Source organism: Thioalkalivibrio sp. ALE20, assembly GCF_000381405.1.
Lineage (GTDB): Bacteria > Pseudomonadota > Gammaproteobacteria > Ectothiorhodospirales > Ectothiorhodospiraceae > Thioalkalivibrio.
In genome coordinates this window covers 280,285-392,948 of the sequence record NZ_KB906471.1, presented here as the reverse complement: position 1 = coordinate 392,948, position 112,664 = coordinate 280,285, and the positions used below count along the sequence as shown (strand labels likewise).

Sequence of the window (112,664 nt, the reverse complement as noted above, 5' to 3'; positions counted from 1 at the left end):
CCGGGGCTGATCTTCGTGACCTTGCCGCTGGCCTTCGGCGAGATGCCCGGCGGGCTGATCTTCGGGACGGTGTTCTTCATCCTGTTGAGCTTCGCGGCCTGGACCTCGGCGATCTCGATCGCCGAGCCGGCGGTGGCCTGGCTGGTGGAAACCGTGGGCATGACGCGGGTGGCTGCGACCACGGTGCTGGCGATCGCGGCCTGGACCCTGGGGATCGCAGCGCTGCTGTCGCTCAACGTCTGGTCGGACTACACCCTGTTCGACATGGGCGTGCTCGATTTCCTCGACTACCTGACCGCGAATATCCTGCTGCCGCTGGGCGGATTCCTGATCGCGCTGTTCGCCGGCTGGCGCATGACCCGCGGGTCGGTGAGTGCGGAGCTGGCGATGCGCTCCCCGGCGCTGTTCGGGCTGTGGTACTTCCTGGTGCGCTTCGTCGCGCCGGTCGCGATCCTGCTGGTGTTCCTGCGTGCGGTGGAGCTGATCTGATGGGCTCGAAGATCCAGCGTTCGGCCGACGTGCCGTATTCGCGCGAGCAGATGTTCGACCTGGTGGACGACATCGACTCTTACCCGGAATTCCTGCCGGGCTGTCGCAGCGCGTCCGCACGCAACCGCAGCGAGAACCAGGTGGAGGGCACGATCGAGCTCGCCAAGGGAGCGCTGCACAAGTCGTTCACCACCCGCAACACCCTGCGGCGGCCGGAGTCCATCGACATCCGTCTGGTGAAGGGGCCGTTCCAGCGCCTGCACGGCACCTGGCGCTTCACCGAGCTGGAGGGCGGCGGCACGCGCATTTCGCTGGAGCTGGAATTCGAGTTCGCCAGCCGGCTGATGTCGTTCGCGATCGGCCCGGTGTTCCACCAGATCGCCAACTCCCTGGTGGACGCCTTCGTCCGCCGCGCGCAGGAGGTGCACGGGAATGGCTGAGGCAGACGATGGTGGCGAGGGGCCGATGACGGTCGAGGTCGCCTATGCGCGGCCCGACCGTCAGGTGATCCTGTCGCTGGAGGTCTCGCCCGGAACGACCGTCGAGCAGGCGCTGCGCCAGTCCGAGATCGACCGGCAGTTTCCGGAGATCGATCTGGACAATGCGAAGGTGGGGATCTTCGGCAAGATTACCCGCCGCGATACCGTGCTGCGGCCGCGCGACCGGGTGGAGATTTACCGCCCGCTGATCGCCGACCCGAAAGAGGTGCGGCGCCAGCGTGCCGGCAAGGGCAAGACGAAAGAAAAGGGCGGGGAGGCGTGACCCCGGTGACGCCGCCCGCCCGTCTCCCTCAGTCGTCCATGTCCACCGGGTGGTCCTCCAGGGCGACCGGCTGCGGCACGTCGGAGTCGATGTAGGCGACCACGCCGTCCTGGAAATACACGCTCACGCGCTGGCGTTCGGTGGGGCCGATCCCCGGACGCCGGTAATAGACATAGTCCCAGCGGTCCTCGCTCTTGAAGGCCGCGTCCAGTTGCGGCGTCCCCAGCAGGAAACGCACCTGGCCGGGCGTCATGCCGGGCTGGACTCGCGCCACGTCGGTGGCGTCGATCACGTTGCCCTGCTGCACGTCGAGACGGAACTGGTTAAAGCCACTGCACGCGGTAAGCGTGCTTGCGGCGACCGCGATAGTAATGAGAATCTTGTACATCGAGCGCGCGGGACCTTGAACGAGTCTGGAAACGCGCATGGTACACCAAAGCATCCGGTGGCTCTCAATGCCCGGAGCCCGACGCGATGCAGGGATCGTGCATGGAAACGAGCAATCTCAAGAAGGCCGGTCTGAAAGTCACGCTGCCGCGGATGAAGATCCTGGAGATCCTGGATCAGTCGGAGACGCGGCATCTCACGGCCGAGGCGATCTACCGCGAGCTGCTGGATTCCGGCGAGGAGATCGGCCTGGCCACGGTGTATCGCGTGCTTACGCAGTTCGAGGCCGCCGGCCTGGTCTGCCGGCTCCATCTGGAGGGCAACCAGGCGGTGTTCGAGCTGGAGCGCGGCGGCCACCACGACCACATCGTCTGCAACCAGTGCGGGCGGGTCGAGGAGTTCTACGACGAGACCATCGAACAGCGTCAGCAGCAGATCGCCTCGGACTACGGGTTCTCGATCCGGGATCATGCCCTGGTCCTGTACGGCGACTGCAGCGACGAGGCCTGCCCCCGCCGCCCCGCCTGAACCCTCTCCCCACCGGGCTTCGCCGGGGGAGTCGTCTCAGTCCCCGGGCGTTTGCAGCAGCTCCCGTGCGTGGGCGCGGCTGCTCTCGGTGAGGGCACTGCCGCCGATCAGGCGGGCCAGGGCGTCTACCCGGTCTTCGTGATCGAGACGCCGGATGCCGGTGCGGGTGTGATCCTCGGCCGTGGTCTTGGCCACTTCCAGCTGATGATGGGCCTGTGCGGCGACCTGCGCGAGATGGGTGACGCACAGCACCTGATGGCGTTCCCCCAGCCGCCGCAGCTTGCGCCCGACGACCTCGGCCACCGCGCCGCTGATGCCCGAATCGACCTCGTCGAAGATCAGGGTGGGCACGGTCTGTTGCTGGCTCGCGAGCACCTGCAGGGCCAGGCCGATACGCGACAGTTCGCCGCCCGATGCCACCCGGGCCAGCGGCTGCGGGGTCTGGCCGGGGTTGGCGGCGACGCGGAATTCCACCCGGTCGGCGCCATGGGCGCGCGGTTCGTCGTCGGGTTCCACGGCGATCTCGAAACGTCCGCCGGCCATGCCCAGTTCCTGCATGGTCTCGGTGACAGCGGTCTCGATGCGCCGCGCGGCCTGCTCGCGTGCGCGGGTGAGTTTCGCCGCGGCGTCTTCCAGCGCGCTGCGCGCCTGCGTGGCCCGGGCCTCCAGTTCTTCGACCGTCCGGTCGCCGGATTCCAGGTGCTCGAGTTCGTCCTGCAGCCGTTGATGCAGCCCGGGGAGTTCCTCCGGTTCGACCCGGTGCTTGCGCGCCAGACGCAGGTACTCCCCCAGTCGCGCATCCAGTTCCGCCAGGCGCTGCGGGTCGGGGTCGATGTCCTCGGCCAGCCGGCGCAGGGTGTCCCCGGCCTCGTCGATCTGGATGCGGGCCGACTCCAGCAGCTCGATCCCGGGCTGCAGGCGGTCGTCATGGCGGGCCGCCTCCTGCAGCCGGTGCAGCATCTGGCCGAGCAGGGCATCCAGCCCGTTGTCCTCGCCGATGGTGTCGTCGGCCGCCTGGAGGGCCTGCAGGACCTCGGTGCCATGCGCCAGCCGGCTCTGTTCGGTGGAGAGCTCGGGGTATTCGTCGGGCTCCGGCGCCAGTTCGGCCAGTTCGCCGGTCTGAAAGCGCAGCAGGTCCAGCCGGTCGCCGGCCTCGGCCAGTTCCGCACGGGCCTTTTCCAGGGCGCTGCGGACCTCGCGCCATTGCTGGAAGGCGGTAGACACCGCATGGCACAGGGGCGCCTCGACAAAGCCGTCCAGCCAGGCCCGCTGGGTATCGCGCCCGAGCAGCTGCTGATGGGCATGCTGCCCGTGGATGTCGACCAGCCACTGGCCCAGTTCCCGCAGCTGGGTAACGGTTGCGGGGCGCCCGTTGATCCAGGCGCGGCTCTTGCCCTGGCGCGTCAGCACGCGGCGCAGCAGGAGCGGGTCGCCGTCCTCGCCGGCCAGACCGGCCTCGGCGAGCCAGGCATGCGCCGGGCTGTTGTCCGGCAGTTCGCATTCGGCGCCCAGCTCGGCCTGTTCGGCGCCCTCGCGCACCATGGAGGCGTCGGCGCGGTCGCCCAGCAGCAGGCCGACCACGTCAACCAGGATGGACTTGCCCGCCCCGGTCTCGCCGGTCAGGGCGTTGAGGCCGTCGTCGAGCTCGAGTTCGAGTTCGTCGACGATGGCGAAATCGCGGATGTGGATCAGGCGCAGCATGTCAGGGCTGTTCTCCCCAGCGCAGCTTGGAACGCAGCATGCGCAGGAACTGGTGATTGTGCGGGTGGATCAGGGTCATGCCGTATTCCCGGCGGCGGATGCGCAGGCGGTCGCCGGGCCCGAAGTCGACGTTCTCCTGACCGTCCAGCGCGACCTGTGCCGGCGAGCGGCTGTCGGGGGACAGCTGGATCTCGATGACCGAATCACCGCCCACCACCAGCGGGCGGTGGTTCAGGCTGTGCGGCGCGACCGGGACGATCACCATGCCGTCCATCTGCGGGGTGAGGATGGGGCCGCCGGCCGACAGGGCGTAGGCGGTGGAGCCGGTGGGCGTGGCCACCACCAGCCCGTCGGCCCGCAGGCGCCCGACGTCCACGCCATCGATGGTGGTGTCGAACTCGATGATGCGCACCACGCTGAGTACGTGCAGCACGGCATCGTTGACCGCGACCCCGGTGTGCACGGTCACGCCGTCGCGCAACACTTCGGCCTCCAGCATGGAGCGCGGTTCCAGCACGTAGGCGCCGTCCAGGACCTCCCCCAGTTCCTCCGGCGCGGTATCGGGGGATACGTCGACCAGGAAGCCCAGGCGGCCGAGATTGATCCCCAGCAGCGGCGTGCCGATCCCGGCGGTGACCCGGGCGGTCGCCAGCAGGGTGCCGTCGCCGCCGATCACGATCAGCAGGTCGGCTTCGCGCGCCAGCTCGCCGACCGGCCGGATCGGTACGTCGGCCGGGCGCTGGAAGCCCTCGATGTCGGCCTCCATCAGTATGTGTCGCTCGCGCTCGCACAGCAGCTGTACCAGCCGCTCCACCAGCGGAGCGGTGCGCGGGTCGTTGGCCTTGCCGATCAGGCCGACGGTCTTGAACTCTGGCATCATGCCGGCATTATCCGGAAAACGGGGCGGTCCTGCACGCGGCCGCTTGACGGCGGGGCGCGGTCCCCGAACACTTGGACGGTTGTGGCACTCGTCCGGAAGGAGCGCTGACAGAAACATGAACGACTCGTCGATTCAGCTGGATGCCCGCGAGCGGACCCTGCTGCGGACGCTGATCGAGAGCTATATCAGCGACGGTCAGCCGGTGGGGTCCCGCAACCTCGCGCGCGCCTCGGGCCTCAAGGTGAGCGCCGCGACGGTGCGCAACGTGATGGCCGATCTCGAGGATCGTGGCCTGATCCAGGCGCCGCACACCTCGGCCGGGCGGGTTCCGACCACCGCCGGCTACCGGCTGTTCGTCGACAGCCTGCTGGAGGTGCGCAAGCCCAGTCGCGAGCAGATCGATGCGATCGAATCGCGCTTCGATCCCGGCGCCTCCACCCAGGACCTGCTGGACAGCGCCAGCAGCGTGCTGTCCCAGGTGACGCGCATGGCCGGGATGGTGCGGCTGCCGCGGCATCGCAACGTCGCGTTGTCGCAGATCGAGTTCCTGCGGCTGGGCGAGGGCCGGGTGCTGGCGATCCTGGTGATCGACGGCCGCGAGGTGCAGAATCGCGTCCTCGAACTGGAGCGGGACTTCAGTCAGGACGACCTGCAGCGCATGGCCAATTATCTCAACGCGCATCTCGCGGGGAAGAGCCTGCATACGGTGCGCGCCGAACTCCTGCGGGAAATGCGCGAGGTGCGCGACGACCTGGACGCGCAGATGCTCGCCGCCATCGACCTGGGCGAACAGGCGCTGGGCGACGAGGACCCCGACGATGTCGTCGTGGCCGGCCAGACCCAGCTGCTGGGCTACGAGGAGCTTTCCGACATGGAGCGCCTGCGGCAGCTGCTGGAAGCGTTCAACGAGAAGCGCGAGATCCTCGGCATCCTCGACCAGTGCATCCGCGGCGACCGGGTGCAGATCTTCATCGGCCGCGAGTCGGGTCTCGACTGGTTCGAGAACTGCTCGGTGGTGACCGCGCCCTACAGCGTGGAAGGCGAGGTGGTGGGTGTGCTGGGTGTGATCGGCCCGACGCGCATGTCCTACGACCGGGTCGTGCCCATCGTGGACGTCACCGCACGATTGCTGGGCTCGGCCTTGAATGTGCGCGGGGAATCCCCAGACTCCCAGTAAACACCGCGAAGGCGGGGCCGCGAGCCCCGCCTTCCTGCTTGTGCGCCGGCGACAGGCGGCGCCCGTCCGAACAACACTCGATACGAACGCGAGGGAAGCATGTCCGAACAGCCGGAATCCCGGGAAACCCCCGAAAACGAAGCGCAGGAGTCGCCCTCCCCCGAGGAACAGGAAGCGGCCGCGGCGGCCGGCGAGGCCGATCGCATCCAGGAGCTGGAGGCGCTGGCCGAGGAGCGGCGCGACCAGGCCCTGCGCGCGCAGGCCGAGCTGGAGAACCAGCGCCGGCGCTTCGAACGCGAGCTGGAGAACGCGCACAAGTATGCGATGGAGAAATTCGCCTCCGAGATGCTGGAGGTCTGTGATTCCCTGGAGATGGGGCTGCAGGCCGCGCGCGAGTCGCAGGACGTGGACCGCGTCATCGAGGGCGTGGACCTGACCCTCAAGAACCTGCACAAGGTCTTCGACAAGTTCGGCATCCAGGCCGAGGAGCCCACCGGCGAGCGTTTCGATCCGGAGCGCCATCAGGCGATGTCGATGCAGGAGGATCCCGAGCAGCCGCCGAACACCGTGGTCGCGACCATGCAGAAGGGTTACATGCTGCAGGACCGAGTCCTGCGTCCGGCGATGGTCATGGTCTCGAAGGCGCCCAGTTCCCCGGGCATCGACGAGAACGCCTGACCACTCGCCGGTCACGAATTCCGGCCGGGGCGGTTGAAAAGGCCGCCACGGCCCCCAGATCACCGTACAAACGGGCAGGGGCGTCCCCTGTGCCGCGAACTTTCAATTTCAGGAGAATTCAGCCATGGGCAAGATGATCGGAATCGACCTCGGGACCACCAACTCCTGCGTCGCCGTGATGGAAGGCGACCAGGCCAAGGTCATCGAGAACGCCGAGGGCGCGCGCACCACGCCGTCCATCGTCGCGTTCAGTGAAGATGGCGAGGTGCTGGTCGGCCAGGCCGCCAAACGCCAGGCGGTGACCAACCCGCACAACACCATCTTTGCGGCCAAGCGACTGATCGGCCGCAAGTTTGACGAGGGCGAAGTGCAGAAGGACATCGACCTCGTCTCCTACAGCATCGTCAAGGCCGACAACGGCGACGCCTGGGTCGAGGTGCAGGGCAAGAAGATGGCCCCGCCGGAGATCTCCGCGCGCGTGCTGCAGAAGATGAAGAAGACCGCCGAGGATTACCTCGGGGAAGAGGTGACCGAAGCGGTCATCACCGTGCCGGCCTACTTCAACGACTCGCAGCGCCAGGCGACCAAGGACGCCGGCAAGATCGCCGGGCTGGAGGTCAAGCGCATCATCAACGAGCCGACGGCCGCCTCGCTGGCCTACGGCATGGACAAGCAGCGCGGTGACCGCAAGATCGCGGTGTACGACCTGGGCGGTGGTACCTTCGACATCTCGATCATCGAGATCGCCGAGGTGGACGGCGAGCACCAGTTCGAGGTGCTGGCGACCAACGGTGATACCTTCCTCGGCGGCGAGGACTTCGACAATCGCCTGATCGACTACCTGGCCGACGAGTTCAAGAAGGACCAGGGCATCGACATCAAGGGCGATCCGCTGGCCATGCAGCGCGTGAAGGAAGCCGCCGAGAAGGCGAAGATCGAGCTGTCCTCCGCGCAGCAGACCGAGGTCAACCTGCCGTACATCACGGCCGACAATACCGGGCCCAAGCACCTGGCGATCAAGGTCACCCGGGCCAAACTGGAGAGCCTGGTCGAGGACCTGATCCAGCGCTCCATCGAGCCCTGCAAGGTCGCCCTGAAGGACGCCGGCCTGTCCGCCTCCGAGGTGGACGACGTGATCCTGGTCGGCGGTCAGACCCGCATGCCCAAGGTGCAGGAAGCGGTCTCCGGCTTCTTCGGCAAGGATGCGCGCAAGGACGTGAACCCGGACGAGGCGGTCGCGGTCGGCGCCGCGGTGCAGGCCGGCGTGCTGGGCGGCGACGTCAAGGACGTGCTGCTGCTGGACGTGACCCCGCTGTCGCTGGGCATCGAGACCATGGGCGGCGTGATGACCAAGCTGATCGAGAAGAACACCACCATCCCGACCCGGGCGCAGCAGGTGTTCTCCACCGCCGAAGACAACCAGACCGCGGTGACCGTGCACGTGCTGCAGGGCGAGCGCGACATGGCCAGCGCCAACAAGTCGCTGGGCCGCTTCGACCTGCAGGACATCCCGGCGGCGCCGCGCGGCGTGCCGCAGATCGAGGTCACCTTCGACATCGACTCCAACGGCATCCTGAACGTCTCGGCCAAGGACAAGGCGACCGGCAAGGAGAACAAGATCGTCATCAAGGCCTCCTCCGGCCTGTCCGAGGACGAAGTCGAGCAGATGGTCAAGGACGCCGAGGCCCACGCCGAAGAGGACAAGAAGTTCCAGCAGCTGGTGCAGGCGCGCAACCAGGCCGATGCCATGGTGCACTCCGCCGAGAAGTCGCTCAGTGATCTGGGCGATCAGGTCTCCGACGAGGAACGCTCCGAGATCGAGTCGGCGGTGAGCGAGGTCAAGACCGCGATGGAAGGCGACGACGCCGAGGCCATCGAGCAGGCCACGCAGAAGCTGACCGAAGCCTCCGGCAAGATCGCCGAGAAGGCCTACGCGCAGCAGGGCGGTGACGCCGGGGCGGCCGATGCCTCCGGGGAAGCCGGTGGCCAGCAGCAGGGCGACGACGTGGTCGACGCCGAGTTCGAGGAAGTCGACGACAACGACAAGAAGAACGGCTGATCCGCCGTGGCCGGCCGGCCACGCGCCGGCCGGTTTCCCTTGCCAGCCACCACGCCCGGGCCCGCGCATGCGCGAACCCGGGCGCTTTCGTTCCCGGCAACGGCTGAACGCCCCGGACCATCCGCAGGAAAACGATCATGGCAAAACGCGATTACTACGAGGTGCTGGGGGTGTCGAAGGACGCCTCCGCCGCCGACATCAAGAAGGCCTTTCGCCGTCTGGCGATGAAGTATCACCCCGACCGCAACCCCGGGGATGAAGATGCCGAGGCCCGTTTCAAGGAGGCCCGCGAGGCCCACGACGTCCTCAGCGACGACCAGAAACGGGCGGCCTACGACCGCTACGGCCACGCCGGCGTGGACGGTTCGGCCGCCGGCGGCTTCGGCGGCGGTGCCGGAGGGTCCAACTTCAGCGACATCTTCGAGGACATCTTCGGCGACATCTTTGGTGGCGGCGGCGGTCGCGGCGGGCAGCGCGCCTACCGCGGCTCCGATCTGCAGTACAACCTCGAGCTGACGCTGGAGGAAGCGGTGTTCGGCACGGAGGTGCAGATCCGCATTCCCACGACCAGCAGCTGCGAGGCCTGTGACGGCTCGGGCGCGGAACCGGGCACCTCCACCGAAACCTGCCCGACCTGTAATGGCATGGGGCAGGTCCGCATCCAGCAGGGATTCTTCTCGGTGCAGCAGACCTGCCCGCGCTGCCAGGGAAGTGGACGCATCATCCCCACGCCCTGCAAGGCCTGCGGCGGTCAGGGCCGGGTGCAGGAGCAGAGCACCCTGGACGTCAAGGTCCCTGCCGGAGTGGACACCGGCGACCGCATCCGCCTGTCCGGACAGGGCGAGGCGGGCCTCAACGGCGGCCCGCCGGGGGACCTCTACGTGCAGGTGCGGGTCAAGCCGCACCAGCTGTTCCGCCGCGATGGCAACGACCTGCACTGCGAGGTCCCGATTTCCTTCGCCACCGCCGCGCTGGGCGGCGAGCTGGAGGTGCCGGCGCTGGACGGCCGGGTGAACCTCAAGATCCCGCCGGAGACCCAGAGCGGCAAGCAGTTCCGGGTCAGCGGCAAGGGCGTGAAATCGGTGCACGGCGGCGGCGTGGGTGACCTGATCTGTCGCGTGGTGGTGGAGACGCCGGTCAACCTGACCAAACGGCAGAAGGATCTGTTGCAGGAGTTCGAGGAAGAGACCCGGGCCGGCGGCACCAAGCACAGCCCCAAGGAACACTCCTTCTTCGACGGGGTGCGCTCGTTCTTCGACGACCTGAAGTTCTGGTCGAAATAGGGCCGGGAGCCGGCCCCGAGCGCGTCAGACGGACTCGAAGTCGAAGTCCGGCTCGGGCATCGGGGCCTGCAGGAAGAAGCCCTGCACGAGGTTGACGTTCAGGCCGTACAGCACGGCCAGCGCCGAGGCATCCTCGATGTGGGGGACGATGACCTGCTTGCCCTTGGCGTGGGCGGCCTCGGTGTATTCGCGGATCGTCTCCTGGTTTTCCTCGCTTTCGGCAAGGTCTTTCACGAACGAGGCGTCCAGCTTGATGTGGTCGGCATCCAGGTGCTGCAGCAGCTGGAACGGCTTGAGGCCGTTGCCGAAATCGTCCACGCACAAGTGACCGTGCATTTCCTTCAGCCCGCGGCCCACGTTCATCGCCGGCTTGAGATGGGTGACGATGGTCGGTTCCTTGAGTTCCACCACCACGTTGTCCGCGGGGATGCGCAGGGCGTGCAGGTCGTCGTTCAGCCAGGTCAGGACGGACGGGTCGCCCAGCGAACCGTTGGTCAGCTTGAGGAAGAACTGCGTGCGCGAGTCCTTCTTCAGCTGCCGGGCCAGCACCGCCAGGGCATGGCGCAGGATCCAGCGGTCGATCCGGGTCGCCACTTCGGTGCGTTCGGCGCTGGGCAGGAATTCCACCGGCTCGTGTACCGTGCCGTCGGGATCCAGCAGGCGCACGAACACGCTGTAACGCGGACGGTCGGCGCCGTGCAGGTTGACCACCGGCTGATAGCGCAGCTCCAGACGGTTCTCCTCCAGCGCCTCGAGTATGCGGTTCTTCCATTGCTGATCCAGCTGCGCCTGGGTCAGCTCGCCCTCGGCGGGGCGGTAGAAGCGATGGGTGCCGCCACCGGCCTTCACCGCGTCCTCTAGGGCACGGTCGGTCTGCGCCAGCAGTTCCTCGGTATCCGGCGCGGTCTCGTCGGCGATGACCCCGCCGGCCGAAACGCTGCCATGGGTGGACAGCGTGCCCACCTCGAACACCCGCGAGGCGATGGCCTCCTGCAGTGCATCCAGGCGTTCTTCCGCGGCGGCCTGCTGGGCTTCGGGCAGCAGCACACCGAAGCGTTCGGCCTCCAGCCGTGCGACCACCGCGGTTTCCGGGAAATGGCTCTCGATGATCTGGCCGACGTCGGCCAGCATCAGGTCGGCCCCGGACATCCCGGCGTTGGCGCGGATTTCGGGGAAATGGTCCACCGCCACGGTCAGCAGGGCGAAGGGCTTTTCGGTTTCCGCGGCCCGGGTGCGCGTGGTTTCGATGGCGTCCTGGAAGTACTGTCGGTTGTACAGGCCGGTGACCAGGTCGCGCTGTGACAGATAGTCGATCTTCTGCGCCAGCTCCTTGTCTTCGCCGGAGCTGAGCTGGACCTGGGTCGCGGCCTCGCCTTCCACGGTCGTGGAGGACAGGTGCAGCTCCGCCTCGAAGGCCTCGCCGTCCATCGTGCGCAACTGGAAACGTTGCGCCATGGCCTCCTCGCTGCCCTCCTGGTAGCTGCGCAGGAAGCGCTTGAGGTCGTCGCGGCTCTCCGGCGCGACCAGATCCATCAGCGGAAGGCCCTCGATGTCGTCGGGATCGTCAACGCCGAAGCGTTCGCGCCAGGAGGCGTTGGCGTACACATGCATGCCGTCATGGATGTAGGCGATGGCGTCGCGCGAGTTGTCCAGCAGCAGCTGGCTGCGCCGCTCGGACTCCTGCAGCGAGTTCTCCATGCGCTTGATCTGCTGGCGCACATGCAGCGAGTCGGCCGCACGCAGGGTCAGGATCGCGGTGAGCTCCACCAGCTGATGGTCCACCACGGCGAATACACCGGCCTCGTAGTCGGGCAGGCGTTCCTCCTCCGGGCGTTCCGTCATCAGGACCAGGGGGGTGCGGCGGCCACTGGCCTGCAGGGCCGCATCCACGTCGCTGCGCGCCAGATTCAGCCCGGGTTCGGTGAAGACGACGACGTCGAAGCGGGTTTCCCGCAGCGCCGCGGTCAGGCCCTCGCCGTCATCGACCTGCTCCGGGCGAACCGCGCAGCCACGCGACCGGATACTGCTGATGACCTGCTCCGCCAGGTTGGGGTTGGCGGTCACGAAGAGGACGCGAATGGATTCGATCATGGAAGTGGGGGTACTCGGTTAATGCGGGTCCAGGGAGAGCGCATCTCCCGCATCCGGGGTTCCCGGCTCGTCGGTCGGGGCTTCATCCAGCTCGATATCGGTCATGCGGCAGCCGACTTCGGTGAACAGTGTAGTGCCCGTGCGCTCTGCGTCCAGCGCCAGTACGCGTGCGCGGCCGTTGAGCCAGACGACCAGACGATTTTCGTGATCGAATTCCTGTGCCGGCAGGAACAGCGCCGCTCCGTCCTGGCCCACGCGCACCGGCGTGAACAGGCCCGGCCGGGCCTCGCGAATCGCACGACCGGCGCGGAAGAGCTGGATCAGTACCGGCATGCAGCGCTGTGCAAGGTACTCCACGCCAATGCTGATCTCGTCGTCGGTTTCGAAACGGATCCAGCGCAGCACGCCGACGGTCCAGCCGATCTGTTCCGGGTCCTGTTCCCGCAGTCCGACCAGGTCGCCGATCAACAGGGTCTGTTGCGGGTTCTGCAGGCGCAGACGAACCCCGCCCGCGCCAATGTCCTCGACCTGCCAGTGCTCGGGCTGCTGACGCTTGACGATGGGGGCCTGCGGCTCTTCGTGGTCGGCGATCTCGAGACCACGACCGACATCTTCCCATGCGTGTCCGGCGCGGTCGGTGCCACGGTCGGCCAGCGGACGGGGGTCATCGTCGGGCTCCGTCGCATGCGGTTCGTCGGACAGGCTGAGGCCGCTGTCGGCACGCGCGGCCTCCGACATCCGGATGACGTTCACGGTGGCCGGCCGCCCGTCCGGGTGAACGTCGTCGTCACCGGTGTCGGGGACCGCGGCGTCGGTCGGGGCAGGGCGTGCGGGGCCCTTGCGGCTGTCCAGCGCGGCCTGCATGTAGGCCTGGATGCGGGTTAGGCCGAACAGGCAGTAGCGCTGTTCGTCGGCGGTCTCGCGCGAGTGGCGACGGGTCGGCAGCCGCGACCACAGGCGCAGCATGCGCTCGGCCAGCGTGCGACCGTCGGCCCGGCGTGCGGGGTCCAGCGATTCGGGCTGGTTGCGCAGGGCCTCCAGCAGGGTCCCGAGTTCGACATGGGTGCTGCTTTCGCCGGGCGGCAGGTTGCGCAGGACCAGACCGGGCGGGTGGTCGGTGTCCAAATCCGCGCGCAGGACCGGGAGGTCCGGGTGTTCTTCGGGGCTCGGGGCTTCGCTGCAGGCGACCGGGAGGCCGGCGATCCAGTGGGCCAGGAGGTCGATGTCGCCGATTTCCAGGGCATTCACGCCGGTGCTGCCAAGCACGAACAGGCGTGCCGTGGTGGCATCGATCGAATCCGGGCCGAGCGGGCTGATCGCGGTCTGGCGCAGGGCCTTTTGCCGATCCACTCCCAGCTCGCGGGCGAACCACAGCAGACCGTAGATCTGTCGCCACAGGCCCCGAGGAAGCGGCTGATACAGCCGCCAGTGATGGATGGCCAGCGCGGCCAGGGCATCCACGGCGGCCTGCAGGTGCGGGGTGGCCTTCTCGCGCGAGGCCTTGTTGCCGGGCACGCTGACCGGGGTCAGCAGCAGATGCATGTTCGCCAGTTCGCGCAGCGCGTCACCGAAGATCCGGGCGCGGTGCAGGCTGCGTTCGGCCAGCGGCAGTGGCCGCCGGCGCAGCCCGCGTTCCACCTCCGGGATCAGGGGCAGCAGGTGTTCTTCGATGATGTCCGCGAGTTCGTCGCGCACACCGGGCTTGAGGGCGACCCGGTTGAGCGAGCCGAGCAGGCCACAGAGTTTTTCGAACGCCGTCTCGCGGTCGGCGCGGGGCAGCTCCTCGCACCAGGCCCGCAGCGCCCTGGCCGTGTGCGGCGGGAACCCCTCGGGGCTGGGTTCCGCCTCGGGAAGGGGAGGGAAAACGGCATCCGAATCGATCATGGTCTGTTCCGGAAAGTGGGAAGATCCCCTGAAGGTACCCGATCAAAAGTCAGGGTAAAAGTCGGGGAATGACGTTTCGCCGTCAGCCGGTATTCCGGCGATCGGGGTTTTGCCCGGTTCACCGGCGATTTCGCGCACCCGGCGGGGGAGCAGGTAGCCCGGGAGTCGGCGGTGCATTTCCCGGTAAATGGCGGCGGCGCGGTCTGGAGGCACCTCGAAGTGCGCGGTGCCGCGGGTGCGGTCCAGGCAGTGCAGGTAATACGGCAGCACGCCGTGGCGAAAACCGCTCTCCTGCAGTTCGACCAGGGTGTCGGCGTCGTCGTTGACCCCGGCCAGCAGCACGGCCTGGTTGAGCAGGGTGATGCCGCTCGCCCGCAGGCGTTCCAGCGCGCGATCGGCCGGGGCCGCGAATTCGCGCGGGTGGTTGGCATGCAACACCACCACGTGCTGCAGGCGCCCCTGCCCCAGCCAGCCCAGCAGGGCGTCGTCGACCCGCTCCGGCAGCACCACCGGCAGGCGGGTGTGGATGCGCAGGCGTTCGAGGTGGGGAATGGCTTCCAGACGCGCCACCAGACGCGCCAGCCGGGTGTCGGACTGGCTCAGGGGGTCGCCGCCGCTGAGGATGACCTCGTGGATGTCCGGGTGCGCCGCCAGATAGGCCAGTGCCGGGCCCCAGTCGTCGCGCGCCGGGTTGTGGTCGGCGTAGTCGAACTCGCGCCGGAAGCAGTAGCGACAGTGGATGGCGCAGGCCCCGGTGGTCAGCAGCAGGGCGCGACCGGCGTACTTGTGCACCACGCCCGGCGCGGCCAGCGCGTCATGGTCGCCGACCGGGTCGGCGACGAAGCCGGGCACCTCGTCGGTCTCTTCCGCCAGCGGAAGCACCTGGCGCAGCAGTGGATCCTTCGGTTCGCCGGGCATGATGCGGGCGAGCCAGCTCTCCGGTACCCGGATCGGGAAGCTGGCGTGTCCGGCCTGCATCCCGGGCAGGTGCTCCGGGGCGAGGGACAGGCGCCGGGCGAGGGTGGCCGGGTCGCGGATCGCGGTAGCCAGCGAGTGTTGCCAGCGGGGCGTATGGGTTGCCGGCGGCGTACGCGTTATCATGATCGGATTTTTGGGCATGGTCGGTTCCCGGCGGGACGGCCGGCCCGCGTCGTTTGAACGGCTGGAAGAACTGGCTGGAAACCTTCGAGGACTACGCGCAATGGCAACCTACAGTACCAACGAATTCAAGGGCGGTCTCAAACTCCTGCTGGACGGCGACCCGATGTCCATCGTCGAGAACGAGTTCGTCAAGCCGGGCAAGGGGCAGGCCTTCAACCGCGTGAAGCTGCGCAACCTGCGCACCGGGCGCGTGGTGGAGAAGACCTTCAAGTCGGGCGAGTCGGTGGAAGCCGCCGACGTGCTCGAGACCGAGATGCAGTATCTCTACAACGACGGCGAGTTCTGGCACTTCATGACCCCGGAGAGCTTCGAGCAGTATGCGGTGAGCAAGGCCGCACTCAATGGCTCCGACCAGTGGCTGAAGGAACAGGACATGTGCACCGTGACCCTGTGGAACGGCGAGCCGCTGTCGGTGGAGGCCCCGTCCTTCGTCGAGCTGCAGATCACCCAGTGCGACCCGGGCATCCGCGGCGACACCGCCCAGGGCGGCACCAAGCCGGCCACGCTGGAGACCGGCGCAGTGGTCAAGGTGCCGCTGTTCGTCGAGGAGGGTGAAACCATCAAGGTGGACACCCGCAAGGGTGAATACGTCTCGCGCGTCTGAACCGGCGTTCGTGTCGGACTGGCGGCCGCGGGCCGCCGGGGCCCGCGTGGCCCGGGCCCGCCTGCTGGCCGAACTGCGGGGCTTCTTTACGCGCCGCGGCGTGCTGGAGGTGGAGACCCCGATCCTCGGTCGGGGCACGGTCCTCGACCCCGCCATGGAGAGCTGGCACGCGCAGGCCGGCGATGGCGCCGGCGGGCGCATGGAGGGCTGGCTGCAGACCTCGCCGGAATACCCGATGAAGCGCCTGCTGGCGGACGGGGCGGGCGACATCTACCAGATCGCCCGGGTGTTTCGCGGCGGTGAAAGCGGCGTTCGCCACAACCCCGAGTTCAGCCTGCTGGAATGGTATCGCCTCGGGCTCGACGACCGGACGCTGGCCGACGAGGTGGTGACCCTGCTGCAGGAGATCTCGGCGGCGGACCCGGCCTGGCACGTGCCGGACCCGGAGCCGCGGGTGGTGGCCTATCCGGATCTGCTGCACGAGGCGCTGGGCGTCGACGCGCTGAACGACGACGCGGCGCGCCTGCAGGCCGTCGCCGCGCAGCGCGGCCTGACCGTCCACGGCGAACTGGACCGCGACGCCTGGCTGGATGCTTTGGTGTCTCTGTGCGTGGTGCCCGGGTTTCCGCCCGGTCGGGTCACTATCCTGCACGACTACCCCGAGAGTCAGGCGATCCTCGCCCGGCGCAGCCGCGAGCGTCCCGGCTGCGCCGCGCGCTTCGAGGTCTACTGGGGCGACCTGGAACTGGCCAACGGCTATTTCGAGCTGACCGATCCGGCGGAATTCCGCCGGCGCCGCGAGCAGGACCGGGCGCGACGGCGTGCGCGCGGGCAGCCGGAACCCGCGGCCGATCCGTTCCTGGAGGCTGCGCTGGAAGCGGGACTGCCCGACTGCGCCGGGGTGGCGCTGGGAGTGGACCGCCTGCTGATGCGCCTGCTGGGCGAGGACGATATCCGGCGGGTGATCGATTTCCCCTGGGGATGCGCCTGAAGCGCCCGCGGCGGCGGCTCAGTCCCGGTCGGTGTAACGCCCCAGGGCGCTGCGCACCCGCACCTCGGTTTCGGGCGTCAGCGCCGGGTCCAGTTCCAGCGGCCCCGGGGGCAGCAGCAGGACCACCGACGATCCCAGGTTGAAGCGGCCCATCTCCGCGCCGCGCTCCAGTGCGATGTCGCGCTCCGGCCAGGTCACGCAGCTGGCCTCGCGCGCCGAGGGCGGCGTGATCTCCCCGGCCCACACGGTCTCGATCGAGCCCACGTTCTGGGCGCCGATCAGTGCCATCGCCATGGGGCCGAAGCGGGTGTCGAACAGCGCCACCACGCGTTCGTTGCGGGCGTAGATGCGCGGCACGTGGCGCACGATGCGCGGCGCCACCGAGAACAGCCGCCCGGGGACATGGATCGCGTGGGTCAGGGTGCCGTCCAGCGGCATGTGCAGGCGGTGGTAGTGGCGCGGGGACAGATACAGCGTGACGAAATGCCCGTCGCGAAACGGCACCGCGAGGTCGTTCTCGCCGCCCAGCAGTTCTTCCACCGAATAGTCGTGCCCCTTGGCCTGGAAGATGCGCCCGGCCTCGATGCGCCCGCTGGCGCTGACCCGTGCATCCGCCGGGCTGACCATGGTGGCGGCGTCGCCCTCCAGCGGGCGTACCCCGTCGCGCAGGGCGCGGGTGAACAGGGCGTTGAAGCTGGGGTAGGCGGCGATGTCCGGCTCCGCGGCCTCGCTCATGTCCAGCCCGAAGCGCCGGACGAAGGCACGCAGCAGCGGCTGCGCGCGCGGGGACTCGATGCGGGCCAGCCGGTGCACCAGCCGCGACAGGGCGTGATGGGGCAGGGCGCGGGACAGGCGGGCAAGCCAGGGATCGACGGCGCTCATGGGGTTCTCGTGGCGTGGGATCGGGTGCATGATGCCGCTCCCAGTTTATCATGACGACCCTTCAACCCTTCCCGGAGTGTGAAAATGGAACCCGGTACCGGTCTGCTCACCCTGCGCGACTTCATTCGCTACGGCGCGTCGCAGTTCCGCGCGGCGGGACTGGCCTTCGGGCACGGCACCGACAATGCCTTCGACGAGGCGGCCTGGCTGACCCTGCACGCGCTGCATCTGCCGCTGGACCTCGAGGCCCACTGGTGGGACAGCCGGTTGACCGAGATGGAGCGCGAACGGGTCGAGGGCCTGCTGCGCGAGCGCATCCAGTCGCGCAAGCCGGCGGCCTATCTCACGCGCGAGGCGTGGTTCGCCGGGCTGCCCTTCCATGTCGACGAGCGGGTGCTGGTGCCGCGCTCGCCGTTCGCCGAGCTGATCGAGTCGGGGTTCGAGCCGTGGGTGGACCCGGACGGGGTGGAGCGCGTTCTGGATCTGGGCACCGGGGCGGGCTGCATCGGCATCGCCACCGCGCTGGTCTTCCCGCAGGCGCAGGTGGATCTGGCCGACATCTCGCCGGATGCCCTGGCGGTAGCGCGCGACAACGTGGCGCGCTTCGAGCTGGAGGGCCGCGTCCGGCTGGTGCAGAGCGACGTGTTCGAGGGGCTGGGTCCGGAGGATCGCTATGATCTGATCGTGACCAACCCGCCCTACGTGGACGCCCGCGACATGGCCGATCTGCCGGACGAATACCGCCACGAGCCGGAACTGGGCCTGGCGGCCGGGGACGACGGCCTCGACATTGTGCGGCGCATCCTGGACGGCGCACGGCGCCATCTGACCGACGACGGCGTGCTGATGGTGGAGGTGGGCAACAGCCAGGAGGCGGTGGAGGACGCGTTCCACGATATCCCGATGGTCTGGCTGGATTTCGCGGCCGGTGGCCACGGGGTGTTCGTGGTGCGGGCGCAGGACCTGCCCCCCGCCTGAGGCTCGCCTTCAGCACTGCTCCCAGGGCAGGCCGTGGTAGCGCCAGCCGCTCACGGTGGAACGGTGGTGCTGCTCGTCCAGCGGGCCCTCGAACCCCTCTTCGACCGAGTACACGTTGTGCACTCCGGACTGCAGCAGGGCCTCGGCGGCCGCCAGGGTGCGCTTGCCGCTGCGGCAGATCAGGTACACCGACGGGGCGTCCTCCGCGGTGTCCATGGCCCCGCCCAGCAGCAGCTTGCGCACCTGCGGCACGAAGTCCGGGTTCACCGTCCAGTCCGGTTCGTCGATCCACGGGATGTGGATCGCCCCGGCAGGGTGCCCCACGAACAGGAATTCCATGGTCGAGCGAACATCGACCAGCAGATCCCGGGGCCGTTCGCGCAGGCGCTCCCAGGCCTCCACCGGGTGGATGCGCGGGACGCCGGCGCCGGTGTCCGGCGAGTGTCCGTGCGGGTCGGAATGTTCGCTCATGTGATGGTCTCCGGTTGCAGGGTTACATGGCGAAGTCCAGCTCTTCCCGGATCGCCTCCATGCCTTCTTCCGCGCAGGCCCGGTCCAGATCGCCGCCCGGGGCGCCGGAGACCCCCACCGCACCGAGGACACGGCCGGCGGCCTCGATGAGGATGGCCCCGTCCAGCATCAGGATCCCGTCGACGTTGTTCATTTCGTCACGGATATCCTCGCGGTTGGCCACGAAGTCACCGGAGTCCAGGCCGGACATCACCGAGGCGCGGGCCTTGTCACCGGCGATCGAGATGGTCTGCGGTGCGGCCCGGTCGTCGCGCATGACGACGCGATCGTTGCCGCTGCGGTCCACCACCACGGCGCTGACCTGGTGTCCGTCGTCGCGGCAGGACTGCACGGTGGCCATCGCCAGCTCCTGGGCCAGGTCCAGGTTCAGGCTGGGCAGCTCGGTGTAGACGTCGGCCGCGGCCGAGCCGCCGAAGCCCAGCATCCCGCTCAGGACGGTGGCCAGGGCGGTGCGGCGGAGCGATTGCAGACGGGTCATGGAGAACTCCTTGCGGTTGAGTGACAGGAGCATAGACGAAAGGACGGCGACGCGGATTCCGGTGGTGGTACCCGGGTCGCTTCCATGGGCGGGCGACATCCCCGGCGGCTGGCGGTAAACTGGCGCCATGTCAGGAAACAGCTTTGGACGACTGTTCGTCGTCACTACATTCGGCGAAAGCCATGGACCGGCCCTGGGCGGGGTCGTGGATGGCTGCCCGCCCGGGATCCCGCTCACCGAGGCCGATCTGCAGAAGGATCTGGACCGGCGGCGGCCCGGCCAGTCACGCCATACCACCCAGCGGCGCGAGCCGGACCGGGTGCGCATCCTGTCCGGGGTGTTCGAGGGCGTGACCACCGGTGCTCCGATCGGGTTGCTGATCGAGAATACCGACCAGCGCTCGAAGGACTACAGCGAGATCAAGGACCAGTTCCGGCCGGGACACGCGGATTACACCTATCACCGCAAGTACGGCATCCGCGACTATCGCGGGGGCGGGCGCAGTTCCGCACGCGAGACCGCGCTGCGGGTGGCGGCGGGCTCGGTGGCACGGCGCTTTCTCGAGGAGCGCTACGGCATCGCGATCCAGGGCTGGCTGTCGCAGCTGGGGCCGCTGGAGCTGGCGGAGAAGGACCTTGCCCGCACCGAAGAGAACCCGTTCTTCTGTCCGGATCCCGAGCGGGTCCCGGAGCTGGAAGAGTTCATGGACCAGCTGCGCAAGTCGGGGGATTCCATCGGGGCGCAGGTGACGGTGGAGGCCCGCGGAGTCCCGGCCGGGTGGGGCGAACCGGTGTTCGACCGCCTGGATGCCGAGCTGGCCCACGCGTTGATGAGCATCAATGCGGTGAAGGGTGTGGAGATCGGCGCCGGGTTTGACAGCGTCGCCCAGCGCGGCACCGAACACCGCGACGAGATCACCCCGGAGGACGGTTTCCTGTCCAACCATGCCGGGGGCGTGCTGGGCGGGATCTCCACCGGCCAGGCGCTGCGCGCGAACCTGGCGCTCAAGCCGACCTCGTCGATCCGCCTGCCGGGTCGCAGCATCGACACCGCCGGCGAGCCGGTGGAGGTGGTGACCAAGGGGCGCCACGACCCCTGCGTGGGCATCCGTGCCGCGCCCATCGCCGAGGCGATGACGGCGCTGGTGCTGGCCGATCATGCCCTGCGTCATCGCGGGCAGAACGCCGACGTGCCCGATCGCGGCCCGTATCCCGGGGGTTCTTCCGGCACCTGAGCTCGCTGGCCCCGTCGGGGCGCCCGGGGTCGCTGGATGGCCCCTTTCGTCCGTTTTCCCGGCCGCCCCGGGTCCGTAAAGCGCGGGCCCGGGGGCGGCCCGTAACCCGTGGTTCCGGTCGTGACGCCCAACCTGCGCCTGTCCAGCTTCTATTTCTTCTACTTCGCCACCATCGGGGCCTTCATGCCCTACTGGGGGCCGTATCTGTCCGAGCTGGGGTTCTCCGGTTCGCAGATCGGCGAGCTGATGGCGATCGTGCTGGCGACCAAGATCATCGCGCCCAACGTCTGGGGCTGGCTGGCCGATCGCACCGGGACCCACATGCCGCTGGTGCGCTCGGGGGCGCTGGCGGGGCTGATCGCCTTCACCGGGGTGCTGCTGTACTCGGGGTACTGGTGGCTGGCGGCGGTGATGGCGGTGTTCAGTTTCTTCTGGAACGCGATCCTGCCGCAGTTCGAGGCCACCACCCTGCGCACCCTGGGGCGCGACAGTCACCGCTATGCGCTGGTGCGGCTGTGGGGGTCGGTGGGCTTCATCGTGGCGGTGGCCTCGCTGGGCTGGCTGTTCGACTACATCGACGTGGCCTGGCTGCCGTGGCTGGTGCTGCTGCTGTTCGTCGGGCTGTATGTCAGCACGCTGCAGGTCCCCGAGCCGCCGCGTGACGAGGTGGCCGAGAACAACGTGCCGTCGATTGGGAGCGTGCTGCGGCGGCCCGAGGTCATCGGGCTGTTCCTGGCCTGTTTCTTCATGCAGGCGAGTCACGGGCCGTACTATGCGTTCTTCACCCTGTACGTGGAGGAGGCCGGTTTCTCCCGCTCCATGGCCGGGCAGCTGTGGGCCCTGGGCGTGCTGGCCGAGGTGTTCCTGTTCCTGATCACGCCGCGGCTGATCCTGCGCTTCGGCGCGTGGTTCCTGGTGACGCTCGCGCTGGTGCTGACCACCCTGCGCTGGTCGCTGCTGGCGGCGGTGCCGGAGTCGCTGCCGATGCTGCTGTTCATCCAGACCCTGCATGCCTTCAGCTACGGGGTGTATCACGCGGCGGCGATCTCGCTGATCCATTATTTCTTCCCCGGCCGGCTGCAGGGGCGCGGGCAGGCGCTTTATTCATCGCTGGCCTTCGGCATCGGGGGTGCGCTGGGCAGTCTGGCCGCCGGCTATCTGTGGGACGGCGTGGGCTCGGCCTCGGTCTACGTGCTGGCCGCGGGGCTGGCGGCAGCCGGGGTGGTGGCCTCGCTGTTCGGTCACTGGCGCCACCGGCGGGTGGTGGCCCGGACCCGGGCGGGCTGACGCATCGGCGGGGCTCGCGTAGGCTTTGTGCAACTGACAGGAGGACGCAACGATCATGATCCGAGTAGCAGTCGCGGGCGCCGCCGGGCGCATGGGGCAGAACCTGGTGCGCGCGGTGGAGGAACACCCGCAGGCGGAACTGGGTGCCGCCAGCGAACGTCCGGGCAGCGAGGCCATCGGCCAGCCGGTGGATGCGGCCGGCCGCGTGCACCTGGTGGAGGATCTGGACACGGTGACCGGAGATTTCGACGTGCTGATCGATTTCACCCGCCCCGAGGCCACCATGGAGCACCTCGAGATCTGCCGCCGGGCGGGCCGCACCCTGGTGGTCGGCACCACCGGCCTGGATGCGACGCAGGAGGCGGCGCTGCGCGAGGCGGCCACGGAGCATACGATCGTGTATGCCCCCAACATGAGCGTGGGGGTTAACCTGACCTTCAAGCTGGTGGAACTGGCGGCGCGCGCGCTGGGTGACAGCACCGACGTGGAGATCCTCGAGGCGCATCACCGGCACAAGGTGGATGCCCCGTCGGGCACCGCGCTGCGTCTGGGGCGCATCGTGGCCGACACCCTGGGGCGCGACCTGGAGCAGGACGCGGTGTACGGCCGCGAGGGACACACCGGCGCGCGCGAGCGCAGCACCATCGGCTTTGCCACGGTGCGTGGTGGCGACATCGTCGGCGAGCACACCGCGCTGTTCGCCGGCGAGGGCGAGCGGGTGGAGATCACCCACAAGGCCTCGGACCGCGGGATCTTCGCCGCCGGCGCGGTGCGTGCGGCGGTGTGGGCCAGCGAACGCGGCCCCGGACTGTTCGACATGCAGGACGTCCTCGGCCTGCGCGAGCTGTGACGCCGCGTTGGACGGGGATTTGGACCCTCGCGTACACTTGCCCCATCCCGTTTGATGATCCCTTGCCGGAGGTTCGCCCGTGCCCGCGCCCGCCCTGCTCGTCCTTGAAGATGGCACCGTGTTCCATGGCCAGGCGATCGGCGCCCTCGGCCAGACCGTCGGCGAGGTGGTGTTCAACACGGCCATGACCGGCTATCAGGAGATCCTGACGGACCCCTCCTATGCCCGGCAGATGGTGACCCTGACCTATCCGCATATCGGCAACACCGGCACCACCCCGGAAGACGACGAGTCGTCCCGCGCGCAGGCCGCCGGGCTGATCGTGCGCGACGTGCCGCCGCTGGTGTCGAACTTCCGCTCGCGCGAGTCGCTGCCGGATTATCTGCTGCGCCACGGGATCGTCGCCATTGCCGGCATCGACACCCGGCGGCTGACCCGTCTGCTGCGCGAGAAGGGCGCGCAGAACGGCTGCATCCAGGCCGGCGAGGTGGACGAGTCGGCGGCTCTGGCCGCGGCCCGCGAGTTTCCCGGCATCAAGGGCATGGATCTGGCCCGCGAGGTCACCACGCGCAAGCGCTACGAGTGGCTGGAGGGCACCTGGCAGCTGGGCGGGGAGCCGCGGCAGCTGAGCCCGGAGGCGGCCGAGTATCACGTGGTGGCCTACGACTTCGGCATGAAGCAGAACATCCTGCGGATGATGGTGGATCGCGGCTGCCGGGTGACCGTGGTGCCGGCGGAGACCCCGGCCGCCGAGGTGCTGGAGCTGGCGCCCGACGGGGTATTCCTGTCCAACGGGCCGGGCGATCCGGAACCCTGTGGCTACGCGATCGAGGCGATCCGTGAATTCTGCGAGCGGCGCCTGCCGCTGTTCGGTATCTGCCTCGGCCATCAGCTGCTGGGCCTGGCCAGCGGCGCGCAGAGCGTGAAGATGAAATTCGGCCACCACGGCGCCAACCACCCGATTCGTCACGAAGCCAGCGGGCGCGTGATGATCTCGTCGCAGAACCACGGGTTCGCGATCGACGAGGACCGGCTCCCGGAGACCCTGACGCCGACCCACCGCTCGCTGTTCGACGGCACCCTGCAGGGCGTTGCGCGGACGGACTGCCCGGCGTTCAGCCTGCAGGGACACCCGGAGGCGAGCCCGGGGCCGCATGACGTGTCCGCGGCGTTCGACGATTTCGTCGAGATGATGCGCGCCGCCCGCGCCTGAGAACCCCGGCGGCGCGCCCGCGTGCCGTCCGCCGAACCCGAATCCTGACCCGACAGCCAGCGAGAGCGGCCTCATGCCCAAGCGTACCGATATCCAGAGCGTCCTGATCCTCGGGGCCGGCCCGATCGTGATCGGCCAGGCCTGCGAGTTCGACTACTCCGGCGCCCAGGCCTGCAAGGCCCTGCGCGAGGAGGGCTACCGGGTGATCCTGGTGAACTCCAACCCGGCGACCATCATGACCGACCCGGAGATGGCGGACGCGGTCTACATCGAGCCGGTGGAGTGGAAGACGGTGGAGAAGATCATCGCCGCCGAGCAGCCGGACGCGCTGTTGCCCACGATGGGTGGGCAGACCGCGTTGAACTGCGCCCTGGATCTCTCGCGCGAAGGGGTGCTGGACAAGCACGGGGTGGAGATGATCGGCGCAAACGAGGCGGCGATCGACATGGCCGAGGACCGCGACCATTTCAAGGCGGCGATGGCCGATATCGGTCTGGATACCCCCACCGCGGAGCTGGCGCATTCCTGGGAAGAGGCGCAGCAGATCCAGCCGCGCATCGGCTTTCCGGTGATCGTCCGGCCCTCGTTCACCCTCGGCGGCTCGGGCGGCGGCATCGCCTACAACCGCGAGGAGTTCGAGTACATCGTCAAGAACGGGCTCGACCTCTCGCCGGTGAACCAGGTGCTGCTGGAGGAGTCCGCGCTGGGCTGGAAGGAGTTCGAGATGGAGGTGGTCCGCGATCAGGCGGACAACGCCATCATCATCTGCTCCATCGAGAACGTCGATCCGATGGGGATCCATACCGGCGACTCGATCACCGTGGCCCCGGCGCAGACCCTGACCGACAAGGAATACCAGATCATGCGCGACGCCTCGCTGGCGGTGCTGCGCAAGATCGGGGTGGAGACCGGCGGCTCCAACGTGCAGTTCGCGATCAACCCCGACAACGGGCGCATGATCGTGATCGAGATGAACCCGCGGGTGTCGCGTTCCTCCGCGCTGGCCTCCAAGGCAACCGGCTTCCCGATCGCCAAGGTCGCGGCCAAGCTGGCGGTGGGCTATACGCTCGACGAGCTGAAGAACGAGATCACCGGCGGCCTGACCCCGGCCTCGTTCGAGCCGTCCATCGACTACGTGGTGACCAAGATCCCGCGTTTCACCTTCGAGAAGTTCCCGCAGGCCGAGGCCAGCCTGACCACGCAGATGAAGGCGGTCGGCGAGGCCATGGCCATCGGCCGGACCTTCCAGGAATCCCTGCAGAAGGCGCTGCGCTCGATGGAGACCGGCATGGACGGCCTGGACGAGCGCATCGATCTCGACGCGCCGGATGTGGTGGAGCGCCTGCGCACCGCACTGGCCAACCCGACGCCCGACCAGCTGCTGTACGTGGCGGATGCCTTCCGTCACGGCTTCAGCGTGCAGGACATCTTCGAGCTGACCGCCATCGACCCCTGGTTCCTGGCGCAGATCCAGGAGCTGGTGGATCTGGAAAAGGCGGTGCGCGACCGCATCCTCGGCGAGATCGATGCCGAGGAGATGTACCGACTGAAGCAGCGCGGTTTTTCCGACCTGCGCCTGGCCCGGCTGCTGAACGAGACCGAGAAGGCCGTGCGCAAGCACCGTCATCGTCTTGGCGTGCGCCCGGTGTACAAGCGGGTGGACACCTGTGCGGCCGAGTTCGCCACCACCACCGCGTACATGTATTCCTCCTACGAGGAAGAGAACGAGGCGGAGCCGGGCGACCGGCAGAAGATCATGGTCCTGGGTGGCGGGCCCAACCGCATCGGCCAGGGGATCGAGTTCGACTACTGCTGCGTGCATGCGGCACTCGCCATGCGCGAGGACCAGTACGAGACCATCATGGTCAACTGCAACCCGGAGACGGTCTCCACCGACTATGACACCTCCGACCGGCTGTACTTCGAGCCGCTCACGCTGGAGGACGTGCTGGAGGTCGTGGAGACCGAGCGGCCCACCGGCGTGATCGTGCAGTACGGCGGTCAGACCCCGCTGAAGCTGGCGCGGGACCTGGAGGATGCCGGGGTGCCGATCATTGGTACCAGCCCCGACTCGATCGACCTGGCCGAGGACCGCGAGCGCTTCCAGGCCCTGCTGAACAAGCTGGGGCTCAAGCAGCCGCCGAACCGCACCGCGCGCAGCGAGGAAGAGGCCGAGAAGCTGGCCGACGAGATCGGCTACCCGCTGGTGGTGCGCCCGTCCTACGTGCTCGGAGGCCGCGCGATGGAGATCGTGCGCGACCGCGAGGACCTGCGCGGCTACATGCACAGCGCGGTGTCGGTCTCCAACGAGGCGCCGGTGCTGCTGGACCGTTTCCTCGACGATGCGATCGAGGTCGACATCGACGCCGTCTGCGACGGCCAGGACGTGTTCATCGGCGGGGTGATGGAACACATCGAGCAGGCCGGTGTCCATTCCGGGGACTCCGCCTGCTCGCTGCCGCCGTTCTCGCTGTCGCTGGAGCTGCAGGAGCGCATGGTGGATCAGGTACGCAAGATGGCCGTGGGCCTGCGCGTGGTCGGGCTGATGAATACCCAGTTCGCGATCAAGGGTGACGACATCTACGTGCTGGAGGTCAATCCGCGTGCCTCGCGCACCGTGCCCTACGTGTCCAAGAGCGTCGGCCTGCCGCTGGCCAAGATCGCGGCGCGCTGCATGGCCGGGACCTCGCTGGCCGACCAGGGCATCGGCGGTGCGGTGTTCCCCGACTACTACTCGGTCAAGGAAGCGGTTTTCCCGTTCGCCAAGTTCCCCGGCGTGGATCCGATCCTCGGGCCGGAGATGAAGTCCACCGGCGAGGTGATGGGGGTGGGCCGCAGCTTCGCCGAGGCCTTCGCCAAGAGTCAGCTGGGCGCGGGCGTGCGGCTCCCCTCCACCGGCAAGGCCTTCGTGTCGGTGCGCGACATCGACAAGCCGGAGGTCATCGGGATCGCGCGTCGGCTGGTGGAGCTGGGTTTCGAGGTGCTGGCGACCCGCGGCACCGCCGGATTGCTGGAAGAGCAGGGCATCGCCGTGACCCGCGTGAACAAGGTCACCGAAGGGCGCCCGCACATCGTCGACATGATCAAGAACGACGAGGTCAGCTTTATCATCAATACCGTGGAGGGCAAGCAGTCGACCGCCGACTCCTACACCATCCGGCGCGAGGCCCTGATGCACAAGGTGGGCTATACCACCACCATCGCCGGGGCCCGGGCCACGGTCCAGGCCCTGGACCATCTGGAGGGCAGCGACGTGTTCCGGCTGCAGTCGCTCCACGAGGAGAACCGAGCAGGAGGGTTGGGTTCATGAAGAAGACACCGCTTACCCTGAATGGCGCCGAGAAGATGAAGGAAGAGCTGCGGCGCCTGAAGGCCGAAGACCGGCCGAAGGTGGTCAACGCGATTGCCGAGGCGCGCGAGCACGGCGATCTGAAGGAAAACGCCGAGTATCATGCGGCGCGCGAGCAGCAGAGCTTCATCGAGGGGCGTATCCGCGAGCTGGAGGCGACCCTGTCCAATGCCGAGATCATCGACGTGACCGCGCTGCCGCAGACCGGCAAGGTGGTGTTCGGCACCACGGTGGTGCTGGAGGCCACCGAGGACGGGCGCGAGGTCACCTACAAGATCGTCGGCGACGACGAGGCCGACATCAAGCAGAACATGATCTCGGTATCCTCGCCGATCGCCCGGGCGCTGATCGGCAAGGAAGAGGGCGACATCGTGACCGTTCAGGCACCCGGAGGCGAGACGGAATACGAGATCCTCGAGGTGCGCTACGTCAACTGACGGGGTCGAGACTGACCTTCGGCGCTTCGGGGTTGCGCCGGAACAGGGTGGCCACATGCCCGATGCGCTGAACCAGCTCCGCGCCGGTGCGCTCGCACATGTCGTGGACGACCTCGGCGCGGGTGTCGCGGTCGCCGATCCCGACCTTCACCTTGACCAGTTCGTGGTGGGCCAGCGCCTGTTCCAGCTCGGCCAGTACGGCCTCGGACAGGCCGTGGCGGCCAAGGGTCACGACGGGCTTGCGCGGGTGGGCCAGGCTGCGCAGATGGCGGCGTTGCGCGTCAGTCAGATTCACGGGAGGCTTGCTTCGTTTTGAAACGTTACGAGTGTAGCACGCCGCCGCCGGCACGAAACCGGGGGACGGGTGATGCCTAAGCGCAGTCGCTCCAGTCAGCGCTGGCTGAAGGAGCATTTCGATGACCCGTACGTGCAGCGCGCGCAGCAGGAAGGGTATCGCGGTCGCGCGGTCTTCAAGCTGGAAGAGCTGGACCAGCGCGACCGTCTCCTGCGGCCCGGGATGCGCGTGGTGGATCTGGGGGCGGCTCCCGGGGGCTGGACCCAGTACGCGGCCGGTCGCATCGGGCGCAAGGGCGTGCTGGTCGCCTCCGACATCCTGCCGATGGACCCGGTCCCCGGCGCGGAGGTCGTGACCGGGGATTTCCGCGAGGACGAAGTGCTGGACCGCATCCTCGAGACCCTGGGCGGCGAGGGTGCGGATCTTGTGCTTTCCGACATGGCCCCCAATCTTACCGGTACGGATGCCGTTGACCAGCCGCGTTCGATCCATCTGTGCGAGCTGGCGCTGGATCTGGCGCTGCGCGTGCTGAAACCGAATGGCGCGTTTCTGGTCAAGCTGTTCCAGGGGGAAGGCTCGGATGCCTACCTTGCGGAGCTGCGCCGGTGTTTCGCACAGGTGAAGGTGCGCAAGCCGAAGGCGTCGCGGCCCCGCTCACGCGAAGTGTATGTATTGGCGCGGAACCCACGGGATGTGTAACGATCCATTAGTATCCACGCATACGCGTTCGGCCCAGCACAGCTTTTGAGGTGTCGTTTTGAATGGCCTGGTAAAGAATCTGATCATCTGGGCGGTGATTGCCGTCGTCCTGATGTCCATCTTCAACAATTTCGCGCCCGATCCCGAGCAGCAGGCGACGCGCAGCATCACCTACTCGGAGTTCATCCAGCAGGTGCAGAGCGGTCGCGTGGACAGCGTCACCATCGAAGGTGACAAGATCACCGGGCAGATGGCCGACGGGGAGCGCTTCTCCACCGTCAACCCGAACGATTCGGGGCTGATCGGCGATCTCCTCAACCATAACGTGGAGATCAACGCCGAGGAGGAGGCCGAGCGCGGCCTGTTGATGAGCATCCTCATCAGCTGGTTCCCGATCCTGCTGCTGATCGCCGTGTGGATCTACTTCATGCGGCAGATGCAGGGCGGCGGTGCCGGCGGCAAGGGCGCGATGTCGTTCGGCAAGTCCAAGGCCAAGCTGATGTCCGAGGACCAGGTGAAGGTGACCTTCTCCGACGTGGCCGGCTGTGACGAGGCCAAGGACGAGGTCGTGGAGCTGGTCGATTTCCTCAAGGATCCGGGCAAGTTCCAGAAGCTCGGCGGGCAGATCCCGCGCGGCGTGCTGATGGTGGGCTCTCCGGGTACCGGGAAGACCCTGCTGGCGAAGGCCATCGCGGGCGAGGCCAAGGTGCCGTTCTACAGCATCTCCGGCTCCGACTTCGTCGAGATGTTCGTGGGGGTCGGCGCCTCGCGCGTGCGCGATATGTTCGCCGAGGCCAAGAAAAACGCCCCGTGCATCATCTTTATCGACGAGCTGGACGCCGTGGGGCGTCAGCGCGGCGGCGGCATGGGCGGTGGCGGTCACGACGAGCGCGAGCAGACCCTCAACCAGCTGCTGGTCGAGATGGATGGCTTCGAGGGCACCGAGGGCGTGATCGTGATCGCCGCGACCAACCGTCCCGACGTGCTGGACCAGGCGCTGCTGCGTCCGGGCCGCTTCGACCGTCAGGTGGTGGTGCCGCCGCCGGACGTGCGCGGTCGCGAGCAGATCCTCAACGTGCACATGAAGAAGACGCCGATCGCGGAAGACGTGAACCCGCACAAGATCGCGCGCGGCACGCCGGGCTTCTCCGGTGCGGACCTGGCCAACCTGGTCAACGAGGCGGCGCTGTTCGCTGCCCGCGCCGGCAAGCGCCTGGTGGACATGAGCGACTTCGAGCGCGCCAAGGACAAGATCATGATGGGCGCCGAACGCCGCTCCATGGTGATGTCCGAGGACGAGAAGAAGCTGACCGCCTATCACGAGGCCGGGCACGCGATCGTGGGCCTGACCGTCCCCGAGCACGACCCGGTGTACAAGGTCAGCATCATCCCGCGCGGCCGCGCGCTGGGCGTGACCATGTTCCTGCCGGAGGAGGACCGCTACAGCCATTCGCGGACCAAGCTGGAGAGCCAGATCGCCAGCCTGTTCGGCGGACGCCTGGCCGAGGTGATCATCTTCGGCGAGAAATCGGTCACCACGGGGGCATCCAACGACATCGAGAAGGCCTCGCAGATCGCCCGCAACATGGTGACCAAGTGGGGGCTGTCGGAGAAGCTGGGGCCGCTGGACTACGGCGAGGACGAGCAGCAGTCGTTCCTCGGCCCGCAGATGGGCAAGCCCAAACAGATGTCCGACGAAACCGCCAATGCGATCGACGAGGAGGTGCGCAAGATCATCGATACCCATTACGATCATGCGCGCCAGATCCTGCTCGACAATCTCGACAAGCTGCATGCGATGGCCGGCGCACTGATGAAGTACGAGACCATCGACGACAAGCAGATCGAGGACATCATGGCCGGTCGCGAGCCGCGTGAACCCGCCGACTGGAACGACGGCTCCTCCGGCGGGGGCGATGCCGGCAGCCCGGCGGGTGACGGCGAGGGTGAGGAAGGCGCCGACGACTCGCGGGACAGCGACCGCGGCGTGGTCGGAGGGCCGGCACCTCAGTCCTGACCCGCCCGAGGGCCCGTCGTCGCGTGGCGGCGGGCATGACCGTTGCGCACCCCGGCCGCCGTGACCCCGTCGCGGCGGCCTTTCTGTTGGTGTCTTCCGCCATTCCAGGGACGACTGATGACCGCTACAAATGCAAGCCCCGTGCTGCTGCAGGGACCGGCCGGTCCGCTGCCTCTCGATCGCCCGCGGGTGATGGGCATCCTCAACGTGACGCCGGATTCCTTCTCGGACGGTGGCGCCCATGACCGCGTGGATCGGGCGGTGGCCCGTGCGCGGCAGATGCAGGAGGAGGGCGCGGATCTGATCGACGTGGGCGGGGAATCCACCCGCCCGGGGGCCGAACCGGTTTCGCTGGCGGAAGAACGGCGCCGCGTGCTGCCGGTGCTGGAGGCGCTGGGGGCGGAGGTTTCCCTGCCGGTCTCGGTCGATACCATGAAGCCGGAGATCATGCGCGACGCGGTGGCCGCGGGCGCGGCCATGCTCAACGACGTGAATGCCTTCCGCCGTCCGGGCGCCGAGAAGGAGGCGGTGGTGGCCGCCCGGGAGCGCGGCGTGGCCCTGTGCGTGATGCACATGCAGGGTGAGCCGCAGTCGATGCAGCATGCACCGCACTACGAAGACGTCACCGCCGAGGTGCGGGCGTTCCTCGACGCACGCTGCAGTGCACTGCAGGAAGCGGGGGTGCCGCCGGACCGCCTGGTGGTGGATCCGGGCTTCGGTTTCGGAAAGACGCTGGAACACAATCTCGAGCTGTTCCGCCATCTCCCGGACCTGGTCGGTGATGGTCGGCCGGTGCTGGTCGGGGTCTCGCGCAAGTCGATGATCGGGGCCCTGCTGGGACAGCGGCCGGTGACGGAGCGTGGCAGCGGGAGCGTGGCCGCGGCGCTGCTCGCCGCGCAGCAGGGGGCGCGCATCCTGCGTGTGCACGACGTCGCGGCCACGGCGGACGCCCTCGCGATATACTCCGCGCTGGATCCCCGCGGTACTGGCGGGGTCATGTCTTAGGGAGGAACCGCATGGGACGTTATTTCGGGACCGACGGCATCCGCGGGCGAACCGGCGAATGGCCGATGACGCCGGAGTTTGCCCTGCGCCTGGGCTACGCCGTGGGGGAGATCCTGGGCGAGAACGGACATGCCCAGGGGCCGGTGCTGGTCGGCAAGGATACCCGGGTCTCCGGCTACATGTTCGAATCGGCGCTGGAGGCGGGTCTGTCGGCGGCCGGGCTCGACGTGGCCCTGCTGGGCCCGATGCCCACGCCGGCCATCGCCTATCTGACCCGGACCTTCCGTGCGACTGCGGGGGTGGTGATCAGCGCCTCGCACAACCCGTTCAATGATAACGGGTTCAAGTTTTTCACCCCGGAGGGCGACAAGCTGCCCGACGCGGTGGAGGCCGCGATCGAGGCGCGCCTCGACGAACCCGCGCAGGCCATCGACGGGCGGCGACTGGGCAAGGCCGTACGCATCTCCGACGCGGCCGGGCGCTACGTCGAATTCTGCAAGAGCGCGATACCCGCGCGGTCCGAACTGCGCGGCATGCGCATCGTGCTCGACTGCGCCCACGGGGCGACCTACAACGTCGCGCCGCATGTGTTCGAGGAGCTCGGGGCGGAGGTCGAACTCACCGGTGCCGCGCCCGATGGCTACAACATCAATGAGGGCGTCGGGGCGCTGCACCCCGAGCGCCTGGCCGAACGCGTGCGGGCTGCGGGCGCCGATCTGGGCATTGCCCTGGATGGTGACGGCGACCGCGTGATCCTGGTCGACGCTGCGGGGCAGATCGTGGACGGGGACCGCATCCTCGGGATCCTCGCCCTGGAACGCCTGCGCCAGGGCACGCTGGGCGGGGGTGTCGTCGGCACCCAGATGACCAACCTCGGTCTGGAAAACGCGCTGGCCGAAGCCGGCATCCCGTTCGTGCGCGCGCGGGTCGGGGACCGTTATGTCCTCGAGGAGCTGCGTCGCCACCATTGGCTGCTGGGCGGGGAGGGATCCGGACACATCGTCTGTCTGGACCACACGACCACCGGCGACGGTACCGTAGCCGGTCTGCAGATCGCCCATTTGATGCATCGGACCGGGCGCTCCCTGGCGGACCTGGCCGCGGCGATCCCGCAGTTCCCGCAGGCACTCGTCAACGTGCGTCTGGATGCGGGGGCAGGCGAGCGTCTGGAAGCGCCGCCGGTACGCGCTGCCGTGGCCGAAGTGGAATCGGAGCTGGGCCGCCGCGGGCGTGTGCTGCTGCGACCGTCGGGCACGGAACCCCTGATCCGCGTGATGGTCGAGGCGGAAGACGCGGGCGCCACGCAGGCCGCCGCGGAACGGATTGCGGACGCCATCCGCGCGGTCGCCTGACGCACGCCACCCGGCGCGCATCACGCGACGCCCGGGTGGTCGGTTGATTTGCCGGGAACGCGCCGGTAACATCCCGCCGCTCAATCATGGAACCCGGGTCACCGCAGGAGGAACCACCGCATGCGCAAGCCGCTGGTCGCCGGAAACTGGAAAATGAACGGCTCCCGCGACGCCAATCGCGAGCTGCTGTCCGCGCTCCGTTCGGAGCTGGACGGACTGACCGGCGTCGAGCTGGCCGTGTGCCCGCCTGCGGTCTACCTGCCCGAAGTGGTCGAGGCCCTGGCCGACAGCCTCATTGAGGTCGGGGGGCAGGACTGCTCCGATCAGGCCTCCGGCGCTTACACCGGCGAGGTCGCCGCGGCCATGCTCAAGGATGTGGGCTGCCGTTACGTGATCGTCGGGCACTCCGAGCGCCGCGAGCGCCAGGCCGAGGACAGCGCCTGGGTCGCGGCCAAGTATCAGGCGGCCCTGGCCGCCGGCGTGACCCCGATCCTGTGCGTGGGCGAGCAGAAGGAAGAGCGCGAAGCCGGCCGCACCGAAGCGGTGGTGGGCGAGCAGCTCGATGCCGTGCTGGACGCCGCCGGGGTCGAATCGCTGGACCGCGCCGTGATCGCCTACGAGCCGGTCTGGGCGATCGGCACCGGCCTGACGGCCACCCCGGAGCAGGCAGCCGAGATGCATGCGTTCATCCGTAACCGGGTCGCCGGCCGCGATCCGCGCGTGGCTGCCGACCTGCGCATACTGTATGGCGGGTCGATGAAGGCCGACAACGCCGCCGGGCTGCTGGCCCACGATGACATCGATGGCGGCCTGGTGGGCGGAGCCTCGCTGGACGCCTCGAATTTCGCCGGGATTGCGCGGGCCGCGACCGGGGCGGGCGAATGATCTACGGGATTCTCCTGGTCGTTCAGGTGGTGGTGTCGATCTCCATCATCGCGCTGGTGCTGATGCAGCACGGCAAGGGCGCGGATGCCGGGGCCGCATTTGGCAGCGGCGCTTCGGCCACCGTGTTCGGTGCCCAGGGGTCGGCCAACTTCCTGAGCCGCGCCACGGCCTTTCTGGCCGCGGTGTTTTTCATCAACGGGCTGGCCCTGGCCTATATCGCTGCTTCGGAACCCGAGGCGCGCAGCCTTATGGATGAACCGACGCCCGAAGAGGCGGTCGAGGACGATATCCCGATCGGGGATGTCCCGGGCATGGCGCCGGGCGATTCCCCTGCCGACGAGCCGGAGGATCCGCCCTCGCGGCCGCAGGACGTGCCACAATAGGGCTTCAGTCAGGAATACGCAGATGTGGTGGAATTGGTAGACACGCTATCTTGAGGGGGTAGTGGCGCAAGCCGTGTGGGTTCGAGTCCCACCATCTGCACCATTTTTCAATGAAGGTTCCGTCCGGAGGTCCGGGCGGAACCTTTTTATTGTAAAGCCTTTATAAACAATAACTTGGCGTTTTATGTGAGCTTGACACCGTTTTCCGGCTTCACCTAGACTGCCTCACCGGTGAGCGCACCGGCCCGATCGCCCGAGGGCCGCGGCCCCGGCGCATTCACCCAGCAACGCTGAACCGCCCATGGTCCGGCCCTCCTGTTCGGCCGACCCGTGGACCTGCCCGCCCGAGGCGGCGTACGGGAGAGAGACATGCTGGAAGGATATCTGCCCATCCTGCTGTTCATTGCAGTAGGCATCGTGATCGGCATCGTGCCGCTGGTGATCGGCATGGCCGTGGGGCCCCGCAAGGCGGATGCCGCCAAGGATTCGCCGTATGAATGCGGCTTCGAGGCGTTCGAGGATTCGCGCCTCAAGTTCGACGTTCGGTTCTATCTGGTCGCCATCCTTTTCATCATCTTCGATCTCGAGATCGCCTTTCTGTTTCCCTGGGCCGTCTCCCTCGATGCCGTAGGCCTGTTCGGGCTTCTTGCGATGGCGCTGTTTCTGCTGATTCTGGTAGTCGGCTTTGTCTACGAATGGAAGAAGGGGGCGCTGGAATGGGAATAGAAGGCGTTCTGGAAAAGGGCTACGTCACCACCTCGGCTGACAAGCTCATCAACTGGGCCCGCACCGGCTCCCTGTGGCCGATGACCTTCGGCCTGGCCTGCTGCGCGGTGGAGATGATGCACACGGGTGCCGCGCGCTACGACATGGACCGGTTCGGGGTGGTGTTCCGTCCGAGTCCGCGTCAGTCCGACGTGATGATCGTGGCGGGTACGCTGGTCAACAAGATGGCACCGGCGCTGCGCAAGGTGTACGACCAGATGTCCGAACCGCGCTGGGTAATCTCCATGGGCTCCTGTGCCAACGGCGGCGGCTACTACCACTATTCGTATGCCGTGGTTCGGGGTTGCGACCGCATCGTGCCGGTGGATATCTACGTGCCCGGCTGTCCGCCGACGGCCGAGGCACTGCTTTACGGCATCATCCAGCTTCAGAACAAGATCCGGCGCACGAACACGATCGCGCGCTGAGCGACCCGGGGTGGCAGATGGCTGAACAACAGACCTGGATTGACGTACTGCGCGCGAAGCTGGGCGAACGCCTGGACGGAGTGCGGGTGGTCAACGGCGAGGCAACCATTGAAGTACCGGTGGACGCCTGGCGCGAGATCGCCGAGACCCTGCGCGACGACGAGGATTTCGGATTCGACATCCTGATCGACCTGTGCGGGGTGGACTATCTCGAGTACGGACAGACCGAATGGGCCACCGATGATGCCTCCAGTGAGGGCTTCAGTCGGGGCGTCCAGCCCGCCACCTCCGGCCGGTTCACCTTCGATGATGCGCCCGGTGAGTCGCGCTGGGAAGGGCCGCGTTTTGCCGTGGTGGTGCACCTGCTGTCGGTGCAGAACAATCGTCGCCTGCGCATGCGTGCCTGGCTGCCGGATGACGAATTCCCGGAGCTGGAGTCGCTGGTGGACGTCTGGGCGTCGGCCAACTGGTTCGAGCGCGAGGCCTTCGATCTGTTCGGGATCCTGTTCTCGGGACATCCGGACCTGCGTCGTATCCTGACCGACTACGGTTTTGTCGGCCATCCGTTCCGCAAGGACTTCCCGCTGATCGGGCACGTAGAGATGCGCTACGACACCGAGCAGGCTCGCGTGGTGTACCAGCCGGTGACCATCGAGCCGCGCGTGCTGGTGCCGAAGGTGATCCGCGACGACCATCGCTACACCGATGGCGACGCGCCGGCGGAAGGAGCCGATCATGCCTGAGATTCGCAATTTCACCCTGAACTTCGGCCCCCAGCATCCGTCCGCGCACGGGGTGCTGCGGCTGGTCCTGGAGATGGACGGCGAGGTGGTACAGCGCGCCGATCCGCATATCGGCCTGCTGCACCGCGGCACCGAGAAGCTGGCCGAAAGCAAGCCGTACAACCAGTCGATCGGCTACATGGATCGTCTCGACTACGTATCCATGATGTGCAACGAGCACGGTTACGTGCTCGCCATGGAGCGTCTGCTCGGGATCGAGGCGCCGCTGCGGGCGCAGTACATCCGGGTGATGTTCGACGAGATCACCCGCATCCTGAATCACCTGATGTGGCTGGGTGCGCACGCCCTGGATATCGGCGCGATGACGGTGTTCCTGTACGCGTTCCGCGAGCGCGAGGACCTGATGGACTGCTACGAGGCGGTCTCCGGCGCGCGCATGCACGCCACTTACTATCGGCCCGGCGGGGTCGCCCGCGACCTGCCCGGCACGATGCCGAAATACCAGCCCTCGGCCTGGAAGTCGCAAGAAACGGTCGACGAGCTGAATGCCAATCGGCAGGGCTCGCTGCTGGACTTCATCGAGTCGTTCACCGAACGGTTCCCCGGGTGCGTGGACGAATACGAGACCCTGCTGACCGACAACCGTATCTGGAAACAGCGTACGGTCGGTATCGGCGTGGTGGATGCCGACCGGGCGAAGCAGCTCGGATTCACCGGGCCGATGCTGCGCGGATCCGGGGTGGAATGGGATCTGCGCAAGAAGCAGCCCTACGAGGTCTATGACCAGCTGGATTTCGACATCCCGATCGGCGTCAACGGCGACTGCTATGACCGTTACCTGGTACGCATGGAAGAAATGCGCCAGTCCAACCGCATCATTCGGCAGTGCGTCGACTGGTTGCGCAGGAACCCCGGTCCGGTGCTGCTGGAGGATCACAAGATCACGCCGCCGAAGCGCGAAGAGATGAAGGCGGACATGGAATCGCTGATCCATCACTTCAAGCTGTTTACCGAAGGGATGTGCCTGCCGGAGGGCGAAGCCTACGCCGGCATCGAGCATCCCAAGGGCGAGTTCGGCTGCTATCTGGTGTCGGATGGCGCCAACAAACCGTATCGCCTCAAGGTGCGCCCGCCGGGCTTTGTCCACCTTTCCGCCCTGGACGAGATGGCGCGCGGCCACATGCTGGCCGACGTCGTGGCCATTATCGGAACCCAGGATATCGTCTTCGGGGAGATTGATCGCTGATGGCTGCCGAACCCAAACCCGTTGCCTTTCACAAGCCGGCCACGCACAAGGTCGACCTGAGCGACCACGAGCGCGAGGAGATCGATCACTGGCTGGCCCGCTATCCCGAGGACCAGAAGCGCTCGGCGGTACTCGCCGCACTGCGGGTGGTCCAGCATGAGGACGGCTATGTCTCCACCGCGAAGATGGACGCGGTTGCCGACTACCTCGGGCTGCCGGCCATCGCCGTTTACGAGGTGGGTTCGTTCTATTCCATGTTCGAGCTCGAGCCGGTGGGCAAGCACACCATTGCGGTGTGCAACAACATCTCCTGCAGTCTGCGCGGCTCGGCCGGGATTATCGAACATCTGGAGAACCGGCTCGGCATCACCCTGGGCGAAACCACGCCCGACGGGAAGTTCTACCTGAAGAAGGAAGAAGAATGCCTCGCCGCCTGTTGCGGGGCTCCGATGATGCAGGTGAACCACGTCTATTACGAGAATCTGACGCCGGAGCGCGTGGACGAGATTCTCGACGGCCTGGAGTCCTGAAGCGATGGCCAACCAGATCTGTTTTGCGACCCGCTACCTGGACAACCCGTCGTCGCTCGAGACCTATCGCAGCGTCGGCGGCTACCAGGCGCTGGAAAAGGTGTTCGGCGGCAAGATGGCCGCGGAAGACGTGATCGAGGAGGTCAAGACCTCCAACCTCCGCGGCCGCGGTGGCGCGGGGTTCCCGACCGGGATGAAATGGTCGTTCATGCCGCGCAATTCCCCGGGCCAGAAATACATTGTCTGCAACTCGGACGAATCCGAGCCCGGTACCTGCAAGGATCGCGAGATCCTGATGTACAACCCGCATGCGCTGATCGAAGGAATGGCGATCGCCGGTTACGCGATCGGCGCAACCGTGGGATACAACTACATGCGCGGCGAGTTCATGGACGAGGTCAATACGCGCTTCGAGGCCGCCCTGAAGGAGGCCTACGAGGCCGGCTACCTCGGGCGTGACATCCTTGGCTCGGGTGTGGACTTCGATCTGTATCCGACGCTGGGCGCGGGCGCCTATATCTGCGGCGAGGAAACCGCGCTGCTGGAGTCGCTCGAGGGCAAGAAGGGGCAGCCGCGCTTCAAACCGCCATTCCCCGCGAATTTCGGGGTCTACGGGAAGCCGACGACGGTCAACAATACCGAGTCGCTCGCCTCCATCCCGTCGATCATTCGTAATGGCGGCCAGTGGTTCGCGGACCTGGGCGTGCCCAAATCGGGCGGCGAGAAACTGTTCTCGGTGTCCGGACACGTCAACAAACCCGGCAACTTCGAAGTGCCCCTGGGCATGCCGTTTCGCGAGCTGCTGGAGATGGCCGGTGGCGTGCTCGATGGCCGCCAGCTCAAGGCGGTGATCCCGGGCGGCTCGTCCGTGCCGGTCGTGCCGGGCGACACGATGCTGCAGACCAACATGGACTACGACTCCATTACCCAGGCCGGATCCATGCTCGGCTCCGGTGCGGTGATCGTGATGGACGAGACCACCGACATGGTGAAGGCGCTGCAGACCATCGCGCGCTTCTACTATTCCGAATCCTGCGGTCAGTGCACGCCGTGCCGCGAAGGCACCGGCTGGCTGTACCGCATGCTGACCCGCATCGTCGAAGGGAAGGGTCGTCCCGAGGACCTGGAACGCCTGGACGACGTCGCGAGCAAGATCGAAGGGCACACCATCTGCGCCCTCGGGGATGCCGCCGCGATGCCGGTGCGCAGTTTCGTGAAGCATTTCCGTCACGAATTCGAACACTACATCCAGCACGGCCGGAGCCCGGTGGCCAGCGCCGCCTGATCGCCCCGTCGCGCACACGCAGCAGGAATCGAACATGAGTCAGGATCAGCCACAGGATCTGGTCACCGTCGAGATCGACGGGCAGACCTTGCAGGCGCCCAAGGGCACCATGCTCATCGAGGTTGCGGACGAGGCCGATATCCGGATTCCGCGCTTCTGCTATCACAAGAAACTGTCCGTGGCCGCCAATTGCCGGATGTGCCTGGTGGAGGTCGAGCGAGCGCCCAAGCCGCTGCCGGCCTGTGCCACGCCGGTGATGGACGGCATGAAGGTGTACACGCAGTCGCCCCTCGCGATTTCCGCGCAGAAGGGCACGATGGAATTCCTGCTGATCAATCACCCGCTGGATTGCCCGATCTGTGATCAGGGCGGCGAGTGTGAACTGCAGGACGTGGCCATGGGGTATGGCGAGTCCGTTTCGCAATACACCGAAGCCAAGCGGGTCGTGCACGACAAGGATATCGGTCCGCTGATCGAGACCGAGATGACCCGCTGCATTCACTGCACCCGCTGCGTGCGCTTTGGCGAGGAGATCGCGGGCGTACGCGAACTGGGGGCGACGGGGCGCGGCGAAGACATGCGGATCGGTACCTATGTCGAGAAGACCATCGCGCACGAGCTCTCCGGGAACGTGATCGATCTGTGTCCGGTGGGCGCGCTCACCGCCAAGCCGTCGCGCTACGGCGCACGCGCCTGGGAATACGCCCAGGCCCCCAGTATCGCCCCGCACGACGCGGTGGGTTCGAACATTGCCGCCCATACCTATGACGGGCGCGTGATGCGGGTGGTCCCGCGCGACAACGAAGCGGTCAACGAGACCTGGATCTCGGACCGGGATCGTTTCTCCTACGCGGGGCTGTATGCCGAGGACCGCGTGACCACTCCGCGCATCAAGCGCGACGGGCAGTGGCAGGACGTGGACTGGGAGACCGCCCTGCAGCATGCGGTTGAAGGCCTGCGCAAGGTGGCCCCGGAGCGGATCGGCGGGCTGTTTTCCCCGTCGCTGTCGCTGGAGGAACACTACCTCGGCCAGAAACTGCTGCGCGGGCTGGGCGTGCGTGACATCGACCACCGCATGAGCCAGCAGGATTTCCGCGACGATGACGCCGCGCCCCTGTTCCCCTGGCTGGGCAGCCCGATCGCCGATCTGGACCGTGCTGATGCGATCCTGCTGGTCGGCACCAATCCGCGGCGCGAGCAGCCGCTGCTGGCGCATCGCCTGCGCAAGGCGGCGCTCAACAACGATGCCCGGGTCACGCTGGTGCATAACCAGCTGCTGGACCTGACCTACCCGGTGGCGGCCCAGCTGGTCGGCAACGAACACGACCAGGTCATGGCCCTGGCCGGGATCGCCGGCCGCATCGCGGCCGCCGGCGAGGGCCTGCCCCCGCGCCTCGAGAAGATTGTGAAGGCCGCCGAGAGCGACGATCCGGACACCCGCGAAGCGTTCGAGCGGGCGGCGCGCTCGCTGCTGGACGGCGAACAGGGCCACGTGCTGCTGGGTGCCGACGCGATGGCCAGCCCGGCGTTTGCGACCCTGCGGGCCCTGGCCGGCTGGATCGCCCGCCATACCGGCGCCCGTCTCGGGTACATGTCCGAGGGCGCGAATGCTGCCGGTGCCTGGCTGGCCGGGGTGCTGCCGCATCGCGGCGTGGCCGGTCAGGAGCCGGAGGTCGGCGGATGCCCGGCGCCGCAGATGCTGACCGAAGGCCGCGACGCGTTCGTCGTTGCCGGGCTCGAACCCGACCGTGACGGGCATGATCCGGTCGCTTTCCAGCAGGCACTGCGCGACGCGGGTTTCGTGGTCGCACTGACCGCGTTTGCCGACCCCGAATTGCAGGCATCGGCCGATGTTCTGCTGCCGGTCGCGACCAGCTTCGAATCTTCCGGGACCTTCGTGAATGCGGAAGGACGCTGGCAGAGCTTCCGCGCGGCGAGCCGCGCCCCGGGCGAGGCCCGTCCCGGCTGGAAGGTCTGGCGCGTCCTGGGCAACCTGTTCGGGCAGAAGGGCTTCGATTACCTCGATTCGCCCGCGGTGCGCGACGAGCTGAAGGGCCTGCTCGCGGATGTCAGCTTCGACAACACGGTCAACCTGAACCGGGTGCACGTCGAGGAGCCGGAAATCGCTGACCCGGGCAAACGGGGCTTGCGGCGCATGGCCTCGCGTTCGCTGTACGCCGGCGATGCGCTCGTGCGTCGCGCCGAACCGCTGCAGCGCAGCCCCGAAGGTCAGCTCGCGAACGCGGTGCAGGTTCACCCCGACTCGGCCGGCGGGATCCCCGACGGCAGTCGCGTCCGGGTGCAGCAGGGCCGGGCCGAGGCCGAACTGACGCTTGTGCTTGACGATTCCGTACCGCCGGGCCTGGCCATCACCCTCACCGGTGGTGCCGCCGCCCCGCTTGGTGCCCCGGGCGAGCCGGTGACGCTCGCACGCGCCTGACAAGGGACTGAACCATGTTCGACTGGATTCTCAACCTGTTCCATTCGCTGCCGACGGTGATGCAGATCCTGATCGCCATCCAGCTGATCATCATCCCGTTGATGCTGGGGGTCGCCTATCTGACCTTTGCCGAGCGCAAGATCATCGGCTATATCCAGGTGCGCGTCGGGCCGAATCGCGTGGGGCCGCGCGGCTGGCTGCAGCCGATCGCGGACGGGCTCAAGCTCCTGCTGAAGGAGGTGATCGTCCCGTCGAATGCCAATCGCTTCCTGTTTCTCAGCGCCCCGGTGCTGACCATCGCCCCGGCGCTGGCGGCCTGGGCCGTGATTCCGTTCTTCGAGGGCGGGGCGCTGGCCGACGTGAACGCGGGCCTGCTCTACCTGCTGGCGCTGACCTCGCTGGGCGCCTACGGGATCATCATCGCCGGCTGGGCCTCCAACTCGAAGTATGCGCTGATGGGCTCGCTGCGCTCGGCCGCGCAGCTGGTGTCCTACGAGATCGCGATGGGCTTCGCGCTGGTGGGCGTGTTGATGGCGGCGGGCTCGATGAACGTCGGCGAGATCGTCCAGGCCCAGTCGGGCAGCATCTACCACTGGTTCCTGCTGCCGTTGCTGCCGTTGTTCTTCGTGTTCTTCATTTCCGGGGTCGCCGAGACCAACCGTGCGCCTTTCGACGTGGCCGAAGGGGAATCCGAGATTGTTGCCGGCTTCCACGTGGAGTACTCCGGGATGGCATTCGCGGTGTTCTTCCTTGCCGAATACGCGAACATGATCCTGGTATCCGCACTGACGGCCGTCCTGTTCCTGGGGGGCTGGCTGTCGCCGTTCCAGGGCATCCTGCCGGCAGCAATGTTTGACTGGCCGGTGCTGGGCACCCTGCTGGGTGACGGTCTGCACTGGTTCCTGATCAAGACGGCGCTGTTCCTGTTCATCTTCCTGTGGCTACGTGCCACCTTCCCGCGCTATCGCTATGACCAGATCATGCGCCTGGGCTGGAAGGTGCTGATCCCGGTCACCATCGTATGGCTGTTCGTGCTGGGCGCGTTCGTCGCGTTCGACGTCGGCCCGTGGTTCGCGTAAGGAGTTCGCCATGAAATCCGTGCGTCATTTCTTCAAGAGCTTCCTGTTCTTCGAGCTGCTTCTCGGCATGCGGCTGACCGGTCGGTACCTGTTCCGGCGCAAATTCACCGTGCAGTACCCGGACGAGAAGACCCCGATGTCGCCGCGTTTCCGCGGATTGCACGCGCTGCGCCGCTACCCCAACGGGGAAGAACGCTGCATCGCCTGCAAGCTGTGCGAGGCGGTGTGCCCGGCGCTGGCGATCACCATCCATTCGGAGGAGCGCGAGGACGGGACGCGGCGCACTTCGCGCTACGACATCGACCTGTTCAAGTGCATCTTCTGCGGATTCTGTGAAGAGGCCTGCCCGGTCGATTCCATCGTCGAGACGCACATCTTCGAATACCACTTCGAAAATCGGGGCGAGCAGATCATGACCAAGGACAAGCTCCTGGCGATCGGCGATCGCTTCGAGAAGGAGATCGCCGAAGCGCGCGCGATCGACGCCCCGTACCGGTAATCAGGGACGCAACGATGACCTTCGAGCTCTTATTGTTCTATGTTTTTGGCGCGATCCTGCTGGGCGCGGCGCTGGCGATGATCAGCGTGCGCAACCCGGTGCATGCCGCGCTGTTTCTGGTGGTCTGTTTCGTGTCCGCAGCGGCACTCTGGCTGATGGCGGAGGCCGAGTTCCTCGGTCTGGTGCTGGTGCTGGTTTACGTGGGAGCGGTGATGGTGCTGTTCCTGTTCGTGGTGATGATGCTCGACATCAACATGGCGAAACTGCGCGAGGGTTTCAGTGAATACCTGCCGGTGGGCCTGGTGGTCGCCGCGGCCATGGCCACCGTGCTGGTCCTGGTGATCACGCGTTACATCACCATGGAAGCCCCCGAGCGGGCCGGGCCCGAATATGCGAACACCGAGGCATTGGGCGCGATCCTCTACACCGAATACGTGTACTCGTTCGAGATTGCCGCCGTGATCCTGCTGGTGGCGATCATCGCGGCGATCTCCCTGACGATGCGGCGGCGGCCGGACAACAAGCGGATCGATCCGGCGCGCCAGATCGAGGTCTCGCGCGAGGGACGCGTGCGCATGGTGTCAATGAAGTCCGAAGACAAGGCGCGTGACAGCCGCGGGGCGGAACGCGACGACGACCCGAACCAGGAATGACGCCGGCGCGCGCCGGTGCCTAACCACCGCGGGGCGGGCTTGTCCGTCCCCCAAAGGAATTCAGGGCCAGACAATGATTACGCTAGAGCACTACCTGGTGCTGGCCGCGCTGCTGTTTTCGATCAGCGTGGCCGGGATCTTCCTGAACCGAAAGAACGTGATCGTGCTGCTGATGTGCATCGAGCTGATGCTGCTGGCGGTGAACATCAACTTCATTGCCTTCTCGTTCTTCCTGCAGGATCTGGCCGGGCAGGTCTTCGTGTTCTTCATCCTCACCGTCGCCGCGGCCGAGGCCGCGATCGGGCTGGCCATCCTGGTGTTGCTGTTCCGTAACCGCGGGACGATCAACGTCCAGGATCTGGACGAAATGAAAGGATAACGGGCCATGGATACGATCTATCTCCTTATTGTCCTGGCGCCACTGGCGGGCGCGATCGTCGCCGGCCTGTTCGGGCGTCAGATCGGCCGGGTGGGCGCGCACAGCGTGACCATCGCCGGGGTGGCCATCTCGTTCCTCCTGTCCGTGGTGGTGTTCTATCAGCACGTATTTGGCGGAGCGGGGGTGTACAACGAGTCGGTGTACACCTGGCTGGTTTCGGACGGCATCCGTTTCGAGGTCGGATTCCTGGTCGATAACCTGACCGCGATGATGATGCTGGTCGTGACCTTCGTGTCGCTGATGGTGCACATCTACACCATCGGCTACATGCAGGACGACCCGGGCTACCAGCGCTTCTTCGCGTATATCTCGCTGTTCACCTTTTCCATGCTGATGCTGGTGATGGCGAACAACTTCATGCAGCTGTTTTTCGGCTGGGAGGCCGTGGGGCTGGTCTCCTACCTCCTGATCGGCTTCTGGTACAAGCGCCCGACCGCGATCTACGCGAACATGAAGGCGTTCATCGTGAACCGCGTGGGCGACTTCGGTTTCCTGATCGGGATTGCGGCGCTGGTGTTCTACACCGGCAGCCTGAACTACAGCGAGGTCTTCGCCGAAGGCCAGGCGATGAGCGAGGCGACCATCACCATCTGGCCGGGCTGGACCTTCGGCCTGCTGGATCTGGCGCTGATCTTCCTGTTCATCGGTGCGATGGGTAAATCCGCCCAGGTGCCGCTGCACGTGTGGCTGCCGGATTCGATGGAAGGCCCGACGCCGATCTCGGCGCTGATCCACGCGGCGACCATGGTGACCGCGGGCATCTTCATGGTGGCGCGCATGTCGCCGCTGTACGAGTTCTCGGTGCCGGCCCTGTCGTTCATCCTGATCATCGGCGCGATCACCGCGTTCTTCATGGGTCTGATCGGCCTGGTGCAGAACGACATCAAGCGCGTGGTCGCGTATTCCACGCTGTCGCAGCTCGGATACATGACCGTGGCCCTGGGGGCCTCGGCCTACGCCGCCGGCGTGTTCCATCTGATGACTCACGCGTTCTTCAAGGCGCTGCTGTTCCTGGCCGCCGGCTCGGTGATCATCGCGATGCACCACCTGCAGGACATGCGCGCGATGGGCGGGCTGCGCCGGCATATGCCGATCACCTACGTGACCGCGCTGATCGGGTCGCTGGCGCTGATCGGGTTCCCGTTCTTCTCCGGCTTCTTCTCCAAGGACGCGATCATCGAGGCGGTCGGGTATTCGGAGATCCCGGGGGCGACCTTTGCCTACTGGATGGTGCTGCTGGGCGTGTTCGTGACCGCGCTGTACACCTTCCGCATGTTCTTCATGGTGTTCCACGGGGAGGAACGCTACGACCAGGCGCATCACTACATGCCCGACCACGGGGATGGCGAGGACCACCATCACCATGGCACGCCGCATCCGCACGAGACCCCGTGGGTGGTCACCCTGCCGCTGATCCTGCTGGCGATCCCGTCGGTCGTGGCCGGCTACTTCATCGGCCCGATGCTGTTTGGCGATTTCTTCGCCAATTCGATCTTCGTCAGCGAGGCGAAGGACGTGCTGGCGCAGAAGGGCGAGAGCTATACCGGGGTGTTCGGGTTCGTGCTGCACGGGCTCGTGGCGCCGGCGTTCTGGTTCGCGATGGCCGGACTGGCGACCGCCTGGTACCTCTACATCAAACGGCCGGATCTGCCGGCCGTGATCGCAGACCGTCTGCGGCCGGGCGTGCGCATCCTCGAGGACAAGTACGGGTTTGACCGCTTCAACGACTGGTTCTTCGCCGGTGGTACGCGGCGCCTCGGGCGCTGGCTGTGGCGCTATGGCGACGCGATGATCATTGACGGCTGGCTGGTCAACGGCGCCGCGCGTTCGGTGGGCTGGGTGTCGGCCCGGGTGCGCCATGTGCAGTCCGGCTTCCTCTATCACTATGCATTCGTGATGATCATCGGGCTGCTGGTCCTGATGTTCGCCTACGTGATCTGAGGGGTTTCGACGATGACCGCTGCGAAGCCCACCGCTGTTTCAAGGAACGACCATGTTTGCTGACTGGCCCATTCTGAGTCTGTTGATCTGGCTGCCGATCCTCGGTGGCTTCCTGACGCTTGCCGCCGGGCGTGACGCGCCGGTGGTGGCCCGGCGCCTGGGCCTCAGCGTGGCCGTGGCCACTTTCGTGGCAAGCCTGCCGCTGTGGTTCATGTTCGAGCGCGGCACCGCGGAGATGCAGTTCCAGGAGGTGGCCTCCTGGATCCCGGCGTTCAACGTGAACTATCACCTCGGGGTCGACGGCATCTCCATGCCCCTGATCCTCCTGACCACGCTGATCACGGTGGTCGTGGTCATCGCCGCATGGGAGTCGGTGAAGGATCGTATCGCCTACTACCTCGCCGCGATGCTGGTCATGGAAGGACTGATGATCGGCATGTTCGCGGCGATGGACGCGGTGCTGTTCTACGTGTTCTTTGAGGCGATGCTGATCCCCATGTTCCTTGTCATCGGGATCTGGGGCGGGCCGCGCCGCGTGTACGCGACGATCAAGTTCTTCCTCTACACCTTCCTCGGGTCGGTGTTCATGCTGGTCGCACTGATCTGGATGTACATCCAGTCCGGCAGCTTCCTGATCCAGGACTTCCATGCGCTGCAGATCGGGATGACCGCGCAGATACTGATCTTCCTCGCGTTCTTCCTGGCGTTTGCGGTCAAGATCCCGATGTTCCCGGTGCATACCTGGCTGCCGGATGCGCACGTCGAGGCGCCGACGGGGGGGTCGGTGATCCTGGCGGCCATCATGCTGAAGATCGGCGGCTACGGCTTCCTGCGTTTCTCGCTGCCGATCACGCCGGATGCGTCCGCGGTGCTGGACACGCTGATGATCGTGCTGTCGCTGATCGCGGTGGTGTACATCGGGGTGGTGGCACTGATCCAGAGCGACATGAAGAAGCTGATCGCGTACTCGTCGATCGCCCACATGGGCTTCGTGACTCTGGGCTTCTTCCTGGCGTTCTACATCTACTCGAATACCGGCGACTGGCAGGGCGCGTCGCTGGGTATCGCCGGCGGCATGGTGCAGATGATCTCGCACGGCTTCATCTCTGCGGCGATGTTCCTCGCGGTGGGCGTGCTTTACGACCGGCTGCACAGTCGGCAGATCGCGGATTATGGCGGCGTCGTCAACACCATGCCGTGGTTCGCCGCGTTCTTTGTGCTGTTCGCGATGGCTAATACCGGTCTGCCGGGCACCTCGGGCTTCGTGGGTGAATTCATGGTGATCCTGGCTGCCTTCAAGGCCGATTTCTGGATTGCCTTCCTCGCCGCGACCACGCTGATCCTGGCGGCGGGGTACACCCTGTGGCTGGTCAAGCGCGTGATCTTTGGCACCGTGGCCAACGAGAACGTGGCCGGCCTGTCCGACATGAACCGGCGCGAATTCTTCCTGATGGGGCTGCTGGCGTTTTTCACGCTGCTGCTGGGCGTGTGGCCGGCACCGCTGCTGGAAGTGATGAACGCGACCATCGACAACCTCGTGGCGCATATCGCGCACTCGAAGCTCTGAACGGACGCCTGACATGAATTTCGAGATTCCTGCCTTTCTGCCCGCCGTTCCCGAGATGTTCGTCCTCGGGATGGCGTGCTTCATCCTGATACTGGATGCGTTCCTGCCGGATTCGCGCCGCGACATCACCTACGGCCTGGTGCAGGCCACGCTCGCGGGTGCCGCGGTTCTGACGCTGTGGCTGGCGGGCCCGGAAGTGGTGCTGACCTTCAGCGACAGCTTCATCAAGGACCCGATGAGCGACGTGCTGAAACTGGCGGTGTACGTCACGAGCTTCTTCGTCTTCCTCTACTCGCGGCCGTATCTGATGGCGCGCGACATCCACAAGGGGGAGTTCTACATCCTCGGGCTGTTCGCGGTCCTGGGGATGATGATCATGATCTCGGGGCACAATCTTCTGGCCCTGTACCTGGGCCTGGAACTGCTGTCGTTGTCCTCGTATGCGCTGGTGGCGTTCTGGCGCGACAACACCCGGGCCAGCGAAGCCGCGATGAAGTACTTCGTGCTGGGGGCGCTGGCGTCCGGGCTGCTGTTGTACGGCATGTCCATGATCTACGGCATGACCGGCTCGCTGGATATCGCCGTGATCGCCTCCGAACTGACGACGGCCGATGAAGCCCTGAACGTCCCGCTGGTGTTCGGTCTGGTGTTCCTGGTGGTGGCGATCGCGTTCAAGCTGGGGGCGGTGCCGTTCCACATGTGGGTGCCCGACGTCTATGACGGGGCGCCGACGGCGGTGACGCTGTTCATCGCGACCGCGCCGAAGATCGCGGCCTTCGCGTTCCTGATGCGGCTGCTGGTCGAGGGCATGGGACCGATGCACGCGGACTGGCAGGGCATGCTCATCATCCTGACCGTGCTGTCGCTGGCGGTGGGCAACGTGATTGCGATCGCGCAGACCAGCATCAAGCGCATGTTCGCGTATTCGACCATCGCGCATGTCGGCTTCCTGTTCATGGGGATCCTCGCGGGAACCGACTCGGGCTACGCCTCGGCGATGTTCTACGTGATCGTGTATGCGCTTACCGCGGCCGGCGGGTTCGGCATGATCGTGTTCCTGTCGCGCCGGGGTTACGAGGCCGATCGCCTGGACGACTTCGCCGGGCTGGCGAAACGCAACCCGTGGTTCGCGTTCATCATGCTCCTGCTGCTGTTCTCCATGGCCGGGGTTCCCCCGACCGTCGGTTTCTATGCCAAGCTGGCCGTGATTCAGGCAGCCGTGGGTGCGGGCCTGGTCTGGCTGGGTGTGCTGGCGGTGATCTTCAGCATCATCGGGGCGTTCTATTACCTGCGGGTGGTGAAGATCATGTTCTTCGACGAACCGAAGGAGGAAGCCAGCGAACCGGTGCAGCCGTCGGGCGCGCTGGCCACGGCGCTGAGCATCAACGGACTGGCGGTGCTGCTGCTGGGAATTTTTCCGGGCCTTCTGCTGTCCGTTACCCACTACGCCATCGCTGGCTGATCCGACCCGGAGGATGTCTTGAATCAACTGGTCCCGTTTGAAGCCCTGGTCTGGGGGTTTGTGGCGTTTGCCTTCGTCGCCGCCAACCTGCCGTGGCTGACCGATCGCATCGCACTGATGTTCCTCCCGGCGAGCGGGAGCAAGGGAGGCTGGACCCGGGTGTTCGAATGGCTGGTGCTGTTCCTGCTGGTGGGGCTGATCGGCAAGGGTCTCGAGCATCAGGCGACGGGCAGTGTTCATGCACAGGGCTGGGAGTTCTACGTGATCGGGCTGTCGATGTTTGCGGTGTTCGCGATCCCCGGGTTCATCTGGCGGCATGATCTTCGCCCGCATCTGCGTCAGCGGGCGCGCCGTTCGCGGTGATTTCGATCGGGGCTTGCAAGCCGGCCCGCGGCTTGGTAACGTACGTTTTCTCGGATGCGGGGTGGAGCAGTCTGGCAGCTCGTCGGGCTCATAACCCGAAGGTCGCAGGTTCAAATCCTGCCCCCGCTACCAGTTTTCGAAAGGGCCCCTTCGCGGGGCCTTTTTCTTGGGGCCGCGCTCCCGCGCGCCGACAGGCTTCGAGCTGCAGCCTGTTTCCATGACGGAAGGTGTAAAGGGGCGTTCAACGCCCTTTTTTTGTTTCCGGGCTCCGTGCACCGGTGCAGTGGAATCGAGGTCGACAGACATTTGTCCGAGCAGGTTGAACAACTGAAGGCGCTACTGGGACCCGTGGTCGAAGGCCAGGGTTGTGAACTCTGGGGTATCGAACACCATGCGGGTTCGAAGCCGCAGATGCTGCGCATCTATATTGATCGTTCGACCGGCGTGTCCGTGGATGACTGTGCGCGCGTCAGCGAGCAGGTCAGCGCGGTCCTCGATGTGGAAGAGCCGATCCGCGCGGACTACACGCTCGAGGTGTCCAGTCCGGGCATCGAACGTCCCCTGTTTACTCCCGATCAGTTCCGCGATTACGTCGGTCGTGCGGTCAAGGTACGTCTGACCTGGCCGGAACACGGGCGGCGGAACTACCGCGGGCAGCTGCTGTCCGCGGACGACACCATGATCGAGGTGGCCGTCGATGGCACGGCCTACGAGTTGCCGCTGGCCGCGATTCACAATGCGCGCGTGCTGGAAGAAGACCCGGGGACGCAATCATGAACAACCTGATGTCGACAGGCGACTGTCGAGGCTGCGAAGAGGCATGACATGAACAAGGAGATCCTGCTGGTCGTCGACGCCGTTTCCAACGAGAAGGGCGTCGAGAAGGGCGTTATCTTCGAGGCCCTGGAATCGGCCCTGGCGATGGCCACGCGCAAGTATCACGGTGGGCGCATGGATGTGCGCGTGAGCATCGACCGCGAAAGCGGCGATTACGAGGCCTATCGCCGCTGGACGGTGGTGGACGACGAGGATCCCGAGTTCGAGTCTCCCGACTATCAGATGCTGCTGTCCTACGCGCAGCAGAAATACCCGGAGATTCAGATCGGCGAGGTGATCGAGGAACCGGTCGAGGCCGTGGATTTCGGTCGCATCGCCGCGCAGACCGCCAAGCAGGTGATCGTGCAGAAGGTGCGCGATGCCGAGCGGCAGAAGGTGGTCGAGGAGTACGAGGACCGGGTCGGTTCGCTGGTGATGGGGATCGTCAAGCGTACCGACCGCAACGGGACCTACGTGGATCTGGGTAACAACGCCGAGGCCCTGGTCCCGCGCGAGCACATGATCCCGCGCGAGACGGTACGCACCAATGACCGCCTGCGCGGTTATCTCAAGGAGATTCGGCCGGATGCCCGCGGACCGCAACTGATCCTCAGCCGGACCGCGCCGGAGTTCCTGATCGAGCTGTTCAAGCTCGAGGTCCCGGAGGTGGGGCAGGAGATCATCGACATCCTCGGGGCGGCCCGTGATCCGGGCATGCGGGCGAAGATCGCGGTGCGCTCGAATGACCCGCGGCTGGATCCGGTGGGGGCCTGCGTGGGCATGCGCGGTTCGCGCGTGCAGTCGGTCTCCAACGAGCTCGCGGGCGAACGCATCGACATCATCGTGTGGGACGAGAATCCGGCGCAGTTCGTGATCAACGCGATGTCACCGGCGGAGGTCCTCTCGATCGTGGTCGACGAAGAGAAACAGTCGATGGACATCGCGGTGGCCGAGGACAAGCTTTCCCTGGCGATCGGGCGCGGGGGGCAGAACATTCGCCTGGCCTCGCAGCTGACCGGCTGGGAGCTCAACGTGATGACCGAGGAGCAGGCCGAGGAGAAGAGCGAGGCCGAGGCCCGGCAGCTGGTGACCTACTTCATGGAGGCGCTGGACGTCGACGAGGAAGTGGCCGGGATCCTGGTGCAGGAAGGCTTCAGTACCCTGGACGAGGTCGCCTACGTCGAAGAAGCGGAGCTTCTGTCGATCGAGGAATTCGACGAAGACGTGGTCGCGGAACTGCGCAACCGGGCGAGCGATGCACTGCTGACGCGGGCGATCGCGGCGCAGGACGGCGGCGGTGGCGAGCCGGCCGAGGATCTGCTGAACATGGACGGCATGACCGTGGCTCTGGCCAATCGGCTGGCGGCGAGCGGCGTGTGCACCATGGAGGATCTCGCCGAGCAGGCGGCCGATGATGTGGTGGAAATGCTGGGCATCTCCGAGCAGGAGGCGTCCGAGTTGATCATGACCGCGCGCGCTCCCTGGTTCGAAACCGGGGAATGACCGCGACGCAGCGGCGGTGGTCGGGCAGCGGCACGCCGGAACAGAATCTGGAATGGAGGTAGCGCCATGGCGCAAATGACAGTGCAGCAATTCGCGGAATCGGTGGGCAAGCCCGTCGATCGTCTCCTGGAGCAGCTCAAGGAGGCGGGCGTCGAGGTGGCCGGGCCCGAGGCGCCCATCACTGATGCCGAGAAGCGCCAGCTGCTGGACCATCTGCGCCAGAGTTCCGCGGGCGGGTCGAGCGACCGTGTGACGCTGCGGCGGCGTTCCCAGGCGCAGACGCTGAAGGTCAGCTCGGGCCAGGGCAAGACCAAGACGGTTAACGTGGAGGTGCGCAAGAAGCGCACCCTCAAGCGCAAGCCGGCGGATGCAACACCGGCGCCGGAGGATCGCCCCGAGGCGGCCGAGGGTGTGGAATCCGAAGCCGGTGCGGCACCGGAAGAGACCCGTGCCGATGCAGAATCGCCGGTGACCCCGGAAGCCGAGGAGGCCGCAGCCGGCGAGGCGCCGGTCGCGGAGCCGGAGGCGGAAGCGCCGGCGGATGAACCGGTGGCGGCCGAGGCGCCGGAGCCGGAACCTGAACCGGCGGTCGACGAGGCCGCGGCGGAGGAACCGACGGACGTCGAAGAAGAGCCCGAAGCGGCGGAGTCGGCCGCAGCCGAGGCACCGGAGTCATCCCAGGCGGAAGAGGCGGACGAGGAACCGGCCGCCGCCGCGGAAGAATCGCCGGCCGCTCCGAAGAAGCCGCTGAGCCGTACGCAGCAACTGGCCATGCAGCTGGAAGCCGAGCGGGAAGCTCAGCGCAAGGCCGTCGAGGCGCGCAAGCAGGAAGAGGTCGAACGCGAGGAGCGCCAGAAGCGCAAGCAGGAAGAGCAGGAGAAGCAGGAGGCGAAGCGCGAGAAGGAAGAACAGGCGCGCCTGGAACGCGAGGCCGCGCAGCAGCGCCAGGCACCGGCGCCCGCCGCGGCGCCGGCGGAACCCGCCAAGTCCGGCAAGGGCCGCAAGGGTGGCCGCAAGGACGACCGCAAGGAACTGCATGTCGCCGGCGACCGTCGCGGTCGGCGCAAGAAGGGTGACAAGGGCAAGGGTGCCGGTCAGTCGCAGGCGGCCCAGGCCGTGGCCGGCAAGCACGGCTTCGCCAAGCCGACCGCACCGGTGGTGCGCGAGGTGGAAGTGCCGGAGACCATCACCGTGGCCGATCTGGCGCAGGCGATGGCGATCAAGGCACCGCAACTGATCAAGACCCTGATGGGCATGGGCGTGATGGCCACCATCAACCAGTCCATCGATCAGGAAACGGCGATGCTGGTGGTCGAGGAGATGGGCCATACCGCGGTGCCGGCCAAGGAAGAGACGATCGAGGACCAGATCGAGGTGGCCCAGGAGCAGACCGGCGAACCCAAGGCGCGTCCGCCGGTGGTGACCGTGATGGGCCACGTCGACCACGGCAAGACCTCGCTGCTGGACCATATTCGCAAGACGCGCGTGGCCTCCGGCGAAGCCGGCGGGATCACCCAGCACATCGGTGCCTACCACGTCGAGAACGGGCATGACGGGGTGACCTTCCTGGATACCCCGGGGCATGCGGCGTTTACGGCGATGCGGGCGCGCGGTGCGCAGTCCACGGACATCGTGATCCTGGTGGTGGCGGCGGATGACGGCGTGATGCCGCAGACCCTCGAAGCCATCAACCACGCCAAGGCGGCCGGTGTGCCGATGGTCGTGGCGGTCAACAAGATCGACAAGCCCGAGGCGGATGCCGACCGGGTGATCAACGATCTCGCGCAGCACGAGGTGATCCCCGAGGAATGGGGTGGCGACACCCAGTTCATCCGGGTCTCGGCGCATTCCGGGGAGGGCATCGACGAGCTGCTGGAAGGCCTGGGTCTGCAGGCGGAGCTGATGGAGCTGATGGCCCCGGACGAGGGGCCGGCGCGCGGTGTGGTGATCGAATCGCGACTGGACAAGGGCCGCGGCCCGGTGGCCACGGTGCTGGTGCAGTCCGGCAGCCTTAAGCATGGCGACATCGTGCTGACCGGCAAGGAATACGGCCGCGTGCGGGCGATGTTCGACGATACCGGCACGGCGGTGAAGGAAGTCGGGCCGTCGATGCCGGTCGAGATCCTCGGTCTGTCGGGCGTGCCCGAGGCCGGCGACGAGATGCTGGTGGTCGCGGACGAGAAGACCGCCCGCGAAGCGGCCGAATATCGGGATGCGAAGCAGCGCGAGCGCAAGCTGGCGGCGCAGCAGGCGGCCAAGCTGGAAAACATCTTCAACCAGATGCAGGAAGGCGACGTCGGCACGGTCAACATCCTGATCAAGGCCGACGTGCAGGGATCCGCCGAGGCGTTGCGCGAATCGCTGGTCAAGCTGTCCAACGAAGAGGTCCGGGTCAAGGTGATCTCCACCGGGGTCGGCGGGATTTCCGAGTCGGACATCAACCTGGCGACGGCCTCGGACGCCATCGTGATCGCGTTCAACGTGCGCGCCGATGCCGGCGCCAAGCGGGTGGCGCAGGAAAACGGGATCGACGTCCGCTACTACTCGGTCATCTACGAGGCCATCGAGGACGTGAAGCAGGCCCTGTCCGGGCTGCTGGCGCCCGAGACCCGCGAGGAAATCGTGGGCCTGGCCGAGGTGCGCGAGGTGTTCAAGGCCTCGAGCTTCGGCCAGGTGGCCGGCTGCCTGGTGGTCGAGGGTTCGGTCAAGCGGGGCAACCCGATCCGCGTGCTGCGTGACAACGTGGTGGTGTACGAGGGCGAGCTGGAAAGCCTGCGCCGCTTCAAGGACGACGTGAACGAGGTCCGCGCCGGTACCGAATGCGGTATCGCGGTGAAGAACTACAACGACGTGAAGGCCGGGGACCAGATCGAGGTCTTCCAGCGCGTCGAGGTCCAGCGGTCGCTGTAATGCCCGGACCCCGCGACTTCCAGCGCAGTGACCGGGTCGGCGAGCAGATCCAGCGCGAGCTCGCCGAACTGGTGCGCGTCGAGGTGAAGGACCCGCGGGTCGGCATGGTGACCATCTCGGGGGTGGAGGTCTCGAAGGATCTGGCCCACGCCCGGGTGTATTTCACCCGGCTGGGCGGCGAGGAGGGCGGTCGCGAGGCGCAGCAGGGCCTCAACAGCGCGGCCGGCTTCCTGCGTCGGGCGCTGGGCAGCCGGATTCGTATGCGCAGCATCCCGCAACTGCGGTTCATCTACGATGATACGCCCGAACGCGGCGCGCGCATGTCTTCGCTGATCAGTCAGGCGCTTGCGGAGGATCGCGAGCGGCACGGCGACGGTGATGCGGAGGCCGGAGCGGAAGGCGGCGGGGACCCGGATGCCTCCGGTGATCCCGACGTCCCGCAGGACCGGTAAACCGATTCCCCGTGGCGCGCAGGAAGGGGCGCAACGTCGACGGCATCCTGCTGCTCGACAAGCCGCAGGGGCTCAGTTCGAACCAGGCGCTGGGTCGGGTGAAATACCTCCTCGGGGCGCGCAAGGCGGGCCATACCGGCGCCCTGGATCCACGGGCGACCGGGCTTCTTCCACTGTGTTTCGGGCAGGCGACCAAGGTGTCCGGCTGGCTGCTGGACGCGGACAAGCGTTATGTGGCTGTCGCGCGGCTGGGTGTGGAGACCGACTCGGCGGACATGGACGGAGAAATCCTTGCCGAGTCCCCGGTTCCCGCGATCACGGACGAGGATCCGGCGCGGCTGGAACGCGGTTTCACCGGCGATCTGGAGCAGGTTCCCCCGATGGTCTCGGCCCTGAAGAAGGACGGCCGGCGGCTGTACGAGCTGGCGCGCGAAGGGGTGGAAGTGGACCGTCCTCCGCGGCCGGTGCGGATCCATTCGCTGAATATCGAACGGCTGGCGGATGATCGCCTGCGGCTGGAGGTGCATTGCAGCAAGGGCACCTATATCCGGTCGCTGGTGACCGATATCGGGGAAGCCCTCGGCTGCGGTGCGGCGGTTGAAGAGCTGCGGCGCACCGGCCACGGGGCCTTCGCGGCCGACGCCATGTGGACCCTGGAAGCCCTGGAGCAGCGTTTCGAGGAGGGCGGTGCAGCGGCGATCGAGGCCTGTCTGCTGCCGCCGGAGGCCGCCCTGTCCGGCTGGCCGCAGCTCCATCTGGGTGCCGCCGGAGCGGCGGCACTGCGCCACGGGAATCCGGCGGGAGCGGAAGCGGTGAGCGAGCGCATCGCGGGTGTCTCGCCGGCTGCGGACGAACCGGAAGCGGGCGGGGTCCTGGTACGCCTGCACGGGCCCGCAGGCGAATTTCTCGGCGTGGGGCTGGAGGCCGGGGACGGCACGATTCGCCCGCGGCGTCTGTTCGTCACCGGCTGAGGCCCGCTGCAACCGACCTCATTCGCGGCGATACGCGGGCACCGGGTCCGCGATCAGCGCGGCCAGCTGCTCCGCCGACATCGGCCGCGCGAGGAGATACCCCTGGGCCTCGTTGCAGCCCTCCCGAATGATCAGGTCGCGCTGGGTGGCGGTCTCGACGCCCTCGGCGATGACCGTCAGCCCCAGCTTGTGACCCATGGCGATGATGGACGCGGTGAGGGCGGCATCGGCGGGGTCGCAGTCCGCCCCCTGCACGAACGAGGCATCCACCTTCAGCCGTTGCACCGGCAGGCGCTTGAGATAGCTGAGCGACGAATAGCCGGTACCGAAGTCGTCGATCGCCAGCTGTACGCCCATTGACCGCAGTTCCTCCAGGGTGGCGATGCCGCGCTCGGCGTGGTCCATGACGAAGCCCTCGGTGATCTCCAGCTCGAGCCTGTGGGGTTCCAGCCCGGTCTCGGCGAGCACCGACCGCACGTCCGTGACGATATCCCCGAACAGCACCTGGTGGCCGGAAACATTGACCCCGATCCGGCCCAGACGCTCCGGTCCCCATTCGCGCGCCCGGCGTACCGCTTCGCGCAGCACCCAGCGGCCAAGCAGACCGATGGTGCCGTTTTCTTCCGCCACCGGGATGAATTCCGCCGGGCTGATCATGCCGAACTCCGGATGGCGCCAGCGGACCAGGGCTTCGGCACCGGCCAGGCTCTCGCCGGGCAGGTCCCACTGCGGCTGGAACACGACCTCCAGCTCGTCGCCCTCGATGGCTCGTCGCAGGCCGGCCTCGATCGCCAGCCGGCGCTGGCTGGCGTCGGTGAGGTCGGCGGTGTAGAGCTGCACGTTGTTGCGCCCGCGTGCCTTGGCGCGGTACATCGCCGAGTCCGCGTTGCGGATCAGCATGTCCGGGGTTGCGGCGTCGTCGGGGAACAGGCTGATGCCGATGCTGGCGCCGATGAACAGCTCCTGACCGGCGACGTGGAACGGCGACTCCAGTGCACGCAGCAGCTCGTGTGCGACGCTGGCGGCGTCCTCCGCGGTGGCGATGTGTTCGGTCAGCACCACGAATTCGTCGCCGCCATGGCGCGCAATGGTGGAGTGCCGGTCGATGGCGCCCAGCAGGCGCCGGGCGACCGCTTCCAGGAGCTCGTCTCCGCGATGATGGCCCAGACTGTCGTTCACGTACTTGAAGCCGTCCAGGTCGACGAACAGTACCGCCAGGCGCTCGTCGTGGAGTCGGCAGCGTTCAATCGCGCGCGCCAGGCGCTGGTCGAGCTGGGTGCGGTTGGGCAGATCGGTGAGCGGATCGTAGTTGGCCAGATGACTGACCCGGCGCCGGGCTTCTTCGCGGCTGGTCACGTCGCGGGCGACGCCGAAGATGTCCACCACCCGGTCGCCGTCATAGCGGACCCGCGCGTTGAGCTCCAGGACCACCCGTTCGCCGGAAACGTCGGTGACCTCGGCGCGTGCCGGAGGCAGGTCGGCGTCGCTGCCGCCGTCGATCGGCACCGCGGTGCCCTCGAGATAGGGCAGGAAGGGTTCGACCAGCGCGCGCAGGGTGGTCTCCGGCAGGCGGTCCATGCTGCGGCCGAGGACCCGCTCCACGCCGGGCGAGATGTAGCGCGCCCGACCCGAGCGGTCGAAGCGATAGACGAAGCCGCTGGCGTACTCCAGCAGATCCTCCTGCTCCTCGGACGCGCGCTCCAGGGCCTCGGACTGCGCCACCACCTGGCGTGACAGCGGCCGGATCACGCCGATCAGCCCCAGTCCCGACAGCAATGCCATGCCCAGTACCAGTGTGACCGGCAGCGCCAGGTGGGCCATCATGCCGGCGTAGAGTTCCTCCTCCGGTACGGCCATCGCCAGCCCCCAGCCCGGGCGTACCGGCACCGCAAAGACCACCTCGCCGTCCGTGCGCTGCAGGGCCTGCGATCCTCCGCGGGCCTGCTGCAGTGCCGGGGCCACCGGGTTCCCGGCGCCGGTCGGCATCAGGCTCCAGGTGATGTCGTCCACCCGCAGCACCACTCCCTGCGGGCCCTCCAGCCAGGCGGCCTTGCCGCCCTCGGCGGCGGACTCCAGCACGCCGACCATGGCCTCGGCGGGGAACACCAGGATGTCGGCGCCCAGCCATTCGTCCTCGCGCGAGAGGATCGGCACCGCGATCATGATCCAGGCCCGGCCCTCCCCGGCCAGATGGTCCCGCATGCGGGTTTCGCGCATTGCCGGGTCGATGTCCGGCCAGTAGATCGGGTCCGGGTTGGCGTCGCCCACCGCCAGTACCTGGCGGCCTTCCGCATCCAGGCGGATGATGCCGGCCGCGCCGGAGGGGCGCAGGGCATCTTCCAGTTTGTCGTGACTGAAGTCCTGCAGGTCTTCGAGATCGGTCGCGCCACGATTGTAGGCGGCCAGTTCGTCGCGGATGCGGCTGCGGCTGGCGACCTGCCACGCGATGTCCTCCAGGCGGTCGAAATACTGCGCCACCGCCTGGCCGTGATGCTGCAGCGCGGCCTGCTGCGCCAGATCCGCGCGGTCGCGCGCCTGCTGATAATAGGCATGGGCGGTAAGGCTGGCCGCGATCAGGCCCAGCAGCACCAGCACCGCCAGTGCCAGCAGCAGGATGCGGGCCTGGAGCCGGCGGGTTTCCTGCGTGGCCATGACCGTCCCTGTCGGGGAGTGATGAAGTTCACAATATACCAGAATCCCCCGCGCGGCGGCCGTCGGCCCGTTCGCTGTTCACGCTGCTTGAGCGCGTGCTAACATACGCGCCTGTTCGCCAGCGCCACTGGCCACTCAGACAGACGGTTCAGGAATCAGGAGTCAGCCTTACATGTCGCTCACTACCGAAGAGAAGTCGGCCATCGTCGAGAAGCACAAGCGCGATGCCAACGATACCGGATCGCCCGAGGTGCAGATTGCACTCCTGACGGCGCGCATCCAGCATCTGATGGGCCATTTCGACAAGCACAAGCAGGATCACCACTCCCGGCGTGGCCTGCTGAAGATGGTCAGCCAGCGTCGCAAGCTGCTGTCCTATCTCAAGCGCAAGGACGTCGAACGCTATCAGTCGATCGTGAAGGAACTGGGCCTGCGCCGCTAGGCCCCGCCCCTCGGGCCCGCGCCTCCGGTGCGGGCCCGTTTGTTTGGGCCCCTGTTCGGGGCATCGATTGCGGCCAGAACTTTACGGGGCCCGCCGTCCGCTGCAGCAAGGCGGCCGGTCGGCGGGCCGCATCGGGATTCAAAGGGAAACGGGAAAAAACGTGTCATACAAGAAGTCGTTCCAGTACGGAAATCACACCGTAACGCTCGAAACCGGAGACATTGCCCGCCAGGCCAGCGGCGCGGTGCTGGTCAACATGGCCGAGACCGTGGTCCTGGTCACCGTGGTCGCCCGCAAGGAGGCCGACCCGGGGCGCGACTTCTTCCCCCTGACCGTCAACTACCAGGAACGGACCTATGCCGCGGGCAAGATCCCGGGCGGATTCTTCAAGCGTGAAGGGCGCCCGAGCGAGAAGGAAACCCTGACCTCGCGCCTGATCGACCGTCCGATTCGTCCGCTGTTTCCCGAAGGCTTCAAGAACGAAACCCAGGTCATCGCGACGGTGGTCTCGATCAACCCCGAGGTGGATCCCGACATCCCCGCGATGATCGGTGCTTCCGCGGCGCTGGCACTCTCGGGTGTGCCGTTCGGCGGGCCCATCGGGGCCGCCCGCGTGGGGTACCGCGCCGGTGAGTACCAGTTGAATCCGAGCTTCAGCGCGCTGGAGGAATCCGAGCTGAACCTGGTCGTGGCGGGGACCGAGAACGCGGTCCTGATGGTGGAGTCGGAGGCCAGCGAGCTGTCCGAGGAAACCATGCTGGGCGCGGTGATGTACGGTCACGAACAGCTGCAGGCTGCGATCCGCGCGATCAACGAACTGGCGGCCGAGGCGGGGGAACCCGCCTGGGACTGGCAGGCGCCGGAGAGCGAGGCCTCGGTGGAAGAGCGCGTGGCCGCCGCCGCGCGCGACGAGCTGACCGAGATCTACCAGATCGCCGACAAGCAGACCCGCAGCCAGCGCCTGAGCGAACTGCGCAGCCGCCTGGTCGAATCCCTGGCCAGTGACGACGAATCCGGCCCCGATGCCGATGCGGTCAAGACGGCCCTGCACGATCTGGAATACCGCCTCGTGCGTGACCGTATCCTGGACGGCCACCCGCGCATCGACGGCCGCGACACGAAGACCGTGCGCCCGATCGATGTGCAGACCGGCATCCTGCCGCGGGCCCATGGCTCCGCGCTGTTCACCCGGGGCGAGACCCAGGCGATGGTGGTGGCCACCCTGGGCACGGACCGCGACGCCCAGGTGATCGACGCGATCGAGGGCGAGCGTCGCGACCGTTTCATGCTGCATTACAACTTCCCGCCGTACTGCACCGGGGAGACCGGTTTCGTCGGCTCGCCCAAGCGTCGCGAGATCGGCCACGGCCGGCTGGCCAAGCGCGGCGTGGCCGCAGTGATGCCGAGCGACGAGGACTTCCCCTACGTGGTGCGCGTGGTCTCCGAGATCACCGAGTCGAACGGCTCCAGTTCCATGGCCTCGGTGTGCGGTACCTCGCTGGCGCTGATGGACGCCGGTGTGCCGCTGAAGGCCCCGGTCGCGGGCATCGCGATGGGGCTGATCAAGGAAGACGACCGCTTCGCCGTGCTCTCCGATATCCTCGGCGATGAGGACCACCTGGGCGACATGGACTTCAAGGTCGCCGGGACCTCGGGCGGCGTGACCGCACTGCAGATGGACATCAAGATCGACGGGATTACCCGCGAGATCATGGAACAGGCGCTGGAGCAGGCGCGCGAAGGCCGGCTGCACATCCTCGGCTGCATGAACGCCGAGCTGGACACCCATCGTCAGGAGATGTCCGAACACGCACCGCGCTTCATCACCCTGAAGATCAACCCGGACAAGATCCGCGACGTGATCGGCAAGGGCGGCGCGACCATCCGTACCCTGACCGAGGAGACCGGTACCACCATCGACATCGGGGACGACGGCACGGTCAAGATCGCCTCCACCGATGCCGCCGCCGGCAACGAGGCGAAGCGCCGCATCGAGGAGCTGACCGCCGACATCGAGGTGGGGCGTCAGTACACCGGCAAGGTCGCCAAGATCATGGACTTCGGCGCATTCGTGTCGATCCTTCCGGGTCGTGACGGGCTGGTGCATATCTCGCAGATCTCCGACGAGCGCGTGGAGAACGTGAGCGACTTCCTGTCCGAGGGCGATTCGGTCACCGTCCGGGTGCTGGAGGTCGACAAGCAGGGCCGCATCCGGCTCAGCATGAAGGCGGTCGAAGAGGACGCCTGAGCAGCTTTCCTTCGAGGGCGACAGGCATGGATCTGGTCAGCATACGCAAGAGTTACCGGCGTTACGCACGGCACTACGACGCCACCTTCGGACGGGTCTTCGCCACCGGGCGGCACAGTGCGCAGAAGACCCTGGCGCCGCTGGAAGGCAAGCGGGTGCTGGAAGTGGGCGTGGGCACCGGGATCTCCTTCCCGGAGTACCCGGACGGCGTGGACCTGGTGGGGATCGACGTCTCGCGCGAGATGCTGCAGGTCGCGCAGGAACGCATCAACGGCGGTCTGCCGGGGGTGCGCGGCGTGGCCGAGATGGACGCCGAGGCACTCGGTTTTCGCGACGACAGCTTCGACGCCGTGGTCGGGATGTACGTGGCGTCCGTGGTCCCCAATCCCGATCGCATGTTTGCCGAGATGTGGCGGGTGTGCCGTCCGGGCGGACAGATCCTGCTGGTCAACCATTTCGCGTCCCGGCAATGGCTGCTGCGCGGGGTGGAACGCAGCCTGCGGCCTCTTTCGCGGGCGGTGGGCTTTCGTCCGGACATGGAGCTCGACCACTTCGTGCACCTGACCGGCTGCGAGCCCGAGGCGGTGGAACCCGCCAGCCTGTTCGGTTACTGGAAGCAGGTGGCGTTCCGCAAACCGGCCGGATAACCCGAGCCCTCCGGCGCGCTTGCGCCCACAGGCCTGAACCCCTTACGGTCTTGCGGGAATCATCCCGTGCCCGCATGCGTGGCATGCCTACTCCGGGAAACCGCCGATGACTCAGCGTGACCAGGCCTCTTTCCAGTCTTTCCACTACCGGCTTCTGCTGCTCGTGCTGGCCGCCATCGTGTTGCTGGGCGCAGTGCTGGCGACCGTGGCGTATCAGATGCTGGAGGGCGAGACGCGCGAAGCGGTGCGCTCGGAAGTGACCTCTACTTCCGAGTCCACCGCACTCTACGTATCCCAGTGGTTTTCCTCCAATGCGCGCCTGATCGAGGGGCTGGCCGAAGAGGTGCCGGTCGGGCGCGATCCGCGTCCGGTGCTGCAGCAGTTCGAGCGCATGGGCGAGGTCGATCTGACCTATGTCGGTGACGCGCAGGGCGGCATGATCATGTCGGATCCCGAGGCTTCACTGCCGGGTGATTTCGACCCGCGTACGCGACCCTGGTACGAGGGCGCGCTGCTGAACGATGGTCTGTATATCACCACGCCGTTCGAAGATGCCGCGCAGGACCGGCTGATCATCTCCATGGGCGCGCCGGTCTACCGCGACACCGGCGAGCTGCACGGGGTGGCGGCCGGGGACATCGGCCTGCAGGAGGTGGCTGCCAGCGTGGCCGGTCTGGATCTGCGCTGGGACGGCCATATGGTGCTGGTCGACGAGGACGGCATGGTGGTTGCCCACCCGGATTCCTCGCGGGTGCTGCAGCCGCTGGTGGATGCCATCGAGGAAGGCGGCGGTTTCGACCCGCTGGACCCGTCGTACGAGGGTGAGCTGCGCGAGGTGGTGATGGATGGCGAGGAACGCCTGCTGCACGCCACTCCCATTCCCGGTACGGACTGGTACCAGGTCCTGAGCCTGGATCGCTCGGCCGTGACCGAACCGCTGCGCGATCTGCTCTGGCAGTTCGCCCTGTGGACCGTGGTGGCCGTGGTCCTGGTGGGAAGCGGCACGGCGCTGATCCTCAACCGGCTGGTGCGGGTGCGCCGGGAACTGGAGAGCGAGATGAAGCTCGCACGCGAGCAGGCGGAGAGCGCCACCCGCGCGAAGAGCGAGTTCCTGGCCAACATGAGCCACGAGATCCGCACGCCGATGAACGCGATCATCGGCATGAGTCACCTCGCCCGGCGGACCGAACTGACCCCCCGTCAGCGGGGGTACATGGACAAGATCGACAATGCGGCCCAGCGCCTGCTCGGCCTGATCAACGACATCCTCGATTTCTCCAAGATCGAGGCCGGCAAGCTTGAACTGGAAGATGCCCCGTTCCACCTCGATTCCGTGCTCAACGGGGTCACCGACGTAGTCGGTCACCGGGCCGAGGAGAAGGGCCTGGAACTGGTGCATCACGTCGCCCCGGGGACCCCGCGGGACCTGCGCGGGGATGCCCTGCGTCTGGGGCAGGTGCTGACCAACCTGGTGGGCAACGCGGTCAAGTTCACCGAGCAGGGCGAGGTGGTGGTGAAGGTCTCCGCGGAGGCGGTGGACGACGGCTATGCCACGCTGCGGTTCTCCGTGCGCGATACCGGTCCGGGCATGAACGAAGAAGAGGCGCGCCGGCTGTTCCGTTCCTTTACCCAGCTGGATGCCTCGATCACCCGGCGCCAGGAGGGGACCGGCCTGGGGCTGGCGATCAGCCGCCAGCTGGTCGAGATGATGGGCGGTGACATCGGCGTGGAAAGCACGCCCGGCCAGGGGTCGACCTTCAGCTTCACCGTGCGCCTGGCGGTCGAGACCGAGCCGGCTCAACCGGAACGTGCGTCCTTCTCACGCTCGCTGCGCGGCCACCGCGTACTGGTGGTGGACGATTCCGCCGCGGCGCGCGAAACCCTGGCCGCCATGCTGCGCGACCTCGGTATCGACGCGGATACCGCCGCCTCCGGCCCCGAGGCGCTGCAGGTACTGGAGCGGGCGCCGGAGCAGGGCCTGGCATACGACATGGTCCTGACCGACTGGCGCATGCCGGGCATGGACGGCCTTGAGGTCGCCCGCCATATCAATTCCGGCCGCAAGCGGCAGGTGCCATCGGTGCTGATGGTGACCGGCTTCAGTCGCGACGAGGTTCTGCAGCAGGCGGAGGAGACCGTGGACGGGATCCTGCTGAAACCGGTGACCGAATCCACGCTGCACGACACCATGGTCGAGCTGCTGCAGGTGGCTGACGCCGAGCAGGCCCCGCGCGAGGCGGCCCCCGAGCCGGACGACGAAGTGCCACGGCTGGACGGGGTCCGCGTCCTGCTGGCGGAAGACAACGCCATCAACCGGGATCTCGCCGTGGAACTCCTGGAGGACATGGGCTGCGAGGTCACCACGGTGGAGAACGGCCGCGAGGCGGTGGATGTCGCGCGGGCCGACGCGTTCGACGCGGTCCTGATGGACATCCAGATGCCGGAGATGGATGGCCTGACCGCGACCCGCCGGCTGCGGGAGGACCCCGCGCTCGCCCGGCTCCCGGTGATTGCGATGACCGCGCACGCGATGGCGGGGGATCGCGAGAAGAGCCTGGATGCGGGGATGAACGACCACGTGACCAAGCCGATCGACCCGGAGGCACTGGCTCGGACCCTGGCGACCTGGGTGGCGCGTCATGCGGCCTCCGGCGGGACGGCCCCCGGGATGGACCGCGCACCCACGGAGGGCCGCGAGCCGGCGGCATTCGAGGCGGCGCCGGTCACGGATGGCGCCGCCGGGGAAACCGCGGCCCCCGCGCCGAGTGCCGGTGGCGGCGTGGACGGATTGCCCGACGAGCTGCCGCCGTTCGACCTGCCGGCGGCACTGGCGCGCTGCAACGGCAAGGCGTCGCTGCTGCGGCGCATGATCCTCGGCCTCGAGGAGCGCTACCGTGATGTGGGAACGGAACTGCGCGGCCTGCTGGATCGGGATGAGCTCGAGGACGCCCATCGCCTGGCGCATTCGCTGAAGGGCGTGGCCGGGTCGCTGGAGCTGCATGCCGTGCGGGAGGCGGCCGAGGCGATCGAAATCGAGCTGGCCGGCGGCGACACGCAGTCCGCCCGCGCTCGCCTGCCCGATCTGGAGTCGCATCTGGCCCCCGCCATCGAGGCCGCCCGCAGCCTGAACGCTGCCGACGGGGCCACGGGTGGTGCGCCGGAGGACGCTTCCGCCGGGCCGGTGGCCCCGACGGGCGGAGCCCTGCCCGTCCCGGCCCTGCAGGAGTTGCGGGCCCTGATCGAGAGCAACAATCTCCGCGCCCGGTCCGAGTTCCGTGCCCTGCAGGAGGGGCTGCTCGGTCGGGGGCATGACGCCACGGTGCGGGAACTGGAGGCCCGGATCGAGGAACTCGATTTCGAGCAGGCCCTGGCCGCCCTGGATCGGCTGCTGGAGCAGGCCGGGGAGGAATCATGAACAGCGCGCATCGGGCACGCATCCTGGTGGTGGATGACGAACCGGCGAACATCGAGCTGCTGGCCGGCATCTTCGAGGACGAGCACGAGGTGCTGTTCGCCACCAACGGACACAAGGCCCTGGACCTGGCGGCCTCGGCTCGGCCTGACGTGATCCTGCTGGACGTGATGATGCCCGGAACCGACGGGTTTCAGGTCTGCGAGTGGCTGAAATCGGAGCGTGCCACGGCGAGCATTCCCGTTATCTTCATCACCGGCGTGGGGGACACCGAGGGCGAGGCGCGCGGGCTGGAACTGGGCGCGGTTGACTATGTGAACAAGCCGATCAATCCCCCCGTGGTGAAGCTACGGGTGCAGCATCAGATCGAACTGAAACGGGCCCGCGACCAGCTGACCCGCATGGCGGTCACCGATGGCCTGACGGGACTCGCCAACCGGCGTCAGTTCGAGGAGACCCTGGAGGGGGAGAACGCCCGGCTGGCCCGTTCCGGAGGGGAACTCTCGATCATCCTGCTGGACATCGACTATTTCAAGCCGTTCAACGACACCCTCGGTCATGTGCGCGGCGATGACTGCCTGCGCGAGGTGGCGCGGGTACTGGACGCGAGCGTCTCGCGCTCGGCCGATCTGGCGGCGCGGTACGGCGGCGAGGAATTCGCCTGCATCCTGCCGGATACGGCGCTGGCGGAGGCAGTCACCGTGGCGGAACGGGTGCGCGTCGCCATCACCGAGCTTGCCATCCCGCACCCGGCGTCCGAAGTGGCGGATCGCGTGACCGCCAGCCTCGGGGTGGCGAGTCTGCAGTGCCAGCCGCGCCGCTCCGCGCTGCGGGTGGTGGCGCGCGCCGACGAGCAGCTCTACCGGGCCAAGGCCGAAGGCCGCAACCGGGTCTGCGCCGCGGACGGACCGGAGGAGTAAGCGGGGCTCAGGCGCGGGTGAACAGCGGGAGTTCGTGGCGCCGGGCGTTGGCGGCCAGGAAGCGGCCGCGCCCGGGCCGCTCGGCCTCGAGGGCGTCGAGACACTGCGAGGCCTCGCCCGCCACCGTCGCCAGGAACACCTCCAGTTCGCGCGGGTCCACCCGCGGCGCACCGAAGGCGCCACCGCTTTCCGTCGGGTGCCAGAACAGCCGCGGCTGCCAGTTGCAGCCCTGAATGCGCGGATCCTCGAACAGGGCCTGCACGCGTTGCAGCAGTTGCGGGTCGTGGTCGGCGCTCACGCTCATCCGGCCTGTCCGTAGCGGCGTTCGATGTAGGCCTCGACGCGGGCCTGGAAGTCCTCGGCGATATGCTCGCCCTTGAGGGTCACGGTCTTCTCGCCGTCTTCGTAGACCGGCGCGACCGGCTGCTCCCCGGTGCCGGGCAGGGAGATGCCGATGTCGGCATGCTTGCTCTCGCCGGGACCGTTGACCACGCAACCCATCACCGCGACGGTCATCTCCTCGACCCCGGGGTAGTGCTGGCGCCAGGTCGGCATCTGCTGGCGGATGTAGCTCTGGATGTCCTGTGCCAGGTGCTGGAAATATTCGCTGGAGGTGCGGCCGCAGCCGGGGCAGGCCACCACCGAGGGCAGGAAGCTGCGCAGGCCCATGCTCTGCAGGATCTCCTGCGCGATGCTGACCTCCTGCGTGCGGTCCCCGCCGGGCTCCGGGGTCAGCGAGATACGGATGGTGTCGCCGATGCCCTGCTGCAGCAGGACGGACAGCGCGGCGGTGGAGGCGACGATCCCCTTGGCCCCCATGCCGGCTTCGGTCAGGCCCAGGTGCAGGGGGTAGTCGCAGCGCGCGGCCAGATCCTGGTAAACCCGGATCAGTGGCTGCACGCCACTGACCTTGGCCGACAGGATGATGCGGTCATGCGGCAGGCCGATGCGTTCGGCCTCGGCGGCGCTCTCCAGCGCCGAGGTGATCAGGGCCTGCTCCATCACCGCCTGGGGTTCCAGCGGCTCCGGGCGCTGCGCGTTCTCGTCCATCATGCGCGCCAGCAGTTCCTGATCGAGGCTGCCCCAGTTCACGCCGATGCGGACCGGACGGTCGAAGCGGATGGCGGTCTCGATCATCGCCTGGTATTGCGTGTCGCGCTTCGAGCCGCGACCGACGTTGCCCGGATTGATGCGCAGCTTGGCCAGGGCCTCGGCGCATTCGGGGTATTCGGTCAGCAGCTTGTGGCCGTTGAAGTGGAAGTCCCCCACCAGCGGCACGTCCAGGCCCATCGCGTCGAGCCGCTCGCGGATCTCCGGCACCGCCTTCGCGGCATCGGCCGAGTTGACCGTGATGCGCACGATCTCCGAGCCGGCGCGAGCCAGTTCGGCCACCTGGACCGCGGTGCGCAGGGCGTCGGCGGTGTCGGTGTTGGTCATCGACTGGACCACCACGGGATGCTCGCCGCCCACGGTCACGGGACCAACGCGGACGGGGACGGTGCGGTGCCGGACGGGAGGCGTGCTCATGGTCGTGTACTCGCGTGCTGGGTCGGGCCGGATCGGGTGCCGAGTCTAACGCAGTCGCGCGGGCCTGCCGAGCCGCCGCAGGCCGCGCGGGTGCTTGTGCGGCGGTGATGCCCGTTACAGGCCCAGCACGGCCACGGCCACGCCGAAATAGATCAGGATGCCCCCGATGTCGACCACCGAGGTGATCAGCGGCGCGCTGGCCACCGCCGGGTCCAGCCGCAGGGCGGTCAGGGCAAACGGCAGGAGCATGCCGAACATCGCGCCGAACACCACCACCAGGAACATGCCCAGGGCGATGGCGTTGGCGACCTCCAGCGAGCCCAGCCAGTTGCCGGAGAGCCAGATGGCGGCCGCCAGGGTCACGCCCAGTGCGGTCGAGACCAGCAGTTCCTTGCCCCCCAGGCGCCAGGCGTCGCGCAATCGGACATCGTTGACCGCCAGCGAGCGCACCACCAGGGTTGCGGCCTGCGAACCGGTGTTGCCGCCGGTGGCGATGACCATCGGCAGGAAGAAGACCAGCGCGACCACCGCCTCGATGGCCGCCTCGTAGCGGGCGATCGCCAGCCCGGCAAAGATGTTGACCACCACCAGGATCAGCAGCCAGCCGATGCGCTTGCGGTACAGCAGGCCCATGCTGGCGTCGCGCAGCGACAGCACCACGTCGCCCACCGCGGCCATGCGGTGGAAGTCCTCGGTGGTTTCCGCGCGCAGCACGTCCATGACGTCGTCGACGGTGATGATGCCCAGCATGTGGCCCTGGTCGTCGACCACCGGCAGCACGTTGAGGTCGTAGTGGCTGATGCGGTGGGCCGCCTCCTCGCGGTCCTCCTCGGCGGTGATGCTGGCCACGTCGGTGTGCATCAGGTCGGCAACCCGCGCGGAGGCGCGTGCCAGCAGCAGCTCCTTCAGCCGCACCCAGGCCAGCAGCTCGCCGGCCGCGGTGGTCACGAAGACCGTGTTCACGGTCTCCGCCACCTCGTGGTGGGCGCGCAGATGCTCCATGGCCTCGCTCACCGTCCATTCGGGCTGCACGGTGACGTACTCCGGGGTCATTACGCGCCCGGCGCTTTCTTCCGGATAGGCCAGCAGCGAGCCCACCGCCTCCTGGCTCTCCGCCGGGAGGGTCTCCATCAGGGAGTCGGCATGCTCGTCGCCCAGGCCGTCGATCACCGCCACCGCATCGTCCAGCGAAAGGGCGGCGACCAGGTCCGCGGCCTGCTGCTCGTCCAGCGCGGCCAGCACCCGGGACTGATGATCGGGCTCCAGGTGCGCGTACACCGGCGCGGCGCAGGCTGGCTCCAGACGCTGGAAGAAGGCGACCGCCTGATCCTCGGACAGGGTCTCCAGCGCATCCGACAGGTCGGGCGCCGCATGCGCGTTGCAGATCGCGTTCAGCGGGCCGTCGGAGCCCTGCTCCAGGGCGGTGCGCAGGGTGTCGGGGAGGTTGTCGATGTCGTGATCGGTCGGACTCATGCGGATTCCCCTCAGGCCGGCGTGGCAAGTCCGAGCATGGCCACGGCCAGCGAGAAATAGATGGCGATGCCGCCAAGGTCGGCGATGGCGGTGACCAGTGGCACGCTGGCGGTCGCGGGGTCGAGCTTGAGGCTGCGCAGGATGACCGGCAGCAGCATGCCGACCATGCTGGCGAAGGCCACGATCAGGGTCATCGCGATCGCCACCAGCACCGCGATCTCCATGCCGCCGCGCCACAGGCCCAGCAGCGATACCGCGATCCCCATGCTGACGCCGATCCCGGTGGCCACGCCCAGTTCCTTGGCCCACAGGCGCAGCCAGTCGCGCGTGGTGACCTCGCCGGTGGCCATCGCGCGCACCATCAGGGTCGAGCTCTGCGCCCCGGCGTTGCCGCCGGAGTCGATGATCAGCGGCAGGAAGAACACCAGCACCGCCACCGCCTCGATGGCCTCCTCGTACTGCGAGATCATCAGGGCGCCCAGGGTGTTGAACGCCACCAGCCCCAGCAGCCAGCCGACCCGCTTGCGATACAGCAGGAACGGGCTCGCCTGGCGCGGACTCAGCGGGAGGTTGCCCACCGAACCCAGCTTGTGGAAATCCTCGGTGGACTCGGCCTCGATCACGTCCATGACGTCGTCCACCGTGACCACGCCCAGCAGCTCGCCGTTCTCGCCCACCACCGGCAGGCTCTCGATGTCGTAGTGCTGGATGCGCCGCGCGGCCTCGACGCGGTCGGCGTCCACCTGCACGGTGTAGGGCGACTCGTCGTCGATCAGGCTGCGCACCGGGCTGTCGGGCTCGGCGCGCAGGAAGCGCCGGATGGGGATGGCGGCCAGCAGGGTGCGGTCATCGTCGACCACGAAGATCACGTTGTTGGAGTGTTCGTCACCGGTGCGCCGCACATGGGCCAGTGCGCGCTTGAGCGTCCAGTCCGGGGCCACCGCGACCACCGACGGCGACATCACCCGGCCGACCGAATCCTCGGGGTAGTTGAGCTGTTTCAGGGCACGGCGGATGGCGCGGAACGGCAGCAGGCGCAGGTATTCGCGCAGGCGTTCGGCGTCCAGGGTCTGCAGCAGCGCGGTGAGGTCGTCGGTCTCCATCTCGGAGAGCAGAAAGCGCGCGTCCTCGCGTGACGACGCACCCAGCAGTCGCAGCTGGAAGGGGATGGCGAGATAGGCGAAGACATCGGCCTTGCGCCCGGGATGCAGCCGGTTGAAGATCGGGGTAACGTCGTCCGCGGGCAGCTCCATCAGCGCATGCGCGATGTCCTGCACGCGCATGTAGTCCAGCAGTTCGTCCAGGCCGGTGCGGTCGTCCAGCCGGACCAGTTCGCGCAGCTCGATGATGGACTGTTCGAGGTTGTGTTCCATGCCCTGCTCCCGGCGGTCGATGGCGGATCACCGGCACGCGCGGCGCGGTGACGACGAGGGACCGTCGTAATCGGATTTCCAGGACGGGGCAGATCGCAGGATCCGGCCGCCTCCCGGCGCTCTGGTGTCATGAGGCCCGGCGGCAGCGGCGGAGAAGGGTGCGCAGTGCTTACGGCCGGGCGACGATAGATCGACAGCGTGTTCGGCGTTTCATCGTGCGTTCCCTTGTGGCAGGTCCCGTCATTCTAACGGATCCTCTGTGTCACTCAAGTGCTTGCGTGCGATGCTTGCACCGGTTTGAGCACTCGCGCGAACCTTCCGGCCTGCGTCCGGTCGCTAGGGAAACACTGATCAATGTACACGCTCGCGCTCGAGTCGCTTTTGCGTGCGAACAAGGCGCGGCGACCGCCATGCAGCATTCTGCACAAGGGAGCCGCAACGCCGTGCGCGCGCCCGTTTTTGATCAACAACGGGCGGCCGAGCCCCTTCGGGGTTGGCACGCCAGGTTCCCCGATCCTGCGTTGCGGCCCTTGCCGGTAGAACCACTACCGGCTGCGCACCGCGCCTTGGTTCGGAAAACCTGGCGTGCCAACGCGAGCGTGTACATTGATCAGTGTTTCCCTGGTCTGACCCCGTCTGGAGCCGAGCATGTCTTCGTCGCCGTCCCCATCCGCTGCCCCGTCGCAGGATCCTGTTCTGAACGTGGCCGCGCTGACGTTCGTCTATCCCGGCGCGCCGGAGACGCCGGTGCTGCGCGGGGTGGATCTGACGCTGGCGCCGGGGGAACGGGTGGCGATCGTCGGCGAGAGCGGTTCCGGCAAGTCCACCCTGCTGCACCTGGCCGCGGGGCTGGAGCACCCGGGCGAGGGCGAGGTGCGGCTGGCGGGCACTTCCCTCGGCGCCCTGGACGAGGCCGGCCGCACGCGACTGCGCCGGCGTGTCGCCGGCATCGTGTTCCAGTCGTTCCACCTGATCCCGACTCTGGATGCGCGCGAGAACGTGATGCTGGCACTGGAGCTGGCCGGGCTCCCCGACGACGTTTCCGGCCGCCGGGCGCGGGTCGCGGAGCGTCGCCGGCGTGCGGACGCCGCGCTGGCGGCGGTCGGCCTGGAAGGACTGGGCGGACGCCTGCCCGAAGCCCTCAGCGGCGGGGAACAGCAGCGCGTGGCGATCGCCCGCGCGCTGGTGCACCAGCCGGCCCTGATCCTGGCCGACGAACCGACCGGCAACCTCGATTCGGTGACTGGCGAGTCGGTCTTCTCGCTGCTGCTGGAGCAGGTAGCCACGCATGACAGCGCCCTGCTCCTGGTGACCCACAGCGCGGAACTGGCCCGCCGCCTCGACCGCATCCACACCATGCACGACGGTCTTCTGCGGGAGGGCTGACGGCCATGGGCCTGATCTGGCGGGCGTGGATGCGCGACTGGCGCCGCCGACCCCTGCAGCGGGTGCTGACCCTGCTGGGTGTGGTGATCGCGGTGGCCGTGGTGCTGGCGGTGGATCTGGCCAATCAGTCCGCGCAGAGGGCCTTCGACCGCTCGATGGAGACCGTCGCCGGCACCGCCACCCATCAGGTGCTGGGGCCGCCGGAGGGCTTTGCCGAGGCCCTGTATGCGGAACTGCGCAGCGCCGGTCAGCGGGAGACGGCGCCGGTGGTGGAAGGCGCCGCGCGTCTGGAAGACGGCCGAAGTATCTATCTGCTGGGCGTGGACCCGTTCGCCGAGGGGCCGTTCCGCGGCGCCGCCTCGGACATCGGCGCGGCACCCGTGCAGCGGCTGCTGACCGAGCCCGGGACGGTATTGCCGCCACGCCAGTGGTTCGCGGAGCAGGATGCGGCGGATGGCGACCGGATCGAACTGCAGGCGGCCGGTGGCCGCCACGCGGTGCGGGTACTCGAGGCAGACGGGGCCGGCGAGGACGACGGGCGGGTGTGGGTCACCGACATCGCCACCGCCCAGGTCCTGCTGGGGCGCGACGGGCGCCTCGACCGCATCGACCTGCGGCTGGAGGATGCCGAGGCGCAGCGGGCGATGGAACGCGCATTGGAGCGGGCCGCCGGGGCCGCGGGGGTGAACCCGGAGGAGCTGGAGATCGTTGAGTCCGGGGCGCGCGATCAGGCCTCGCGCGAGCTGGCACGGGCGTTCCGCATCAACCTGACGGCGATGAGCCTGCTGGCGCTGCTGATCGCGGCGTTTCTGGTCTACAACACCCAGACCTTCGCGGTGCTGCGTCGGCGCGAGCTGCTGTCCAGCCTGCGCCTGCTGGGGGCGGGGCGTGGTCGGGTCGTCGCCGTGGTCCTGCTGGAGGCGGCGCTGGTCGGACTGATCGGGACATTGCTGGGGGCGCTGGCGGGGATCGCGCTGGCGCAGGCACTGGTCGCGCAGGTGGCGCAGACCGTCACCGACCATTTCTTTGCCGCGGCGGTCACGCAGGTCACGCCCCGGCCGCTGGCTCTGCTGGCAGTGCTGCCACTGGGGGTGGGCGTGGCGCTGCTGGCCGCGCTGGCCCCGGCGCTGGAGGCGGCCCGCCACGCGGGGCCGTCGGGGCAGGGCGCCGGGGCCGGCGAGGCGCGGGCGCGGCGGCGGGCGAACCGTCTGGCCCTGACCTCCCTCGGCCTGCTGGTCGCCGGCGCCGGAGTGCTCATCACCGGCGTGGCCGGGCTGCCGGGGGCCTTCTTCGGCCTGTTCCTGCTGATTGCCGGTTTCGTGCTGCTGCTGCCCCGGGTCCTCGGCTGGACGCTGCGCGGACTGGCCGCCCTCAGCGCCGGCCGCAGCCTGCCACGGATCGGGCTGCGCAGCCTCGAGCGCAGCCTGTCGCGCAGCGGCCCGGCCGCCTCGGCCCTGACCCTTGCGCTGGCCGCGACCATCGCGGTCTCGGTGATGGTGGGCAGCTTCCGCGGCAGCGTGGAGCAGTGGCTGGCACAGGCCCTGACCTCGGATCTCTACGTGACACCGGTCGCCCCGGCCGCGGCTCGGGATGCCGCGCGCCTGCCGCAGGACTGGGCCGGGCCGCTGTTGAGCGAGTCCGGGGCCGAATCGCTGAGTACCGGTACCACGGTGGAGACCGGCAGCGACGCGGGTCGGGTCGAGCTGTTCGTGGTGCGGCCGCACCCGGACTGGCTGGAACACCTGCCGCTGCTGCAGGTGGATGGTCCCCGGGGCGGGCTGGCGGACCGTCTGGCCGCCGGCGAGGCCGTGCTGGTGACCGAGCCGTTCGCCGCGCACCATGGCCTGCAGGCCGGCGACGGCCTGGAGCTGGCGGTGCCGGGCGGCCGCCGGTCATTCGCGGTGGCAGGGGTCTACCGGGACTATGGCTCGCCTCGGGGGCGGGTAATGATGCCCCATGCGGCGTATGCCCGGGACGGGCCGGCACCGGCGGGCGTGGGTTCGTTCGGGCTGGTGCTGCCGCCGGATGCCGATCCGGAGGCCGCGGCCGAACGCATCGAGGCGTGGCTGGCGGAGCGGGATCCGGCCGCGGTGGTAACGCGGCCCGACACTCTCGAGGAGGAATCCATGGCGATCTTCGACCGGACCTTCGCGGTCACCCACCTGCTGCGGATCATCACCCTCGTAGTAGCCTTCATCGCCATCCTCGGGGCATTGATGGCGCTGCAGATGGAGCGCGCCCGCGAGTTCGCGACGCTGCGCAGCCTGGGGCTGGAACCCCGGGGCGTGCGGGGCCTGGTGCTGCTGCAGGGCGGGGTGCTGGGGCTGTTCGCGGTGCTCGCGGCGATCCCCGGGGGGCTGGGGATGGGCTGGATCCTGATCGAGGTGATCAATCGTCAGGCCTTCGGCTGGGGCATGGACCTGCGCTGGCCGGGACGCGAGGTGGCCGGGACGGTGTTCATCGGCCTCGTGGCCGCCCTGCTGGCCTCGCTGTGGCCGGCCTGGCGCATGGCGCGGATGCGCCTGCTGCCGGCGTTGCGGGAGGTGGCTTGATGGCGGGAATGATGCGCCGAGGACTGGATGTGCTCCGGGAGGGCGCCCCGGGCGTGTTTCTGATGGCCCTGGTGGCGTGCACCGGGGAGCCCCCGGAGCCCGATGCCGGGGTCGACGGGAACGGCGGAGCGCTGCGGGTCGGCGATGCCCTGGGGGTGGAGGATGTCGAGGGCTTCCGCCGGGCCGAGGAGCCGCGCGCGTTCGAGTTCCCGCGAGATCATGGGCCACATCCGGGGTTTCGCAACGAGTGGTGGTATCTGACCGGCAATCTGGAGGGCCCCGACGGCGGCCGCCACGGGTTCCACATCACCTTCTTCCGGGTGGCGCTGGCGCCGGAGCTGGAGGGCGACCCGGCGTTTCACGGGTCGAGCTGGGCCACGCCGCGGCTGTGGATGGCGCATGCCGCGATTCTCGACGTGGAGGGCGACTGGCACGCCTCGGAGGAGCGCTTCGCCCGGGATGCCGCCGGGCTGGCGGGTGCCAGCGAGCCGGTGGGCCGGGTGTGGCTGGAGGACTGGGTGCTGACCGGCCTGGCGGGCGACACCTGGGACCTGCGGTTCACGGTGGACGGGCGCGAACTGGAGCTGGAGCTGGAACCGGAGCGCGCCCCGGTGCTGCAGGGCGAGGCAGGGCTGAGCCAGAAGGGGCCGGAGCCGGGCAATGCGTCCTACTACTATTCCGTCCCTCGGATCGCCGCGCGCGGCACCCTGCGCGATGCGGACGGGGCGGAACGGGCGCTTTCGGGGCAGGCCTGGCTGGACCGCGAATGGAGCAGCGGCGCCCTGGCCGAGGGCCAGATCGGCTGGAACTGGTTTGCCCTGCAGTTCGACGACGGGAGCGACCTGATGTACTACCAGCTGCGGCGCGATGACGGCACGCCCCATGAGCTTTCGAAGGGCCGCTGGATGCCGGCCGATGCCCGGGATCACGAGCTGCGCCCGGAACACGTGGAGCTCGAACCGCTGCGGCATGCGCGCATGCCTTCGGGGAACCGTTACCCGGTGGTGTGGGCGATGACGGTCACGCCGCCGGATGGCAGCGCGCCCCGGCGTTTCCGCGTGGAAGCGGTGCGGGAATTTCAGGAAATGGATACGGTCATTCCCTACTGGGAAGGCGCGGTGGACATCCGTGACCGGGAGGGCGAGCTCCTGGGCCGTGGCTTCGTGGAACTGACCGGCTATGAACGCGAGGACGAGGAATGAACGGAATGACCGGTGGCAACGCGGATGCCCTGCGGGTGAAGGTCTGGGACTGGCCGACGCGGGTCTTTCACTGGGGACTGCTGCTGTGCCTGGTGGGGCTGTGGTACACCAGCACCGAATTCATGCTGTTCCGGTGGCACAAGTGGCTGGGTTACACCGTGCTGGGGCTGCTGCTGTTCCGCATCGTCTGGGGCTTTGTCGGCAGCGAGACGGCGCGGTTTCGCCACTGGCTGGCGGGGCCGGTGACGGTCGCGCGCTACGCATGGGGCCGGCTGCGCGGCACGGCACCCGAATACCTCGGCCACAACCCGCTGGGTGGCTGGGCGATCCTGCTGATGCTGGTGCTGCTGCTGGTGCAGGCGGTGACCGGACTGTTCGCCAATGACGACATCTTCAACCAGGGGCCGCTGGCCGATTCCGTCAGCCGAGACGTCGAACGTACGATGACACGGCTGCACAACTGGAACTTCGATCTGTTGCTGATCGTGATCGGCATCCACGTGCTGGCCGTGTTCACCTATCAGTTCATCCTGCGGATCCGCCTGATCGGCGCGATGATTACCGGCTACAAGCGCGGGGCCTGGTCGGACCACCCGCACATCGCGAACCCCTGGTTCGGACTGGTGCTGGTGCTGATGGTGGCCGCACTGGTGTTCGGGGTCGGGTCCGTCTGGGGGTAACCGGTTGTGGGAGATTGCTTGCAAGCGAAACGGGCTGCTGCCGGGCCTGACCGCTGCCGCGAGGCCTTGAGCTGGCGCTGCGGAGTCGGCGGCTTTGGCTACCGCCGGGGGTTGCGCTCTCTCGCGAGCGCGCCGCGAGGTCCTTTCTTGCTTGCCCAAGAAAGGACCCAAAGAAGGGCACCCGGAGCTCGCCCGGGAACCTTGCTCCGGGCGCCTCGCGCCGGCGGCGCCGAACTCGCGAAGCTGCGCTTCGCTCAGACAAGCAGCGCCTTTTCTCCCGCGCCCGACCTCTGCGCTCGGTGCGGCAAACGGGGCTGGAGGACCACCGCCCGTTCCTTTTTCGCCAGGCGGGCAGACCGGGGCTGTGAACGCCCCGGCCGAGACCAGGACCGTTGGCAACCGATTGTGCCGGATCGGCGAGAGGGCTCGCCTCCTACCGTGTTGACGCCTGCCCCCGCAGGAGGCCGGCCCTCCGGCCGATCGGGGCCGGGATGCCGTGTCGCATGGGAAGATGTCGCCCCCAAAGGACACCACGAGCCTTCGGTTCGCTTGCAAGCAAGCTCCCACAGTCACTGTTGCATACCCGGCACCGGGAGGGTGCCCGGGTAGGGCCATGGGCATGCCCTGCCGAGCCACATGATCTTCTTCCATCAGGGTTTCGGGTGGAGCTTCTGCCCACACGCGATTCCTTTTAAGGATGGACGGGAATGAGCTCTGCGAAGGGCCCGTACCAAAGCTTGAATCCGTTGGTGCACCGGACCGCCGCTGCATCAGGAACCGGGGAATGCACGATTCGGGCGCCCCACGATCAGCCGGGCCGGGACCGGGGCACCAATGGCCGGAGCGCCTCCGGTTTACCCCCCTCCCGTTGCGAGCCCCTTGCGGAGGGTGCCTCGCGCCGGAAACAAGGCGCCGGCTGTCTGAGCGAAGCGTAGCTTCGCGAGTTCGGCGCCGCCGGCGCGGGGCACCCGGAGCAAGGTTCCCGGGCGAGCTCCGGGTGCCCTTCTTTGGGTCCTTTCTTGGGCAAGCAAGAAAGGACCTCGCGGCGCGCTCGCGAGAGAGCGCACCCCCGGCGGCAGCCAAAACCGCCGACTCTGCAGCGCCAGCTCAAGGCCCGCGGCAGCGATCAAGCACAGGCAGTAGCCCGAAGCGCCGCGGCAGCGGTCGGGTAGCAGCTCCTGTTCGCTTGCAAGCAAGCTCCTGCAGCCTTTGCCGGGTGCCGGGTGCCGGGTGCCGGGTGCCGGGTGCCGGGTGCCGGGGCCGGGGGGCGGCACCGGGCGGCGAGCACCGCGCCGGCGTTACATCGCGCGGATGCGTTCGCGTTGCGTGGCGAGCTGCTCGCGGGTGGCCTGCATCTCGGCGACGCGGTCGCGCTCCTTCTGCACCACCTCGGCCGGGGCGCGGTCGACGAAGCTCTCGTTGGACAGGCGTTTCTCGCTCTGCTCGAGGTTCTTGTCGAGCTTGTCGATCTCCTTGTCCAGGCGGGCGAGCTCGGCGTCCTTGTCGATCAGGCCGGCCAGGGGGATCAGCAGCTGCATCTCGTCGACCAGGGCCATGGCGGATTCCGGGGCCTCGTCGGCGGCGTCCAGCCAGGTGACGTCCTCGGGCTTGCCGAGGAATTCCAGCAGGGCGCGGTGGCGCTGATAGCGCTCCCGGTCGGCGTCGCTCCAGTTCTTCACCAGCACCGGCAGCGGCTTGCCCGGGGCGATGTCCATCTCCGCACGGATCCGGCGCAGGCCGGTGATGAAGTCCTTGACCCAGTCGAGCTCGGCGGTGGCGGTGGCATCGCGCGGGAATCCGTCCTGCGCCGGCCAGGGGCGCTGCACCAGGAACTCGACGTCGTCGCCGATGCCGGCGTGCGGCTTCGCACTGGTCCAGATCGCCTCGGTGATGAACGGGATCACCGGGTGCAGCAGGCGCAGCAGGGCCTCGAGCACAGTGACCAGCGTATTGCGCGTGGCGCGCTTGACCGCCTCCGGCGTGGCGTCGTCGTTCAGCACCGGCTTGGTCAGCTCCAGGTACCAGTCGCAGTAGTCGTGCCAGGTGAACTCGTAGAGCGTCTGGGCGGCGAGGTCGAAGCGGTAGGCGTCGAGCTGCTGCGTGGCGGTCGCGGCGGTTTCGGCCAGGCGGTCGAGGATCCAGCGATCGGCGAGGGTGCGGTGCTCTGCCGTGTCGTCCGCGGCCGAGCAGTCGTGGCCCTCGACGTTCATCAGCACGAAGCGCGAGGCATTCCACAGCTTGTTGCAGAAGTTGCGGTAGCCCTCGATGCGGCCGAGGTCGAACTTGATGTCGCGCCCGGTGGTGGCCAGCGCGGCCAGGGTGAAGCGCAGGGCATCGGTTCCGAACGCGGGGAAGCCGTCGGGGAAGGCCTTGCGCGTGGTCTTCTCGATCTTCTTCGCCATCTGCGGCTGCATCAGGCCCCGGGTGCGCTTGGCCACCAGGTCGTCGGCGCTGATGCCGTCAATGAGATCAATCGGGTCGATCACGTTGCCCTTGGACTTGGACATCTTCTGGCCTTCCGAGTCGCGGATCAGGCCGGTGACGTAGACTTCGCGGAAGGGCACGTCGCCCATGAAGTGCTCGCCCATCATGATCATGCGGGCGACCCAGAAGAAGATGATGTCGAAGCCGGTGACCAGCACGCTGGTCGGGTAGAAGTCGCGCAGTTCCGGCGTCTCCTGCGGCCAGCCGAGGGTGGAGAACGGCCACAGCGCCGAGCTGAACCAGGTGTCGAGCACGTCCTCGTCCTGTTCCAGCGCCACCTCGGTGCCCAGGCCGTGCTTCTCGCGCACCTCGTCCTCGGAGCGCCCGACATACACGTTGCCATCGCTATCGTACCAGGCCGGGATACGGTGGCCCCACCAGATCTGGCGCGAGATGCACCAGTCCTCGATGTTGCGCATCCACTCGAAGTAGGTCTTCGACCAGTTCTCCGGCACGAAGCGGATGCGGCCGTCCTCCACCGCCTTGATCGCCGGTTCGGCCAGCGGGCCGGCCTTCACGTACCACTGGTCGGTCAGATAGGGCTCGACCACGGTGCCGGAGCGGTCGCCACGCGGGACCATCAGGCGGTGGTCCTCGGTCTTTTCCAGCAGGCCGAGGTGATCCAGATCGGCCACCACGCGCTTGCGGGCCTCATAGCGGTCCAGTCCGCGGTAGGCCTCGGGCACGTTGTCGTTCAGGCAGGCATCGATGGTCAGGATGTTGATCACCGGCAGGTCGTGACGCTGGCCCATCGCGTAGTCGTTGAAGTCGTGCGCCGGGGTGATCTTCACGCAGCCGGAGCCGAACTCGGACTCGACGTAGTCGTCGGCGATGATCGGGATCTCGCGCCCGACCAGCGGCAGGCGGATGGTCCTGCCGATCAGGTGGCGGTAGCGCTCGTCCTCCGGGTGCACCGCGACGGCGGTGTCGCCCAGCATGGTCTCCGGGCGCGTGGTGGCCACGGTCAGGTGCCCGGAGCCGTCGGCCAGCGGATAGCGGAAGTGCCACAGATGGCCGTTTTCCTCCTCCGACAGCACCTCCAGGTCGGACAGCGCGGTGTGCAGTACCGGGTCCCAGTTGACCAGGCGCTTGCCGCGGTAGATCAGGCCCTCGTCAAACAGGCGCACGAAGACCTCGAGCACTGCCTCGGAGAGCCCGTCGTCCATGGTGAAGCGCTCGCGCGACCAGTCCACCGAATCGCCCAGCCGGCGCATCTGCCGGGTGATGGTCCCGCCGGATTCGTTCTTCCAGTCCCAGACCGCGCGGACGAACTCCTCGCGCCCGAGGTCGTGGCGGGTCTTTTCCTGCGCCGCCAGCTGGCGCTCGACCACCATCTGCGTGGCGATCCCGGCGTGGTCGGTCCCGCCCTGCCACAGGGTGCGGTCGCCGTGCATGCGCCGGTAGCGGATCAGGGTGTCCATCAGCGTGTGCTGGAACGCATGCCCCATGTGCAGCGTGCCGGTCACGTTCGGTGGCGGCAGCAGGATGCAGTAGTTGGCCTCGCCCGTCTCCGGCGGCGCGAAGATGTTCGCGGCCTCCCAGCGTTCGTACTGGGCCTGTTCGATGCTCTTGGGGTCGAAGCTCTTGTCCATGGTCGGGCCGGGCTCGGGGTGTGGATGGCAAAGCCGCGCATTATAACGAGGGATGCAGTTCGTGACCCGTTTTCCTGCGCGGCCTGTCGAAACCCTCGGCCCGTGTGCGAGAATAAGTCGAACGTGATGACCGCTGAGTGTGGCGGGCCTGTGCGCCGCAACCGGATAACAACGAGGAGAAAGACCGATGTTCACGAAAGGAAAGATTGCTGCCGCCGTGGGCGGTGCCCTGATGCTGGTCGGTGGCCTGTCCGTGGCCCAGGCCGACACCTTCCACGGCGGATACGTCGGTGGCCAGCTGGTGATCGTGGACTACGATTTTGATGTGGATCCCGGTCCCTCCCTGTCCGACACCGACGTGGGCATCGGTGGCGTGATCGGTACCGGCACCACGGAGAACAATTACTACCTGGGCGTGGAGCTCGACTTCTGGCTGGATCAGGCCGACGACTCGACCACCTGGAACGGTGTGGATTACGACGTGGATGTGAAGCACAGCTATGGCGTGAACCTGCGTCTCGGCCGGGTCTTCAACGACGACCTGCTGGTCTACGGTCTGCTCGGGTACCAGGGCACCAAGGCCAAGGTGTCCGCCGACGGGCTCGGGTCGGATTCCGAGACGTACGAGGGCGGTCGCGGTGGCGTGGGTGTCGAGTACCAGCTCGAGAACCGCATGTTCTTCCGCGGCGAGTATTCGCAGACCTTCCACGGAGACGAAACCGTGCTTGGCGGGGTCGATGTGGATCCGGATTCCTGGCAGGTGAAGGGCGCGATCGGTTACCGCTTCTGAAGCCCCACGGGGCAGGACCGGAATGAAGGGGCCCCGCGCGCCAGGGTGGCGTGCGGGGCCCGTTGTATCGGGGCATTCCGGTGCCCCGTGAGCGGGTTGCGGGATCAGCCGCTGACCCACTCATCGCACCAGCCGCCCGCGGCGACGTTGACGCCCTGGAAATCGGCGTGATGGCATCCGCCGTTGCCGTCCCAGAAGGCGCAGTTGTCGCAGCGCTCGCCCTCGGAGTAGTCCGGGTGATCGGCGTTGGCGGCATCCGCCACGTAGTTGTGGGCGTGTCCGTCCTCGGCCATGGGATTGGCCGTGGCCACGGACATGCCGGCCATGCTCACGACCGGGATGGTGGCGAAGGCCGCGGAGGCGCGGCGGAGAAAGGTACGGCGGCTGATATCGGTCTTGTCGGACATGGTTCCGACCTCCTTCCTGGTAGTTTTCTTGTGACGGGCATCTCTGCGGATGCCGTCGCTACCTTGCATCCATTGTCCGCGTGAGTTCTACGTGAATGGACCACATTTCCACTCGAATCGAAGGGATTCATGATCCAGCTCAAAGGTCGGGTCAGGGGAGGGGCATCGCCTGCCAACGGATCTCACATGGAGTGGTGTTCCAGCGGATAGCCGCGGTCGCGGAAGTAGCGCCAGCGGGCGCGACCGGCGGCGCGGCCGGCTTCGTCGCCGCCGACGATGTCGGCCACGCGTTCGAAACGCCCGCAGTATTCGGGGACCTCGGCGGCCAGGTTCACCAGCACGTCGCAGTGGGTGGTCGGGGCACGGGAATCGTGCAGGGTCACCGGCACGTCGGCGGCGTCTACCTCGGTGGCGTGGGGCAGGAAGGCGGTGTCGCGGAAGGTCCACAGCCATTCGTCCAGGCTCTGTGTCAGGGCCGGGTCCCCGGTGTGGACGTGGACCCGGTGGCCCTGGCGCGAGGCCTTCTCGGCCAGCCTGCAGGCCAGCCGCAGGCGCGCGTCAGGCTGCGCATCCTGCAGCAGGTAGAAGGTGACGCGGGTCATGTGCCGGCGAGCCTCAGGCCTGGTCCAGCAGGTACTGCATCAGCATCGGGACCGGACGGCCGGTCGCGCCCTTTTCCTTGCCGCTCTTCCAGGCCACCCCGGCGATGTCGACGTGCGCCCAGGTGTAGTCCTCGGTGTAGCGCGAGAGGAAGCAGCCGGCGGTGATGGTGCCCGCCGGGCGGCCGCCGATGTTGGCCATGTCGGCGAAGTTGCTCTTGAGCTGTTCCTGGTACTCCGGCCACAGCGGGAGTTGCCAGCCGCGGTCGCCGGTTTCCTCGCCGGCCTGCTGCAGCTGCCGGACCAGACGGTCGTCGTTGCCCAGCAGCGCGGCTCCCTGGTGGCCCAGGGCGATGATGCAGGCGCCGGTGAGGGTGGCGATGTCGATCACCGCCTTTGGCTTGTAGCGCTCCACCCAGGTCAGGGCGTCGGCCAGCACCAGACGGCCTTCGGCGTCGGTGTTGAGGATCTCGACGGTCTGCCCGGACAGGGTGTGGATGATGTCGCCGGGGCGGGTGGCGCGGCCGTCCGGCATGTTCTCCGCGCTGGTGACCACGCCGACCACGTTGATCGGCAGGCCCAGTTCGCACGCCGCCTCGATCACCCCGAACACGCTGGCGGCGCCGCACATGTCGTATTTCATCTCGTCCATCTCGGCGCCCGGCTTGAGCGAGATGCCGCCGGTGTCGAAGGTGATGCCCTTGCCGACGAACACCACCGGGGCATCGTCCTTGTTGCCGCCGCGGTATTCCATCGCGATCAGGCGCGGCGGGCGCTCGGACCCCTGGCCGACGGCGAGGATGGCCCCGGCGCCCAGGGCCTCCAGCTCGTGTTCGTCGAGCACCGTGGTCTCGAGACGGTCATACTGTTCGGCCAGCCGGCAGGCGGTGTCGGCGAGGGATTCGGGATAGCAGACGTTGGGCGGGGTGTTGCCCAGGTCCTTCGCCCGGTTCATGCCGGTGACGATGGCCGCGGCCTCGCTGCAGGCCTTCTTCGCCGCATCGGCGTGGCCGCGGTCCACGGCAAACTGGACCTTTTCGAGCTTGACGGGGCGGGTCTCTTCCTTGCCCTTGAACTCGAAGAAGCGATAGGCGGCGTCGCCGATGGCGGTGATCAGGGTGCGCAGGGTCCAGGCGATATCCTTGCCGCGCGGGACGAAGTCCTCCACCGCGATCACCGCGCTGTCGGCCGGGCGCTCCACCAGCGCGGTGGCGAGGGTCTGGCAGGCCTTGCGCGCAGCGCGGGCGTCGTAGTCCTTCTTCGCGCCCAGGCCGATCAGCAGCGCGGAACCCTTGCGCCCGGTTCCGGGCACCAGCAGGCGCGAGCCGGCGTCGCCGTCCATCTCGCCGGCCTTGAGCAGGGCTGCGAGGTCGCCGTCGCGGGCCGCATCCAGGTCCCGTGCGCCCGGGGCCGGCTTGCGCCGGTGGCTGACGGCGGCGGCGCGGATCCCGGCGCGGGGTTTGTCGACGGCGGAGGTGGTGACGGAGAATTGCATGGGCGCCTCGCGGGATGAAATGAATGTTTTCCAGTGATACTACCAGCGCGCCGCCGGGGCGCACTACGCACACCGGCGACGTGGATACGGGCCGCGCATGATCCTGCGCCGGGCCGAGCGCTTCGTTGCGCGCGAACTCCTGGTGACCCAGGCGGCGGTCACCGTGGTGCTGCTGCTGGTGATCGTCGGCGGGGTGCTCGCGCGGGTGCTGCAGGACGTGGCCGAGGGCAGCGTGCCGGCGGATTTCCTGCCGGCACTGGTGGGCTTCGGCGCGTTCAAGGGCATCGTCTACCTGTGGCCGGTGGCGCTGTTTCTGGGGTTCATGCTGGTGCTCGGCCGCATGCAGCGCGACAGCGAACTGATCGCGCTGCAGTCGGGCGGGATGTCGTTTGCGGCGCTGTATCGTGCCCTGTTCCTGGTCGCCGGACCGGCGGCGATCCTGCTGGCGGCGCTGATGAACACCGTGGTGCCCTGGACCGAGGGCGAGGTGGACCGCATGCGCGATCTCGCCGACCAGCGCTCGGATCTGGTGGGGATCGCGCCGGGGCAGTTCCTGGAGTCGCGCGTGGGGGATCAGGTGTTCTTCGCCGAACGCCTGAGCGATGACCGCGAGGCGCTGGAGGAGGTCTTCATCTACCGCGAGGTGGACGGCGAGGCGCAGGTCACGGTGGCCGCGCGTGCGATCCCCGATCCCGGTGCCGAGGGCAGCGGCTTCCTGGTGCTGGAGGACGGCTACCGCTACGTCGGCACCCCGGGCAGCGGGGCCTTCCGCATGCTGGAATTCGAACGCCTGCGCACGCAGATCACCGAGCCCGACCCGGGCGCCGAGCGGCGCAGCCTGGAGGCGCACTCCACGCCGGAGCTGTGGGCCGAGCGGGACGACCACGAGGTGCGTGCGGAGCTGGAGTGGCGCTTCGCCATGCCGCTGTCGATCGTGGTCCTGACGCTGATCGCCCTGCCGCTGTCGCTGGTGCCGCCGCGCAGCGGGCGCTACGCGCGCATCCCCGCGGCGATCGGGGTGTACGTGCTGTATGCCAACTTCCTGATCCTGGGGCAGGGGCAGCTGGCGGACGGCCAGGTGCCCGTGGCCGTGGGGCTGTGGTGGGCGCACGGCGCGATGCTCGTGCTGTGGCTGCTGCTGGCCTGGCGCAAGGGCCTGCTGCGTCGGCCGCGCCGGGGTGCGGGCCCGCCGGCGGGGGAGCCGGCATGACCACGATCCTGGGGCGCTACATCATCCGCCAGGTGCTGCTGGGGACCGCGCTGGCGGCGCTGCTGCTGGTTGCGCTGGATGCGGTGTTCGCGCTGATCGACGAGCTGCGGGACATCGGCCGCGGCGATTACGGCGTGGCGCAGGCGCTGATGTACGTGGCCCTGACGCTGCCGCGGCGGATGTACGAGATGATGCCGCCGGCAGCGCTGCTCGGTGGTCTCCTGCTGCTGGGCAACCTCGCGGCGGGCAGCGAGCTGACGGCCATGCGCGCCGCCGGGATGACCGTCGGGCGGTTCGTCGGCTGGGTCATGCAGGGCGGGCTGATCGTGGTGCTGGCGATGGTCGCGATCGGCGAGTTCGTCGCGCCGGTGGCGGAGAACCGCGCGCAGAACCTCAAGGCGACCGCCTTCGACCGCGAACTGAGCGTTGGCTCGATGGGGCTGTGGGCGCGCGACGGGCGGCGCATCGTGCATGCCGAGGCCGTGCTGCCGGATGACCGGCTGGCGGGCGTGCGCGTGATCGAACTGGGCGAGGACCGGCGCCCGCGGGTGATCACCCGGGCCGCGGGTGCGCGTTACACGGACGGCGAGTGGTGGCTGGAGGACGTGGAACGCTCGCGCCCGGATTTCGACGGGGTAGTGACGGAACATGCCGAGGAGGAACGCGTGGACCGCCTGATCGCCCCGGAGTACTTCTCGGTGCTGGTGGTGGAACCCGCGCAGATGGGAGCGCGCGACCTGCATCGTTACATCCAGTACCTGCAGGAAAACCGCCTGGATTCGGCGCCCTACGAGGTGGCCTTCTGGCAGCGCCTGACCCTGCCGGCCTCGACCTGGGTGATGCTGCTGCTGGCGATCCCGTTCCTGTTCGGGTCGCAGCGCGAAGGCGGGGCCGGGCGTCGGCTGTTCGTGGGGATCGCGATCGGGGTGTCGTTCGCGATCGTGATGCGGGCGATGACCCATGTCGGACTGGTGTTCGCGCTGCCGCCGGTGCTGGCGGCCAGTGTGCCGGTGCTGCTGTTCCTGGTAGCGGGGCTGCTGGGGCTGCGGCGCGTGGCATGATGTGACGCGGATTATCGACGACGGGAGAACGACGCAATGAGAGCAGGCGGAAGACCGTCCCGGACCGGGCGCGCGGGACAACTCCTGTGGCTGCTGCTGGTAGCCGGCATGCTGGCCGCCTGTGGCAGCCCGGGGCCCACCGATCTCGATCCGCTGCCGCGCTCGGCCACGGTGCTGGTGTTCGGGGACAGTGTGACCCACGGAACCGGCGCCGGTGATGGCGAGGACTTTCCGACGCGTCTGGAGGCGATCACCGGCTGGGCCGTCATCAACGACGGTGTGCCCGGCGATCGGGCGGATACCGCACGCGGGCGCATCGAGGACAGCCTGGTCGAACATGAACCGGATCTGGTCATCCTCGAGCTCGGCGGCAACGACTTCCTGCGCGGGCGCCAGCCGGCGGACGTGAAGGAGGATCTGCGGGTACTGATCGGATACGTGCGCGACCACGGGGCGCAGCCGCTGCTGATCGGCGTGCCCGAGGCCTCGGCCCTGGGGGCCGCTACCGGGCGGCTCAGTGACGACGCGATCTATCGCGAGCTGGCGCGCGAGGAGGACGTGCCACTGATCGAGGGGGTGCTGGCCGGGGTGCTGAACGACGCGGATCTGCGTGCGGACCGCATCCACCCGAACGCGGACGGCTATGCACGCATGGCCGAGGAGATCGCCGACGGGCTGATGGAGGTCGGGCTGTGGCTGGGACGCCGAGCCCCGTGAGCGGATGACGGGGCGCGGGTGACCGCGCGCGATCAGCCGCCCCCGGAGTCCTGTTCGTCCTGGTTTTCTTTCCAGCGCGGACGCTTGAGCGGCCGCGTGCGCATCAGCACGGTGGAGGACAGCCAGTCGTGCAGCATCCAGCGCTGCGGGTGCAGGGCACTGGCGCCCAGGGCGAGAACCCCCAGCGCGGTCATCAGCGCGGTCATCCAGTCGCCGTGCTCGCGCGCCAGATGGATCGCCATCAGGATGAACATCCACTGCGAGATCCCCACCAGGAAACGCAGCGTGGCCTGCCAGGAGGTGATCCGGCTGTCATCCTCGCTGCGCACCACCAGGTTCCAGGTCTGCATCCCGAGGGTCTGTCCGGTCCGGCGCCAGAAGCCGTAGAAAAAGGCCCAGGCGGCGAAGATGTTGAGGGTCAGCTGGACCTGCCAGAAGAACACGTCCAGCAGGTTCCACAACGGCAGGGTCACCAGCCCCAGCACCAGCCAGATGGCCAGTACCAGCAGGCTGTCATAGAGCAGTGCGCCGAAGCGCAGCAGCAGGCCGACGGGGCGGGAGTCGCGTTCGGGAGCGGGGATGTCGTTCATGGGGTCTCGCTGGTCACTGCGCGGAAGATTGCGTAGTCTTGCGGTATGTCGCGACGGTTTCAACGTATCCCGCTCGAATTTCCGGCCCGGCTCGAGCTGGATGGCCGGACATGCCCGGTGCGCGTGCTCGACATCTCGTTGCGTGGAGTGCTGGTGGAATGCGAGGGGCTCGAACCGCTCGCCCCGGGCACGCCCGGTCAGGTGGACATCCCGCTCAGTGACGAGGCCCGCATCGCGTTCGAGGGCAAGGTGCGCTGGCAGCAGGGCGAGCGGCTGGGGCTGGAGATCGCCGCCATGCCGCTGGAATCCGCCGGGCACCTGCGGCGCCTGGTGGAGCTGAACCTGGGCGACGAGGCACTGCTGGAGCGTGAGTTCGCCGCCATGGTCGCCGAGCCGCCGGGCGAGGATGACCCGGGCAGTTGATCCCGGGCCCTGATCCCGGGCCCTGAACCCGGGGGGCTCAGTAGAGCTCGCTGAACGGCAGTACCTCCACCCACTCCCCGGCGCGTGCGCCGTCCGCCTCCCGCGGCAGTACCACGAAGGCATTCGCCCGGCTCATCGCGCTCAGCTGATGCGATCCCTGTCCCCCGGCGCTGCGCACCACGTCCAGGCCGTCCTCGGTCTCCACGATCGCCCGCTGATAATCCGTGCGCCCCGGCCGCTTGCGCAGATCCTCGCACAGCCGTGCGCGCAGGGTGCGCGGTTCGCCCACCGGCAGGCCAGCCAGACTGCGCAGCGCCGGGCCGACGAACAGGCCGAACGTCGCCATCGCCGAGACCGGGTTGCCCGGCAGCCCGATGAACCGCGCCTGGCCGAAGCGGCCGAAGGCCAGCGGACGCCCGGGCTTCATCGCGATCTTCCAGAAGCCGACCTCGCCGCGCTCCTGCAGGATGCGGGTGATGTAGTCGGCATCACCCACCGAGACCCCGCCCGTGGTCAGGATCAGATCGGCCTCGCGGCCCGCGGATTCCAGGGCCTCGCGCACGGCGTCCTCGTCGTCGGGAATGACGCCGTAGTCGCGGGCCTTGACCGCGTAGCGCGACAGCAGGGAACGCAGCATGTGACGGTTGCTGTCGTGGATCTGGCCGGGCTCCAGGGGTTCGTCCACCGGGACCAGTTCGTCGCCCGTGGAGAAGAACACCACGCGCGGCTTGCGCAGGACCTCGACCTCACTGATGCCCTGGCTGGCGAGCACCCCGATCTCGGCCGGACCGAGCACCTGCCCGGCGCCATAAAGCCGTTCGCCGCTGCGGGTATCCTCGCCGGGGCCGCGGATGTTCGCGTTGTCCGCGGCCGGGCGGTCGCAGCGTATGTGGTCACCTTCCACCGTCACGTGCTCCTGCATGACCACGGTATCCGCGTCGTCCGGGACCACCGCGCCGGTGAGGATCCGCACGCAGGAGCCCGGCGGCAGCGCGCCGTCCCACGGGTGCCCGGCGGCCGAATGGCCGGCCAGATGCAGCCGGGCGCCGGCTTCGCGGGCATCGGCGGCGCGCAGGGCGTAGCCGTCCATCGCCGAAACCCGGGCCGGAGGGACGTCCAGCCGTGCATGCACGTCCGCGGCAAGAACCCGTCCGGTGGCCGTCTCCAGACTGCGCGTGCGCGTCCCGGCGACCGCCTGGCAGGCCTCCAGGACGGCGGCGCGCGCCTGTTCCACGGTGAGGGCGGTGGGGTCGAATTCGTCACAGGCGGCCGCGTTCATCCGGTTCCTCCGTTGTCATCTGTCAGCCGTTCAATAACGGGTAAAGGGAAAGGTGTTCGATGATGAAGTCCGCCACCGGCGAGGGGTCGTCCAGCGGCAGCACCGGGCCATGGAAGGGCAGCCCGCCGGCGTCGGTGGCCACTGCGACCACCCCCGGTGTGTCGGGGTACAGCGGTGGCTTGTCGTTGGCCTTGCGGTAGACCTCGATGCGCGGCAGGTCGGCGTTCTTGAAGCCCTCCACCAGGATCAGGTCCGAGCGCGCCGGATCCAGTTTCGCGCACAGGGCGTCGAGGTCGGGGGTCGCCCCTTCCTCGATCTCGGGCGTCTCCACCATCAGGGCGAAGCGCCGGGACGAGGCCACCAGTGTCTGGTCGGCCCCCGAGTGACGCAGCTCGTAGCTGTCCTTGCCCGGTTTGTCCACGTCGAACTCGTGGTGGGCATGCTTGATCACGGCGGGGCGCAGGCCGCGATTGCGCAGCTCCGGAATCAGCTGCTTCAGCAGTGTGGTCTTGCCCGAGCCGCTCCAGGCGGCAAAGCCGATGCGCGGCAGCGTGTTGTCCGGGTGGCTCATGACGGTTCCTCTCCCTGGTGGCGACGGCCCGGTGCGGTACCGGTCGTCGGGGAGTGTAAGGAATCGGCCGCCAATCTACACGCCGGTTGCGGGGCGCAGTAAGTTCCCGGGGTCACCGCGGGGCGAGATCTTCGGGGGTGTTGAGGTTGGCGAAGGCCTCGGGGCAATCGGAGAAGTCGGCGGTCACGGCGCCGTGTTCGCGCAGCCAGGCGCCGGCGGGCAGGGGGCCCGCCGCGATCGCGGCGCGCAGGGCGGGCACCAGTCCGGCACCCAGCAGCAGGAACAGCGGCTGCAGGCGCCGGCCGTCGTGGGCCATCGCCGCGGGGGCGGCGTGTTCGGCCCGCGCCGCCTGCAGGCGGGGGCCGAGGTCGTGCGGGGCGCTCGGGGCATCCACGGGGACGCACAGCAGGTCGCGGCCGGGTCGGGCGGCACCGGCCGCGGCAATGCCGGCCAGCGGGCCGCGGTAATCGGGATGTTCGTCGGCGACACAGGGAAACCCCAGCCGCGCGCAACGGTCCATTTCGGTATTAGTGCTGACGACGATGCCATCGACCTGTCCCTGCAGACGCTCGACGGCATGTTCGATCAGCGGCCGGCCCCGGTATTCGAGCCACGCCTTGTTGCAGCCGCCCATGCGCCGGCCCTGACCGCCGGCGAGGATGACCCCCAGCGGCGGGCGCTCCGGGGCGGCGGGTGGAGTCTGGCGGGAGTCCTGCGGCATGGGCGTTCGTTTGTGCAATGGCCTATGTTGTAGGGTGCGGCATGCGTGGCGGACACGATACGAGGACGACAGCGATCCATGATCCGATTCCGTAACCAACGCGGGGCCATGGCCCGCTGGCTGCTGTGGCTGACACTGCTGGTGGTCGGCACGGCCGGCGCGCTGCTGGCCAGCGCCGATAACGGTGGCGACCGCGAAGCCGTGCTCCTGACCGTGGACGGGGCCATCGGTCCGGCGACCGTAGATTACATCACGCGCGGGATCGATGCCGCGGAGGAGCGCGGTGCCGAGATGGTCGTGCTGCAGCTGGACACGCCCGGTGGCCTCGATTCCAGCATGCGCAGCATCATCAAGCACATGCTGCAGTCCGAAGTGCCGGTGGTGACCTACGTGCACCCCGCCGGCGCGCGGGCCGCCAGTGCCGGGACTTACATGCTCTACGGCTCGCATGTCGCGGCGATGACGCCGGCGACCAATCTGGGCTCGGCGACCCCCGTGCAGATGGGCGGGGGCGGCCTGCCCGGCATGGACGAGGAAGACCTGGACGAGCTGCGCGAGGAAGCGGAAGACGAGGCCGAGAACGGGAACGGGAACGGGAACGGCGACGAGGAGCGGGACAACGGCGAGGACGCCGTCGAGCCGGCCACCGAGGAAGAGCTGCTGGAGGACGACCCCGAGCCCCGGCGCGGCGACGATGCGATGGAGCGCAAGGTGCTGGAGGACGCGGTTTCCTACATCCGCGGCCTGGCCGAGCGCTACGACCGCAATGCCGACTGGGCCGAGGAGACGGTACGCGAGGGCTCCAACCTGACCGCCACCGCGGCGCTGGAAAAGAACGTCATCGATTTCGTCGCCGACAACCTGGACGATCTGCTGGCGCAGCTCGACGGGCATACCGTGAAGCTGATGTCGGGTGAACGCGAACTGGTGACCGAGGGCATCGAGATCGTGCGCATGGATCCCGACTGGCGCACCGAGCTGCTGTCGCTGATCACCAACCCCAACATCGCCTACATCCTGATGCTGATCGGGATCTACGGCATCATCTTCGAACTGGCGAATCCGGGCGCGGTCTACCCCGGTGTGATCGGCTCCATCGCGCTGATCCTGGCGTTCTTCGCCCTGCAGGTGATGCCGATCAACTACGCCGGACTGGCGCTGATGCTGCTGGGGATGATCTTCATGATCGCCGAGGCCTTCGTGCCCAGCTTCGGCGCGCTGGGCATAGGAGGGCTCGTGGCGTTCATTACCGGTTCCGTGATCCTGTGGGACGACCCCAATCTGAACGTGGCCCTGCCGCTGGTGGTCGGCACGGCCATTGCCATCGGGCTGGTGTCGGTCTGGGTGCTGGGGCGGCTGTTCAAGCTGCGCGGCAAGAAGCCAGCCACCGGTCATGAAGAAATGATCGGCATGCTTGGCCACGCCCGCGAAGATTTCGAGGTGCGCGGGCCGGTGTGGGTGCACAGCGAGTTGTGGACCGCCGAGACCACCGCGCCGGTACGCGAGGGACAGGCCGTGCGGGTGACCGCGATCGACGGCCTGCGCCTGACCGTGGAGCCGGTGGAACAGGACGAGCGGGCCGCGGGCAGCGGCCCAGCGTAGCGCGGGCCGCCCCCGCGCGGCCGGCACATGAAGCAAGCCGCCGATTCGGCGGGAAGGAGCGCAACATGCTGAACGATTTCGGTTTTATCGTCGTACCGCTGGTGATCATCATCGCCCTGATCGCGATGTCGATCCGTGTCCTGCGCGAGTACGAACGTGGCGTCGTGTTCTTTCTCGGGCGCTTCCAGTCGGTCAAGGGGCCGGGCCTGATCATCGTGATCCCCGGGATCCAGCAGATGGTGCGCATCGACCTGCGCGTGATCACGCTGGACGTCCCGAGCCAGGACGTGATCTCGCAGGACAACGTGACCGTGCGGGTCAATGCGGTGCTGTATTTCCGCGTGGTGGATTCGGCCAAGTCGGTGATTCAGGTCGAGGACTACTACGCCGCTACCAGCCAGCTGGCCCAGACCACTCTGCGTTCGGTGCTCGGCAAGCACGAGCTGGACGAGATGCTGTCCGAGCGCGACAAGCTGAATTCCGATATCCAGTCGATCCTCGACGCGCAGACCGACGCCTGGGGCATCAAGGTCACCAACGTCGAGATCAAGCATGTGGATCTGGATGACTCGATGATCCGCGCGATCGCCCGCCAGGCCGAGGCCGAGCGCGAACGCCGCGCCAAGGTGATCCACGCCGAGGGCGAGCTGCAGGCGGCCGAGAAGCTGGTGCAGGCCTCGCAGATCATGGAGGCCAGCCCGGCTGCGCTGCAGCTGCGCTACATGCAGACCATGTCGGACATGTCCACCAACGGGCATGCGAACACCATCTTCTTCCCGCTGCCGCTGGAGCTGACCAAGGTGTTCGAGAACCTGGCGGGCAAGTTCCGCGCGGAGAATCCCGAGAACCCGCTGAGCGCCGCCGCGGCTGCAGCGGGGATGGGGACGAAGGATTCCTCCTCCGGTTCCGGCGTGACCGGCGACACCTCCGGCGCGGAGGAGGATGCGGGCGGGGCATCCGATACCGGCCGCGGTCCGACGTCCGGGGGGCCGGCCAGCTCCTGATCGGTCCGCGGGCGTTCGTCCGGCATGGCGACGGAGACGCCGGAGACGGCCGCGGAGCTCCCCGCGGTCCTCGACCGGTTCCTGGACGAGCTGTGGGCGGTGGAAGGCCTGGCCGACCGCACCCTGGCGGCCTACCGGCGCGATCTGAGCGCGCTGGCGGGTTTCCTGGCGGCGCGGGACGGGGCACTGGAGGCCGCGACCCATGCCGACCTGCTGGCCTTTGTCGCCGCCCGCATGCAGGGCGGGGCGCGGCCGCGCTCGGTGGCCCGGGCGCTGTCCTCGATCCGCCGCTTCTATCGTTTTCTGGTACAGGCGGGCGAGCGCGAGGACGACCCCTCGGCCGGCATCGATCCACCGTGGCCCGGACGGCCCCTGCCGGCCGGGCTGTCGGAGGCGCAGGTGGAGGCGCTGCTGGCGGCGCCGGACACCTCGACGGCCGTGGGACTGCGTGACCGGGCGATGCTGGAGATGATGTACGCGGCCGGTTTGCGGGTCTCCGAACTCGTCGGGCTGGAAGGCACGGCGGTGAATACCCGGCAGGGCGTGGTGCGCATCACCGGCAAGGGCGGGCGCGAGCGCCTGGTGCCGCTGGGCGAGGTGGCGACCGACTGGCTGGCGGCGTATCTCGACCGCGCGCGCCCCGAGCTGATGGCGGGGCACCCGCCGGTGGAGGCGCTGTTCGTGACCCGGCGCGGCCGCGGGCTCACGCGCCAGGCCTTCTGGTACCGCATCAAGGCGCATGCGGCGCAGGCCGGTATCGACACGGCGCTGTCGCCGCACACCCTGCGGCATGCGTTCGCCACCCACCTGCTGGACCACGGGGCCGACCTGCGGGTGGTGCAGATGCTGCTGGGCCACAGCAGCCTGTCCACGACCCAGATCTATACCCATGTGGCGCGCGCGCGGCTGCAGGCGCTGCATGCGGAACATCATCCCCGGGGATAGCCGTCTGTCCCCCGGAAGGCAACCGGCCTACAATCCACGTTTTGATTCATCAGCGAGACACCCATGTTCCTCAAGCGCGTTCTTCCCTTCGCGGTCGCCCTGGCGGCCGTCGGTACCACGGCCCAGGCCAGCGAGGCGATCGAGCAGGCCATGTCGCAGGCCATCCCCGATGCCGAGATCGACTCCATTCATTCCACCCCGCTCGACGGGATCAAGGAGGTCCGCTACGGCACCGAGATCTTCTACGTCAGCGAGGATGGCCGTTACGTGATGCAGGGCAGCCTGATCGACCTGCAGACCCGCGAGAATCTGACGGAGCAGGCGAAGGGCGGTGCGCGTGCCGAGCTGTTCGAGGCCATCGACGACAGCGAACTGGTGGTTTATGAACCGAACGGCGAGACCCGCGCCGTGCTGAACATCTTCACCGATCCCAACTGCCCGTACTGCCGCGACATCCACGCCGATCTGCCGGAATACCTGGAAGCCGGCGTCAAGGTGCGCTACCTGATGTTCCCGGTGCTTGGTCGGGATTCGCCGGAGATCATGAACCGCACCTGGTGTGCCGATGATCGCCAGGCGGCCATGGATCGTTCCAAGGAGGGTGACAAGCTGACGGATCTGGACGGAAACTGCGCCACCCCACAGGACGAGCACATGCAGCTGGGGCAGAGTCTGGGCGTGCGCGGCACGCCGGCCCTGTTCACCGAAAACGGCGAGATGCTCGCCGGCTACGTCGAGCCGGAAGAGGTGCTGTCCCGCGTGCTGGGCGACTGATCCCATGAGCGTGGCCGCCGACGACGCCTTCTTCCTGCGCGAGGCCATCCGCCTGGCGCGGGAGTCCGTGGATGTCGGCGGCGGACCGTTCGGCGCCCTGGTGGTGCGCGACGGGGAGATCGTCGGCCGCGGGGCGAACCGCGTGATCCCGTGGCAGGATCCCACCGCGCATGCCGAAGTGGCGGCGATCCGTGATGCCTGCCGTCATCTCGGGGATCACCGTCTCTACGGGGCGACCCTGTACGTGTCCTGCGAACCCTGTCCGATGTGTCGTGCGGCGGCCTGCTGGGCGCGGCTGGACCGGGTGGTGCATGCCGCCTCGGCCGCGGATGCCGCCGCGGCCGGGTTTGACGACGAGCGGATCCGCGACGAACTGGTGGCGGCCCCCGAGGCGCGCCGTCTGCCGTTGATCCGCACCCTGGCCGAGGAGGGGCGGGCGGTCTTCGACTACTGGGAACGCCACGCCAACCGCCGCTTGTACTGAATGTGCGGCGGGGTCCGGCCGGGCCCGGCCGTCGGAGCATGACGCGGCGCCCGGACTGGGGCACAATCCGGGCACGGAACAGGGAGTGAGTCGGCATGGAGAAGCGTCTGCTGGAGCTGTCGGTTTGTGTGGAGCCCGATCGGCGCCGGCTTGCGCGTTTCGCCCTGGACGCCGTGGTGGCCCTGGGCGGCAGCCCGTTTCGCGCCACCGCCCGTCTCGATGTCCTTCTGCACGCGCTGCGCGAGGCCGCCGCCCATGTACAGGGAGGGCTGCAGGTGGCGCTGGTGGCCCACGGACGCGAACTCGCCCTGTATTGGGAAGAGGCTGGGGGGCATGCGTGCCGCGAACGCCTCGATCTTGTCCCTGAAGAACCCTCCGAAGCCTCACTCGAGGCCCTGTCACAGCGCCTGCGCCGGGGTTCCGAATCCACCGATCCCGAGCTCCTGCGCCGACGCAATGCCCGCTTCGCCGCCGAACTGGAACGCGCCCGCGAGCGGGCGGCGGCCGAGATGGCCGAACTCGAGGCCGATCTGGAACGCAAGAAGGCCGAGCTCCAGCGCTCGATCCGCGAAGCCGAGACGGACAGCCTGACCGGGCTGTTCAACCGTGGCGCCTTCGATGCCCGTCTGGAAGAGTCCCTGCTGCACTGCGCCCGCCAGGATGAACCGCTGAGCCTGGTGCTGCTTGATCTCGACTTCTTCAAGCAGATGAACGATACCCACGGCCATCAGTTCGGGGATGATTACCTGCGTGGCATGGCCGATGCCATGCGTGCGGCCATTCGCGAACACGTGGACCTCCCCTGCCGCACCGGGGGCGACGAGTTCGCCATTATCGTATTCGGTGACCTCGACGCGGCAGCCGGCGTGGCGCAGCGCGTGCTCGCGGCGATGGAGGGCCGGGTCAGCATCGGCGTGGGGCAGCGGGCGGACGGTGACGCGCCGGAGGATCTGGTGGCGCGCACCGATGCGGCACTGTATCTGGCCAAGCATCGGGGGCGCGGGCAGGTCGCGACCGAACTCGAGCTCGAGGCCCCCGACGCACCGGCGGCCGCGGGCCTCGGAGCCCGCGCGTGAGCGCCGCACCGCCCGCGCGTCAGCCGTATGCCCTGCTCAGCGAGCAGGCGGCGGCGCGCGCCGGCGGGCAGGTCCTGCTGCAGTCGCGGCTGAAGACCGTGGCGCGGCGCCTGGGCTTCGGCGAGATCAAGCGCGAGCGCATGCTGCTGGTCTGCCAGGAGCTCGTGACCAACCAGGTGAAATACGCGCGCGGGACCGGACTGGTGCAGATCTGGGAGCAGCGCTCGCCGGAACCCGCGCTCGACCTGTTCGCGATGGATTTCGGTCCGGGGATCGCGGACCTGAACCAGGCCCTCGCCGACGGCCACACCACCTCGGGGACCCTGGGCAAGGGCCTGGGCACCGTGCGGCGTCTGGCCGACGCGTCCGATTTCTACAGCATCCCTGCCGCGCAGGCCGCCGGCACTCCGTGGCAGGGGACCGCCGCATGGGCGCGTTTCCGTCCCGGAGAAACCGGCGAGGACGAGGCCGGACCGAGTTTCGGGCGCTATCTGCGCGCGTTGCACGATGCCCCGCACAACGGGGATTGTGCCGGGCTGGATGTCGATCGGAGCGGGCTGCGCTGGGTCCACATGGACGGCCTGGGACACGGGATCGAGGCCGAAACCGCGGTGGCCGGACGTTGCCGGCCCGGCGCCGCGGGGGAATCGCCCGCCGACGTGCTGCGCGAGCTGAGCCGCAACCTGCGCGGCTCGCGCGGGGCGGTGGGGGTTGTCGGCGAGGTCGCGGCCGCACAGCGCAGCGTTCGGGTGTGCGGCGTGGGCGACATGAACGCGTGGGTCGTGAGCGAAGGCGAGCGGCGCGGCCTGGAGATGGCGCCGGGCATTCTCGGCCATGATCATCGCAGCTGCGAGGAGCTCCGGCTGGACCTCCCCTTGCATGCGCTGGTGATCACGGCCTCGGACGGTATCCGGCGCAACTGGAGCCTGGCCAGCTTTCCCGGTCTGTGGCGCCGGCATCCGCAGCTGCTGGCGCTGGTGCTGGGTCAGGTGCTGGGGCGCAGCAACGATGACAAGTCGCTGCTGGTCATCCGCCTTTGACGGCAGGCCGGGGAAACACAAAAAAGAGGAGGAGTCATGACGGGGGACAACATGAATCGGGAGGACGGCGAGACTCGCAGTGCCAACGAGATCCTGGTCGAGCAGCTGATGGTCAACGTCGGCCGGATTTCCGGGGTGATCGAGGAGCGTGGTCATAACATCTTCGTGCAGGGGAACATCCTGTCGCGCGAGGAGATCAGCGACTACTCGGTGGAGTTCATGGAGCTGTTCGTGATGCTGCTGCAGCACGAGGGGCGGCCGGACCGCTCCAGCGAGGAGTTCCGTGCCCTGCAGCAGTTCTTCACCACCATGTCGCAGCAGATCCTGATGCGGGGCGGCGACATGGAGGAGTTCGTGCGTTATCTGCAGTTCATGCAGAACGTGATGATCGAGGATCTGGGGCGCGACGCGGAGATCACGCCCGAACAGACCCGCGAGACCCTGCTCCTGCTGGCCGGGGTGTTCAACGACATCATCCTGGACGTCTATCGGGTGTATCTGGAGCAGAAGGAAAGCACGATCGAGGCGCAGCAGGCCGAACTGCGCGAGATCTCCACGCCCATCACCGAGATCTGGGACGGCGTCCTGACGCTGCCGATCATCGGGACCCTGGATTCGTCGCGCACCATGGTGGTGATGGAAAAGCTGCTCGGGCGCATCGAGCAGGACCGGGCCCGCGTGGTGCTGATGGATGTCACCGGGGTCATGGCGATCGACTCCCAGGTATCGCACCACCTGGTGCAGATGATCCGTGCGATCGGCCTGATGGGCGCGCGTCCGGTGCTGACCGGCATCCGGCCGGAGATTGCCCGGGCGCTCACCAGTCTCAACATCGATCTGGGCGACGTGACGACCCGCGCGACCCTGGCCGAAGGCCTGAAGGAGGCCTTCCACTGGCTGGGCGTGCGGATGGCCGACGCCCGGACCCCGGCCTGACGGGCGCGCCGATGGTCCAGGGCATGCATCTCACCCGGATCGGTGCGGACGCGGTGCTGCTGGAGCCGGGTGAGGGCCTGGATCCCGGCGAGCCGGACCGCTATCTGGTCGCGCTGGGGGATTACCTTCAGGCGGCGCGGGCTCGACGACTGATCTACGACCTCGACAGCGTGCCGGTGGTCGATGCCCTCTACTACGACTGGCTGAAGGCGGTGCACGGGCTTTGCCGGGTCATCGGGGTGGAGATGGTGGTCGCGAACATGGCACCTTCGGTGGCTTATGCGCTGGCGGCGCGCCTGGATGAGGTGCCGCCCTTTGCCTGTGCGCGCGACGTGGAGCGCGCGCGCTGACGTCCACCACCCCCGCGACCGGGAGAACGCCGCATGCTGGAACTGGGCATTGTTGCCCTGACCACCTTCTTCGTGACCGTCGGCCCGGTGGACGTGGCGGTGGTGTTCGCGGTCCTGACCCGTGGCATGGACCCGGCCCAGCGCCGCGCGATGGCGTGGCGCGGCGCGTTGCTGGCGACCACCATCCTGCTGCCGTTCGCGCTGTTCGGCGAGGCCGCGCTGGGGGTGCTGGGGATCTCGCTGCCGGCGCTGTACACCGCCGGTGGTATCCTCCTGCTGCTGATCGGCATCGACATGGTGTTCGCGCGCAGCTCCGGCGGGGTCTCGGCCACCCCGGACGAGACCCGCGAGGCCCGCTCGCGCACCGATCTCTCGGTGTTCCCGCTGGCCACGCCGTTGCTGGCCGGGCCCGGGGCGATGGGCGCGGCCATCCTGATGATGAGCCGGGCCAGCGGCGATCTGGCCGCGCAGGCGGTGGTGATCGCCGCGCTGATCGCGATCATGGTCCTGGCGCTGGTCTGCCTGCTGATCGCGGTGCGTATCCAGCACTGGCTGGGCGTCACCGGTGCGCACGTGCTCACGCGCATCATGGGGGTGCTGTTGTCCGCGCTGGCGGTCCAGTTCATCTTTGACGGACTGGCCGACAGCGGCATTCTGACCTGACATCGAAGGAGCGATGCATGACCCGGATCTGTCCGCACTGCGAAACCGAGAACCCCGACGACGCGGCCTTCTGCAAGGCCTGTGGCCGTTCGCTGGACTTCGGCGCCCGCCCCTCGGAAGGCCCCTCGGAGGGCGCGGGGCCCGGCGCCGGCGGCCCCGCCGCGCAACCCGGCCCCGGGCCGGACTCCGGGCGAGACGGGGATCCGCCCGGGTCCCGTCAGGATGCCCCGGACGATGCCGCTCCGCCGGGGATGAGCAGCGGGGGTGCGGATCCTGTCCATGCCCATGCCGAGGGGCCGCCGCAGGACCGCGCAGCCTTCGGCGGCTTCTGGCGGCGCGTGCTGGCGGTGCTGATCGACGGGGTGATCCTGGGCATCCCGCTGACCGTGGTGCAGGCGATGATCAGCCCGGAAACCATGCACACCGAGGAATGGACCGATGCGGACACCGCCTGGACCTTCGTGAACATCCTGGTCGGCTGGTTCTATTTCGCCGGCATGCACAGCTCGCAGTACCGCGCGACCATCGGGAAGATGGCGGTAGGCCTGCGGGTGGTCGACTGGCATGGCGAGCGCATCAGCTTCGCCCGCGCGACCGGGCGCCATTTCGCCGAATTCCTGTCCGGTCTGCTGTTCATGATCGGCTACCTGATGGTGGCCTTCACCCGGCAGCGTCGCGCCCTGCACGACTTCATCGCCGAGACATGGGTGGTGCGCCGCGAGTGGCTGGATGAATAGTCCGTTCAGCCGGGCGTTCGGCGGGCGGCCCTGAAAATCCCGGCCGAATCCAGTATGGTATTGGACCTTTCCGGCGCCGTACCCCGCCCGGTCCCGACCTTCCGGCCGCCGTCCGCGGCCGGTCGAGTGCCTCTGGCGGGCCGCTGCGCGCCCGAATTGCCTAGAACCCAACGGGAGTCACCGAATGTTTTCGATCGACATGAGCATCAACGGCTACGATGACGAACTCTGGAGCGCGATCCGCAAGGAGGCGCAGCGCCAGGAAGAGCACATCGAGCTGATCGCCTCGGAGAACTACACCAGCCCGCGCGTGATGGAAGCGCAGGGCTCGGTGCTGACCAACAAGTACGCCGAGGGCTATCCGGGCAAGCGCTACTATGGCGGCTGCGAGCACGTCGATGTGGTCGAGCAGCTGGCCATCGACCGCCTCAAGGAGCTCTACGGCGCCGATTACGCCAACGTGCAGCCGCATTCCGGCTCGCAGGCCAACGCCGCGGTGTACATGGCCCTGCTGCAGCCGCATGACACCGTGCTGGGCATGAGCCTGGACGCCGGCGGCCACCTGACCCACGGCGCCAAGCCGAACTTCTCCGGCAAGATCTACAACGCGGTGCAGTACGGCATCACCGACGAGGGCCTGATCGACTACGACGAGGTCCAGCGTCTGGCTACCGAGCACCAGCCGAAGATGATCGTCGCCGGCTTCTCCGCCTACTCGCGTGTGGTCGACTGGAAGCGCTTCCGCGAGATCGCCGATTCCGTGGGTGCGTACCTGATGGTGGACATGGCCCACGTCTCCGGCCTGATCGCCGCCGGCGAATACCCGAACCCGATCGACCACGCCCACGTGGTCACCTCCACCACGCACAAGTCCCTGCGCGGGCCGCGTGGCGGCTTCATCATCTCCAAGGGGCAGCCGGAACTGAACAAGAAGTTCCAGTCGCTGATCTTCCCCGGCACCCAGGGCGGCCCGCTGATGCACGTGATCGCCGGCAAGGCGGTGGCGTTCAAGGAGGCCCTGGAGCCGGACTTCAAGACCTACCAGAAGCAGGTGATCGCCAACGCCCGTGCGATGGCCGAGGTCCTGGTCGAGCGCGGTTTCGACATCGTCTCCGGCGGCACGGACAACCACCTGTTCCTGCTGAGCCTGGTGTCCAGGGGCATGACCGGCAAGGATGCGGACGCCGCCCTGGGCCGCGCCAACATCACGGTCAACAAGAACGCGGTGCCGAACGACCCGCAGTCGCCGTTCGTGACTTCCGGCATCCGCATCGGCACCGCCGCCCTGACCACCCGCGGCTTCACCGAGTCCGAATCCCGCGAGCTGGCCGGCTGGATCGCCGACGTGCTGGAGAACATGGACAACGAGCAGGTGATCGACGACGTCCGCGGCAAGGTCCTGGACATCTGCCGCCGGTTCCCGGTTTACGGCGCCGGCGAATAAACCGGGGCGATGCGCTGTCCGGCCTGCGGTGCCAGTGACACCCGCGTGGTCGACTCCCGGGTCGCCGGACCCGAGCAGGAACAGATCCGGCGACGGCGGGAGTGCCGCGTGTGTCACGAGCGTTTCACCACCTTCGAGCGGGCGGAGTTCAGCCTGCCGCGGGTGGTCAAGCGCAGCGGCGAGCGGGTGGCCTTCGATGACGAGAAGCTGCGCAGCGGTCTGCGCCGGGCGCTGCACAAGCGCCCGGTGCGCACCGAGGACGTGGAGAACGTCATCGACGACATCAAGCGCCGTCTGGCCGGTACCAGTGCCCCCGAAATCAAGTCCGACCGTATAGGCGAGATGGTCCTGGAAGCCCTGCACGGGCTGGACCATGTCGCCTATATCCGGTTTGCCTCCATCTATCTCAGCTTTGCCAGCGTGCAGTCCTTCCGCGAGGCCATCGAGCGCCTGGAAGACGACCTGAGCCCCGAGATGCGGCGTCACCAGCTGCGTCTGATCGACGAGGAGGCCGCGCGCGCCGCGGCTGACGAGATCGCGGAAGAATCCCCTCCCGACGACCCCGACCCCGCCGGCGAATCGCGATGAACGCAGCCGACCGTGAATGGATGCACCGCGCGCTGATGCTGGCGGACTGCGGCCGTTTCACCGCCGATCCCAACCCGCGCGTGGGCTGCGTGATCGTGCGTGACGGTCGCGAAGTGGGCGCCGGCGTGCACTGGCGGGCCGGCGAGGCGCATGCCGAGGTCAACGCCCTGCAGACGGCCGGGGAGGCCGCGCGCGGGGCGACGGTGTACGTGAGCCTGGAGCCGTGCAACCACCACGGGCGCACGCCGCCCTGCACCGAGGCGCTGATCGCCGCCGGGGTGGGGCGCGTGGTCATCGCCATGGAGGATCCCGATCCACGCGTGTGCGGGGGCGGGGCGCAGCGCCTGCGCGCGGCCGGCATTGCGGTGGAGACCGGGCTGCTGGAGGCCGAGGCGCGGGCGCTCAATCCCGGATTCGTGCAGCGCATGGAACGCGGGCGGCCGTGGGTGCGCATCAAGTCCGCGATCTCGCTGGACGGGCGTACGGCGATGGCCTCGGGCGAGTCGCAGTGGATCACCGGCGAGGCCGCACGCAACGACGTGCAGCTGTGGCGCGCGCGGGCCGGGGCCATCCTCACCGGCAGCGGCACCGTGCTGGCCGATGACCCGCAGCTCAACGTGCGCCGCAGCCCGGCGGAGCTGGCCGCCGCGGCCGGGTTGCCGATGTCGGGCCGTGTGGCCGATCTGCCGGTGCGCCAGCCATTGCGGCTGATCCTGGATTCGGGTCTGCGCACACCGCCCACCGCGCGCATCCTGCAGGGTTCACCCACCTGGGTCCTCACTACCGTGTCCGCGGCGGCCGGCCCGGCGGCGGATGCCCTGCGCGGACGCGGCGCCGACCTGATCGCCCTGCCGGGGGCGGCGGAGGACGCCGCCGGGCATCTGGACCTGCATGCCCTGCTGGCGGAGCTGCACACCCGCGAGATCAACGAGCTGCACGTGGAGGCCGGCCCCGGGCTGGCCGGTGCGCTGGCCCGTGCCGGTCTGGTGGACGAGTGGCTGGTGTACCAGGCGCCGCTGCTGCTGGGTTCCGGCGGCCGGCCGATGGTGGACTGGGACATCGGACGCATGGCCGAACGCGCGGAGCTGGAGGTCGTCGAGTCCCGCTGGCTGGGCGAGACCCTGCGGTTGCGGGCTCTCCCCCGCGGGGTCCCGAATTCGCTATGATCGCTGCATTTCCACACGGACAGGCCGCGCCATGTTCACCGGCATCATCGAAAGTCTCGGTACCCTCGACACCCTGACGCCCAGCGGTGGCGACCGCCGGCTGCATGTCAGTGCGCCGGGGCTGGACTTCTCCGGCACCCACCTCGGGGACTCGATCGCGGTCAACGGCGTCTGCCTGACGGTGACCGATCTCTCCGTGGACGGCTTCACCGCCGATGTCAGCCGCGAAACCCTGGAGGTGACCACGCTGGGCGATCTCGGCCGCGGCGACCGGGTCAACCTGGAGCGTGCGCTGGCACTGGGCGACCGGCTCGGCGGTCATCTGGTCTCCGGTCACGTGGACGGCGTGGGCGAGCTGGTCTCGATGGAGCCGGATGCCCGCTCCACGCGGGTACGGTTCCGCGCACCGGCGGCACTGGCGCGCTACATCGCGGCCAAGGGGTCGATCACCATCGACGGCACCAGCCTCACGGTGAACCGCGTCGAGGGGGCCGAGTTCGAGGTCAACATCATCCCGCACACCCGGGACCTGACGCGCTTCTCGGTCTACGCCCCGGGGACGCGCGTGAACCTGGAGGTCGACCTGATCGCCCGTTATCTGGAGCGCCTGATGCTGGGCGATCGCGCGGCGGATCCGGGCGCCGGAGCCGGGGACGGCGGTGGCACGCTGTCCGAGGACTGGCTGGCCGAGCAGGGCTTTCCCAATCATTCCGGCCCGCGCGACTGAGCGCGGGCCCCGACGGCAGGTGTTCATGGAATTTTCCGATACCGAAACCATCCTCGCGGAACTCGAGGCCGGGCGCATGGTGGTCATCGTCGACGACGAGGACCGCGAGAACGAGGGCGACATCCTGATGCTCGCCTCGCACGTGCGCCCCGAGGACATCAACTTCATGGCCAAGTACGGCCGCGGGCTGATCTGCCTGACGCTTACCCGCGAGCGCTGCCGGCAGCTGGCCCTGCCGCTGATGGTGACCGACACCAACGACGTGCACGGCACCAACTTCACGCTGTCGATCGAGGCCGCCGAGGGCGTGACCACCGGGATCTCGGCGTATGATCGGGCGCACACCATCCGCACCGCGGTGGCGCCCAACGCCCAGCCGGAGGACATCGTTCAGCCGGGGCACGTGTTCCCGTTGATGGCGCAGCCGGGCGGGGTGGTGGTGCGCGCGGGCCACACCGAGGCGGGTTGCGATCTGGCGCGCCTGGCCGGGGCGGAGCCGGCCGCGGTGATCGTGGAGATCCTCAACGAGGACGGGACCATGGCGCGGCGGCCGGACCTCGAGCGCTTCTGCGCCGAGCACGGCCTGAAGATGGGCACCATCGAGGATCTGATCCGCTACCGCATCGAGAACGAGAAGACCGTGCGCCGGGTCTCGGAGCGCGAGTTCCCCACCGAGCACGGGACGTTCCGCCTGCTGGCGTTTCAGGACGAGGTGGATCACGAGATGCACTTCGCGCTGGTGCGCGGCGAACCGCGGCCGGACCGCGACACCCTGGTGCGCGTGCATCTGGAGAACACCCTGCACGACACCCTCGGTTACGCCGGCCCGGATCGCGGCTGGCCGCTGGACGACGCGCTGCGGCGCATCGACGAGGCGGGCGAGGGCGTGGTGGTGATCCTGCGCAAGCACGAGGGCCCCGAGGCGCTGACCCAGCGGCTGGAGCAGCTGGGTCAGCCGGCGCCCGAGGAGCGCGGCGGCGGTCGCGAAAACTCCGCCGAGTGGCGCATGTACGGCATCGGCGCACAGATCCTCGCCGACTGTGGCGTGGGACGGATGCGCCTGATGTCGGCGCCCAAGCGCTTCCATGGGCTGGGCGGCTTCGGCCTCGAAGTCGTGGACTATGTCCACAACGAGGCCTGACCCGCGTCACCAGCGCGCGCGGTCCCACATCTCCGGGTTGGCCCAGAAGCGGGCGTTCAGCCAGTCGGGCGTGAGCTTGTAGTCGTACAGGCTGGTGCGGTAGACCGCGTGGTCCGGCGTGGCCGCCTCCGCCGCCGGCTCGCGGCGGAACCCCAGGGCGAGGAAGGCGTTCAGGTCCCAGCGGTCGTCGCGGTGGCGGTGCAGGATCAGGGTCTCCTCCGCCCAGCGGTCGCGCAGCCCGCCCAGCAGCTGCTGTCCCGCCGCAAGCTCCATTTCCGCGAGCACGTCCAGCACCAGCACCAGTGATTCGCGCCCGGCGGGCGGCTCGGCCATCAGGGCCTGCGGGGTGGTCACGCGCCGTTCCCCGTCCGTCTCGGGAACGGCGTCCGGGTCGCAGGTCAGGATCAGCGGGGTGTCGCGGCCCAGGCGTGCGGGGAGCTGACGGCGCAGGCTGTCGATGTCGATCATGCGGGCTCTCGCAGAAGAGACGTTCGTTATACTCTACGTATCCAATCCAGAGAAAGCCGTAAAGGAAGCCGTGCCATGACCCGGGATCTGCTGACCGAGTTTCTGTCCCAGCATCCGATGTCCGCCTCCCTGACTCCCGCGGAGGTCGACACCCTGATGCAGTATCTGGAGGTTGTCGAGACCCATCACAAGGAGATCATCGCCGATATCGGCGAGGTGGGCGAGGCGCTGTTCTTCGTGGTCAGCGGCACCGCCGCGCTGTACGACGACGACGGCAGCCAGGAGATCGAGGTCGGGCGCATGGAGACCGGCGAACTGGCCGGCGAGATGTCGTTCTTCGACCGCGTGCCGCGCGGGGTGCGCATGCGCGCGCTGACCGACAACACCCGCCTGCTGCGCCTGACGCGCTCGAAGTACGACCGCCTGCGGGTGGAACACCCGTACATCGCGGTGAACGTGCTGGAGTTCGCCATCATCAGTCTCGATCACCTCATCCGCCGGGTGTCGGAGGACGTGGCGACCTACGCCCGCTACCTCTACGCCCCGGGCAAGAAATAACCGGCGGCGCGGTCGCCGATGGCCGCCGGCATCGCCACCGTGGCCGAGCACCTGCTGCTGCCGCCGGGTCTGGCGGTGCTGCTGCTGGTGCCGGGGCTGCTGCTCTTACGGGGGCAGCGCCGCGGGGGTGGCTGGCTGGTGACCCTCGGGCTGGCCGCACTGGTCCTGCCCGCGCTGAACGTCGTCGCCGCCCCGCTGGCGCAGACCCTGGAGCGGGATCTGCGCGAACGGCCACTGGCCACCGGCCGGGCGGACGCGATCGTGGTGCTGGGGGGCGGCCGGGCCAGCGGCCGTCACCACGTTACCGGCGGTGACGATGTCTCGGCGCTGACCTTCGAACGCCTGCGTTTCGCCGCCCATCTGCACCGCCGGACCGGTCTCCCGTTGCTGCTGTCCGGCGGCAGTCCCGGCGCCGAGGGTCGGCCGGCCGAGGCGGAACTGATGGCGGATGCGCTGCGCCGCGAGTTCCGCGTGGATCCGCGCTGGCTGGAAGGTGCCAGCCGCAATACCCACGAAAATGCCTTCTTCACCGCGCAGCATCTGCAGGGCACCGGGGTGGAGCGGGTGCTGGTGGTCACTCATGCGATGCACATGCCGCGGGCCCTCGAGCGCTTCGAGGCGGCCGGGCTGGCGGCGGACCCGGCACCCACCGGCTTTCGAGGCCCTGACGGCGAGTGGCGCCTGCGCGACTTCGTGCCCACGGTCGATGCGCTGGAGACCTCGCGGTTCGCGCTGCGCGAGTGGCTGGCACGGGCGGCGCGGCCGTTGCGGGATCGCCTGCCGGGCGACCGGCCCGGGGCATGATGGGCGCCATCCGGGCGTTGACTGCCTGGATGGCGCGCGCGGTGGTGGCGCTCGTGCCGGTGATACCGACGGCGGCCGGTGCCGAGCCGGAGGATGCCGGGGGGGTGACGGTCGACCTGCGGATCGAACGGGCGCTGCACGCGGCGCTGGATGCCGAAGGCCTTTCCGCACGCGCACACCTGCGCGGGGGGCGGCTGGCGATGACCGTCGGGGCCGAACGCCTGCATCTGCCCGAGCCGGTGGGCACGCTCGCCGGAGTACGCCTGGCTTGCCCCTCCCTGGTGCCGACCACCGCCGGCTGGCGTTGCCGCGAGGCGCGGCTGTCCGCCGATGGCGGGGACCTGGCCCTGCAGGAACACCCGCTGCGCCTGGACTGGCACACCGGTCGTAATCGCCTGCGCGTCGCCGGAGACTGGCCCGGCTGGTTCGGGGCGAGTGGCGAATTCGTGCTGCGGGTGGCCGGTGGCGATGACTGGCGGGCCGAACTGGCCCTGTCCGGGGTGGATCTGGTCGCGCTGGCGGAGTCGCCGCGACTGGCGCCCTGGCTGCCCGAAGATCCGCCGGTGACCCTGCAGTCGGGGCGTGCGGACCTGGCGCTGCAGGGGGCGGCGGAAGGCGGGCATCGGGTCGATCTGCAGCTGCGGGACGTGGGCTTCTCCGATGCGGTGGGACTGCGCGCGGGCGAGGGCATCGGCGGCCGGCTCGAGGTGCGCGAGGTGGCGGGGGACTGGAGCCTGGGCGCGACCCTGGAGGAGGGCGCGGTGTTCGTGGATCCGTGGTTCGTGGACGCGGAGGAGACCGGGCGCCTGAACCTGCGCGTGGATGGCCTGCGTCCGGCGGATGGCGGGTTCGCGGCCGGGGTGGAGGTGGCGGAACTGTCCGGCTCGCTCGGCGAGATACTGGCCTTCAGCGGTCAGGAGATCCGCAGCGGGCCGCCGGAGGCGATCGCTCCTTCGGGGGATTTCCATCTCGAGGCGCGGGACCCGGGAGCGGCGCATGCGGTGCTGCTGGATCCCGCGCTGGCCGGGACCCTGGGGCGTGATCTGACGGTCAGCGGGGATTCGGTGGTGGCGCGGCTGGAGCTGGAGCGCGGCGCCCCGCGTTCGGCGACCCTGCGCTGGAAGGCCCTGAGCGCCGAGGACGGGAGCGGGCGTTTCGGCGTGACGGACAGCGACGGCACGCTGAACTGGCTGGCGGATGCGCCCGGAGTGCCGGGGCAGCTGGGCTGGCAGCGGGCGCATCTGTTCCGCCTGCCGCTGGGCGAGTTCTACGCGCGCGTGCGCGCGCAGCCGGACGGCATCGACCTGCTGGAAGTGACCCGCATCCCGATCCTCGACGGCGCCCTGCGTGCGGATGACTTCGGTCTGCGCCTGACCGCCGACGGACCGGATGTGCGTTTCACCGGCGGGGTGCAGGCGATCTCGCTGGAGCCGTTGACCGAGATCCTGGGCTGGCCGCGCTTCTCGGGTCGCCTGGCCGGCATGATCCCGGAGGTGCGCCTGGATCGCGGCGATCTGGCGGTCGACGGGCGGCTGCTGGTGCAGGTGTTCGACGGCGACGTGGTGCTGCGCGACGTGCGCATCCGCGACCTGTTCGGGCGAACCCCGGAGCTGGGCCTGTCGGCGCGCATGGACCGCCTGGACCTGGCCCTGGCCACGCGCGCCTTCGACGTGGGCCGGGTGGAGGGCCGGCTGTCGGGCCACCTGGAGGACCTGCACATGATCGACTGGCGTCCGGTGCGCATGGATCTGGCCCTGCAGACGCCCGAAGACGATCCGGGGCGGCGGCGCATTTCGCAGCGCGCGGTGCAGAACATTACCGAGCTGGGCGGGCCGGTGCAGGCGGCGGCTTCGTCGGTGTTTCTGCGTTTCTTCGAAAACTTCTCCTACCGCCAACTGGGCTTTCGCTGCCAGCTGCGCGGCGGGGTCTGTGAACTCGACGGGGTGGGAGACCGCCCGGACGGCGGGTTCGCCCTGGTCCAGGGGGGCGGGCTCCCGCGGATCGATGTCATCGGCTACAACCGTCGGGTCGACTGGGACGAGCTGCTGCGCGGGCTGTCGCAGGTGACCGCCGGGGAGTCCCCGGAGGTTCGCTGAGCACGCGCACGGGGGCGTTCATGTCCTCGTCAGCCACCGGGTGATGTAATGTAGGATGATGACTGTCCAGCCGTGCCTGCCAAGGAGCTGCCCATGAAAGCCTGGTTCGGGGTTCCCGCACTTGCCTTGCTGTCCGCGCTGGTCGCGGGCTGCGTGACCATCAACATCTACTTCCCCGCGGCCGCGGCGGAGGATGCCGCGCGCGCGATCGTTCGCGATGCCCTGCAGCTGCACGACATCGAGGAGCTGCGCGAGCCCGAGTCCGCGCCGGAAATGGACGGCGGTTCTTCGGATGCCGGTTCGCCGGATGCCCGCGATGCGGCCGGCGAGCGCTCGACCCCGCTGCTCGCGCGCCTGCTGGAAACGCTGGTGGCGCCGGCCGCGGCCAGCAACCCGGATCTGCAGATCGAGACGCCGGCGATCAATCGCATCCGCGCGTCCATGCGTGACCGTGCGCCGCAGCTGGCGCCGCATTTCCGCAGCGGGGCCATTGGCTTCGGCGCCGATGGCGACGTGGCCATCCGGGATCTCTCCGAGGTGCCGCTGCGCGAGCGCAGCGAGGTGCAGCGCCTGGTCAGCGAGGAGAATGCCGACCGGGCCTCGCTGTATCGCGAGATTGCCCGCGCCAACGATCGACCCGACTGGGAGGCCCGCATCCGCGAGACCTTCGCCCGGGTGTGGGTGGACGAGGCGCCGGCGGGGTACTGGTACCGCTCCGACGGTCAGTGGCGGCAGAAATGACCGGTCCGGACCGCACATGGAGGGTCGGGCTTGGGGGGTGACGCCAGTCTGGGCGCGCGCCTGGAGGCCGGACGGCACCGGGTCGAACGCCTGGTGCTGGAGAGCGACCTGTCCGCCATGCCGCGCTGGAAAGCGCTCGGGCTGGGCATCCTGCGCGGGCTGCACGGGCTGGTTCGCGAGGCGGCCGAGGGCCAGCTGACCCTGCGCGCGATGAGTCTGGTGTATACCACCCTGCTGTCGATCGTGCCGCTGCTGGCGCTGTCGTTTTCCGTGCTCAAGGGCTTCGGCGCGCACAACGCGGTGGAGCCGCTGTTGCTGGAATTCCTCGAGCCGCTGGGCGCGCAGGGCGAGGAGATCGCCGACAACGTGGTCACCTTCGTGGACAACATCCGCGTGGGTGCGCTGGGAGCGGTGGGCCTGATCTTCCTCGTGTATACCGTAGTGGCGCTGGTGCAGAAGATCGAGGCCGCGTTCAACACCATCTGGCGAGTGGAGACCCAGCGCAGCCTGGCCCAGCGCTTCACCAGCTATCTGTCGGTGATCATGATCGGACCGCTGCTGGTGTTCGCCGCGCTGGGCATCACCGCGACGGTGATGTCCTCCGAGGCGATGCAGACGGTGGCGGGCGTCGAGCCGTTCGGGCGCCTGATCACCGAATTCTCGCGCCTGGTGCCCTACCTGCTGATCATCGCGGCGTTCGCCTTTATCTACATGTTCGTGCCGAATACGCGGGTGCGTGTGGGGCCGGCGCTGGTCGGGGCGGTGGTCGCGGGCGTGCTGTGGCAGAGCATGGGCTGGGTGTTCGCCAACATGGTGGCGGAGTCCACCCGTTATGACGCGATCTATTCCGGCTTCGCGATCATGATCCTGCTGCTGATCTGGGTCTACCTGGCCTGGCTGGTCCTGCTGATCGGCTCCAACGTGGCGTTCTACGTGCAGCACCCGGAATACATGAACGTGCGGGGCCGCCGCCCGCGGCTGTCGGCCGCGGCGCACGAGCGTCTGGGGCTCAACCTGATGCAGGTGGTGGCGCGCCATTTCATGGAAGGGCGCACGCCGCCCACGGTGGACCAGGTGGCCGCGGAGCTCTACGTGCCCGGCAATGCGCTGGGCGGTGCAGCCCGGGCCCTGGAGGCCGCGGGACTGCTGAGGCGCACCGAAGACCTCGGTCTGGTGCCCGGGCGCGATCTCGGCCATCTGCCGGTCGCGGAGGTTCTGCAGGCCCTGCGCGAGGATCAGGAAGATCCGGCGCTGCGGACCCTGCACGGCGATGCGGCGGTGGAGTCGGCGCTGGAAGAGCTGGACGTGGTGCGTCGCGATCATCTGGGGGCGCGCACAATGCGCGATCTGCTGGAGCGGGCGGGCGTACAGCCGGTGAGGCCGGCGCAGGAAGACGCTGCTGCCGGGCCGGGCCCGAGTTCGCGTGCCGGGGAGTGGCGTCCCGGCTCGGGCGCGTCCCCGTCACCGGGGCCCTGATGCGGTGTCCTCCGGGGGGATCCTCGGGGGCGCGACCGGGTGAGTGCGGCGACTCCGGATGGCCGGCGGGGTCAGGCGTTCGAGCCGGCTTCCGCGTCCAGGCGCTGCTGGGCCCGGTGCATCAGCTGGCCGGAAACGCGCTCCACCAGCGAACTCGCCGCCCTGCGTACCGCCGCTTCAACCAGCGGATTACCGAGACAGTATTCCAGCTCGAACTCGACCCGGGTCAGCCCTTCGCCGGCCGGCTGCAGGCGGTAACTGCCGCGATTGTGGATGCCGCGGATCGAGCGCCAGGCGAAATGCTCCGGCTCCACGGCGCTGCAGACCTCGACATCGAAATCCATGGTCATCCCTGCCGCCACGATGGTCCAGCGGTACTGCTCGCCGCCCAGGGGCTCGATGGTGCGCACGTGGTCGCACAGGTCGACGAAGTTGGGGACATGGCTGAGCAGGGCAAAGACCCGCTCGGGTTCGGCCTGCAGGGAGGTTTCGTGCGTGATACGGCGCATGCTTGCGACTCGCTGGCTGGAACGGGGGATCAGATCCTGAGAGCCCCCGAAGTGCCTCCGGGTTCCCCGCGGCCGTCCTTCCGCCTCTGCCGGCTTCGCTTGTGACCCCGGGGACGCCGTTCTAACATGACGCCCGTCTCCGCTGTAACCACTGTTGCGAGCCCTGCATGAGCTTTGCCCGAGATCATCGTCCGGACCCCGACGCCGGTTTCATGGAACGCTACGAATCCGGAGCGCTGG

General features: G+C 68.2%; 104 protein-coding genes, 2 tRNA genes and 1 pseudogene (2 of these 107 only partly in view). 82 read left to right on the top strand and 25 right to left on the bottom strand.

Going from position 1 to position 112,664, the window contains the following annotated elements; genetic code table 11:
- The 3 genes in view from F790_RS0101910 to F790_RS0101900 are tightly spaced (each overlapping or abutting the next) and all read left to right on the top strand, a layout consistent with a single transcriptional unit that may run on beyond the window.
- Nucleotides 1-489: the final stretch of a sodium-dependent transporter gene (locus F790_RS0101910; RefSeq protein WP_019590705.1), read on the top strand. 870 nt of this gene lie to the left of the window's left edge; only the last 489 of its 1,359 coding nucleotides appear in the window; its start codon lies beyond the left edge, outside the window; it ends in the stop codon at nt 487-489.
- Complete coding sequence (locus tag F790_RS0101905; RefSeq protein WP_018869995.1) at nt 489-929, top strand: type II toxin-antitoxin system RatA family toxin; 441 nt, start codon at nt 489-491, stop codon at nt 927-929. The genes F790_RS0101910 and F790_RS0101905 overlap by 1 nt, the downstream gene beginning before the upstream one ends.
- Nucleotides 922-1,251, top strand: coding sequence for an RnfH family protein (locus tag F790_RS0101900; protein ID WP_019589306.1), 330 nt, complete (start codon nt 922-924; stop codon nt 1,249-1,251). The genes F790_RS0101905 and F790_RS0101900 overlap by 8 nt, the downstream gene beginning before the upstream one ends.
- A gap of 28 nt (nt 1,252-1,279) precedes the next feature.
- On the opposite strand, the gene F790_RS0101895 is transcribed toward F790_RS0101900, so the two are convergent.
- Nucleotides 1,280-1,639 carry an outer membrane protein assembly factor BamE gene (locus tag F790_RS0101895; RefSeq protein ID WP_018869993.1) on the bottom strand — a complete coding sequence of 120 codons (360 nt, stop codon included), beginning with the start codon at nt 1,637-1,639 and terminating at the stop codon, nt 1,280-1,282.
- A 101-nt stretch (nt 1,640-1,740) separates the two neighbouring features.
- Here F790_RS0101895 and fur point away from each other — a divergent pair, with 101 nt between their 5' ends.
- Nucleotides 1,741-2,166 carry a ferric iron uptake transcriptional regulator gene (gene fur / locus F790_RS0101890; RefSeq protein WP_019021218.1) on the top strand — a complete coding sequence of 142 codons (426 nt, stop codon included), beginning with the start codon at nt 1,741-1,743 and terminating at the stop codon, nt 2,164-2,166.
- 36 nt (nt 2,167-2,202) lie between these two features.
- On the opposite strand, the gene recN is transcribed toward fur, so the two are convergent.
- Both recN and F790_RS0101880 read right to left on the bottom strand, forming a co-directional pair.
- Entirely contained in the window at nt 2,203-3,867 is a 1,665-nt protein-coding gene (gene recN / locus F790_RS0101885) for a DNA repair protein RecN (protein ID WP_019590704.1), read from the bottom strand.
- 1 nt (nt 3,868) lies between these two features.
- Nucleotides 3,869-4,747: an NAD(+) kinase gene (locus F790_RS0101880; RefSeq protein WP_019590703.1), complete on the bottom strand. Its 879-nt coding sequence runs from the start codon at nt 4,745-4,747 to the stop codon at nt 3,869-3,871.
- 115 nt (nt 4,748-4,862) lie between these two features.
- On the opposite strand from F790_RS0101880, the gene hrcA reads away from it, so the two are divergent.
- From hrcA to dnaJ, 4 genes are all read left to right on the top strand, one after another.
- Complete coding sequence (gene hrcA / locus F790_RS0101875; RefSeq protein WP_018869989.1) at nt 4,863-5,924, top strand: heat-inducible transcriptional repressor HrcA; 1,062 nt, start codon at nt 4,863-4,865, stop codon at nt 5,922-5,924.
- 99 nt (nt 5,925-6,023) lie between these two features.
- Nucleotides 6,024-6,602 carry a nucleotide exchange factor GrpE gene (grpE, locus tag F790_RS0101870; RefSeq protein ID WP_018869988.1) on the top strand — a complete coding sequence of 193 codons (579 nt, stop codon included), beginning with the start codon at nt 6,024-6,026 and terminating at the stop codon, nt 6,600-6,602.
- 124 nt (nt 6,603-6,726) lie between these two features.
- Complete coding sequence (gene dnaK / locus F790_RS0101865; protein ID WP_018869987.1) at nt 6,727-8,661, top strand: molecular chaperone DnaK; 1,935 nt, start codon at nt 6,727-6,729, stop codon at nt 8,659-8,661.
- Nucleotides 8,662-8,798: 137 nt separating this feature from the next.
- Complete coding sequence (gene dnaJ / locus F790_RS0101860; protein WP_019021213.1) at nt 8,799-9,944, top strand: molecular chaperone DnaJ; 1,146 nt, start codon at nt 8,799-8,801, stop codon at nt 9,942-9,944.
- 24 nt (nt 9,945-9,968) lie between these two features.
- Here the strand turns inward: dnaJ and F790_RS0101855 are convergent, their stop codons facing one another.
- From F790_RS0101855 to epmB, 3 genes are read right to left on the bottom strand one after another with little or no spacing between them, the layout of a single operon-like run.
- Nucleotides 9,969-12,035 carry a GGDEF domain-containing phosphodiesterase gene (locus F790_RS0101855; RefSeq protein WP_019590702.1) on the bottom strand — a complete coding sequence of 689 codons (2,067 nt, stop codon included), beginning with the start codon at nt 12,033-12,035 and terminating at the stop codon, nt 9,969-9,971.
- An 18-nt stretch (nt 12,036-12,053) separates the two neighbouring features.
- Nucleotides 12,054-13,919, bottom strand: coding sequence for a hypothetical protein (locus F790_RS0101850; RefSeq protein WP_019590701.1), 1,866 nt, complete (start codon nt 13,917-13,919; stop codon nt 12,054-12,056).
- Nucleotides 13,920-13,961: 42 nt separating this feature from the next.
- Nucleotides 13,962-15,020, bottom strand: a complete 1,059-nt coding sequence (gene epmB, locus F790_RS0101845) for an EF-P beta-lysylation protein EpmB (protein ID WP_051081871.1) — start codon at nt 15,018-15,020, stop codon at nt 13,962-13,964.
- A 100-nt stretch (nt 15,021-15,120) separates the two neighbouring features.
- On the opposite strand from epmB, the gene efp reads away from it, so the two are divergent.
- Both efp and epmA read left to right on the top strand, forming a co-directional pair.
- Nucleotides 15,121-15,684 (top strand): elongation factor P, encoded by a 564-nt coding sequence (gene efp / locus F790_RS0101840; RefSeq protein ID WP_019589311.1) that lies wholly within the window; start codon nt 15,121-15,123, stop codon nt 15,682-15,684.
- Between the two features lie 10 nt (nt 15,685-15,694).
- Nucleotides 15,695-16,675, top strand: a complete 981-nt coding sequence (epmA, locus tag F790_RS0101835) for an EF-P lysine aminoacylase EpmA (protein WP_019590699.1) — start codon at nt 15,695-15,697, stop codon at nt 16,673-16,675.
- Nucleotides 16,676-16,693: 18 nt separating this feature from the next.
- Here epmA and asd read toward each other — a convergent pair whose 3' ends face one another.
- Nucleotides 16,694-17,557, bottom strand: a complete 864-nt coding sequence (asd, locus tag F790_RS0101830) for an archaetidylserine decarboxylase (protein ID WP_019590698.1) — start codon at nt 17,555-17,557, stop codon at nt 16,694-16,696.
- 84 nt (nt 17,558-17,641) lie between these two features.
- Here asd and prmB point away from each other — a divergent pair, with 84 nt between their 5' ends.
- Nucleotides 17,642-18,535 carry a 50S ribosomal protein L3 N(5)-glutamine methyltransferase gene (prmB, locus tag F790_RS0101825; RefSeq protein WP_019590697.1) on the top strand — a complete coding sequence of 298 codons (894 nt, stop codon included), beginning with the start codon at nt 17,642-17,644 and terminating at the stop codon, nt 18,533-18,535.
- Between the two features lie 9 nt (nt 18,536-18,544).
- Here prmB and F790_RS0101820 read toward each other — a convergent pair whose 3' ends face one another.
- Nucleotides 18,545-19,006, bottom strand: coding sequence for a rhodanese-like domain-containing protein (locus F790_RS0101820; RefSeq protein ID WP_019590696.1), 462 nt, complete (start codon nt 19,004-19,006; stop codon nt 18,545-18,547).
- Between the two features lie 22 nt (nt 19,007-19,028).
- Nucleotides 19,029-19,577, bottom strand: coding sequence for a heme-binding protein (locus F790_RS0101815; protein ID WP_019590695.1), 549 nt, complete (start codon nt 19,575-19,577; stop codon nt 19,029-19,031).
- A 94-nt stretch (nt 19,578-19,671) separates the two neighbouring features.
- Here F790_RS0101815 and aroC point away from each other — a divergent pair, with 94 nt between their 5' ends.
- From aroC to greA, 6 genes are all read left to right on the top strand, one after another.
- Entirely contained in the window at nt 19,672-20,778 is a 1,107-nt protein-coding gene (aroC, locus tag F790_RS0101810) for a chorismate synthase (protein ID WP_019021203.1), read from the top strand.
- A gap of 120 nt (nt 20,779-20,898) precedes the next feature.
- Nucleotides 20,899-22,065 (top strand): MFS transporter, encoded by a 1,167-nt coding sequence (locus F790_RS0101805; protein ID WP_026332697.1) that lies wholly within the window; start codon nt 20,899-20,901, stop codon nt 22,063-22,065.
- A gap of 55 nt (nt 22,066-22,120) precedes the next feature.
- Nucleotides 22,121-22,915, top strand: a complete 795-nt coding sequence (dapB, locus tag F790_RS0101800; protein ID WP_026332698.1) for a 4-hydroxy-tetrahydrodipicolinate reductase — start codon at nt 22,121-22,123, stop codon at nt 22,913-22,915.
- Nucleotides 22,916-22,994: 79 nt separating this feature from the next.
- Nucleotides 22,995-24,128, top strand: a complete 1,134-nt coding sequence (gene carA, locus F790_RS0101795) for a glutamine-hydrolyzing carbamoyl-phosphate synthase small subunit (RefSeq protein ID WP_018869973.1) — start codon at nt 22,995-22,997, stop codon at nt 24,126-24,128.
- 73 nt (nt 24,129-24,201) lie between these two features.
- Nucleotides 24,202-27,438 carry a carbamoyl-phosphate synthase large subunit gene (carB, locus tag F790_RS0101790; protein WP_019590693.1) on the top strand — a complete coding sequence of 1,079 codons (3,237 nt, stop codon included), beginning with the start codon at nt 24,202-24,204 and terminating at the stop codon, nt 27,436-27,438.
- The gene (greA, locus tag F790_RS0101785) at nt 27,435-27,914 is read left to right on the top strand and encodes a transcription elongation factor GreA (protein WP_018869971.1); all 480 of its coding nucleotides are present in this window, start codon (nt 27,435-27,437) and stop codon (nt 27,912-27,914) included. The genes carB and greA overlap by 4 nt, the downstream gene beginning before the upstream one ends.
- On the opposite strand, the gene yhbY is transcribed toward greA, so the two are convergent.
- Nucleotides 27,907-28,209: a ribosome assembly RNA-binding protein YhbY gene (gene yhbY, locus F790_RS0101780; protein WP_019589319.1), complete on the bottom strand. Its 303-nt coding sequence runs from the start codon at nt 28,207-28,209 to the stop codon at nt 27,907-27,909. The genes greA and yhbY overlap by 8 nt on opposite strands.
- 72 nt (nt 28,210-28,281) lie before the next feature.
- Here yhbY and rlmE point away from each other — a divergent pair, with 72 nt between their 5' ends.
- The 28 genes from rlmE to truB all read left to right on the top strand — a co-directional run bounded on the left by rlmE (nt 28,282) and on the right by truB (nt 56,642).
- A complete protein-coding gene (rlmE, locus tag F790_RS0101775; protein ID WP_018869969.1) occupies nt 28,282-28,908 on the top strand; it encodes a 23S rRNA (uridine(2552)-2'-O)-methyltransferase RlmE in 627 nt (208 codons plus the stop codon).
- 58 nt (nt 28,909-28,966) lie between these two features.
- The gene (gene ftsH, locus F790_RS0101770) at nt 28,967-30,925 is read left to right on the top strand and encodes an ATP-dependent zinc metalloprotease FtsH (protein ID WP_018869968.1); all 1,959 of its coding nucleotides are present in this window, start codon (nt 28,967-28,969) and stop codon (nt 30,923-30,925) included.
- A 117-nt stretch (nt 30,926-31,042) separates the two neighbouring features.
- Nucleotides 31,043-31,930 carry a dihydropteroate synthase gene (gene folP, locus F790_RS0101765; RefSeq protein ID WP_051081853.1) on the top strand — a complete coding sequence of 296 codons (888 nt, stop codon included), beginning with the start codon at nt 31,043-31,045 and terminating at the stop codon, nt 31,928-31,930.
- Between the two features lie 11 nt (nt 31,931-31,941).
- Entirely contained in the window at nt 31,942-33,282 is a 1,341-nt protein-coding gene (gene glmM / locus F790_RS0101760) for a phosphoglucosamine mutase (protein ID WP_019569086.1), read from the top strand.
- A 120-nt stretch (nt 33,283-33,402) separates the two neighbouring features.
- On the top strand, nt 33,403-34,167 hold the full coding sequence (tpiA, locus tag F790_RS0101755) for a triose-phosphate isomerase (RefSeq protein WP_019590691.1): 765 nt from the start codon (nt 33,403-33,405) through the stop codon (nt 34,165-34,167).
- Entirely contained in the window at nt 34,164-34,550 is a 387-nt protein-coding gene (secG, locus tag F790_RS0101750; RefSeq protein ID WP_018869964.1) for a preprotein translocase subunit SecG, read from the top strand. The genes tpiA and secG overlap by 4 nt, the downstream gene beginning before the upstream one ends.
- Before the next feature lie 18 nt (nt 34,551-34,568).
- A tRNA-Leu gene (locus tag F790_RS0101745) sits at nt 34,569-34,653 on the top strand.
- A gap of 266 nt (nt 34,654-34,919) precedes the next feature.
- Entirely contained in the window at nt 34,920-35,276 is a 357-nt protein-coding gene (locus F790_RS0101740) for an NADH-quinone oxidoreductase subunit A (RefSeq protein WP_018869963.1), read from the top strand.
- Complete coding sequence (locus F790_RS0101735) at nt 35,267-35,743, top strand: NADH-quinone oxidoreductase subunit B family protein (protein WP_018869962.1); 477 nt, start codon at nt 35,267-35,269, stop codon at nt 35,741-35,743. Before F790_RS0101740 ends, F790_RS0101735 begins: the two co-directional genes overlap by 10 nt.
- Nucleotides 35,744-35,760: 17 nt before the next feature.
- Nucleotides 35,761-36,486: an NADH-quinone oxidoreductase subunit C gene (locus F790_RS0101730; protein ID WP_018869961.1), complete on the top strand. Its 726-nt coding sequence runs from the start codon at nt 35,761-35,763 to the stop codon at nt 36,484-36,486.
- A complete protein-coding gene (locus F790_RS0101725) occupies nt 36,479-37,732 on the top strand; it encodes an NADH-quinone oxidoreductase subunit D (RefSeq protein WP_019021195.1) in 1,254 nt (417 codons plus the stop codon). Before F790_RS0101730 ends, F790_RS0101725 begins: the two co-directional genes overlap by 8 nt.
- Complete coding sequence (nuoE, locus tag F790_RS0101720) at nt 37,732-38,262, top strand: NAD(P)H-dependent oxidoreductase subunit E (protein WP_019590690.1); 531 nt, start codon at nt 37,732-37,734, stop codon at nt 38,260-38,262. The genes F790_RS0101725 and nuoE overlap by 1 nt, the downstream gene beginning before the upstream one ends.
- A 4-nt stretch (nt 38,263-38,266) precedes the next feature.
- Nucleotides 38,267-39,547, top strand: a complete 1,281-nt coding sequence (gene nuoF, locus F790_RS0101715) for an NADH-quinone oxidoreductase subunit NuoF (RefSeq protein ID WP_019021193.1) — start codon at nt 38,267-38,269, stop codon at nt 39,545-39,547.
- Between the two features lie 34 nt (nt 39,548-39,581).
- Nucleotides 39,582-41,987: an NADH-quinone oxidoreductase subunit NuoG gene (gene nuoG, locus F790_RS0101710; RefSeq protein WP_019590689.1), complete on the top strand. Its 2,406-nt coding sequence runs from the start codon at nt 39,582-39,584 to the stop codon at nt 41,985-41,987.
- 14 nt (nt 41,988-42,001) lie between these two features.
- Nucleotides 42,002-43,066, top strand: coding sequence for an NADH-quinone oxidoreductase subunit NuoH (gene nuoH, locus F790_RS0101705; protein WP_019021191.1), 1,065 nt, complete (start codon nt 42,002-42,004; stop codon nt 43,064-43,066).
- Nucleotides 43,067-43,076: 10 nt separating this feature from the next.
- Nucleotides 43,077-43,565, top strand: a complete 489-nt coding sequence (nuoI, locus tag F790_RS0101700) for an NADH-quinone oxidoreductase subunit NuoI (protein ID WP_018869955.1) — start codon at nt 43,077-43,079, stop codon at nt 43,563-43,565.
- A 14-nt stretch (nt 43,566-43,579) separates the two neighbouring features.
- Nucleotides 43,580-44,218, top strand: a complete 639-nt coding sequence (locus F790_RS0101695; RefSeq protein WP_018869954.1) for an NADH-quinone oxidoreductase subunit J — start codon at nt 43,580-43,582, stop codon at nt 44,216-44,218.
- Between the two features lie 73 nt (nt 44,219-44,291).
- Nucleotides 44,292-44,597: an NADH-quinone oxidoreductase subunit NuoK gene (gene nuoK / locus F790_RS0101690; RefSeq protein ID WP_018869953.1), complete on the top strand. Its 306-nt coding sequence runs from the start codon at nt 44,292-44,294 to the stop codon at nt 44,595-44,597.
- Nucleotides 44,598-44,603: 6 nt separating this feature from the next.
- Nucleotides 44,604-46,598 carry an NADH-quinone oxidoreductase subunit L gene (gene nuoL / locus F790_RS0101685; RefSeq protein WP_019569078.1) on the top strand — a complete coding sequence of 665 codons (1,995 nt, stop codon included), beginning with the start codon at nt 44,604-44,606 and terminating at the stop codon, nt 46,596-46,598.
- 52 nt (nt 46,599-46,650) lie between these two features.
- A complete protein-coding gene (locus tag F790_RS0101680; protein ID WP_018869951.1) occupies nt 46,651-48,165 on the top strand; it encodes an NADH-quinone oxidoreductase subunit M in 1,515 nt (504 codons plus the stop codon).
- A gap of 13 nt (nt 48,166-48,178) precedes the next feature.
- Nucleotides 48,179-49,627 (top strand): NADH-quinone oxidoreductase subunit NuoN, encoded by a 1,449-nt coding sequence (gene nuoN / locus F790_RS0101675; protein ID WP_019590688.1) that lies wholly within the window; start codon nt 48,179-48,181, stop codon nt 49,625-49,627.
- A gap of 18 nt (nt 49,628-49,645) precedes the next feature.
- Nucleotides 49,646-49,990, top strand: coding sequence for a DUF2818 family protein (locus F790_RS0101670; protein ID WP_019590687.1), 345 nt, complete (start codon nt 49,646-49,648; stop codon nt 49,988-49,990).
- Nucleotides 49,991-50,045: 55 nt separating this feature from the next.
- Nucleotides 50,046-50,122 (top strand) — tRNA-Met (locus tag F790_RS0101665).
- Nucleotides 50,123-50,296: 174 nt separating this feature from the next.
- Nucleotides 50,297-50,767, top strand: coding sequence for a ribosome maturation factor RimP (gene rimP / locus F790_RS0101660; RefSeq protein WP_018869948.1), 471 nt, complete (start codon nt 50,297-50,299; stop codon nt 50,765-50,767).
- Between the two features lie 48 nt (nt 50,768-50,815).
- Nucleotides 50,816-52,309: a transcription termination factor NusA gene (gene nusA / locus F790_RS0101655; RefSeq protein WP_018869947.1), complete on the top strand. Its 1,494-nt coding sequence runs from the start codon at nt 50,816-50,818 to the stop codon at nt 52,307-52,309.
- A gap of 66 nt (nt 52,310-52,375) precedes the next feature.
- On the top strand, nt 52,376-55,219 hold the full coding sequence (infB, locus tag F790_RS0101650; protein WP_026332820.1) for a translation initiation factor IF-2: 2,844 nt from the start codon (nt 52,376-52,378) through the stop codon (nt 55,217-55,219).
- On the top strand, nt 55,219-55,671 hold the full coding sequence (rbfA, locus tag F790_RS0101645) for a 30S ribosome-binding factor RbfA (RefSeq protein ID WP_019021187.1): 453 nt from the start codon (nt 55,219-55,221) through the stop codon (nt 55,669-55,671). Before infB ends, rbfA begins: the two co-directional genes overlap by 1 nt.
- Nucleotides 55,672-55,682: 11 nt before the next feature.
- Nucleotides 55,683-56,642, top strand: coding sequence for a tRNA pseudouridine(55) synthase TruB (truB, locus tag F790_RS0101640; protein WP_019590685.1), 960 nt, complete (start codon nt 55,683-55,685; stop codon nt 56,640-56,642).
- Between the two features lie 18 nt (nt 56,643-56,660).
- On the opposite strand, the gene F790_RS0101635 is transcribed toward truB, so the two are convergent.
- Nucleotides 56,661-59,294 (bottom strand): EAL domain-containing protein, encoded by a 2,634-nt coding sequence (locus tag F790_RS0101635; protein WP_019590684.1) that lies wholly within the window; start codon nt 59,292-59,294, stop codon nt 56,661-56,663.
- Between the two features lie 172 nt (nt 59,295-59,466).
- Here F790_RS0101635 and rpsO point away from each other — a divergent pair, with 172 nt between their 5' ends.
- The 5 genes from rpsO to F790_RS0101610 all read left to right on the top strand — a co-directional run bounded on the left by rpsO (nt 59,467) and on the right by F790_RS0101610 (nt 66,963).
- Nucleotides 59,467-59,736 (top strand): 30S ribosomal protein S15, encoded by a 270-nt coding sequence (gene rpsO, locus F790_RS0101630; protein ID WP_018869942.1) that lies wholly within the window; start codon nt 59,467-59,469, stop codon nt 59,734-59,736.
- Nucleotides 59,737-59,896: 160 nt separating this feature from the next.
- Nucleotides 59,897-61,984 (top strand): polyribonucleotide nucleotidyltransferase, encoded by a 2,088-nt coding sequence (gene pnp / locus F790_RS0101625; protein WP_019590683.1) that lies wholly within the window; start codon nt 59,897-59,899, stop codon nt 61,982-61,984.
- 26 nt (nt 61,985-62,010) lie between these two features.
- Nucleotides 62,011-62,631: a class I SAM-dependent methyltransferase gene (locus F790_RS0101620; RefSeq protein WP_019021183.1), complete on the top strand. Its 621-nt coding sequence runs from the start codon at nt 62,011-62,013 to the stop codon at nt 62,629-62,631.
- Nucleotides 62,632-62,737: 106 nt separating this feature from the next.
- Nucleotides 62,738-66,046 carry a response regulator gene (locus F790_RS0101615; RefSeq protein ID WP_019590682.1) on the top strand — a complete coding sequence of 1,103 codons (3,309 nt, stop codon included), beginning with the start codon at nt 62,738-62,740 and terminating at the stop codon, nt 66,044-66,046.
- Nucleotides 66,043-66,963, top strand: coding sequence for a diguanylate cyclase (locus tag F790_RS0101610; RefSeq protein ID WP_019590681.1), 921 nt, complete (start codon nt 66,043-66,045; stop codon nt 66,961-66,963). The genes F790_RS0101615 and F790_RS0101610 overlap by 4 nt, the downstream gene beginning before the upstream one ends.
- Before the next feature lie 7 nt (nt 66,964-66,970).
- Here F790_RS0101610 and F790_RS0101605 read toward each other — a convergent pair whose 3' ends face one another.
- The 4 genes from F790_RS0101605 to mgtE (F790_RS0101590) form a co-directional block, all read right to left on the bottom strand.
- Nucleotides 66,971-67,267 carry a hypothetical protein gene (locus F790_RS0101605; protein WP_019590680.1) on the bottom strand — a complete coding sequence of 99 codons (297 nt, stop codon included), beginning with the start codon at nt 67,265-67,267 and terminating at the stop codon, nt 66,971-66,973.
- A complete protein-coding gene (gene ispG, locus F790_RS0101600) occupies nt 67,264-68,490 on the bottom strand; it encodes a flavodoxin-dependent (E)-4-hydroxy-3-methylbut-2-enyl-diphosphate synthase (protein ID WP_026331263.1) in 1,227 nt (408 codons plus the stop codon). The genes F790_RS0101605 and ispG overlap by 4 nt, the downstream gene beginning before the upstream one ends.
- Before the next feature lie 114 nt (nt 68,491-68,604).
- Nucleotides 68,605-69,963 carry a magnesium transporter gene (gene mgtE, locus F790_RS0101595; RefSeq protein WP_019590678.1) on the bottom strand — a complete coding sequence of 453 codons (1,359 nt, stop codon included), beginning with the start codon at nt 69,961-69,963 and terminating at the stop codon, nt 68,605-68,607.
- A gap of 11 nt (nt 69,964-69,974) precedes the next feature.
- On the bottom strand, nt 69,975-71,336 hold the full coding sequence (gene mgtE, locus F790_RS0101590; protein ID WP_019590677.1) for a magnesium transporter: 1,362 nt from the start codon (nt 71,334-71,336) through the stop codon (nt 69,975-69,977).
- A gap of 702 nt (nt 71,337-72,038) precedes the next feature.
- Here mgtE (F790_RS0101590) and F790_RS0101585 point away from each other — a divergent pair.
- The 4 genes from F790_RS0101585 to F790_RS0101570 are packed head-to-tail and all read left to right on the top strand — an operon-like array spanning nt 72,039 to nt 77,156.
- Entirely contained in the window at nt 72,039-72,722 is a 684-nt protein-coding gene (locus F790_RS0101585; RefSeq protein WP_019590676.1) for an ABC transporter ATP-binding protein, read from the top strand.
- Between the two features lie 5 nt (nt 72,723-72,727).
- A complete protein-coding gene (locus F790_RS0101580; RefSeq protein WP_019590675.1) occupies nt 72,728-75,274 on the top strand; it encodes an ABC transporter permease in 2,547 nt (848 codons plus the stop codon).
- Entirely contained in the window at nt 75,274-76,476 is a 1,203-nt protein-coding gene (locus F790_RS0101575) for a lipocalin-like domain-containing protein (protein WP_019590674.1), read from the top strand. Before F790_RS0101580 ends, F790_RS0101575 begins: the two co-directional genes overlap by 1 nt.
- A gap of 5 nt (nt 76,477-76,481) precedes the next feature.
- Nucleotides 76,482-77,156 (top strand): cytochrome b/b6 domain-containing protein, encoded by a 675-nt coding sequence (locus tag F790_RS0101570; protein WP_019021174.1) that lies wholly within the window; start codon nt 76,482-76,484, stop codon nt 77,154-77,156.
- 1,298 nt (nt 77,157-78,454) lie between these two features.
- Here the strand turns inward: F790_RS0101570 and F790_RS0101565 are convergent.
- Entirely contained in the window at nt 78,455-81,232 is a 2,778-nt protein-coding gene (locus tag F790_RS0101565; RefSeq protein ID WP_019590673.1) for a valine--tRNA ligase, read from the bottom strand.
- A gap of 187 nt (nt 81,233-81,419) precedes the next feature.
- Between F790_RS0101565 and F790_RS0101560 the strand changes: the two genes are divergently transcribed.
- Entirely contained in the window at nt 81,420-82,022 is a 603-nt protein-coding gene (locus tag F790_RS0101560; protein WP_019021172.1) for an outer membrane protein, read from the top strand.
- Between the two features lie 104 nt (nt 82,023-82,126).
- On the opposite strand, the gene F790_RS0101555 is transcribed toward F790_RS0101560, so the two are convergent.
- From F790_RS0101555 to F790_RS0101545, 3 genes are all read right to left on the bottom strand, one after another.
- On the bottom strand, nt 82,127-82,429 hold the full coding sequence (locus F790_RS0101555) for a high-potential iron-sulfur protein (protein WP_019590672.1): 303 nt from the start codon (nt 82,427-82,429) through the stop codon (nt 82,127-82,129).
- A 182-nt stretch (nt 82,430-82,611) separates the two neighbouring features.
- Entirely contained in the window at nt 82,612-83,031 is a 420-nt protein-coding gene (locus tag F790_RS0101550) for a DNA polymerase III subunit chi (RefSeq protein ID WP_019589340.1), read from the bottom strand.
- A 13-nt stretch (nt 83,032-83,044) separates the two neighbouring features.
- On the bottom strand, nt 83,045-84,523 hold the full coding sequence (locus F790_RS0101545; protein WP_019590671.1) for a leucyl aminopeptidase: 1,479 nt from the start codon (nt 84,521-84,523) through the stop codon (nt 83,045-83,047).
- Nucleotides 84,524-84,620: 97 nt separating this feature from the next.
- Here F790_RS0101545 and lptF point away from each other — a divergent pair, with 97 nt between their 5' ends.
- The 3 genes from lptF to F790_RS0101530 are packed head-to-tail and all read left to right on the top strand — an operon-like array spanning nt 84,621 to nt 87,511.
- On the top strand, nt 84,621-85,733 hold the full coding sequence (lptF, locus tag F790_RS0101540; RefSeq protein WP_018869924.1) for an LPS export ABC transporter permease LptF: 1,113 nt from the start codon (nt 84,621-84,623) through the stop codon (nt 85,731-85,733).
- Nucleotides 85,730-86,794 carry an LPS export ABC transporter permease LptG gene (gene lptG / locus F790_RS0101535; protein ID WP_019590670.1) on the top strand — a complete coding sequence of 355 codons (1,065 nt, stop codon included), beginning with the start codon at nt 85,730-85,732 and terminating at the stop codon, nt 86,792-86,794. Before lptF ends, lptG begins: the two co-directional genes overlap by 4 nt.
- Nucleotides 86,795-86,830: 36 nt before the next feature.
- Nucleotides 86,831-87,511: a GDSL-type esterase/lipase family protein gene (locus F790_RS0101530; protein WP_038030301.1), complete on the top strand. Its 681-nt coding sequence runs from the start codon at nt 86,831-86,833 to the stop codon at nt 87,509-87,511.
- Nucleotides 87,512-87,543: 32 nt separating this feature from the next.
- Here the strand turns inward: F790_RS0101530 and F790_RS0101525 are convergent, their stop codons facing one another.
- On the bottom strand, nt 87,544-88,101 hold the full coding sequence (locus F790_RS0101525) for an RDD family protein (protein WP_019590669.1): 558 nt from the start codon (nt 88,099-88,101) through the stop codon (nt 87,544-87,546).
- Nucleotides 88,102-88,146: 45 nt separating this feature from the next.
- On the opposite strand from F790_RS0101525, the gene F790_RS0101520 reads away from it, so the two are divergent.
- Nucleotides 88,147-88,524, top strand: a complete 378-nt coding sequence (locus F790_RS0101520) for a PilZ domain-containing protein (RefSeq protein WP_018869921.1) — start codon at nt 88,147-88,149, stop codon at nt 88,522-88,524.
- A gap of 37 nt (nt 88,525-88,561) precedes the next feature.
- On the opposite strand, the gene glp is transcribed toward F790_RS0101520, so the two are convergent.
- The 3 genes from glp to mobA form a co-directional block, all read right to left on the bottom strand.
- Entirely contained in the window at nt 88,562-89,803 is a 1,242-nt protein-coding gene (gene glp / locus F790_RS0101515; protein ID WP_019590668.1) for a gephyrin-like molybdotransferase Glp, read from the bottom strand.
- A 22-nt stretch (nt 89,804-89,825) separates the two neighbouring features.
- Complete coding sequence (gene mobB, locus F790_RS0101510; protein WP_018869919.1) at nt 89,826-90,374, bottom strand: molybdopterin-guanine dinucleotide biosynthesis protein B; 549 nt, start codon at nt 90,372-90,374, stop codon at nt 89,826-89,828.
- A 112-nt stretch (nt 90,375-90,486) separates the two neighbouring features.
- Nucleotides 90,487-91,095, bottom strand: coding sequence for a molybdenum cofactor guanylyltransferase MobA (mobA, locus tag F790_RS0101505; protein WP_018869918.1), 609 nt, complete (start codon nt 91,093-91,095; stop codon nt 90,487-90,489).
- A 78-nt stretch (nt 91,096-91,173) separates the two neighbouring features.
- On the opposite strand from mobA, the gene F790_RS0101500 reads away from it, so the two are divergent.
- From F790_RS0101500 to ribBA, 17 genes and pseudogenes are all read left to right on the top strand, one after another.
- A complete protein-coding gene (locus tag F790_RS0101500; protein ID WP_026332818.1) occupies nt 91,174-92,697 on the top strand; it encodes a nodulation protein NfeD in 1,524 nt (507 codons plus the stop codon).
- Nucleotides 92,698-92,765: 68 nt separating this feature from the next.
- Complete coding sequence (locus F790_RS0101495) at nt 92,766-93,701, top strand: slipin family protein (RefSeq protein WP_231364966.1); 936 nt, start codon at nt 92,766-92,768, stop codon at nt 93,699-93,701.
- 24 nt (nt 93,702-93,725) lie between these two features.
- Entirely contained in the window at nt 93,726-94,646 is a 921-nt protein-coding gene (gene xerD, locus F790_RS0101490; protein ID WP_019590666.1) for a site-specific tyrosine recombinase XerD, read from the top strand.
- Between the two features lie 63 nt (nt 94,647-94,709).
- The gene (locus F790_RS0101485) at nt 94,710-95,420 is read left to right on the top strand and encodes a DsbC family protein (protein ID WP_019590665.1); all 711 of its coding nucleotides are present in this window, start codon (nt 94,710-94,712) and stop codon (nt 95,418-95,420) included.
- Between the two features lie 4 nt (nt 95,421-95,424).
- Nucleotides 95,425-95,904: a nucleoside deaminase gene (locus tag F790_RS0101480; RefSeq protein WP_019590664.1), complete on the top strand. Its 480-nt coding sequence runs from the start codon at nt 95,425-95,427 to the stop codon at nt 95,902-95,904.
- A gap of 95 nt (nt 95,905-95,999) precedes the next feature.
- Complete coding sequence (locus F790_RS0101475) at nt 96,000-96,980, top strand: diguanylate cyclase (protein ID WP_019590663.1); 981 nt, start codon at nt 96,000-96,002, stop codon at nt 96,978-96,980.
- Nucleotides 96,977-98,020, top strand: coding sequence for a hypothetical protein (locus F790_RS0101470; RefSeq protein WP_019590662.1), 1,044 nt, complete (start codon nt 96,977-96,979; stop codon nt 98,018-98,020). Before F790_RS0101475 ends, F790_RS0101470 begins: the two co-directional genes overlap by 4 nt.
- Before the next feature lie 36 nt (nt 98,021-98,056).
- A complete protein-coding gene (locus tag F790_RS0101465; RefSeq protein ID WP_018869910.1) occupies nt 98,057-98,956 on the top strand; it encodes an STAS domain-containing protein in 900 nt (299 codons plus the stop codon).
- A gap of 11 nt (nt 98,957-98,967) precedes the next feature.
- Nucleotides 98,968-99,306, top strand: a complete 339-nt coding sequence (locus tag F790_RS0101460) for a hypothetical protein (RefSeq protein WP_019589355.1) — start codon at nt 98,968-98,970, stop codon at nt 99,304-99,306.
- Between the two features lie 33 nt (nt 99,307-99,339).
- A complete protein-coding gene (locus F790_RS0101455) occupies nt 99,340-99,969 on the top strand; it encodes a MarC family protein (RefSeq protein ID WP_018869908.1) in 630 nt (209 codons plus the stop codon).
- 17 nt (nt 99,970-99,986) lie between these two features.
- Nucleotides 99,987-100,061, top strand: a pseudogene (locus tag F790_RS14765) (zinc-ribbon domain-containing protein); the annotation flags it as partial.
- A gap of 159 nt (nt 100,062-100,220) precedes the next feature.
- Complete coding sequence (locus F790_RS0101450; RefSeq protein ID WP_231373429.1) at nt 100,221-100,706, top strand: RDD family protein; 486 nt, start codon at nt 100,221-100,223, stop codon at nt 100,704-100,706.
- Between the two features lie 184 nt (nt 100,707-100,890).
- Nucleotides 100,891-102,150: a serine hydroxymethyltransferase gene (gene glyA / locus F790_RS0101445; RefSeq protein WP_018869906.1), complete on the top strand. Its 1,260-nt coding sequence runs from the start codon at nt 100,891-100,893 to the stop codon at nt 102,148-102,150.
- 9 nt (nt 102,151-102,159) lie between these two features.
- Nucleotides 102,160-102,738 (top strand): transcriptional regulator NrdR, encoded by a 579-nt coding sequence (gene nrdR, locus F790_RS0101440; protein WP_019590660.1) that lies wholly within the window; start codon nt 102,160-102,162, stop codon nt 102,736-102,738.
- Nucleotides 102,735-103,904: a bifunctional diaminohydroxyphosphoribosylaminopyrimidine deaminase/5-amino-6-(5-phosphoribosylamino)uracil reductase RibD gene (ribD, locus tag F790_RS0101435; protein WP_019590659.1), complete on the top strand. Its 1,170-nt coding sequence runs from the start codon at nt 102,735-102,737 to the stop codon at nt 103,902-103,904. The genes nrdR and ribD overlap by 4 nt, the downstream gene beginning before the upstream one ends.
- A 31-nt stretch (nt 103,905-103,935) precedes the next feature.
- Complete coding sequence (locus F790_RS0101430) at nt 103,936-104,631, top strand: riboflavin synthase (RefSeq protein ID WP_019589360.1); 696 nt, start codon at nt 103,936-103,938, stop codon at nt 104,629-104,631.
- 25 nt (nt 104,632-104,656) lie between these two features.
- Entirely contained in the window at nt 104,657-105,772 is a 1,116-nt protein-coding gene (ribBA, locus tag F790_RS0101425; RefSeq protein ID WP_019590658.1) for a bifunctional 3,4-dihydroxy-2-butanone-4-phosphate synthase/GTP cyclohydrolase II, read from the top strand.
- Nucleotides 105,773-105,778: 6 nt separating this feature from the next.
- Here the strand turns inward: ribBA and F790_RS0101420 are convergent, their stop codons facing one another.
- Nucleotides 105,779-106,240 carry a DUF6231 family protein gene (locus F790_RS0101420; protein WP_019590657.1) on the bottom strand — a complete coding sequence of 154 codons (462 nt, stop codon included), beginning with the start codon at nt 106,238-106,240 and terminating at the stop codon, nt 105,779-105,781.
- A 75-nt stretch (nt 106,241-106,315) separates the two neighbouring features.
- Between F790_RS0101420 and F790_RS0101415 the strand changes: the two genes are divergently transcribed.
- The 5 genes from F790_RS0101415 (at nt 106,316) to F790_RS0101395 (ending at nt 111,915) form a co-directional block, all read left to right on the top strand.
- On the top strand, nt 106,316-106,798 hold the full coding sequence (locus F790_RS0101415; RefSeq protein ID WP_019021151.1) for a Crp/Fnr family transcriptional regulator: 483 nt from the start codon (nt 106,316-106,318) through the stop codon (nt 106,796-106,798).
- A gap of 18 nt (nt 106,799-106,816) precedes the next feature.
- The gene (locus F790_RS0101410; RefSeq protein WP_019589363.1) at nt 106,817-107,602 is read left to right on the top strand and encodes a YdcF family protein; all 786 of its coding nucleotides are present in this window, start codon (nt 106,817-106,819) and stop codon (nt 107,600-107,602) included.
- Nucleotides 107,602-109,698, top strand: a complete 2,097-nt coding sequence (locus tag F790_RS0101405) for a hypothetical protein (RefSeq protein WP_026332817.1) — start codon at nt 107,602-107,604, stop codon at nt 109,696-109,698. Before F790_RS0101410 ends, F790_RS0101405 begins: the two co-directional genes overlap by 1 nt.
- Nucleotides 109,699-109,791: 93 nt before the next feature.
- Complete coding sequence (locus F790_RS0101400; RefSeq protein ID WP_019021148.1) at nt 109,792-110,439, top strand: YdbL family protein; 648 nt, start codon at nt 109,792-109,794, stop codon at nt 110,437-110,439.
- A gap of 30 nt (nt 110,440-110,469) precedes the next feature.
- A complete protein-coding gene (locus F790_RS0101395) occupies nt 110,470-111,915 on the top strand; it encodes a YihY/virulence factor BrkB family protein (RefSeq protein WP_019590655.1) in 1,446 nt (481 codons plus the stop codon).
- A gap of 71 nt (nt 111,916-111,986) precedes the next feature.
- On the opposite strand, the gene F790_RS0101390 is transcribed toward F790_RS0101395, so the two are convergent.
- Nucleotides 111,987-112,424, bottom strand: coding sequence for an SRPBCC family protein (locus F790_RS0101390; RefSeq protein WP_019590654.1), 438 nt, complete (start codon nt 112,422-112,424; stop codon nt 111,987-111,989).
- 167 nt (nt 112,425-112,591) lie between these two features.
- Between F790_RS0101390 and F790_RS0101385 the strand changes: the two genes are divergently transcribed.
- A protein-coding gene (locus F790_RS0101385) for a hypothetical protein (protein WP_019590653.1) crosses the window boundary here: on the top strand, nt 112,592-112,664 show its beginning. 389 nt of this gene lie beyond the right edge of the window; only the first 73 of its 462 coding nucleotides appear in the window; it begins with the start codon at nt 112,592-112,594; its stop codon lies off the right edge, out of view.

Bases quoted from the DNA above. Each gene is read 5' to 3' on its own strand.
- F790_RS0101905 (WP_018869995.1), top strand. From the start codon at position 489: ATGGGCTCGAAGATCCAGCGTTCGGCCGACGTGCCGTATTCGCGCGAG.
- F790_RS0101900 (WP_019589306.1), top strand. From the start codon at position 922: ATGGCTGAGGCAGACGATGGTGGCGAGGGGCCGATGACGGTCGAGGTC.
- F790_RS0101895 (WP_018869993.1), bottom strand. From the start codon at position 1,639: ATGTACAAGATTCTCATTACTATCGCGGTCGCCGCAAGCACGCTTACC.
- fur (WP_019021218.1), top strand. From the start codon at position 1,741: ATGGAAACGAGCAATCTCAAGAAGGCCGGTCTGAAAGTCACGCTGCCG.
- recN (WP_019590704.1), bottom strand. From the start codon at position 3,867: ATGCTGCGCCTGATCCACATCCGCGATTTCGCCATCGTCGACGAACTC.
- F790_RS0101880 (WP_019590703.1), bottom strand. From the start codon at position 4,747: ATGATGCCAGAGTTCAAGACCGTCGGCCTGATCGGCAAGGCCAACGAC.
- hrcA (WP_018869989.1), top strand. From the start codon at position 4,863: ATGAACGACTCGTCGATTCAGCTGGATGCCCGCGAGCGGACCCTGCTG.
- grpE (WP_018869988.1), top strand. From the start codon at position 6,024: ATGTCCGAACAGCCGGAATCCCGGGAAACCCCCGAAAACGAAGCGCAG.
- dnaK (WP_018869987.1), top strand. From the start codon at position 6,727: ATGGGCAAGATGATCGGAATCGACCTCGGGACCACCAACTCCTGCGTC.
- dnaJ (WP_019021213.1), top strand. From the start codon at position 8,799: ATGGCAAAACGCGATTACTACGAGGTGCTGGGGGTGTCGAAGGACGCC.
- F790_RS0101855 (WP_019590702.1), bottom strand. From the start codon at position 12,035: ATGATCGAATCCATTCGCGTCCTCTTCGTGACCGCCAACCCCAACCTG.
- F790_RS0101850 (WP_019590701.1), bottom strand. From the start codon at position 13,919: ATGATCGATTCGGATGCCGTTTTCCCTCCCCTTCCCGAGGCGGAACCC.
- epmB (WP_051081871.1), bottom strand. From the start codon at position 15,020: ATGATAACGCGTACGCCGCCGGCAACCCATACGCCCCGCTGGCAACAC.
- efp (WP_019589311.1), top strand. From the start codon at position 15,121: ATGGCAACCTACAGTACCAACGAATTCAAGGGCGGTCTCAAACTCCTG.
- asd (WP_019590698.1), bottom strand. From the start codon at position 17,557: ATGAGCGCCGTCGATCCCTGGCTTGCCCGCCTGTCCCGCGCCCTGCCC.
- prmB (WP_019590697.1), top strand. From the start codon at position 17,642: ATGGAACCCGGTACCGGTCTGCTCACCCTGCGCGACTTCATTCGCTAC.
- F790_RS0101820 (WP_019590696.1), bottom strand. From the start codon at position 19,006: ATGAGCGAACATTCCGACCCGCACGGACACTCGCCGGACACCGGCGCC.
- F790_RS0101815 (WP_019590695.1), bottom strand. From the start codon at position 19,577: ATGCTCCTGTCACTCAACCGCAAGGAGTTCTCCATGACCCGTCTGCAA.
- aroC (WP_019021203.1), top strand. From the start codon at position 19,672: ATGTCAGGAAACAGCTTTGGACGACTGTTCGTCGTCACTACATTCGGC.
- dapB (WP_026332698.1), top strand. From the start codon at position 22,121: ATGATCCGAGTAGCAGTCGCGGGCGCCGCCGGGCGCATGGGGCAGAAC.
- carB (WP_019590693.1), top strand. From the start codon at position 24,202: ATGCCCAAGCGTACCGATATCCAGAGCGTCCTGATCCTCGGGGCCGGC.
- greA (WP_018869971.1), top strand. From the start codon at position 27,435: ATGAAGAAGACACCGCTTACCCTGAATGGCGCCGAGAAGATGAAGGAA.
- rlmE (WP_018869969.1), top strand. From the start codon at position 28,282: ATGCCTAAGCGCAGTCGCTCCAGTCAGCGCTGGCTGAAGGAGCATTTC.
- folP (WP_051081853.1), top strand. From the start codon at position 31,043: ATGACCGCTACAAATGCAAGCCCCGTGCTGCTGCAGGGACCGGCCGGT.
- glmM (WP_019569086.1), top strand. From the start codon at position 31,942: ATGGGACGTTATTTCGGGACCGACGGCATCCGCGGGCGAACCGGCGAA.
- tpiA (WP_019590691.1), top strand. From the start codon at position 33,403: ATGCGCAAGCCGCTGGTCGCCGGAAACTGGAAAATGAACGGCTCCCGC.
- secG (WP_018869964.1), top strand. From the start codon at position 34,164: ATGATCTACGGGATTCTCCTGGTCGTTCAGGTGGTGGTGTCGATCTCC.
- F790_RS0101740 (WP_018869963.1), top strand. From the start codon at position 34,920: ATGCTGGAAGGATATCTGCCCATCCTGCTGTTCATTGCAGTAGGCATC.
- F790_RS0101735 (WP_018869962.1), top strand. From the start codon at position 35,267: ATGGGAATAGAAGGCGTTCTGGAAAAGGGCTACGTCACCACCTCGGCT.
- F790_RS0101730 (WP_018869961.1), top strand. From the start codon at position 35,761: ATGGCTGAACAACAGACCTGGATTGACGTACTGCGCGCGAAGCTGGGC.
- F790_RS0101725 (WP_019021195.1), top strand. From the start codon at position 36,479: ATGCCTGAGATTCGCAATTTCACCCTGAACTTCGGCCCCCAGCATCCG.
- nuoE (WP_019590690.1), top strand. From the start codon at position 37,732: ATGGCTGCCGAACCCAAACCCGTTGCCTTTCACAAGCCGGCCACGCAC.
- nuoF (WP_019021193.1), top strand. From the start codon at position 38,267: ATGGCCAACCAGATCTGTTTTGCGACCCGCTACCTGGACAACCCGTCG.
- nuoG (WP_019590689.1), top strand. From the start codon at position 39,582: ATGAGTCAGGATCAGCCACAGGATCTGGTCACCGTCGAGATCGACGGG.
- nuoH (WP_019021191.1), top strand. From the start codon at position 42,002: ATGTTCGACTGGATTCTCAACCTGTTCCATTCGCTGCCGACGGTGATG.
- nuoI (WP_018869955.1), top strand. From the start codon at position 43,077: ATGAAATCCGTGCGTCATTTCTTCAAGAGCTTCCTGTTCTTCGAGCTG.
- F790_RS0101695 (WP_018869954.1), top strand. From the start codon at position 43,580: ATGACCTTCGAGCTCTTATTGTTCTATGTTTTTGGCGCGATCCTGCTG.
- nuoK (WP_018869953.1), top strand. From the start codon at position 44,292: ATGATTACGCTAGAGCACTACCTGGTGCTGGCCGCGCTGCTGTTTTCG.
- nuoL (WP_019569078.1), top strand. From the start codon at position 44,604: ATGGATACGATCTATCTCCTTATTGTCCTGGCGCCACTGGCGGGCGCG.
- F790_RS0101680 (WP_018869951.1), top strand. From the start codon at position 46,651: ATGTTTGCTGACTGGCCCATTCTGAGTCTGTTGATCTGGCTGCCGATC.
- nuoN (WP_019590688.1), top strand. From the start codon at position 48,179: ATGAATTTCGAGATTCCTGCCTTTCTGCCCGCCGTTCCCGAGATGTTC.
- nusA (WP_018869947.1), top strand. From the start codon at position 50,816: ATGAACAAGGAGATCCTGCTGGTCGTCGACGCCGTTTCCAACGAGAAG.
- infB (WP_026332820.1), top strand. From the start codon at position 52,376: ATGGCGCAAATGACAGTGCAGCAATTCGCGGAATCGGTGGGCAAGCCC.
- rbfA (WP_019021187.1), top strand. From the start codon at position 55,219: ATGCCCGGACCCCGCGACTTCCAGCGCAGTGACCGGGTCGGCGAGCAG.
- F790_RS0101635 (WP_019590684.1), bottom strand. From the start codon at position 59,294: ATGGCCACGCAGGAAACCCGCCGGCTCCAGGCCCGCATCCTGCTGCTG.
- rpsO (WP_018869942.1), top strand. From the start codon at position 59,467: ATGTCGCTCACTACCGAAGAGAAGTCGGCCATCGTCGAGAAGCACAAG.
- F790_RS0101620 (WP_019021183.1), top strand. From the start codon at position 62,011: ATGGATCTGGTCAGCATACGCAAGAGTTACCGGCGTTACGCACGGCAC.
- F790_RS0101615 (WP_019590682.1), top strand. From the start codon at position 62,738: ATGACTCAGCGTGACCAGGCCTCTTTCCAGTCTTTCCACTACCGGCTT.
- F790_RS0101610 (WP_019590681.1), top strand. From the start codon at position 66,043: ATGAACAGCGCGCATCGGGCACGCATCCTGGTGGTGGATGACGAACCG.
- F790_RS0101605 (WP_019590680.1), bottom strand. From the start codon at position 67,267: ATGAGCGTGAGCGCCGACCACGACCCGCAACTGCTGCAACGCGTGCAG.
- ispG (WP_026331263.1), bottom strand. From the start codon at position 68,490: ATGAGCACGCCTCCCGTCCGGCACCGCACCGTCCCCGTCCGCGTTGGT.
- mgtE (WP_019590678.1), bottom strand. From the start codon at position 69,963: ATGAGTCCGACCGATCACGACATCGACAACCTCCCCGACACCCTGCGC.
- mgtE (WP_019590677.1), bottom strand. From the start codon at position 71,336: ATGGAACACAACCTCGAACAGTCCATCATCGAGCTGCGCGAACTGGTC.
- F790_RS0101580 (WP_019590675.1), top strand. From the start codon at position 72,728: ATGGGCCTGATCTGGCGGGCGTGGATGCGCGACTGGCGCCGCCGACCC.
- F790_RS0101575 (WP_019590674.1), top strand. From the start codon at position 75,274: ATGGCGGGAATGATGCGCCGAGGACTGGATGTGCTCCGGGAGGGCGCC.
- F790_RS0101570 (WP_019021174.1), top strand. From the start codon at position 76,482: ATGACCGGTGGCAACGCGGATGCCCTGCGGGTGAAGGTCTGGGACTGG.
- F790_RS0101565 (WP_019590673.1), bottom strand. From the start codon at position 81,232: ATGGACAAGAGCTTCGACCCCAAGAGCATCGAACAGGCCCAGTACGAA.
- F790_RS0101560 (WP_019021172.1), top strand. From the start codon at position 81,420: ATGTTCACGAAAGGAAAGATTGCTGCCGCCGTGGGCGGTGCCCTGATG.
- F790_RS0101555 (WP_019590672.1), bottom strand. From the start codon at position 82,429: ATGTCCGACAAGACCGATATCAGCCGCCGTACCTTTCTCCGCCGCGCC.
- F790_RS0101550 (WP_019589340.1), bottom strand. From the start codon at position 83,031: ATGACCCGCGTCACCTTCTACCTGCTGCAGGATGCGCAGCCTGACGCG.
- F790_RS0101545 (WP_019590671.1), bottom strand. From the start codon at position 84,523: ATGCAATTCTCCGTCACCACCTCCGCCGTCGACAAACCCCGCGCCGGG.
- lptF (WP_018869924.1), top strand. From the start codon at position 84,621: ATGATCCTGCGCCGGGCCGAGCGCTTCGTTGCGCGCGAACTCCTGGTG.
- lptG (WP_019590670.1), top strand. From the start codon at position 85,730: ATGACCACGATCCTGGGGCGCTACATCATCCGCCAGGTGCTGCTGGGG.
- F790_RS0101530 (WP_038030301.1), top strand. From the start codon at position 86,831: ATGAGAGCAGGCGGAAGACCGTCCCGGACCGGGCGCGCGGGACAACTC.
- F790_RS0101525 (WP_019590669.1), bottom strand. From the start codon at position 88,101: ATGAACGACATCCCCGCTCCCGAACGCGACTCCCGCCCCGTCGGCCTG.
- F790_RS0101520 (WP_018869921.1), top strand. From the start codon at position 88,147: ATGTCGCGACGGTTTCAACGTATCCCGCTCGAATTTCCGGCCCGGCTC.
- glp (WP_019590668.1), bottom strand. From the start codon at position 89,803: ATGAACGCGGCCGCCTGTGACGAATTCGACCCCACCGCCCTCACCGTG.
- mobB (WP_018869919.1), bottom strand. From the start codon at position 90,374: ATGAGCCACCCGGACAACACGCTGCCGCGCATCGGCTTTGCCGCCTGG.
- mobA (WP_018869918.1), bottom strand. From the start codon at position 91,095: ATGCCGCAGGACTCCCGCCAGACTCCACCCGCCGCCCCGGAGCGCCCG.
- F790_RS0101500 (WP_026332818.1), top strand. From the start codon at position 91,174: ATGATCCGATTCCGTAACCAACGCGGGGCCATGGCCCGCTGGCTGCTG.
- xerD (WP_019590666.1), top strand. From the start codon at position 93,726: ATGGCGACGGAGACGCCGGAGACGGCCGCGGAGCTCCCCGCGGTCCTC.
- F790_RS0101485 (WP_019590665.1), top strand. From the start codon at position 94,710: ATGTTCCTCAAGCGCGTTCTTCCCTTCGCGGTCGCCCTGGCGGCCGTC.
- F790_RS0101480 (WP_019590664.1), top strand. From the start codon at position 95,425: ATGAGCGTGGCCGCCGACGACGCCTTCTTCCTGCGCGAGGCCATCCGC.
- F790_RS0101475 (WP_019590663.1), top strand. From the start codon at position 96,000: ATGGAGAAGCGTCTGCTGGAGCTGTCGGTTTGTGTGGAGCCCGATCGG.
- F790_RS0101465 (WP_018869910.1), top strand. From the start codon at position 98,057: ATGACGGGGGACAACATGAATCGGGAGGACGGCGAGACTCGCAGTGCC.
- F790_RS0101460 (WP_019589355.1), top strand. From the start codon at position 98,968: ATGGTCCAGGGCATGCATCTCACCCGGATCGGTGCGGACGCGGTGCTG.
- F790_RS0101455 (WP_018869908.1), top strand. From the start codon at position 99,340: ATGCTGGAACTGGGCATTGTTGCCCTGACCACCTTCTTCGTGACCGTC.
- F790_RS0101450 (WP_231373429.1), top strand. From the start codon at position 100,221: ATGAGCAGCGGGGGTGCGGATCCTGTCCATGCCCATGCCGAGGGGCCG.
- glyA (WP_018869906.1), top strand. From the start codon at position 100,891: ATGTTTTCGATCGACATGAGCATCAACGGCTACGATGACGAACTCTGG.
- nrdR (WP_019590660.1), top strand. From the start codon at position 102,160: ATGCGCTGTCCGGCCTGCGGTGCCAGTGACACCCGCGTGGTCGACTCC.
- ribD (WP_019590659.1), top strand. From the start codon at position 102,735: ATGAACGCAGCCGACCGTGAATGGATGCACCGCGCGCTGATGCTGGCG.
- F790_RS0101430 (WP_019589360.1), top strand. From the start codon at position 103,936: ATGTTCACCGGCATCATCGAAAGTCTCGGTACCCTCGACACCCTGACG.
- ribBA (WP_019590658.1), top strand. From the start codon at position 104,657: ATGGAATTTTCCGATACCGAAACCATCCTCGCGGAACTCGAGGCCGGG.
- F790_RS0101420 (WP_019590657.1), bottom strand. From the start codon at position 106,240: ATGATCGACATCGACAGCCTGCGCCGTCAGCTCCCCGCACGCCTGGGC.
- F790_RS0101415 (WP_019021151.1), top strand. From the start codon at position 106,316: ATGACCCGGGATCTGCTGACCGAGTTTCTGTCCCAGCATCCGATGTCC.
- F790_RS0101410 (WP_019589363.1), top strand. From the start codon at position 106,817: ATGGCCGCCGGCATCGCCACCGTGGCCGAGCACCTGCTGCTGCCGCCG.
- F790_RS0101405 (WP_026332817.1), top strand. From the start codon at position 107,602: ATGGGCGCCATCCGGGCGTTGACTGCCTGGATGGCGCGCGCGGTGGTG.
- F790_RS0101400 (WP_019021148.1), top strand. From the start codon at position 109,792: ATGAAAGCCTGGTTCGGGGTTCCCGCACTTGCCTTGCTGTCCGCGCTG.
- F790_RS0101390 (WP_019590654.1), bottom strand. From the start codon at position 112,424: ATGCGCCGTATCACGCACGAAACCTCCCTGCAGGCCGAACCCGAGCGG.